The 112,885-nt window shown below is 63.6% G+C and carries 102 protein-coding genes and 6 tRNA genes (1 of these 108 only partly in view); 73 read left to right on the top strand and 35 right to left on the bottom strand.

Annotated elements, in window-relative coordinates:
* Positions 1-1,380 carry the 5' portion of a methyl-accepting chemotaxis protein gene (locus tag BUA41_RS09565; protein ID WP_072822157.1) on the bottom strand. It extends 369 nt beyond the left edge of the window, so 1,380 of the gene's 1,749 nt are visible here — the first part of the coding sequence; the start codon lies at positions 1,378-1,380; its stop codon lies beyond the left edge, outside the window.
* A 229-nt stretch (positions 1,381-1,609) separates the two neighbouring features.
* Here BUA41_RS09565 and BUA41_RS09560 point away from each other — a divergent pair, with 229 nt between their 5' ends.
* The 4 genes from BUA41_RS09560 to BUA41_RS09545 all read left to right on the top strand — a co-directional run bounded on the left by BUA41_RS09560 (position 1,610) and on the right by BUA41_RS09545 (position 5,428).
* Positions 1,610-3,079, top strand: coding sequence for a phospholipase D-like domain-containing protein (locus tag BUA41_RS09560; protein ID WP_072822155.1), 1,470 nt, complete (start codon positions 1,610-1,612; stop codon positions 3,077-3,079).
* 287 nt (positions 3,080-3,366) lie between these two features.
* Entirely contained in the window at positions 3,367-3,843 is a 477-nt protein-coding gene (locus BUA41_RS09555) for a tellurite resistance TerB family protein (RefSeq protein ID WP_072822315.1), read from the top strand.
* Positions 3,840-4,769, top strand: a complete 930-nt coding sequence (locus BUA41_RS09550) for an aldo/keto reductase (protein ID WP_072822153.1) — start codon at positions 3,840-3,842, stop codon at positions 4,767-4,769. Before BUA41_RS09555 ends, BUA41_RS09550 begins: the two co-directional genes overlap by 4 nt.
* A gap of 20 nt (positions 4,770-4,789) precedes the next feature.
* On the top strand, positions 4,790-5,428 hold the full coding sequence (locus BUA41_RS09545) for a DUF6064 family protein (RefSeq protein WP_072822151.1): 639 nt from the start codon (positions 4,790-4,792) through the stop codon (positions 5,426-5,428).
* Between the two features lie 15 nt (positions 5,429-5,443).
* Here BUA41_RS09545 and BUA41_RS09540 read toward each other — a convergent pair whose 3' ends face one another.
* Positions 5,444-6,340 carry a YihY/virulence factor BrkB family protein gene (locus BUA41_RS09540; RefSeq protein ID WP_072822149.1) on the bottom strand — a complete coding sequence of 299 codons (897 nt, stop codon included), beginning with the start codon at positions 6,338-6,340 and terminating at the stop codon, positions 5,444-5,446.
* Positions 6,341-6,556: 216 nt separating this feature from the next.
* Between BUA41_RS09540 and BUA41_RS09535 the strand changes: the two genes are divergently transcribed.
* The 7 genes from BUA41_RS09535 to BUA41_RS09500 all read left to right on the top strand — a co-directional run bounded on the left by BUA41_RS09535 (position 6,557) and on the right by BUA41_RS09500 (position 16,140).
* Positions 6,557-8,290, top strand: coding sequence for a bifunctional diguanylate cyclase/phosphodiesterase (locus tag BUA41_RS09535; RefSeq protein ID WP_072822147.1), 1,734 nt, complete (start codon positions 6,557-6,559; stop codon positions 8,288-8,290).
* 82 nt (positions 8,291-8,372) lie between these two features.
* Complete coding sequence (gene corA, locus BUA41_RS09530) at positions 8,373-9,338, top strand: magnesium/cobalt transporter CorA (protein WP_072822145.1); 966 nt, start codon at positions 8,373-8,375, stop codon at positions 9,336-9,338.
* A gap of 221 nt (positions 9,339-9,559) precedes the next feature.
* Positions 9,560-11,143: a coiled-coil domain-containing protein gene (locus tag BUA41_RS09520; RefSeq protein ID WP_139249096.1), complete on the top strand. Its 1,584-nt coding sequence runs from the start codon at positions 9,560-9,562 to the stop codon at positions 11,141-11,143.
* A 140-nt stretch (positions 11,144-11,283) separates the two neighbouring features.
* Positions 11,284-12,471 carry a M24 family metallopeptidase gene (locus tag BUA41_RS09515; protein ID WP_072822138.1) on the top strand — a complete coding sequence of 396 codons (1,188 nt, stop codon included), beginning with the start codon at positions 11,284-11,286 and terminating at the stop codon, positions 12,469-12,471.
* Positions 12,472-12,575: 104 nt separating this feature from the next.
* The gene (gene apbC / locus BUA41_RS09510; RefSeq protein ID WP_072822136.1) at positions 12,576-13,379 is read left to right on the top strand and encodes an iron-sulfur cluster carrier protein ApbC; all 804 of its coding nucleotides are present in this window, start codon (positions 12,576-12,578) and stop codon (positions 13,377-13,379) included.
* A 239-nt stretch (positions 13,380-13,618) separates the two neighbouring features.
* A complete protein-coding gene (gene dcd, locus BUA41_RS09505) occupies positions 13,619-14,185 on the top strand; it encodes a dCTP deaminase (RefSeq protein ID WP_072822134.1) in 567 nt (188 codons plus the stop codon).
* Positions 14,186-14,244: 59 nt separating this feature from the next.
* Complete coding sequence (locus BUA41_RS09500; protein WP_072822132.1) at positions 14,245-16,140, top strand: autotransporter domain-containing protein; 1,896 nt, start codon at positions 14,245-14,247, stop codon at positions 16,138-16,140.
* Positions 16,141-16,288: 148 nt separating this feature from the next.
* Here the strand turns inward: BUA41_RS09500 and purN are convergent, their stop codons facing one another.
* The gene (gene purN / locus BUA41_RS09495; protein ID WP_072822130.1) at positions 16,289-17,029 is read right to left on the bottom strand and encodes a phosphoribosylglycinamide formyltransferase; all 741 of its coding nucleotides are present in this window, start codon (positions 17,027-17,029) and stop codon (positions 16,289-16,291) included.
* Positions 17,026-18,114 carry a phosphoribosylformylglycinamidine cyclo-ligase gene (gene purM / locus BUA41_RS09490; protein ID WP_072822128.1) on the bottom strand — a complete coding sequence of 363 codons (1,089 nt, stop codon included), beginning with the start codon at positions 18,112-18,114 and terminating at the stop codon, positions 17,026-17,028. Before purM ends, purN begins: the two co-directional genes overlap by 4 nt.
* Before the next feature lie 141 nt (positions 18,115-18,255).
* Here purM and BUA41_RS09485 point away from each other — a divergent pair, with 141 nt between their 5' ends.
* Both BUA41_RS09485 and hda read left to right on the top strand, forming a co-directional pair.
* Positions 18,256-19,332: an AI-2E family transporter gene (locus BUA41_RS09485; protein WP_072822126.1), complete on the top strand. Its 1,077-nt coding sequence runs from the start codon at positions 18,256-18,258 to the stop codon at positions 19,330-19,332.
* Positions 19,332-20,033 (top strand): DnaA regulatory inactivator Hda, encoded by a 702-nt coding sequence (gene hda, locus BUA41_RS09480; RefSeq protein WP_072822124.1) that lies wholly within the window; start codon positions 19,332-19,334, stop codon positions 20,031-20,033. The genes BUA41_RS09485 and hda overlap by 1 nt, the downstream gene beginning before the upstream one ends.
* A 3-nt stretch (positions 20,034-20,036) precedes the next feature.
* Here hda and BUA41_RS09475 read toward each other — a convergent pair whose 3' ends face one another.
* Positions 20,037-20,456, bottom strand: coding sequence for a secondary thiamine-phosphate synthase enzyme YjbQ (locus BUA41_RS09475; protein WP_072822122.1), 420 nt, complete (start codon positions 20,454-20,456; stop codon positions 20,037-20,039).
* Between the two features lie 17 nt (positions 20,457-20,473).
* The gene (locus BUA41_RS09470) at positions 20,474-21,001 is read right to left on the bottom strand and encodes a peptidase associated/transthyretin-like domain-containing protein (protein WP_084671371.1); all 528 of its coding nucleotides are present in this window, start codon (positions 20,999-21,001) and stop codon (positions 20,474-20,476) included.
* 196 nt (positions 21,002-21,197) lie between these two features.
* On the opposite strand from BUA41_RS09470, the gene BUA41_RS09465 reads away from it, so the two are divergent.
* Positions 21,198-22,577, top strand: coding sequence for a class II fumarate hydratase (locus BUA41_RS09465; RefSeq protein WP_072822120.1), 1,380 nt, complete (start codon positions 21,198-21,200; stop codon positions 22,575-22,577).
* A 24-nt stretch (positions 22,578-22,601) separates the two neighbouring features.
* Here the strand turns inward: BUA41_RS09465 and BUA41_RS09460 are convergent, their stop codons facing one another.
* The 3 genes from BUA41_RS09460 to BUA41_RS09450 all read right to left on the bottom strand — a co-directional run bounded on the left by BUA41_RS09460 (position 22,602) and on the right by BUA41_RS09450 (position 26,265).
* Positions 22,602-23,675 (bottom strand): endonuclease/exonuclease/phosphatase family protein, encoded by a 1,074-nt coding sequence (locus BUA41_RS09460; protein WP_072822118.1) that lies wholly within the window; start codon positions 23,673-23,675, stop codon positions 22,602-22,604.
* Between the two features lie 123 nt (positions 23,676-23,798).
* Positions 23,799-25,304, bottom strand: a complete 1,506-nt coding sequence (gene glpD / locus BUA41_RS09455; protein ID WP_072822116.1) for a glycerol-3-phosphate dehydrogenase — start codon at positions 25,302-25,304, stop codon at positions 23,799-23,801.
* A 184-nt stretch (positions 25,305-25,488) separates the two neighbouring features.
* Positions 25,489-26,265 (bottom strand): DeoR/GlpR family transcriptional regulator, encoded by a 777-nt coding sequence (locus tag BUA41_RS09450; RefSeq protein ID WP_072822114.1) that lies wholly within the window; start codon positions 26,263-26,265, stop codon positions 25,489-25,491.
* 214 nt (positions 26,266-26,479) lie between these two features.
* Here BUA41_RS09450 and glpK point away from each other — a divergent pair, with 214 nt between their 5' ends.
* The 3 genes from glpK to BUA41_RS09435 all read left to right on the top strand — a co-directional run bounded on the left by glpK (position 26,480) and on the right by BUA41_RS09435 (position 28,247).
* Complete coding sequence (gene glpK, locus BUA41_RS09445) at positions 26,480-27,964, top strand: glycerol kinase GlpK (RefSeq protein WP_072822112.1); 1,485 nt, start codon at positions 26,480-26,482, stop codon at positions 27,962-27,964.
* Between the two features lie 113 nt (positions 27,965-28,077).
* Positions 28,078-28,154 (top strand) — tRNA-Val (locus BUA41_RS09440).
* Between the two features lie 16 nt (positions 28,155-28,170).
* Positions 28,171-28,247, top strand: a tRNA-Val gene (locus BUA41_RS09435).
* Between the two features lie 86 nt (positions 28,248-28,333).
* On the opposite strand, the gene msrC is transcribed toward BUA41_RS09435, so the two are convergent.
* The 4 genes from msrC to BUA41_RS09415 form a co-directional block, all read right to left on the bottom strand.
* Positions 28,334-28,795, bottom strand: coding sequence for a free L-methionine (R)-S-oxide reductase MsrC (gene msrC / locus BUA41_RS09430; RefSeq protein ID WP_072822110.1), 462 nt, complete (start codon positions 28,793-28,795; stop codon positions 28,334-28,336).
* A 20-nt stretch (positions 28,796-28,815) separates the two neighbouring features.
* A complete protein-coding gene (locus tag BUA41_RS09425) occupies positions 28,816-29,643 on the bottom strand; it encodes a MetQ/NlpA family ABC transporter substrate-binding protein (RefSeq protein WP_072822108.1) in 828 nt (275 codons plus the stop codon).
* Positions 29,644-29,827: 184 nt separating this feature from the next.
* Positions 29,828-30,481 carry a methionine ABC transporter permease gene (locus tag BUA41_RS09420; protein ID WP_072822106.1) on the bottom strand — a complete coding sequence of 218 codons (654 nt, stop codon included), beginning with the start codon at positions 30,479-30,481 and terminating at the stop codon, positions 29,828-29,830.
* Entirely contained in the window at positions 30,462-31,505 is a 1,044-nt protein-coding gene (locus BUA41_RS09415) for a methionine ABC transporter ATP-binding protein (protein WP_072822103.1), read from the bottom strand. The genes BUA41_RS09420 and BUA41_RS09415 overlap by 20 nt, the downstream gene beginning before the upstream one ends.
* A gap of 434 nt (positions 31,506-31,939) precedes the next feature.
* Here BUA41_RS09415 and BUA41_RS09410 point away from each other — a divergent pair, with 434 nt between their 5' ends.
* The 7 genes from BUA41_RS09410 to BUA41_RS09380 all read left to right on the top strand — a co-directional run bounded on the left by BUA41_RS09410 (position 31,940) and on the right by BUA41_RS09380 (position 37,873).
* Entirely contained in the window at positions 31,940-32,554 is a 615-nt protein-coding gene (locus tag BUA41_RS09410; RefSeq protein ID WP_072822101.1) for a riboflavin synthase subunit alpha, read from the top strand.
* A gap of 87 nt (positions 32,555-32,641) precedes the next feature.
* Positions 32,642-33,946 (top strand): NCS2 family permease, encoded by a 1,305-nt coding sequence (locus tag BUA41_RS09405; protein WP_072822099.1) that lies wholly within the window; start codon positions 32,642-32,644, stop codon positions 33,944-33,946.
* Positions 33,947-33,954: 8 nt separating this feature from the next.
* Positions 33,955-34,500: an adenine phosphoribosyltransferase gene (locus BUA41_RS09400; protein ID WP_072822097.1), complete on the top strand. Its 546-nt coding sequence runs from the start codon at positions 33,955-33,957 to the stop codon at positions 34,498-34,500.
* A gap of 7 nt (positions 34,501-34,507) precedes the next feature.
* On the top strand, positions 34,508-34,999 hold the full coding sequence (gpt, locus tag BUA41_RS09395) for a xanthine phosphoribosyltransferase (protein WP_072822095.1): 492 nt from the start codon (positions 34,508-34,510) through the stop codon (positions 34,997-34,999).
* A gap of 43 nt (positions 35,000-35,042) precedes the next feature.
* Positions 35,043-35,732 carry a uracil-DNA glycosylase gene (gene ung, locus BUA41_RS09390; RefSeq protein WP_072822093.1) on the top strand — a complete coding sequence of 230 codons (690 nt, stop codon included), beginning with the start codon at positions 35,043-35,045 and terminating at the stop codon, positions 35,730-35,732.
* A gap of 142 nt (positions 35,733-35,874) precedes the next feature.
* Positions 35,875-36,504 (top strand): uracil phosphoribosyltransferase, encoded by a 630-nt coding sequence (gene upp / locus BUA41_RS09385; RefSeq protein ID WP_072822090.1) that lies wholly within the window; start codon positions 35,875-35,877, stop codon positions 36,502-36,504.
* 124 nt (positions 36,505-36,628) lie between these two features.
* Complete coding sequence (locus BUA41_RS09380; protein WP_072822088.1) at positions 36,629-37,873, top strand: uracil-xanthine permease family protein; 1,245 nt, start codon at positions 36,629-36,631, stop codon at positions 37,871-37,873.
* A 150-nt stretch (positions 37,874-38,023) separates the two neighbouring features.
* Here the strand turns inward: BUA41_RS09380 and BUA41_RS09375 are convergent, their stop codons facing one another.
* The 3 genes from BUA41_RS09375 to BUA41_RS09365 all read right to left on the bottom strand — a co-directional run bounded on the left by BUA41_RS09375 (position 38,024) and on the right by BUA41_RS09365 (position 42,120).
* Positions 38,024-38,602: a cupin domain-containing protein gene (locus BUA41_RS09375; protein ID WP_072822086.1), complete on the bottom strand. Its 579-nt coding sequence runs from the start codon at positions 38,600-38,602 to the stop codon at positions 38,024-38,026.
* Between the two features lie 81 nt (positions 38,603-38,683).
* On the bottom strand, positions 38,684-40,765 hold the full coding sequence (locus tag BUA41_RS09370; RefSeq protein WP_072822084.1) for a sensor histidine kinase: 2,082 nt from the start codon (positions 40,763-40,765) through the stop codon (positions 38,684-38,686).
* On the bottom strand, positions 40,762-42,120 hold the full coding sequence (locus BUA41_RS09365; protein ID WP_072822082.1) for a sigma-54-dependent transcriptional regulator: 1,359 nt from the start codon (positions 42,118-42,120) through the stop codon (positions 40,762-40,764). Before BUA41_RS09365 ends, BUA41_RS09370 begins: the two co-directional genes overlap by 4 nt.
* Before the next feature lie 250 nt (positions 42,121-42,370).
* Between BUA41_RS09365 and BUA41_RS09360 the strand changes: the two genes are divergently transcribed.
* The 10 genes from BUA41_RS09360 (at position 42,371) to BUA41_RS09315 (ending at position 50,068) form a co-directional block, all read left to right on the top strand.
* Positions 42,371-43,237, top strand: a complete 867-nt coding sequence (locus BUA41_RS09360) for an ABC transporter substrate-binding protein (RefSeq protein ID WP_072822080.1) — start codon at positions 42,371-42,373, stop codon at positions 43,235-43,237.
* Positions 43,238-43,255: 18 nt separating this feature from the next.
* Entirely contained in the window at positions 43,256-43,963 is a 708-nt protein-coding gene (locus BUA41_RS09355) for an ABC transporter permease (RefSeq protein ID WP_072822077.1), read from the top strand.
* 11 nt (positions 43,964-43,974) lie between these two features.
* Positions 43,975-44,649 carry an ABC transporter ATP-binding protein gene (locus BUA41_RS09350; protein ID WP_072822313.1) on the top strand — a complete coding sequence of 225 codons (675 nt, stop codon included), beginning with the start codon at positions 43,975-43,977 and terminating at the stop codon, positions 44,647-44,649.
* A 107-nt stretch (positions 44,650-44,756) separates the two neighbouring features.
* Positions 44,757-45,356: a molybdenum cofactor guanylyltransferase MobA gene (gene mobA / locus BUA41_RS09345; protein ID WP_072822075.1), complete on the top strand. Its 600-nt coding sequence runs from the start codon at positions 44,757-44,759 to the stop codon at positions 45,354-45,356.
* 134 nt (positions 45,357-45,490) lie between these two features.
* Complete coding sequence (gene mobB, locus BUA41_RS09340) at positions 45,491-46,063, top strand: molybdopterin-guanine dinucleotide biosynthesis protein B (protein ID WP_072822073.1); 573 nt, start codon at positions 45,491-45,493, stop codon at positions 46,061-46,063.
* Positions 46,060-47,319 (top strand): bifunctional molybdopterin-guanine dinucleotide biosynthesis adaptor protein MobB/molybdopterin molybdotransferase MoeA, encoded by a 1,260-nt coding sequence (locus tag BUA41_RS09335; RefSeq protein ID WP_072822071.1) that lies wholly within the window; start codon positions 46,060-46,062, stop codon positions 47,317-47,319. Before mobB ends, BUA41_RS09335 begins: the two co-directional genes overlap by 4 nt.
* The gene (gene moaC, locus BUA41_RS09330; protein ID WP_072822068.1) at positions 47,316-48,155 is read left to right on the top strand and encodes a cyclic pyranopterin monophosphate synthase MoaC; all 840 of its coding nucleotides are present in this window, start codon (positions 47,316-47,318) and stop codon (positions 48,153-48,155) included. The genes BUA41_RS09335 and moaC overlap by 4 nt, the downstream gene beginning before the upstream one ends.
* 2 nt (positions 48,156-48,157) lie before the next feature.
* On the top strand, positions 48,158-48,610 hold the full coding sequence (gene moaE, locus BUA41_RS09325; protein WP_072822065.1) for a molybdopterin synthase catalytic subunit MoaE: 453 nt from the start codon (positions 48,158-48,160) through the stop codon (positions 48,608-48,610).
* Positions 48,607-49,596 (top strand): GTP 3',8-cyclase MoaA, encoded by a 990-nt coding sequence (moaA, locus tag BUA41_RS09320; RefSeq protein WP_072822063.1) that lies wholly within the window; start codon positions 48,607-48,609, stop codon positions 49,594-49,596. Before moaE ends, moaA begins: the two co-directional genes overlap by 4 nt.
* 181 nt (positions 49,597-49,777) lie before the next feature.
* Positions 49,778-50,068, top strand: coding sequence for an H-NS family histone-like protein (locus tag BUA41_RS09315; RefSeq protein WP_072822061.1), 291 nt, complete (start codon positions 49,778-49,780; stop codon positions 50,066-50,068).
* A gap of 146 nt (positions 50,069-50,214) precedes the next feature.
* On the opposite strand, the gene BUA41_RS09310 is transcribed toward BUA41_RS09315, so the two are convergent.
* Positions 50,215-51,813: a ribonuclease J gene (locus BUA41_RS09310; RefSeq protein ID WP_072822059.1), complete on the bottom strand. Its 1,599-nt coding sequence runs from the start codon at positions 51,811-51,813 to the stop codon at positions 50,215-50,217.
* A gap of 236 nt (positions 51,814-52,049) precedes the next feature.
* On the opposite strand from BUA41_RS09310, the gene BUA41_RS09305 reads away from it, so the two are divergent.
* Positions 52,050-52,721, top strand: a complete 672-nt coding sequence (locus BUA41_RS09305) for an energy-coupling factor ABC transporter permease (protein ID WP_072822312.1) — start codon at positions 52,050-52,052, stop codon at positions 52,719-52,721.
* A gap of 3 nt (positions 52,722-52,724) precedes the next feature.
* Here the strand turns inward: BUA41_RS09305 and dinB are convergent, their stop codons facing one another.
* Both dinB and lexA read right to left on the bottom strand, forming a co-directional pair.
* Entirely contained in the window at positions 52,725-53,771 is a 1,047-nt protein-coding gene (gene dinB, locus BUA41_RS09300; protein ID WP_072822057.1) for a DNA polymerase IV, read from the bottom strand.
* A 30-nt stretch (positions 53,772-53,801) separates the two neighbouring features.
* Entirely contained in the window at positions 53,802-54,449 is a 648-nt protein-coding gene (gene lexA / locus BUA41_RS09295) for a transcriptional repressor LexA (RefSeq protein ID WP_072822054.1), read from the bottom strand.
* A 181-nt stretch (positions 54,450-54,630) separates the two neighbouring features.
* Here lexA and BUA41_RS09290 point away from each other — a divergent pair, with 181 nt between their 5' ends.
* The 4 genes from BUA41_RS09290 to BUA41_RS09275 all read left to right on the top strand — a co-directional run bounded on the left by BUA41_RS09290 (position 54,631) and on the right by BUA41_RS09275 (position 58,277).
* The gene (locus BUA41_RS09290) at positions 54,631-55,290 is read left to right on the top strand and encodes a TetR/AcrR family transcriptional regulator (protein ID WP_072822050.1); all 660 of its coding nucleotides are present in this window, start codon (positions 54,631-54,633) and stop codon (positions 55,288-55,290) included.
* A 113-nt stretch (positions 55,291-55,403) separates the two neighbouring features.
* Positions 55,404-56,441 (top strand): beta-N-acetylhexosaminidase, encoded by a 1,038-nt coding sequence (gene nagZ / locus BUA41_RS09285; protein ID WP_072822047.1) that lies wholly within the window; start codon positions 55,404-55,406, stop codon positions 56,439-56,441.
* A gap of 2 nt (positions 56,442-56,443) precedes the next feature.
* Positions 56,444-57,706 (top strand): mechanosensitive ion channel family protein, encoded by a 1,263-nt coding sequence (locus tag BUA41_RS09280; protein WP_072822045.1) that lies wholly within the window; start codon positions 56,444-56,446, stop codon positions 57,704-57,706.
* Entirely contained in the window at positions 57,699-58,277 is a 579-nt protein-coding gene (locus BUA41_RS09275; protein ID WP_072822043.1) for a hypoxanthine-guanine phosphoribosyltransferase, read from the top strand. The genes BUA41_RS09280 and BUA41_RS09275 overlap by 8 nt, the downstream gene beginning before the upstream one ends.
* Before the next feature lie 84 nt (positions 58,278-58,361).
* Here the strand turns inward: BUA41_RS09275 and BUA41_RS09270 are convergent, their stop codons facing one another.
* Together BUA41_RS09270 and BUA41_RS09265 are read right to left on the bottom strand one after the other, a co-directional pair.
* Positions 58,362-60,080 (bottom strand): AMP-binding protein, encoded by a 1,719-nt coding sequence (locus BUA41_RS09270; RefSeq protein WP_072822041.1) that lies wholly within the window; start codon positions 60,078-60,080, stop codon positions 58,362-58,364.
* A gap of 63 nt (positions 60,081-60,143) precedes the next feature.
* On the bottom strand, positions 60,144-60,587 hold the full coding sequence (locus BUA41_RS09265) for a MerR family transcriptional regulator (protein WP_072822039.1): 444 nt from the start codon (positions 60,585-60,587) through the stop codon (positions 60,144-60,146).
* A gap of 184 nt (positions 60,588-60,771) precedes the next feature.
* On the opposite strand from BUA41_RS09265, the gene BUA41_RS09260 reads away from it, so the two are divergent.
* The 5 genes from BUA41_RS09260 (at position 60,772) to BUA41_RS09240 (ending at position 65,901) form a co-directional block, all read left to right on the top strand.
* Positions 60,772-61,941 (top strand): acyl-CoA dehydrogenase family protein, encoded by a 1,170-nt coding sequence (locus tag BUA41_RS09260; protein ID WP_072822037.1) that lies wholly within the window; start codon positions 60,772-60,774, stop codon positions 61,939-61,941.
* A 30-nt stretch (positions 61,942-61,971) separates the two neighbouring features.
* Entirely contained in the window at positions 61,972-63,081 is a 1,110-nt protein-coding gene (locus tag BUA41_RS09255; protein ID WP_072822035.1) for an enoyl-CoA hydratase/isomerase family protein, read from the top strand.
* 46 nt (positions 63,082-63,127) lie between these two features.
* Positions 63,128-64,027 (top strand): 3-hydroxyisobutyrate dehydrogenase, encoded by a 900-nt coding sequence (gene mmsB / locus BUA41_RS09250; protein ID WP_072822033.1) that lies wholly within the window; start codon positions 63,128-63,130, stop codon positions 64,025-64,027.
* Between the two features lie 2 nt (positions 64,028-64,029).
* Positions 64,030-64,431, top strand: coding sequence for a rhodanese-like domain-containing protein (locus tag BUA41_RS09245; protein WP_072822032.1), 402 nt, complete (start codon positions 64,030-64,032; stop codon positions 64,429-64,431).
* Positions 64,432-64,503: 72 nt separating this feature from the next.
* A complete protein-coding gene (locus BUA41_RS09240) occupies positions 64,504-65,901 on the top strand; it encodes an MATE family efflux transporter (RefSeq protein WP_084671365.1) in 1,398 nt (465 codons plus the stop codon).
* Between the two features lie 70 nt (positions 65,902-65,971).
* Here BUA41_RS09240 and ppsR read toward each other — a convergent pair whose 3' ends face one another.
* Positions 65,972-66,805: a posphoenolpyruvate synthetase regulatory kinase/phosphorylase PpsR gene (ppsR, locus tag BUA41_RS09235; RefSeq protein ID WP_072822030.1), complete on the bottom strand. Its 834-nt coding sequence runs from the start codon at positions 66,803-66,805 to the stop codon at positions 65,972-65,974.
* A gap of 240 nt (positions 66,806-67,045) precedes the next feature.
* On the opposite strand from ppsR, the gene ppsA reads away from it, so the two are divergent.
* Positions 67,046-69,418, top strand: a complete 2,373-nt coding sequence (ppsA, locus tag BUA41_RS09230) for a phosphoenolpyruvate synthase (protein WP_072822028.1) — start codon at positions 67,046-67,048, stop codon at positions 69,416-69,418.
* Between the two features lie 66 nt (positions 69,419-69,484).
* Here ppsA and BUA41_RS09225 read toward each other — a convergent pair whose 3' ends face one another.
* The 4 genes from BUA41_RS09225 to acnB form a co-directional block, all read right to left on the bottom strand.
* Positions 69,485-71,317, bottom strand: coding sequence for a glycerophosphodiester phosphodiesterase (locus BUA41_RS09225; RefSeq protein WP_072822026.1), 1,833 nt, complete (start codon positions 71,315-71,317; stop codon positions 69,485-69,487).
* Between the two features lie 52 nt (positions 71,318-71,369).
* Positions 71,370-71,858, bottom strand: coding sequence for a ribonuclease E activity regulator RraA (gene rraA, locus BUA41_RS09220; RefSeq protein ID WP_072822024.1), 489 nt, complete (start codon positions 71,856-71,858; stop codon positions 71,370-71,372).
* A gap of 102 nt (positions 71,859-71,960) precedes the next feature.
* Positions 71,961-72,563: a porin family protein gene (locus BUA41_RS09215; RefSeq protein ID WP_072822022.1), complete on the bottom strand. Its 603-nt coding sequence runs from the start codon at positions 72,561-72,563 to the stop codon at positions 71,961-71,963.
* 272 nt (positions 72,564-72,835) lie between these two features.
* A complete protein-coding gene (acnB, locus tag BUA41_RS09210) occupies positions 72,836-75,439 on the bottom strand; it encodes a bifunctional aconitate hydratase 2/2-methylisocitrate dehydratase (protein WP_072822020.1) in 2,604 nt (867 codons plus the stop codon).
* A 263-nt stretch (positions 75,440-75,702) separates the two neighbouring features.
* Here acnB and BUA41_RS09205 point away from each other — a divergent pair, with 263 nt between their 5' ends.
* From BUA41_RS09205 to BUA41_RS09195, 3 genes are all read left to right on the top strand, one after another.
* Entirely contained in the window at positions 75,703-76,143 is a 441-nt protein-coding gene (locus BUA41_RS09205) for a DUF1289 domain-containing protein (RefSeq protein ID WP_072822018.1), read from the top strand.
* Positions 76,144-76,149: 6 nt separating this feature from the next.
* Positions 76,150-76,791 carry a MiaE family protein gene (locus tag BUA41_RS09200; protein ID WP_072822016.1) on the top strand — a complete coding sequence of 214 codons (642 nt, stop codon included), beginning with the start codon at positions 76,150-76,152 and terminating at the stop codon, positions 76,789-76,791.
* Between the two features lie 67 nt (positions 76,792-76,858).
* Entirely contained in the window at positions 76,859-80,809 is a 3,951-nt protein-coding gene (locus BUA41_RS09195; protein ID WP_072822014.1) for an ATP-binding protein, read from the top strand.
* Between the two features lie 9 nt (positions 80,810-80,818).
* Here the strand turns inward: BUA41_RS09195 and BUA41_RS09190 are convergent, their stop codons facing one another.
* Both BUA41_RS09190 and BUA41_RS09185 read right to left on the bottom strand, forming a co-directional pair.
* On the bottom strand, positions 80,819-81,553 hold the full coding sequence (locus BUA41_RS09190; RefSeq protein ID WP_072822012.1) for a UDP-2,3-diacylglucosamine diphosphatase: 735 nt from the start codon (positions 81,551-81,553) through the stop codon (positions 80,819-80,821).
* Between the two features lie 63 nt (positions 81,554-81,616).
* The gene (locus BUA41_RS09185; RefSeq protein WP_072822010.1) at positions 81,617-82,111 is read right to left on the bottom strand and encodes a peptidylprolyl isomerase; all 495 of its coding nucleotides are present in this window, start codon (positions 82,109-82,111) and stop codon (positions 81,617-81,619) included.
* A 189-nt stretch (positions 82,112-82,300) separates the two neighbouring features.
* Between BUA41_RS09185 and BUA41_RS09180 the strand changes: the two genes are divergently transcribed.
* Both BUA41_RS09180 and cysS read left to right on the top strand, forming a co-directional pair.
* A complete protein-coding gene (locus tag BUA41_RS09180; protein WP_072822007.1) occupies positions 82,301-83,980 on the top strand; it encodes a glutamine--tRNA ligase/YqeY domain fusion protein in 1,680 nt (559 codons plus the stop codon).
* 7 nt (positions 83,981-83,987) lie between these two features.
* A complete protein-coding gene (gene cysS / locus BUA41_RS09175; RefSeq protein ID WP_072822005.1) occupies positions 83,988-85,370 on the top strand; it encodes a cysteine--tRNA ligase in 1,383 nt (460 codons plus the stop codon).
* Between the two features lie 17 nt (positions 85,371-85,387).
* Here cysS and folD read toward each other — a convergent pair whose 3' ends face one another.
* Positions 85,388-86,251: a bifunctional methylenetetrahydrofolate dehydrogenase/methenyltetrahydrofolate cyclohydrolase FolD gene (folD, locus tag BUA41_RS09170; RefSeq protein WP_072822003.1), complete on the bottom strand. Its 864-nt coding sequence runs from the start codon at positions 86,249-86,251 to the stop codon at positions 85,388-85,390.
* A gap of 187 nt (positions 86,252-86,438) precedes the next feature.
* Here folD and BUA41_RS09165 point away from each other — a divergent pair.
* From BUA41_RS09165 to BUA41_RS09115, 11 genes are all read left to right on the top strand, one after another.
* Positions 86,439-86,515, top strand: a tRNA-Pro gene (locus BUA41_RS09165).
* A gap of 62 nt (positions 86,516-86,577) precedes the next feature.
* Positions 86,578-86,654: transfer RNA gene (locus BUA41_RS09160), tRNA-Arg, on the top strand.
* A gap of 68 nt (positions 86,655-86,722) precedes the next feature.
* Positions 86,723-86,797 (top strand) — tRNA-His (locus BUA41_RS09155).
* Positions 86,798-86,826: 29 nt separating this feature from the next.
* Positions 86,827-86,901: transfer RNA gene (locus tag BUA41_RS09150), tRNA-His, on the top strand.
* A gap of 231 nt (positions 86,902-87,132) precedes the next feature.
* Positions 87,133-88,488, top strand: coding sequence for a trigger factor (tig, locus tag BUA41_RS09145; RefSeq protein ID WP_072822001.1), 1,356 nt, complete (start codon positions 87,133-87,135; stop codon positions 88,486-88,488).
* 116 nt (positions 88,489-88,604) lie between these two features.
* Positions 88,605-89,225: an ATP-dependent Clp endopeptidase proteolytic subunit ClpP gene (clpP, locus tag BUA41_RS09140; RefSeq protein ID WP_072821999.1), complete on the top strand. Its 621-nt coding sequence runs from the start codon at positions 88,605-88,607 to the stop codon at positions 89,223-89,225.
* Positions 89,226-89,293: 68 nt separating this feature from the next.
* A complete protein-coding gene (clpX, locus tag BUA41_RS09135; RefSeq protein WP_072821997.1) occupies positions 89,294-90,577 on the top strand; it encodes an ATP-dependent Clp protease ATP-binding subunit ClpX in 1,284 nt (427 codons plus the stop codon).
* A gap of 158 nt (positions 90,578-90,735) precedes the next feature.
* Positions 90,736-93,144, top strand: coding sequence for an endopeptidase La (gene lon / locus BUA41_RS09130; RefSeq protein WP_072821995.1), 2,409 nt, complete (start codon positions 90,736-90,738; stop codon positions 93,142-93,144).
* Positions 93,145-93,319: 175 nt separating this feature from the next.
* Positions 93,320-93,592 (top strand): nucleoid-associated protein HU-beta, encoded by a 273-nt coding sequence (gene hupB, locus BUA41_RS09125; protein WP_072821993.1) that lies wholly within the window; start codon positions 93,320-93,322, stop codon positions 93,590-93,592.
* Positions 93,593-93,916: 324 nt separating this feature from the next.
* Positions 93,917-95,740 (top strand): SurA N-terminal domain-containing protein, encoded by a 1,824-nt coding sequence (locus tag BUA41_RS09120; protein ID WP_072821991.1) that lies wholly within the window; start codon positions 93,917-93,919, stop codon positions 95,738-95,740.
* A 183-nt stretch (positions 95,741-95,923) separates the two neighbouring features.
* On the top strand, positions 95,924-96,922 hold the full coding sequence (locus BUA41_RS09115) for an NADP-dependent oxidoreductase (protein ID WP_072821989.1): 999 nt from the start codon (positions 95,924-95,926) through the stop codon (positions 96,920-96,922).
* A gap of 10 nt (positions 96,923-96,932) precedes the next feature.
* On the opposite strand, the gene BUA41_RS09110 is transcribed toward BUA41_RS09115, so the two are convergent.
* Positions 96,933-97,217, bottom strand: coding sequence for a YkgJ family cysteine cluster protein (locus tag BUA41_RS09110; protein ID WP_084671360.1), 285 nt, complete (start codon positions 97,215-97,217; stop codon positions 96,933-96,935).
* Positions 97,214-98,056 (bottom strand): 6-carboxytetrahydropterin synthase, encoded by an 843-nt coding sequence (locus BUA41_RS09105; RefSeq protein WP_072821987.1) that lies wholly within the window; start codon positions 98,054-98,056, stop codon positions 97,214-97,216. Before BUA41_RS09105 ends, BUA41_RS09110 begins: the two co-directional genes overlap by 4 nt.
* A 397-nt stretch (positions 98,057-98,453) precedes the next feature.
* Here BUA41_RS09105 and BUA41_RS09100 point away from each other — a divergent pair, with 397 nt between their 5' ends.
* Positions 98,454-98,864, top strand: coding sequence for an SRPBCC family protein (locus tag BUA41_RS09100; RefSeq protein ID WP_072822309.1), 411 nt, complete (start codon positions 98,454-98,456; stop codon positions 98,862-98,864).
* Here BUA41_RS09100 and BUA41_RS09095 read toward each other — a convergent pair.
* The 4 genes from BUA41_RS09095 to flgA all read right to left on the bottom strand — a co-directional run bounded on the left by BUA41_RS09095 (position 98,859) and on the right by flgA (position 102,073).
* Positions 98,859-100,352, bottom strand: coding sequence for a GGDEF domain-containing protein (locus tag BUA41_RS09095; RefSeq protein WP_072821985.1), 1,494 nt, complete (start codon positions 100,350-100,352; stop codon positions 98,859-98,861). The genes BUA41_RS09100 and BUA41_RS09095 overlap by 6 nt on opposite strands.
* A gap of 95 nt (positions 100,353-100,447) precedes the next feature.
* Positions 100,448-100,900, bottom strand: coding sequence for a flagella synthesis protein FlgN (locus tag BUA41_RS09090; RefSeq protein ID WP_072821983.1), 453 nt, complete (start codon positions 100,898-100,900; stop codon positions 100,448-100,450).
* Positions 100,901-100,927: 27 nt separating this feature from the next.
* On the bottom strand, positions 100,928-101,206 hold the full coding sequence (gene flgM, locus BUA41_RS09085) for a flagellar biosynthesis anti-sigma factor FlgM (protein ID WP_072821981.1): 279 nt from the start codon (positions 101,204-101,206) through the stop codon (positions 100,928-100,930).
* A 108-nt stretch (positions 101,207-101,314) separates the two neighbouring features.
* The gene (flgA, locus tag BUA41_RS09080; protein ID WP_084671355.1) at positions 101,315-102,073 is read right to left on the bottom strand and encodes a flagellar basal body P-ring formation chaperone FlgA; all 759 of its coding nucleotides are present in this window, start codon (positions 102,071-102,073) and stop codon (positions 101,315-101,317) included.
* A gap of 164 nt (positions 102,074-102,237) precedes the next feature.
* Here flgA and flgB point away from each other — a divergent pair, with 164 nt between their 5' ends.
* From flgB to flgL, 11 genes are all read left to right on the top strand, one after another.
* Positions 102,238-102,651, top strand: coding sequence for a flagellar basal body rod protein FlgB (flgB, locus tag BUA41_RS09075; RefSeq protein WP_072821979.1), 414 nt, complete (start codon positions 102,238-102,240; stop codon positions 102,649-102,651).
* A 6-nt stretch (positions 102,652-102,657) separates the two neighbouring features.
* Positions 102,658-103,065, top strand: coding sequence for a flagellar basal body rod protein FlgC (gene flgC, locus BUA41_RS09070; protein WP_072821977.1), 408 nt, complete (start codon positions 102,658-102,660; stop codon positions 103,063-103,065).
* Between the two features lie 23 nt (positions 103,066-103,088).
* Positions 103,089-103,784, top strand: a complete 696-nt coding sequence (locus BUA41_RS09065) for a flagellar hook assembly protein FlgD (RefSeq protein ID WP_072821975.1) — start codon at positions 103,089-103,091, stop codon at positions 103,782-103,784.
* 60 nt (positions 103,785-103,844) lie between these two features.
* On the top strand, positions 103,845-105,038 hold the full coding sequence (gene flgE, locus BUA41_RS09060) for a flagellar hook protein FlgE (RefSeq protein ID WP_072821973.1): 1,194 nt from the start codon (positions 103,845-103,847) through the stop codon (positions 105,036-105,038).
* A gap of 82 nt (positions 105,039-105,120) precedes the next feature.
* Entirely contained in the window at positions 105,121-105,855 is a 735-nt protein-coding gene (gene flgF / locus BUA41_RS09055; protein ID WP_072821971.1) for a flagellar basal-body rod protein FlgF, read from the top strand.
* 34 nt (positions 105,856-105,889) lie between these two features.
* On the top strand, positions 105,890-106,672 hold the full coding sequence (gene flgG, locus BUA41_RS09050) for a flagellar basal-body rod protein FlgG (protein ID WP_072821969.1): 783 nt from the start codon (positions 105,890-105,892) through the stop codon (positions 106,670-106,672).
* 2 nt (positions 106,673-106,674) lie between these two features.
* Complete coding sequence (locus tag BUA41_RS09045) at positions 106,675-107,397, top strand: flagellar basal body L-ring protein FlgH (RefSeq protein ID WP_217652793.1); 723 nt, start codon at positions 106,675-106,677, stop codon at positions 107,395-107,397.
* A 70-nt stretch (positions 107,398-107,467) separates the two neighbouring features.
* On the top strand, positions 107,468-108,553 hold the full coding sequence (locus BUA41_RS09040) for a flagellar basal body P-ring protein FlgI (RefSeq protein ID WP_072822306.1): 1,086 nt from the start codon (positions 107,468-107,470) through the stop codon (positions 108,551-108,553).
* Positions 108,553-109,626 carry a flagellar assembly peptidoglycan hydrolase FlgJ gene (gene flgJ / locus BUA41_RS09035; RefSeq protein ID WP_072821967.1) on the top strand — a complete coding sequence of 358 codons (1,074 nt, stop codon included), beginning with the start codon at positions 108,553-108,555 and terminating at the stop codon, positions 109,624-109,626. Before BUA41_RS09040 ends, flgJ begins: the two co-directional genes overlap by 1 nt.
* A 90-nt stretch (positions 109,627-109,716) precedes the next feature.
* The gene (flgK, locus tag BUA41_RS09030; protein WP_072821965.1) at positions 109,717-111,372 is read left to right on the top strand and encodes a flagellar hook-associated protein FlgK; all 1,656 of its coding nucleotides are present in this window, start codon (positions 109,717-109,719) and stop codon (positions 111,370-111,372) included.
* A 25-nt stretch (positions 111,373-111,397) separates the two neighbouring features.
* Positions 111,398-112,618: a flagellar hook-associated protein FlgL gene (flgL, locus tag BUA41_RS09025; RefSeq protein WP_072821963.1), complete on the top strand. Its 1,221-nt coding sequence runs from the start codon at positions 111,398-111,400 to the stop codon at positions 112,616-112,618.
* Positions 112,619-112,885: the final 267 nt, after the last annotated feature.

Raw genomic sequence — 112,885 nt, 5'->3', positions numbered from 1 at the left:
GCGCACCAGCGCGGCACCGGATTTGGTGTGCGAGGCCGAGGTGTCGATCAGGGTGCGAATCTCGCCGGAGGCGTCGCTGGAGCGGCTGGCCAGGGTGCGCACCTCCTGGGCGACCACGGCGAAGCCACGGCCATGCTCGCCGGCCCGGGCGGCTTCCACCGAGGCGTTGAGCGCCAGGATGTTGGTCTGGAAGGCGATGGCATCGATCATGGTGATGATCTCGCCGATCTTGTCCGCCGAGGTGCTGATGTCCGTCATGGTGCGCTCGACCTGGGTCATGACGGTTTCGCCCTGACGCGCCACGTTGGCGGTGGACTGCACCAGCTGGTTGGCTTGCTGGGCCGACTCGGCGCTGTGATTGACCGTGGAGGTGATCTCCTCCATGGAGGCCGAAGTCTCCTGGAGGTTGGCGGCGGCCTGCTCGGTACGCGAGGCCAGCTCCTCGCTGCCCTGGGCGATGTCGTTCGCGGCCTGGTTGACGCTGTAGGTGCTGACGCGCACCTCCTTCAGGGTCTCCTGCATGCGCTCGACGAAGGCATTGAACTGGGTGGCCAGTTCGCCGATCTCGTCACGGCTTTCCACGGCGAGGCGGCGTGTCAGATCGCCCTTGCCCTCGGCGATATCCTGCATGGCGGCTGCGGTGCGGCGAATCGGCCGCACGGTACGGCGTACCAGCCAGTAGGCAATGGCCGTGGCCCCGGCGAACATTGCAGCGCCAAGAAGGATACCCGTGAGAATGGACTGCTGAAGATCGCTGGCCGCGGCAGCCTCGATCTCTTTCATGGCGGCGTCGATGTCGGTGATGTAGACACCGGTGCCCAGCATCCAGCCCCACTTTTCGATACCGGCGGCGTAGGAATACTTCGGCTCGACATTGCCGTCGCTGGGGTGAGGCCAGAAATATTGGTAATAGCCACCACCTTTTTTGGCGGCCTCGATCATGCCTCGTACCAAGTAGTTGCCTTTCTTGTCCTGGAAGTCGAGCATGTCGGTACCTTCTCGCTCCTGCGATAGTGGCAGTACCAGGTTCGTGCCCTGATAGTCGTAGGCGAAGATGTAGTTGCCATTGTCGAACCTTATGTCGCGCAGGATGGCCTTGGCGCGTTCCTTGGCCTCCAGGTCATTGGGGCCAGCATTGGCGGCGATCGAGGCGATCGATGACTTGGCGGTCTCGACGATATTCTTCACGGCATTCTTGCGCGCCTCGATCAACAGCTCGCGCTGATCGGCCAGGGTGGCACGGTTATCCTGAACACGGTTGTAACCAGCAACCGATACCAGGACCAGGGTCACCATCAGCAGAGGTACCAGGGCTAGCAACAGCATCTTGCCCTGCAGGCTGGGTTGAAGGATTCGGCGAGGTCGATGGGGTGATGACATGAGGGAGTCTTCCTGAGCTGTAGTTGGGTGTTGCACCCTCTTTCCTCGGCTAAATTTAACTAAACTTTAGGCACAATCGGGTCCTTTGGATTCATAAACGCTGATGCCTTGCGCTTTGTCGCCATTTGGCGACGAGCCATGGCTTTCTTTATTTCTGCATCCTGATGTCTGTCGGATCGTTATACTGGGGAACGATGGGCAAAATAAGCGGTAATGACGGGAGAAGGTGGTGAAGGGGGTCAAGAATTCAACCGGACAGGAAGAGGCCGGGACACGATGGTTTCGATCGTTGTTGCTGTTGGTGGTCGTCGCCTACCTGGGCATGGCGCTTTACCAGGCCTTCAAGCCGTTGCCGGAGGGGATCAACATGGCGACGCCACTGCGCCCGGTGGAGAACGTCGCTTTCCTGGGCGATGCCACCTATCTCGACAAGTGGGGCCAGCGCCGCTCGGAGCAGGTGATCTTCGACGAGATACTGCGGCTGATCGGCCAGGCCAACCGCCTGGTCGTGCTCGACATGTTCCTGTTCAACGACTTCGCCGGCGAATCGACGGACGACCACCGAGCGCTTTCCTCCGAACTCACCAGGGCCCTGACGCAGCGCAAGGATCAGATGCCGGGGCTCGAGGCGGTACTGATCACCGATCCGCTCAATACGTTGTACGGCGCCCTGGAGCCCGATCACCTGCAGGCGCTGCGCGCGGCGGGGGTGAAGATCGTCATGACGGACCTGACACGCCTGCGGGCTTCCAACCCGTTCTGGTCGGGATTCTGGTATTGGTGTTGCAGCTGGCTCGGCAACAGCGAAGAGGGCGGTTGGCTACCGAACCCCCTTGGTCAGGGCGAGGTGACCTTGCGCAGCTATCTGCAACTGCTCAACTTCAATGCCAACCATCGCAAGACGCTGGTGGTGGATTCCGGGGAGAGCTGGACAGGGCTGGTGACCTCGGCGAATCCTCACGATGCCAGCAGCGCCCACGACAATGTGGCGCTGCGCTTTCAGGGGCCGGCCGCCATCGATCTGCTCAAGACCGAGCGGGCCGTGGTCAGGATGTCCGGTGGGCGCATCGATTTCGATACTCCGGTCATCGAGCAGCCGGTCAGCAGCGACGGCTTGCGCCTGCAAGTGCTGACGGAATCGAGGATACGCAACGCCCTGCGCATCGCCATCGACAGTGCCGAGCTCGGCGATCGCATCGACATCGCAGTGTTCTATTTCTCTCACCGGCAGTTGCTCGAATCGGTCATCTCGGCCCACGAGCGCGGCGTGCGCGTGCGGGTGCTGCTGGATCCCAACCGGGATGCCTTCGGTCTCGAGAAGAACGGGATACCCAACCGCCAGGCGGCGACGGGCCTGCACCGGGCGGGGGTGCCCGTGCGCTGGTGTGCGACCACGGGCGAACAGTGCCACAGCAAGCTGTTGCTGAAACGCTCGCTCAGCGGCGATGCCGCCCTGATCCTGGGCTCGGCGAACTTCACGCGACGCAATCTCGACAACCTCAATCTGGAGACCAGCGTGCGCCTGAAAGGCAGTACCCAGACGCCGGCCATTACCGATGCTGCCCGATATTTCCTGCGCTACTGGCGCAACAGCCAGGGGCGGCTGTACAGCTTGCCCTATTCGATCTACGCCGATCCCTCGCCCGGCCGTTATTGGCTCTATCGCGTCATGGAGGCCACCGGCCTGTCGACCTTCTGAGCCAGAAGGCGGGTACCGAATGGCGTAATGGGCGAGAAGGGGCTTAACTGTCAGGGCACGCTCATATTACAAGGACTGCTCTATGAGAAATATCATCTATATCGTCGGCCTGATCGTCATTGTGTTGTTCATCCTCAGCTTTCTAGGACTACGCTGACACCTGAAATCGTCACCAGGCGCAAATTCGGCACGTCCTGATAAGTGCCGGTTTGCGCCCGAGGCGAACCTTCCCTGGCGACCGGGTCTAAAGCGGTGGAAAGAAATGCTTCATGGCCCAGGGAGCTCTCATGCTGAATACCCTCCAACAATTCTTCAATCGTGCGCTTGCCATGCCCGAGCAGGCGCAGGATCGTCGGATGACGCTCGAATTGGCCACGGCGGCGCTGCTCTGCGAAATCGTTCGTGCCGATTACCACCAGGACCCCCGAGAACTAGAAATTCTGCGCACCATGCTGCAGGAGCGCTTTGCCCTGGGTCGGGGCGCCGTGGAAGAGTTGATGCAACTGGCCGACGAAGAGGCCGAGCAGGCGGTGGACCATTTCCAGTTCGTGCGCCTGATCAACGATCACTATGGCTACGACGACAAGGTCGCCCTGGTCGAGCTGATGTGGCAGCTCGCCTATTCCGACGATGAGCTGGCCGCCTACGAGGAGCATCGCATTCGCAAGCTGGCGGATCTGCTGTTCGTGCGCCACGGCGATTTCATACGAACCAAGCTTCGCGTGCAGCAGGCACGCGATGGAAGCGATGGAGAGGGGGCGTGAGCCGAAGTCACGCGGTCTTGAGCCGGCGCGCCTTTCTCGGTGCCCTGGCCTGTGTCGGCGGCGCTGCGGCCCTGGGTATCTCGCCGGCCTGGGGAGCGTCACCCCATACGAAGCCCATACCCGCCAGTGGCGAGCAGTTGCCGGTGATCGGCATGGGTACCTGGATCACCTTCAATGTCGGGGAACTCGAGAGTCTGCGTAACCAGCGTGCCGAGATACTCAGCGTGTTCTTCCGCCGTGGTGGTCGAATCATCGACTCCTCGCCGATGTATGGCACCGCCGAGGAGGTGGTCGGCCACTGCCTGGAACGGCTCGACGAGCCCGAGGACATGTTCGCGGCCACCAAGGTCTGGACGCGGCTGGGCGGCGGCGGCCGGGAGCAGATGGCCACTTCACGCAAGCTCTGGGGAGTGAACAACTTCGAGTTGATGCAGGTGCACAACCTGGTCGAATGGCGCACGCACCTGCGCACCCTGCGCGACGAGAAGGAGCGTGGTCGCGTGCGCTACATCGGGGTGACCACCTCCCACGGCCGACGCCACGAGGAACTGGAGGCCATCATGCGCCACGAGCCTATCGACTTCGTGCAGCTGACCTACAACATTCTCGACCGCGAAGCGGAGGCTCGTCTGTTGCCGCTGGCCGCCGAGCGAGGCATCGCGGTGATCGCCAACCGTCCCTTTCGCCAGAAGCGCCTGATCCGGCGTTTCCAGGGTCAGCCGTTGCCTGGCTGGACCGGGGAGATCGACTGCGCGAACTGGCCGCAGTTTCTGCTCAAGTTCATCGTTTCGCGACCCGAGGTGACCTGTACCATCCCCGCCACGTCCCAGGTCGAGCACATGCACGAGAACATGGGCGCCCTCTATGGCCGCTTGCCCGATCCCGCGATGCGCGAACGGATGGTGCGCTACGTCGAAGGTCTCTAGTCCCGCTCGAGCTTGCCGCCATGCTGCCTTATTCCACCGAAGTGCTGTTCGCGCTGTTCGCCGAGTTCAACCGCACGGCCTGGCCGGTGGCGGTGACCTTCCAGGTTCTGGCCCTGGCGGCCCTTATTCTGGTGGCCTATCGGCCAGGCCAGCGTGCCAGCGCCCGAGCACTCAGTGCCCTGCTGGCCGCCGCCTGGGCCTGGGTAGGCATTGCCTTTCACTGGTGGCACTTTGCACCATTCAACTTTGCCGCGCCGTGGTATGGCGTCGCCTTTCTGGGGCAGGCGCTGCTGTTCGCCTGGGCCGTTTTACGAAGGGAGCTGCGTTACCGTTGGCGATCGGCTGGCGTCGGCTGGATCGGTCAGGCGCTACTGTTATACGCGCTGGTGGGGTATCCACTGGTGGATTGGCTGCTTGGTCACGATTGGCAGAGTCTGCGTCTGTTCGCCATGGCGCCGGGGCCCACCATGCTCTTCACGATGGGGGCGCTGCTGCTCGTGCAAGGCCGAACGCCTTATCATCTGCTGGTCATCCCCGTGCTCTGGGGCGTCGTTGGCGGTGTCCTGGCCTGGCGTTCGGGCCTGCCCCAGGATGCGATACTGCCGGTCGCGAGCCTGCTCGGGCTGGGGCTGGTCGTAGCGAGGAATCGCCGGACCTGACACCCCCGTGCCGCGCTACGGTGCGGTGTGCCAGGGCACCCTGGCGCGTGCGCTGCGCTCGAGCTCGGCGATGACCTGGGCGCCCAACAACAGGATGACCGCGCCTATCTCTAGACTCAGCAGGACGACGATGATGGTCGCCAAGGAGCCGTAAACCGCGTTGACGAAGGAGATGTTGGCGAAGTAGTAGACCAGGATGAACCGGGTGATTTCCCAGAGCAGGGCGGCAACGAAACCTCCGATGAGGGCGCGCTTGGGGGCTATGCGGACCACGGGCATGATCTTGTAGATGGCGCTGAACAGACCGAACATGCCGACGAAGCTGAACAGGTTGAGTATCAACTTGGACACCAGCGCGGAGTGCAGTTCGAAACCGAAGAACAGGAGAATCAGTTCGTTGAAGGCATTGCCGATCGCCACCATCAGGGTGAGTGCCAGCAGTCCAGCGCCCAGCATCAGCATGAAGGCATAGGGGAGCAGGGCCGAGACCCAGAAGCGGCGTTTCGTCGATAGGTTCGGCTGGTGAAAGATCAGGGAAATCGAATCCTCGATCATGCGAAAGGCGAACGAGCTGAAAAAAAGCAGGATCAACGTACCCACGATACCCACCACATCCCGCGAGTCGAGCAAGGTGCGCACCGCATCGAGCAAGATATCGGCGTGGGCCGGCGCCAGGTGCCCCGCTTGTATGGTGATGATGCCCAGCAGGCGCTGTTCATCGACGATATGGGTCAATAGAACGCTCATGACGGCAAACAACGGAATGGTAGAGAGCAGCACGTTGTAGCCGACACCCCCGGCGAGCAGCAGGCCGCGGTTCTTGAAGAAGGCGTCGAGCACGCGAAAGGAAAAGCGATAGAGCTGGGGGAGCAACACCTTCAAGTGCTCCAGCCCTCGTTCTCGTCTACCCATGTGCCTCCCTGATGGTGTCGCTTTCTCGTGTGCCTGGCGCCCAGATAAGCATAGCCACTACCCAAGGCACCCACCCAATCCCAAGGGACCGCAGAGCAGAAAAACTTTGTTCGTGCATTAAAGTTCTGTCGCGGGGCGGTCGTTATAGGTGTACGGAGCGCAAGCACATTACAAGACAGATGGAACTGTCACAGCCCCTTATATCGGTACACTGCAATGACCGCCATTCCTGTTGGCTACAACCCCATGCTGGTCACTCTCTCCTATGGCATCGCCATCGCGGCGTCACTGGTCGGCCTTTATCTGGCGGGACGCGTGCGTTTCGGTCAGGGGCTCGTCAAGCCGGTCTGGCTGATCGGCGGTGCCTTCTTCACGGTGCTGAGCGCCCTGATCATCGGCGTGTCGATCGCCGGTCTGTATCATGCCGCGATCACGCTGAACCTGCCCGAGCAGGACCTGGCCCTGGCGTCTGGTTCCTTGTCGCCGGAGCGTCTGGCCCTGATGATCGCCCTGCTGGCCATCGGGCTCGTGCTGACCACGCTGCTGATGACGATCTACGATGCCCACTTCGCTTCTCGCAACGGGCACCTTGCCACCTCCCTGAAAAAGGCCAACAGGGAGTTGAAATCGATGGTTTCCCGGGACCAGTTGACCAAGCTGCCCAACCGGCTGTTGCTCGAGGAGCGACTCGAGGGGCTGTTGGTAAAGTCCAATGCCCGCAAGACCCAACGTGAATTCGCCGTCTTCTGCGTCGATCTGGATCGTTTCAAGGCGATCAACGATTCGTTGGGGCATCATGTCGGCGACGAGCTGATCAAGAAGGTTGCCGCACGGCTGCAGGTGGCGATACGGGAAACCGACATGGTCGCTCGGGTCGGTGGTGACGAGTTCATGATCGTGACCGAGGAGAACACCGGGCGCATCGAGAGCGTGAAAGTCGCCCAGCGCATCGCCAGCTCGTTGAGCAAGGGCTTCCAGATCGGCGACAACGTCGTGCGCATCACGACCAGCATCGGCATCAGCCTCTACCCGGCCCATGGTGAGGACAAGCACGCCCTGATGACCCACGCCGATGCTGCCATGAACCACGCCAAGGAGTCGGGGCGCAACAATGTCCAGTTCTTCGAACCCGGCATGACGCTTGCCGCGGCCAAATGCTCGCGCCTGGAAAACCGCTTGCGGGCGGCCATCGAAAGCGATGGGCTGTCCCTGTTCTACCAGCCCAAGGTCAGCGTGTTCAGCGGCGATATCGTCGGGGTAGAGGCCTTGTTGCGATGGTACGACGAGGAGCTGGGCAACGTGCCACCGGACGAGATCATTCCCATTGCCGAGGACACGGGACTGATCCTGCCGATCGGCGAATGGGTGTTGAGGACCGCCTGCCGCCAGTCCCAGGCCTGGCAGGCGCAGGGCTACCCCTTGCTGATGATGGCCGTCAACCTGTCCGCCATTCAGCTCAACAACAAGAACTTCGTTCAGGTGGTCAAGCGTGTGCTGGAGGAGACGCAGTTTCCTCCGGAGTATCTCGAGCTGGAGCTCACGGAAAGCGCCATCATGCAGAACCCCGATCGGGCCTCGATGATCCTGCGGCGCCTTCGCGAGCTGGGCATCGCGCTTTCCATCGACGACTTCGGCACCGGCTACTCCAACCTGGCCCAGCTCAAGCGCTTCCCGATCGACCGCCTCAAGATCGATCGCTCCTTCACCTCCGGGGTGATGACCGACGTCCAGGATGCTGCCATCTTCAGGGCCGTGGTCGCCATGGCGCACAGTCTCAACCTGGAGATCGTCGCCGAGGGGGTCGAGACCCTGGAGCAGCTGGCGTTCGTCCGCGATCTGAAAGGCCAGCAGTACCAGGGCTACCTGTGCAGCAAGGCACTCTCGCCCGAGGACTTCCAGGTGTTCCTGGACAGCCGCGTCAGGACCGAGGTCGAGCCCAGCCAGACCTAGCCTCATTTCGCCACGCCTTCTACCTTTTCCGCTGCATCGGCCACAATGACGAGTGCACGCATCGCAAAGGAGAATGGCAGCCATGATCGTCAACTGCGTGGCTTACCAGGAAGGCCGCAAGCTGGGTGACATCAAGACGACCGACATCGCCGACTACGTGAATCAGCCCGACTGCTTCGTGTGGGTGGCGCTGTGTGATCCCGAGCCCGAGGAGTTCGAGAGCTTCCGCGAGGTCTTTTCCCTGCACGAGCTGGCCGTCGAGGATGCCCTGCACGGCCAGCAACGACCCAAGGTGGAGGAGTACGGTGCCGCGCTCTTCGCCTTCATGCGCCTTCTCGAGGTGAAGGGCGATGAAATCTGCGAGGGCGAGGTGGCGGTCTTCGCGGGCCCGGACTACGTCCTCTCCGTACGCAATCACACCCGACAAGGATTCCACGACGTGCGTGCGCGCTGCGAACGGGAGCCGCACCTGCTCAAGCAGGGCCCCTCCTTCGTGCTCTATGCCCTGATGGATGCCATCGTCGATCGTTACTTTCCGGTCATCGATGCCCTGGAGGCCGAGCTGGAAGTCGTCGAGGAGCAGATCTTCGTCAAGGAAGCCGCCCGCTCCAACATCGAGCGGCTCTATCAGCTCAAGCGCAAGGCAATGATTGTGAAACACGCCGTGACACCGCTTGCCGAGGCCACGGTGCATCTCTTCGGCGGACGCGTTCCGGCATTGTGTGCCAATACCCAGGAGTACTTCCGCGACGTCTACGATCACCTTCACCGTATCGAGATGTCGGTGGATACCATTCGGGAAACCATCATCACCGCCATCCAGGTCAATTTGTCGATCGTGGCCATCGACGAGGGTGAGGTACACAAGGCATTGGCGGCCTGGGCTGCCATCTTCGCCGTGGCCACGGTGCTCGCCGGCATCTGGGGCATGAACTTCGAGCACATGCCGGAACTCGATTGGCGTCTTGGCTACCCCGTGGCGCTGGGCATGATGGGGGCGGCCTGCGGGGGGCTCTACTACCGATTCCGCAAGGCCGGCTGGCTGTAGCACGTCATGCCGCCTCCACTCCTGCTTGCATGATAGGGTGTCAGAACGAGCATGATGGGGCGATGAGTGAAATCACACCCGGTAGCCGAGCGCAAGAAAGGCGTTCACTGTATGCTCGGTAAGGCAACTATGCTTGTAGTCGGGTCCTGTCTGCGAAGTGCCTGCGCTCGCCATTTTGCAGCCAGACCCCAGTACGCCATAGAACAAGGGAGAAGCGACACATGGCAGACTCGTCGAACAAGAGTGGCAACAACACGGACAAGCCTGGAAAGACCACCAAGGAGCCTGAAAAGGACGTCCAGGGATCCAAGGCTGACGCCGGCTCCGGCAAGACCGAAGCAGGGAAAAGCGCCAGCACATCGAGCAGTGGCGGTTCCACTACCGAGAAAGGTTCCAGCACACCGAGCCCCAGTTCAGAGAAAGGCTCCAGCACATCGGGTACTGCGGGCTCCGGTTCAGAGAAGGGCTCCACCACATCGGGCAATGCGGGCTCCGGTTCAGAGAAAGGCTCCGGCACACCGGGCAGTACCGGCTCGGCTACCGAGAAGATGGCGGCTGCCACAGACAGAGGCTCCAGCGGCTCGGGCAGCTCCACGGGTGGGGCCGGGGGCGGCTCGGGCAGTGGCAAGGGGGGATCCGGCAGCAACGGCAGCCCCTTCAAGGACAACCGGGTGCGCGCCGTCGTCATCGTCGCCGTGCTCGCCGTGATCATCGCCATCTTCATCGCCTCCAACGCCAGTAGCCAGAAAGAGGAGTGGAACAACCTGCGCCAGGCGTTCGAGGACAGGATCGCCACCCTGGAAAGCAACAACGACGCCCTGCGTGAAAGGAACGAAGAGTTCGAACAGGCCTATGCCAATGTCGAGGAGGCCGAGAGCGAACGGCAGTCGCTGGAGGGTGAGATCAGCGAGGCGCAGCAGCGGCTCTCCCAGGTACAGTCGAATGTCGACCAGGCCGAACAGCAGGCTGCCCAGAAGGAGCAGCAGCTTCAGCAGACCAATACCCAGCTTGAATCGCTGCAGGGGCAGGTCGATCAGGCGCAGGCCAAGCTCGACGACCTCAATCAGCAGCGTCAGTCGGCCCAGGAGGAGCTGACTTCCGCCCGGTCGGAACTACAGACGGTCCAGGAGCAGATCGCCGAGGCGGAAGGCCGCCGTGCCGAGCTCGAGGAAAAGATCGGCAACCGTACCGAGCGGCTCGAGAGCCTGAGCGAGCAGGTCGACGAGCGTGAGTCGGAGCTTGCCGATCTCGAGGGGCAGAGCGCCACCGCCAAGGAAAACCTGCAGCAGGTCCAGCAGTCGCTGTCCGAGGCCCAGAAGCGTCAGGAAACCCTGACCTCGAACGTCGAAGCCGCCCAGTCGCGTCTTGATGAGCTGCAGTCCCAGGTCCAGACCCGCACCCAGCGGTTGAACGAGTTGCAGGACCTGATCGCCAACGTGCGGCAGCAACTGTCGCGCATCGAGCAGATGCAAGCTTCTTTGGCCGAACTGTCTCAGAGTGTCGAGTCGGCTCAGCAAAAGGCCCAGGGCAACGGTCAGCAAGACGACCAGCAGGGCGGCCAAGGCCAAGGTGGCAAGCAGGACGACCAGCAGAGCGGCCAAGGCCAAGGTGGCAAGCAGGACGACCAGCAGGGCGGCCAAGGCCAAGGTGGCAAGCAGGACGCCGGTCAGGACTCCCGGAAGCAGTCACAGCAACAAGGCCAGGAAGAGCAGCCCGAGCAGTCACAAGGGCAGCAGCAGGGCAAGGAGGAGCAGCAGAAGGAGGGGCAATCCGCCGAAGAGCAGTCCCAGCAAGAGGCCGGTTGACCCCATCGGAGTCGGCCACTCCCGGCCAGCAATGCAACCGACCGCCTTCGTCCTGGGCGGTCGGTTTTTTTGTGCGCGGCAACGCCCAGCCGCTACAGTAAGGCCGATGCTTGCCCATGGACGCCTGGAGAGGATGCGAAATGGACCACAACGACTATCGACTCACGCTTCGCCAGCACATGGCCGGTGCGGAATGCCCTTTTCCCGAGGCAGAATTCCAGCGCCGGCGCAACGCCGTGCTCGCGGCCATGCAGGCCAGGGGGCTGGATGCACTGCTGCTCACGTCGCCGGCCGATATCTTCTATCTCACCGGCTACAGCACCTTCGAGGTCTCGGTGCATACGGCCCTGGTGTTCTCCGAGCGTCATCTGGTGCTTCAGGTGCCTTCCATCGAAACCGGCCCAGCGGTGGCCTGTACGCATGTCGAGGACATCCGGGGGTATCGTTGGGAGAATGTCGACGAGATTCTCGATCCGCTGACGGATGCCTTGCAGGACATGGGTGCCACCGTCGGGGTGGACGCCTGGCATGGCTCACTGCGTCATGGCGTCATGAGCGGCTTGGCGTCGCGCCTGCCCAAGCATCGCTTCGTCGACGCCGCCGGCATCCTCCAGGGGGTGCGCATCGTCAAATCCGCGGCGGAGCTCGACTGCCTGGCCGAAAGTGCCCGGATCACCGGGCTGGGCATCGAGGCCTCGGCCAAGGCCGTGCGGGCCGGGATCACCGACAGCGAGATCGCCGGCATCGGCGCGCAGGCACTGCACGGCGCCGGCAGCGAATTCATGAGCATGCAGCCGATCGTGGTCGCCGGGGCGCGCAGTGCCGTGATTCATCTCAACCATCAGCGCCGGCCGATCGCCGAGGGCGAGCCGGTGTTTCTCGAATTCGGCTCCGCCTGGCAACGCTATACCGCACCGATGATGCGCACCGTGGTGGCCGGCAAGCCCACGCCGCGCATGCAGGAGGTGTTCGATACCTGTCGCCGCATCTTCGATGCCATGCTCGGAGAAATGCGCCCGGACAAGGATTTTGACGCCGCTGCCCGGGTCGCCGAACAGGCCCTGGCACCGCTGGCCGCGGAGGTGTTTCACTCGGGGGTGTTCGGGTATGCGGTGGGCGCCCAGTTTCCACCCTCCTGGGTCGAGGGTTCGGGATTCATCGCCCGGGGGCAGCAGCGCCGATTCGAGGAGAATATGGTCTTTCACCTGCCGCTTTGCCTGCGCATCCCGGGGGCGTGGGGCATCGGTTGCAGCGACACCGTGCGCGTGACCGAGAACGGAGGGGTGCCGCTGACCGACAACCCCTGGACCCTGACCGCCGACGCCTGAAGAAGTTGACCGGGTTGCTTGGTTATTGCCGCCCCGGGCGGGTTATACTGTCCTTCAGCCGGGCCCCGTCATTTATGCAGTGTTTCCGAATGAAGGAGTGAGTCGTGATCGAAGGAGTCAAGCATATCGTGGCCGTAGCGTCGGGCAAGGGCGGCGTGGGCAAGTCCACGGTGACCGCCAATCTGGCCCTGGCCATGGCGGCGGAAGGCTATCGCGTGGGGCTGCTGGACGCCGATATCTATGGCCCTAGCCAGGCTCAGATGCTGGGCATCGGTCAAGGGGTACGGCCGGAGATGGCCGGCGAGAACAGCTTCAAGCCCCTGGAGGCCCATGGCATCCAGGCGATGTCCATGGCCTTCATGGTCGATGTGACCGAGCCGATGGTATGGCGCGGCCCGATGGTGGCCGGGGCCTTCCAGCAACTGCTCAACCAGACCGCCTGGGACGACCTGGACTATCTGTTCATCGACATGCCGCCGGGCACCGGGGACGTGCAGTTGACCCTGGCCCAGAAGGTGCCGGTTTCCGGGGCGGTGATCGTGACGACGCCTCAGGACATCGCGCTGCTCGATGCGCGCAAGGGCATCGAGATGTTCCGCAAGGTCAACGTGCCGGTGCTCGGTGTGGTAGAGAACATGAGCCTGCACATCTGCTCCAACTGTGGGCACAGCGAGCCGATCTTCGGTGAAGGTGGCGGCGAGCGCATCGCCGCGCAGTACGACACCCGACTGCTGGGCCAGTTGCCGCTGGAACTTGCCATCCGCGAACAGGCCGATGGCGGCAAGCCGACCGTGGTGGCCGAGCCGGAAGGCGAGGTAACGGCCATTTTCCGTGATATCGCCCGGGCGGTGGTCGAAGGGGTCGAGGGTCAGAGCGAGGAGGGGCCGAGCATTTCCTTCGGCGACTAGGCCGCCCGCGATGATCGCAGGACGACCTTGTGGGAGCTCGCTTCAGCGAGCGATTGACGTTTCAGGCGTCCTCGGCACGACACCAGCTCAGCGGTGACCGCTATCGCCTAATGAATTGCGCTCCTGCGGCTGCTTCCATCGCCTATCGATACCGCCTCGTTGGGACAGCTTTTTAAAAGCGCGAAGGGCCGTTATGATACGGCCCTTGTTTCCATCCGCGTGAACCTCAAGGACGCCCGATGAGTATCAAATCCGACAAGTGGATTCGCCGCATGGCCGAAAGCGAAGGCATGATCGAGCCCTTCGAGGTCGATCAGGTTCGCCACGTCAATGGCCAGCGGGTGATCTCCTACGGGACGTCCAGCTACGGCTATGACGTGCGCTGTGCCGACGAATTCAAGGTCTTCACCAACATCCACTCGGCGGTGGTGGACCCCAAGGGCTTCGACGAGAAGAGCTTCGTGGATATCAAGGGCGAGGTGTGCGTGATTCCCCCCAATTCCTTCGCCCTGGCGCGCACCGTGGAGTATTTCCGCATCCCGCGCAGCGTGCTGACCATCTGCCTGGGCAAGTCGACCTACGCGCGCTGCGGCATCATCGTCAACGTGACGCCGCTGGAGCCGGAGTGGGAAGGGCACGTGACCCTGGAGTTCTCCAACACGACCAACCTGCCGGCGCGCATCTATGCCAACGAGGGCGTGGCCCAGATGCTGTTTCTCGAGTCCGACGAGATCTGCGACATCTCCTACAAGGATCGTGGTGGCAAGTACATGGGGCAGCGGGGGGTGACGCTCCCGAGAGCCTGATTCCGGCAATCTCGACTACGCTGAGGTGAAACAACGTCTTTCACCTGCGAGCATTGCCGATGACCACCGCGTTTACCTGCCGCCTCGGGCGTCACTGCCTGTTGACCCTGGGACTGGGCCTTACGGCGCTGCCCGCCTGGGCCTATTCCGACCTGATCGTGTTCGGCGACAGCCTGAGTGACTCGGGGCAGTTCCCCGATGTCGAGCGCATCGCTCTCGGTGAACCCGGCAACCTGCGCTTCACCAATCGCCTGGGGCCGAACTATCAGCCGCCGGCTCCCTATGGCGAGGTCAGTACCCAACGCCTGGCGAATGCACTTGAGCTCGGGCCATTGCTGCCGTCCACGTCGATACTGCGCGAGCAACTGGGGCTGCCTGACGGCAACAATTACGCCACCGGCGGCTATACCACTGGCGATATCCTGGCGTCGATCACCCAGCCGGACGGGTCGGTGGTCGATGCCGGTCTCGTTTCACGCACCCGGGACGGCTATCTGGTCAGCGTCGGTGCGGCGGACCCGGACGCGCTCTATTACCTCAACGGCGGCGGCAACGACTTCCTCGACGGCCTGATCGTCGACCCTGCCTCGGCGGCTGCCTCGGCGAATACCCTGGCCGATGGGGTCGAGGCGCTGGTGGCGGCGGGTGCCCAGACGCTCGTGGTCTCGAACGTGCCCGATGTCGGTGCCACGCCTGCCGGCCTGCTCAGCGGCCAGCGCCAGGCGTTTTCCGCCCTCGGTGGGGGCTTCAACCAGGCCCTGGGCGAGCGGCTGGCACGCTTCGATGGCCAGGTGGACATCATTCGTCTCGATATCGGTACGCTCTTCGAGGAGGTGGTGGCCGCACCGGCGGATTTCGGCCTGGCAACCGATGTGGCGCTGACCGATGTCTGCTTCAGCGATCCGCGTTGTGCGTCCTCCGCCCATGGCCTGACCTCCGCCAATCCCGATCCCGACAAGCTGTTGTTCAACGATACCGTGCACCCCACCACGGCGGGGCAGCAGATCGTGGCGGATTATGCCTACGCCCTGGTCGAAGCCCCGCAGATTCTGTCCCTGGCCGGGGAGCTGACCCTCGGTGCCCTGGATGCCCAGCAGCGCGCCATCGGCAACGAACTGCGGCCGGGGCTGCAGAGCGATGAGCTACGCGTGTTCGTCCAGGGCGACTATCGTGGCGACCGGCCCGATACCTTCGACGCGGATGGCCTGCCGGAGTCGTCCCAGGGCGGCGTGGGCATCGGTGCCGTCATTCCGGTCGGCCGGGGCTGGCTGGGGGCGGCCGTCGCTCAGCGCGCGGCACAGATGGACGAGCCGGGGGAATTCGATCTCGAGGGCCAGGCATTCAGTGTCCTTGCCCGGCAGCATCTGGGCCGGCTGGGTGTGCAGACCATCGTCAGTGGCGGTGATTTCGATCTCGACCTGCGGCGCCAGGTCACTCTCGGCAAGGCCGAGCGCAGCTTGAAGGGGGACGCCGACACCGGGGGCTGGGCCGCGGAACTGCGCCTCGATTATCGCCTCACTGCCGAAGACTCGGCCTGGTATACCGCGCCGTTCGTGGCCTATCGGCACCTGGAGGCCGAGGTGGACGGTTACACGGAAGAAGGTTCGAAGGCCAACGCCCTGGTCGTGGCGGATCAGGACCTCGAGGATCGCCAGCTCGAACTGGGGCTGATGCTGGATCGCGGCCTCGAGGGGGGTGTCGGCTTCTATGGCGAGTTTGCCTGGGGCCAGTACCTCGAGGACGAGCGCGAGGGCGCCGAAGTGCGACTGGCCTCGCTGCCCACCAACAGCTGGTCCGGCGAGACCCGCGAGCGGGAGGACGATAATTACCTGCGCGCCGATGCCGGCCTGCGGGTGCAACTGGGGGAGGCGCGGTTGAGCCTCGGCGGCGGGGCTCAGGGGTGGGGAGGTGAATGGTCGCCGCATCTGCATGTCGGCGCCGGCTTCACCTTCTGAGAGCCTGCCCATGGTCTACTGCGCTTCTTTGATCGATTTCGCCTGGTCTCGCCATCGCTCGTGACGACGATGAACAGGCTCTACGCCTGGTCTGAAAAGACCTCTGCTCGGCGACTTTTCGGAACTGAGCGCACTCTTGTCCAACCAATCAGCCGTCGAGGTCTTCGTCCAGCTCCTCGGCGGCGTCTTCATGGGAAAGACGCATGCCTTGAGGAGGCAGGGCCATGCCATCGAGGGTCGGGCCATCGGGGCCGAGTTGCAGGCGCCCCTCCAGGAACCAGCGCACGGCGATGGGGTAGATCAGATGCTCCCGGGCATGGATGCGTTCGACCACGCTCTCTTCGCTGTCCCCGGGGCGAATCTTCAGCGCGGCCTGCATCACCACCGGGCCGCCGTCGAGCTCCTCGGTGACGAAGTGCACGCTGGCGCCATGCTCCTCGCCGCCGTCGGCCAGCACCCGCTTGTGGGTATCGAGTCCCCGATAGGCCGGCAGCAGCGAGGGGTGGATGTTGAGCAGGCGGCCATGGAAGCGGTGCACGAACCTGGGGGTGAGGATGCGCATGAAACCGGCGAGGACGACGAGGTCCGGTTCGTGGCGCTCGATGACCTTGATCAACGCCCCGTCGAAGGCATCGCGGCTTTCGTATTCGTCATGAGGCAGCACCACGGCATCGATGCCGGCATCCCGGGCGCGCTGCAGGCCATGAGCGTCGGCCTTGTTGGAGATCACCGCGACGATCTCGCCGCCCAGTTCGTCGAAGGACTGGGCATCGATCAGTGCCTGCAGGTTGCTGCCGTTGCCGGAAATCAGCACCACCACGCGGCGGGCATCGACCTTCTCGGCCTCGAAGTCGTTCAGGGTGTCGCTGGTCGTGGACTTGTCGCTCATGGCGCGAGATTCTCCAGGCGTACTTGTTCCTCGCCATCCTCCCCCGTGCCCTGGCGCGGGACGATCTCGCCGAGGCGGACGACCTGCTCGCCGGCACCTTCCAGATGGCGCCGGGCGGCCTCGGCCTGGGCGGCAGAGACCACCACGATCATGCCGATGCCGCAGTTGAGCACCCGGTACATCTCGCGCTCGGCGATGTTGCCCTGGCGCTGCAGCCAGTCGAAGACCGCCGGGCGCTGCCAGGCGCCGACGTCGATGCGCGCGGTCAGATGATCGGGCAGCACCCGCGGCACGTTCTCGAGCAGGCCGCCGCCAGTGATGTGGGACAGGGCGTGCACCTCGACGCCGCTTTCCCGGATCAGGGAAAGCAGCGGCTTGACGTAGATGCGGGTCGGGGCGAGCAGGGCGTCGGCCAGGGGCTGGCCATCCACTTCGGTGGCGAGATCGATGCCACCGACTTCCAGCACCTTGCGAATCAGCGAATAGCCGTTGGAGTGCGGGCCGGAGGAGGCAAGGCCCAGGATCACGTCGCCCTCGGCGACCTTGCGCCCGTCGAGGATCTCGGATTTCTCCACTACGCCGACGCAGAAGCCGGCCAGATCGTAGTCGCTGCCGGCGTACATGCCGGGCATCTCGGCGGTCTCCCCGCCCACCAGGGCGCAGCCTGCCTGGATACAGCCTTCACCGATACCGCTCACCACGGCGGCGGCGATATCCACGTCGAGCTTGCCCGTGGCATAGTAGTCGAGAAACTGCAGTGGCTCGGCACCGGCAACCACCAGGTCGTTGACGCACATGGCTACCAGGTCGATGCCGATGGTGTCGTGTCGGTCGAGATCCATGGCCAGGCGAAGCTTGGTGCCCACGCCATCGGTGCCGGTGACCAGCACCGGCTCTCGGTAACCGCTGGGCAATGTGCAGAGTGCGCCGAAGCCGCCCAGTCCACCCAGCACTTCGGGGCGACTGGTACGCCTGGCGACGCCCTTAATGCGCTCGACCAGCGCGTTGCCGGCATCGATATCCACGCCGGCGTCCTTGTAGCTCAACGAAGGGGACGGGGGGTTAGGGGGGGCGCTACGGGGCATGGCGGATCCTGTTGATATCGTCGTCATCGATGCCGTTGAACGGGCCGGAGTGGAGGCAATTGCGCGCTGCATTGTAGCATCGCTGCCTGGCAGGCTGCATCGATGGCATAACCTCATCACCATCTTCTTCGGGAAGTCGCAATGTCGCGAACACACATCTGGTCCTTGCTGGTGCTGGCGGCCATGGTCTGGCTGCTGGTGCTGCTCGAGCCGATCCTGATGCCGTTCTTCATCAGCATGATCCTCGCCTACCTGGGCGATCCGCTGACGGACTGGCTCGAAGCCAAGGGCCTGGCGCGGCGCTGGGCGGTAAGCCTGGTCTTCCTGGTGCTGACCCTGGTCCTGACCATTGCCATCCTGGTTCTGGTCCCCCTGCTCGGTCGGCAGTTCGGCCAGTTGATCGAGGCGCTTCCCGAGGTCTTCACCTGGGTGCAGGCCACGCTGCTGCCCTGGGTGCAGTCGCTGACCGGAGTGGATCTTTCCACGGACTTCGACCAGTTGCGCCAGACGCTGATGGCCAACTGGAAGGAAACCGGAACCTTCGCCGCGGCCTTCCTGACCCAGGTATCGCGTTCGGGGCTGGCCCTCGTCCTGTGGATCGCCAATCTGGCGCTGATCCCGGTGGTCACCTTCTATCTGCTGCTCGACTGGGACCATCTCAAGGGACGCCTTCGCGACCTGCTGCCCAGGGCCTACGAGCCGACGATCACCCGGCTGGCCAGGCAGTGCGACGAGGTGCTGGCCGCCTTCCTGCGCGGTCAGCTCCTGGTGATGCTGAGCCTCGGCATCATCTATGCGGTCGGGTTGACGGTGATCGACATCAAGTTCGGGGTGCTGATCGGACTCATGGCCGGGTTGGCGAGTATCGTGCCTTACCTGGGGGTGATCGTCGGCCTGGTGGTGGCGGCGCTGGTGGCCTTCTTCCAGTACGGCGACCTGCTGCATCTGGTCGGTGTCGGCGTGGTGTTCGCCATCGGCCAGATGCTCGAGGGCATGGTGCTTCAGCCGCTGCTGCTGGGCGACAAGATCGGTCTGCACCCCGTGGCGGTCATCTTCGCCGTGCTGGCCGGCGGTCAGCTGTTCGGCTTCACCGGCGTGCTGCTGGCTTTGCCCGTTGCCGCAGTGGTCATGGTACTATTGCGCTACTTGCACGATCGCTACAAAAACAGCAGCTTGTATGATGCTGTCGGCTCACGCGGCGACAACGAGGACAGCTAATGGCTAGCGGGCCGGCGCAGCTTCCCCTGGGTATCGGACTACGCGACGACGCGACCTTCGCCAACTTTCTCCCCCGGGGCAATGCGGCGGCCGTGGCCGCCCTGCAGCGCCAGTTCGAACCCGACGGCGAATCCTTCATCTACCTGTGGGGTGCTGAGGGCTCGGGGCGCAGCCACTTGCTGCAGGCCTCCTGCCATGCGGCAAGCGACCGGGGGAAACGCGCGCTCTACCTGCCCCTGGACGATCTGGGGCATTTCCCGCCCTCCATGCTCGAGGAGATCGAGCGCCTCGATCTCGTGGTGATCGACGATCTCGACCGGGTGATCGGGCGCAAGCGCTGGGAAGAGGCCCTGTTTCACGGCTTCAACCGCCTGCGCGACGCCGACAAGCGCCTGGTGATCGCGGCCTCTTCCGCGCCACGCCAGCTGGGGGTGGCCCTGGCGGATCTGGCCTCGCGGCTGACCTGGGGAATGACCTTTCACCTCGAACGACTCGACGACCGGGGCCGTTTCGAGGCCCTGCAGTTGCGCGCTCGGGCCCGGGGCATTCAATTGCCCGATGAGGTCACCCGCTACATACTGCATCGCGGCCCGCGCCGCCTCGGCGAACTCTTCGAACTGCTCGAGCGGCTCGACCGCGCCTCGCTTTCCGCGCAACGCAAGCTGACGATTCCCTTCGTCAAGCAAACCTTGAAGTGGTAGAACTCACTCGCCGTTCAAGGTGGCAAGAATGTTGCGCGTGCCGCCGTGGTCGCGGTGCTCCCCCAGCCAGATACCCTGCCAGGTGCCGAGTGCCAGCCGGCCACCCCGAACGGGAAGGGTCAACTGGGTGCCGAACAGGCTGGCGGCAATGTGCGCCGGCATGTCGTCGGCCCCTTCCTGGGTATGGCGGAAGTAGGGCAGGTTGCCGGGCACGCGGTCGCGCAGGAAGGCCTGCATGTCGTGACGCACGTCCGGGTCGGCATTCTCGTTCAAGGTCAGCGATGCCGAGGTGTGCAGGAGCTGCAGGTGCAGCAGGCCGACATCCAGTTCGGCCAACTGGGGCAGGGCGTCATCGATCTCCCGGGTGATCAGATGGAAACCGCGCTCGCGAGGCTTCAGGGAAATCTGCAGTTGTGTCCACATGGGCAAGCTCCCGTACGCTACCTGGAGAGTTCTATCTTCGCCTTTTCGCCCTTGCCAAGCCTGACCTGATTGATGATCACCCGGCGCTCGCCGTCGGGGCCGGGCTCGCTGACCCGGCCGGCGACATAGAAGACCCCGGCCGGCAGGCCAGTGATGGTGAAATAGCCCTGGTCGTCGGTCTTGGCGTAATGGGTGTAGGCCTGGGCCCGCGGATCGGCCGGCTCGATATAATCGCCGGCCAGGGCAACTTCCGCCGCCTCGGCGGAATAGCTCGTCGCCGGGGCGGCCGAGACCGTCTCCCCGGCGCCGTAGACGATCTCGCCGCTGCGAGAACGGATGAACAGCCGTCCGGAAACCGATGCCGTGCCGCTCTTTTCCAGCTTGGCATACTCTTCCTCGGGAAAGGCGACCTGGCGTTCGACCCGTTCCGGTTGCTCGACACCGCGATCCTCTATCTCCGGCGGGCCGGTGTCGGGTCCTCGGCCGACGAACTGACAGCCTGTCACGAACAATCCCAGCATCAAGACGGCGATCCATTTGCCCACGGTGTTCTCCTGTCGTCGATTGATCGATGGCCGGCGGTCGCCTCAGTCTACAGCGCTCCGTTCGAGCAACCAATCCTGGCCGCTGGTTGAGCATAGCCGATCTTTCGCCTTGAAAATGTGGCCTTCCGGCGCAAGGCTGAAGGATGGTCCAGTCAAGGCGTGGTGCCCGCACCACCTAGCGTCAGGAGGACGTGACATGAGCGATACCCGCATCGAACGCGACAGCATGGGGGAACTGGAAGTGCCCGCCGAGGCACTCTACGGTGCCCAGACCCAGCGAGCGGTCAACAATTTTCCGATCAGTGGCCAGCCCATGCCGGCGGCCTTCATCCAGGCCATCGCTCGCATCAAGCTGGCGGCGGCAGAGGTCAATCGCGATCTCGAACTGCTCGATGCGCCGCGCGCGAAGGCGATCATGGAGGCGGCCAAGGCGCTGATCGACGGCAGGCACGGCGATCAGTTTCCCATCGATGTGTTCCAGACCGGCTCCGGCACCTCGAGCAACATGAACGTCAACGAGGTGATTGCCCATCTGGCCTCGACGGAGGGACTGAAGGTCGGCCCCAACGATCACGTCAACATGGGCCAGTCGAGCAATGACGTGGTGCCCACGGCGATTCACCTGGCCGCCGCGCTGGAGGTCAAGGAGCGGCTGTTGCCGGCCCTCGAAGCGTTGAAGAATGCCATCGAAGCCAAGGCCGGCGAAGTCGATGACGTGGTCAAGACCGGACGCACTCACCTGATGGACGCCATGCCGATTCGCATGAGTCAGGAGCTGGGTGGCTGGGCCAGCCAGGTGGGTCAGGCCATCGAGCGTCTCCGGGAGGGCCAGCAGCGGCTCTCGCGCCTGGCCCAGGGCGGTACCGCCGTAGGCACCGGCATCAACGCCCATCCCGAGTTCGCGAGTCGCATGGCGGACAGGCTCAGCGAACAGACGGGATTGACGTTGCGGCCCAACGATAGCTTCTTCGCCAGTCTCGGCTCCCAGGACGCCGCGGTGGAACTCTCCGGGCATCTGCGCACCTATGCCTGCGCGGTCATGAAGATCAGCAACGACCTGCGCTGGATGAATTCGGGCCCGCTGGCCGGATTGGGCGAAATCGAACTGAAGGCGCTGCAGCCGGGCAGCTCGATCATGCCGGGCAAGGTCAATCCGGTGATTCCCGAGGCCGCGGCCCAGGCTGCCGCCCAGGTCATCGGACTCGACAGCGCAATCACCGTGGCCGGCCAGAGCGGCAATTTCCAGCTCAATGTGATGCTGCCGCTGATCGCCAACAACCTGCTGACCTCGATCACCCTGATGACCAATGTCAGCATGCTGCTGGCCGACCCGACCATCGCCACGTTTCAGGTGCGCCGCGACAACATCGAGGCGCCGCTCTCGCGCAATCCGATCCTGGTCACGGCACTCAACTCGGTGATCGGCTACGATGCCGCCGCCGCCGTGGCCAAGAAGGCCTACCAGGCGGGGCGGCCGATCCTCGATGTCGCCGAGGAGGAGACCGACCTTTCCCGCGACGAGCTGGAGCGCCTGCTCGATCCGGACCAGCTCACCCGAGGCGGTATCCCGGAATGATAAAAACCAGCAGGAGGGTGGGCTCTATGCTTCTCCGTCGCCCTTCCGACTCCCCTCCACGATGATCTCCTGGGCATCGCGCTGGTCCTCCTTGTCGGCCTCGGGCGGGTCGTTTTCATCTGCCCGGGCCGGCCGGTAGCTGAGCGTGGCCAGGATCGGGAAGTGATCGGAGCCGAAGCCCTTCAGGCGGCGCATCTCGACCAGCAGGAAATGATCGCTGATGAAGATATGGTCCAGTGGCCAGCGCAGGAACGGATAACTCGAGTGGAAGGTGCTGAACATGCCCCGGCCCCGACGCGGGTCGAGCATGCTGCTGACCCGGCAGAACTTTCGCGTGGTGCCGGACCAGGCGACATCGTTCAGGTCGCCGGCCACGAGGGTCGGCTGATGCTCGGCCTGGTCGATCCCCTTGCCGACCAGCAGCAGTTCGGCGTCCCGCCAGAGCGACACGTCGCTTTCGCTGGGTGCCGGGGGACGGGGATGCAGCGCATGCAGGCGTATGCGTGTCCCACAGGGCATGGGCAGCCAGGTGTGAATCGAGGGGATGTCGCTCTGGATCAGCCATTTGACTTCGGCCTCCTCCAGCGGAATGCGCGAGAACAGGTGCATGCCGTAGAGGTTGTCCAGCGGGACCTTGACGCTGTGCGGCCACTCTTCCTGCAGTGAGCGTTCGAGCTGCTCGCCCCACCAGGCATCGGATTCCAGGGTCAGTACCACGTCCGGCTGGTGGTCGTGTATCTGGCGCAGCAATCCCTCCGCATTGCGATTGGGGGTGAGCACGTTGGCGATCATCAGGGTGATGGTGCGGCGCTCGCGATCCTGGCCGATTCGCTTGACCTGCTTCGGCCAGAGAGGGGTCCAGGGCAGGATGTAGGCCCCCTGGATGAGGGCGGTCAGCGCACAGGCCGCCACGGAGATCCAGCGCCACTCGGCCTCACCCCAGATTACCTGAACGACGCCTGTCAGGATGGCCAGGCTGGCGAGCTGCAGGCGCGGAAAATCGAAGCCGCGTACCCACCAGTACCCCAGGTGAAGGAAAGGAATCAGGGTCGCGATCAGCAGGGCGGCCGCGACGACTCCCAGGGCGATATCAAGCATCTGGCTGTCTCCTGACGGGCGAGCACTCGCTCGCGAGCGGGGTTGTTGTTACGTTCTTGAATGACATGGTGCCATTCATCCCCCCTCGAAGCATCTCGATCCTGGCATGTCAGGGAAGAAGGGTCATGCCGCCCGCTGGCTCGTCCTGGAGTGCACGTAGTCCGCGAGGCGCCGACGTTGCGACTCGTCCAGGCGCAGTGCCATCTTGGTGCGCCGCCACAGGATGTCGTCGGCCTCGCGCGCCCATTCGTTGGCGATCAGATGATCGACCTCGCGGCGGGTCAGGCCGGCGCCGAACTCCTCGCCCAGGTCCTCGGAGGCGCGGCAGCCTTCGAGAAACCCGAGGCTCAGGCTGCCGTAACTGCTGGCGAAACGCCTGGCACGCTTCTCGCCCAGGAAAGGGTAGTCGTGCAGCAGTCGTCGAGTGAAGTCGGCTTGGCTGCCGATATCACCGCCGGGCAGCAACGCCGTGGCGGTCCAGGGCTCGCCCATGGCAGGAAGCACCGATCCGAGATCGCGTAGGGCGGCCTCGGCCAACCGGCGATAGGTGGTGATCTTGCCGCCGAACACCGACAGCAGGGGGGCGCCATGACGATCCAGGTCCAGGGTGTAGTCCCGGGTCATCGCCGAGGGGTCCGCGGACTCGTCGTCGCACAATGGCCGCACGCCGGAGAAGCTTGCCACCACATCGTCGCCGGCAAGCTGAACCTTGAAGTGCGCATTGACCACCTCGAGGATGTAGGCGATTTCGTCGTCGCTGACGCTGACCGCGGCAGGATCGCCCTGGTAACGCACGTCGGTGGTGCCGAGCAGGCTGAAGTCGTTCTCGTAGGGCAGGACGAAGACGATGCGTCCATCCTTGTTCTGCAGGATGTAGGCGCGTTCGTCGGTATTGAGGCGCGGCACGACGATATGGCTCCCCTGGATCATGCGGATGCCATAGCGGGACTGGCGCTTCGCCTGGCCGCGAATGAAGCTCTCTACCCAGGGGCCGGCGGCATTGACCAGGGCTCGGGCACGGCGCTCGAAGCGCTCGCCAGTGAGCGTGTCTTCCAGGGTCAGATGCCATTGGCCCTGTTCCTCCCGCGCCTCCACGCAGCGGGTGCGCACCAGAATCTCGGCGCCCTTGTCCCGTGCCTGCATGGCGTTCAGGACCACCAATCGCGCATCGTCGACCCAGCAGTCGGAATATTCGAAGCCGCGTCTTATCCCGGGCATCAGGGGGCTGCTGTCGTCGAATCGCAGGCCATGGGAACCGGGCAGGCTATCGCGCTTGCCGAGGTGATCATAGAGGAACAGCCCGGAGCGGATCATCCAGGCCGGGCGCAGGTGCGGTTGGTGGGGAAGGATGAAGCGCAGCGGCCAGACGATGTGCGGGGCCTTCTTCAGCAGCACCTCGCGTTCGCGCAGCGCCTCGCGCACCAGGCGAAATTCGTAATGCTCGAGATAGCGCAGCCCGCCGTGAATCAGCTTGCTGCTCGCCGAGGAGGTGGCCTGGGCCAGGTCGGCCTGTTCGCACAGGCCGACCTGGAGCCCGCGGCCAGCGGCGTCGTTGGCGATGCCCGCGCCGTTGATGCCGCCGCCGACGACGAAAAGGTCGAGAAGCTCCTGTTGCTGCGTTGTGGCCATGGCCGGCTCCGCTGGACATGCCGGCCCACCGAGGAGGCGAGTTCGGCAATGCAAGGAATGTTCGTATACGAACATAGATTAATCGTAAACGAACATCAAGGGCGCGGGCGACCACGGCGACCCGGCGCGGTTCTTCGGGGAGCGGGGAAAGGCGTTCGTTCGCCAAGAAGGGAAGCGGCCCTGTTCAGGAAGGCGCTTTCTCGTCAGCGACATGCAGGGCGACGTCGTGGGTCTCGATCAGGCGCAGAATGCTCTCGGGGGGCTCGCGGTCCGTGAAGAGGGCGTCGATCTGGGAGATGTTGCCCTGGCGAACCACGGCATTGCGGCGAAACTTGGAATGGTCCGCCAGCAGGAAGACCTGGCGGGAGTTGCCGATGATCGCCTGGGCGACGCGTACCTCCTGATAGTCGAATTCGAGCAACGAGCCGTCCTCGTCGATGCCACTGATGCCGATGAGACCGTAATCCACCTTGAACTGATTGATGAAGTCGATGGTCGCCTCGCCGATGATGCCGCCGTCCCGGGAGCGCACCTGGCCACCGGCGACGATGACGTTGAAGTCCTCCTTGTGCTGGAGAATGGCCGCCACGTTGAGGTTGTTGGTGATGACCTCGAGGCCGCGATGGCCCAGCAGCGCCTCGGCGATCACCTCGTTGGTGGTGCCTATGTTGATGAACAGCGAGGAGTGATCCGGGATATGGGCGGCCAGTTGCCGGGCAATGCGCTGCTTGGCCTCGAGGTTGAGGGTCTTGCGGGTATGGTAGGCGGTATTGACGGTGCTCGACTCCAGCCCAGCGCCGCCATGAACGCGCCGCAGATGCCCCTCGTTGGCCAGCAGGTTGAGGTCCCGGCGAATGGTCTGGGGCGTGACGCTGAAGTCCTGAACCAGCTGTTCGATCGAGGCATAGCCCTGGCGCTTGAGCACGGAAAGGATGGCATCGTGGCGTTTCTGCTGGTTCATCGATCTGTCCGGAGCTGCTGTCGACCTTGCCGCTTTCGACGGAAACCGGCGCTAAAACGCCATCTTAGCAGGTATGCACCGGCCTGGCCTCGCGCCGCCTAGACTATGGTATGAGAGTGAAACCTTGCCGTCGGTTTGTTGTTAATCGAAAACGTGCGTAGTCTTTTTTATCATAAACGAACATGCACGTTACTCGACCATAAGGATGGCGCCCATGACCTCCTATCTGCTTTCCATCGATCAGGGCACCACCAGCTCTCGGGCCATTCTCTTCGATCGCCAGGGTGGCAGTGCCGGCATGGCTCAGGAGGAGTTCAAGCAATATTTCCCCAAGGATGGATGGGTGGAGCACGACCCGGAAGACATCTGGGAATCGGTGCTGCGTACCTGTCGTCGGGTGCTCGAGGAGGCCGGGGTCGAGGCCGGGCAGGTTGCCGCCATCGGCATCACCAATCAGCGAGAGACGACCCTGATCTGGGACCGGCAGAGCGGCGAGCCCATTCATAACGCCATTGTCTGGCAGGATCGTCGTACCAGCGATCTGTGCCGTGAATTGGAAAGCGCCGGGAACACCGATTTCATCCGCGAGCGCACGGGGCTATTGATCGACCCCTACTTCTCGGCGACCAAGCTCAAGTGGCTGCTCGACAACGTCGAGGGGGCTAGGGAGCGAGCCGAACGCGGCGAACTGCTGTTCGGGACGGTCGACAGCTTTCTCCTGTGGCGGCTGACCGGCGGCAAGGTCCACGCCACCGATGCGACCAACGCCTCGCGCACCGCCTTGTTCAATATTCATCGTCAGGCCTGGGACGAGGAATTGCTCGCCCTGTTTGGCGTCCCCGCGGCAATGCTGCCGGAGGTGCGCGACTCCAGCGACGACTTCGGCGAGACCGCGTCAGACCTGCTGGGCAAGGCCGTGCCCATTGCCGGCGTGGCCGGCGACCAGCAGGCGGCGCTGGTCGGCCAGGCGTGTTTCGAGCCGGGGATGGGCAAGAGCACCTATGGCACCGGCTGCTTCATGATCCTCAATACCGGCGACAAGGCCGAAGTCTCGCGAAACCGCTTGCTGACGACCGTGGCCTACCGGCTTAACGGCAGGACCACCTATGCCATGGAGGGCAGCATCTTCGTGGCCGGGGCGACGGTGCAGTGGCTGCGGGACGGGCTCAAGCTGTTTGCCGAGGCCGCGGATACGGAACAGCTGGCGGCCCAGACGCGCAGTGGTCATGGCGTCTATCTGGTGCCGGCCTTCACCGGCCTGGGAGCGCCGCACTGGGACCCGATGGCCCGGGGCGCCATCTTCGGCCTGACCCGGGATACCGGCATCGCCGAGATCGTCGCCGCCGGGTTGCAGGCCGTCTGCTACCAGACCCGGGATCTGCAGAACTGCATGAACGATGACATCGCCGCGACAAGCGGAGCGCTGCGGGTGGATGGCGGCATGGTCAGCAACAATTGGGTGATGCAGTTTCTGGCCGACATGCTGGGCATTCGTGTCGATCGGCCCATCACCCTCGAGACCACTGCCCTGGGGGCAGCGTACCTGGCAGGGCTGCGAATCGGCTGGTATGCCGATCTCGACGAGATCTCCCGATTGTGGCGCTGCGAACGCACCTTCGAGCCGAGGATGGAAGAGAGCGAGCGTGAACGCCTGTATGCCGGCTGGCAGGATGCGGTGGCGCGAGTGAAACGCCAGTAGCACAAAAGTGCAGCATTCGATCTTGCATTCGAGGATGCCATGCGTAAAATACGCATCCGTTGCCGCGTATCGCTCCGCGAGGGCGCCCCGTGGCAGTGGGGCAAACACGAGATAGGACCGTAGCTCAGTTGGTTAGAGCGCCACGTTGACATCGTGGAGGTCAGCGGTTCAAATCCGCTCGGTCCTACCATCGCTCCCTTGCTCGAAGGACCATAGCTCAGTTGGTTAGAGCGCCACGTTGACATCGTGGAGGTCAGCGGTTCAAATCCGCTTGGTCCTACCAGATTCGAAAACGCCCCGACGAAGCCGTCTTCGTCGGGGCGTTTTGCATTGTCGCCAGGCCAGTGAGTTCCCGGGGCTTTTGCAAACTCACCAGGCGCGCAGGTCGGTGGCGTCGGTGAAGATGCGCACCAGTCGTTCGATGCCGGCCTGATCCTCCTCGCTGAAGCGTCCCTCGACGGGGCTGTCCAGGTCCAGCACCCCCCACACGTGCCCGGCGACCATGATGGGCACGACCAGCTCGGCCCTCGACGCAGCATCGCAGGCGATATGGTCGGCAACCGCGTGGACGTCGTCCACGCGCTGGGTCGCGCGGCTACGCGCCGCGTCACCGCATACGCCCTTGTCGAACGGGATGGGGTTGCAGGCGGGCTTGCCCTGAAACGGTCCCAGGCTCAGCGTTTCGGGTTGCCGTTGCAGATAGAAGCCGGCCCAGTTGAGCCGTGGCACTTCCTGCATGAGGAAGGCGCAGGTCTGGGCGGCATTGGTCAGCCAGTCTCGGGTATCGAGCAACGCCTCGAGCTGACGGGCGAGCAGCTCATAGTTCGTCATGGCAAGTCCCTCATCTCACGTCACTGCCAACCAGGGACCGCGGCCCCCTTGAACAACTCCTGAGCCTTCTCCTTGACCTCCTCGCTCTGGTAGGCATCGACCAGTTGCTGGATCGCCTCGCGTTCCTCGTCGCCCTCGCGCACCACGATCAGGTTGACGTAGGGCGACTCCGGGCCTTCCTTGATCAGGGCGTCGTCCAGGCTCAGGCCGGCCGGCTGGGCGAAGGTGTTGTTGATGAAGGCCATGTCCACATCCGGCAGGACTCGCGGCAGCTGCGCCGCCTCGATCTCCCGGAACTCGAAATCGCGCGGGTTCTCGGCGATGTCGATGGGGGTCGCCTCGAGGTTGGTCGGGTCCTCGAGCTCGAGCAGCCCTTCGTTGTGCATCAGGATCAGCGCACGCCCCTCGTTGGAGGGATCGTTGGGCAGGGCGATGGTGGCCCCGTCGGGCAGCTTCTCGATGCTGTCGTACTTCTCGGAATAGGCGCCGATCGGGTAGACGAAGGTGCGCCCGGCAATGGCGAAGTCGTAACCGCGGTCCTCGACCATGCTGCGCATGTAGGGCTCGTGCTGGTAGGCGTTGGCGTCCAGGCTGCCGTCGGCCAGCGCGGCGTTGGGCGAGACATAATCGGTGAATTCGACGATCTTGACCTCGAGGTCGTGCCGCTCCTTGGCCAGGCGCTTGGCGACCTGCATCACCTCGGTTTCCGGCCCGGCGACGGTGCCGACCTTGATCGAGCTCGAGTCGTCACCGTCACCGCCGCCGCAGCCGGCGAGCAGCGTGGCACCCAATAGGGCGGCGCCTAGTAGTTGAGCAGGGCGAAAGCGTTGTGCCAGGGTAGCTGTCATGGGTATTTCTCCTTACGTGAATCAGCGAAAGATGCTTTTCAAGGAACAATGACTAAATTGCCGAACGGAATGAAGGACAAGGCGCACGGAACGCAAAAAACGAGACATAACTGGGTGTTAGGCGAGTTTTTGAGTACCGCGCAACGAAGTGATTCATCCGTGCAGGCATTTAGTATCCGGTGAATCATTTGTGGTCGGCCTTACGCACCAGCGCATCCCCCAGGCTCTGAAAGCCCTGCACCATGACCACCAGGATCACCACGGTGATCAGCATCACCATCGGGTCGAAGCGGTTGTAGCCGTAGCGAATGCCCAGATCGCCGAGGCCGCCGCCGCCCACGGCGCCGGCCATGGCCGAGTAGCTGATCAAGGTGACCACGGTGATGGTCAGGCCGGTGATGATGCCGCCCCGTGCCTCGGGAATCAGCACCTTGACGATGATCTGGTACGGTGTGGCACCCATGGACTGGGCAGCCTCGATCAGCCCCGGAGAGATCTCGTTGAGGGCCCCCTCCACCAGACGTGCCACGAAGGGAATCGCCGCGATGGTCAGCGGCACGATGGCCGCGTTGGTGCCAATCGAGCTGCCCACGATCAGGCGCGTGAAGGGGATGATCGCCACCATCAGGATGATGAAGGGAATCGAGCGGCCGATGTTGGTGACGATGCCCAGGGCACGATTGGTCACGGGCCGGGCGAGTATCTGGCCCGGGCGGGTGACATAGAGCAGCACGCCGAGCGGCACGCCAAGGGCCGCCGCCACCAGGCCGGACAGACCGACCATGTAGAGGGTGTCGAGGGTGGCCTTGAAAATCAGTTCAAGCATCGCGTTGGACATGGCCAAGCACCTCCACTTTCAGGTCGTGATCTTCGAGATAGTCGAGCGCCGCCTGGACCCGCTCCGGGGGGCCGATCAGTTCGGCGATCATCAGGCCCAGGGTGCGGTCCTGGATCGATTCGACCTTGGCTTCGAGGATGCTGACGTCGATGCCGCAGTCCCGGGTCAGGCGCGAGATGAGCGGCATCGATACCGAGTCGCCGGTGAAGGCGAGGCGCACCACCGGATGGGTATGCTCAGCGGGCTTGGCCTGCATGCGATCGATCAGCGCCTGGGGAGGGTCCAGCTCGAGAAAGGCATTGAGGAAGTCGCGTCCCAGGCGGGTCTCGGGTGCGGTGAAGAAGTCGCCGACATCGGCTTCCTCGACCAGCTCGCCGCCGGCGATCAATCCGACGCGGTGGCAGATCGACTTGACCACCTCCATCTCGTGGGTGATCAGCAGGATAGTCAGCCCCAGCTTGCGATTGATGTCCTTGAGCAGCTCGAGAATCGAGCTGGTGGTCTGGGGGTCCAGGGCCGAGGTGGCCTCGTCGCAGAGCAGCACCTTGGGCCGGCTGGCCAGGGCGCGGGCGATCGCCACGCGCTGCTTCTGGCCGCCGGAGAGCTCGGCCGGGTACTTGTCGTGCTTGTCGGTCAGGCCGGTCAGGTCGAGCAGGGGCTGCACCCGTTCGCGAATCTCGCGGCGAGGGACGCCCATCAGCTCCAGCGGCAGGGCGACATTGGCGAATACCGTGCGCGACGACAGCAGGTTGAAGTGCTGGAAGATCATGCCGACACGGTGGCGTGCCTGGTTGAGCGCCTGGGGCGAGAGGGCCGTGAGCTCCTGGCCGTCGACGAAGACACGCCCGCTGCTGGGGCGCTCGAGGAGGTTGACGCAACGGATCAGGGTCGACTTGCCGGCACCGGAGAGCCCGATCACGCCATGAATTGCGCCTTGGGGAACGTGCAGGTCGGTCGGCTTCAAGGCGTGAATCGCCTGGGCACCGCTGCCATAGGTCTTGGAAACGTTTTCGAGTGTGATCATTGGTCCTGGTCGAATCGCGACGCCGTTCTTGAGCCCGGGCCGGGTACGCGGCACCCAGTGGCATGGTTTGACCGATGATGCAAGCAGTGCGGACGGGAAGGAGCGGTCTCGGCGCGACATCCGGAAGGCCGGTGGAGCCACCCCGACACAGACTCTGGGGGCGGCCATCAATGCTGGACACACCCTTTTAGCTGCATTTCCAGGCCGTCGCTGCCGATCTTCTGGCGCGATGGCTTCGGCGCCCGCAATCCGGGATCAAATCGGCGCCTGTATGATGTGCGCGAGATGGTAGAAAGGTCGTCGCTCGCTGTCAATGACTCGACCCCTGTCTCGGGGGAGACCCGTGGCGCCTTGCGGGCTTTTGGATCGTGCTATGGACGCGTGTGGCGAATCTTCCCTAGACTAGCGGCTCCACGTGGGGCAAGGGGCGCAGGATGTTCACTGGAATCGTGCAGGGCACGGCCGAGCTGGTGTCGATCGACGAGAGAAGCGAGTTTCGCACCCATGTGCTGAGCCTGCCCGGGGCGATGCGCGAGGGTCTGACGCTGGGGGCATCCGTCGCCCACAATGGCTGTTGTCTCACCGTGACCGCCATCGACGGTGATCGCGTCAGCTTCGACCTGATGCGCGAGACGCTGCGTCTGACCAACCTGGGGGTGCTCGAGGTGGGGGATCGAGTCAATATCGAGCGCGCGGCCCGCTTCGGCGACGAGATCGGTGGCCATGCGATGTCCGGGCACGTGATCTGCATGGCCGAACTGGTCGACATCGACGAGGCACCGAACAACAGGCGCCTCTGGTTCGAGCTTCCGGTGGCGTATTCGCGTTTCCTGTTCGAGAAGGGCTATATCGGCATCGATGGCATCAGCCTGACCATCGGCGAGGTGCAGGGCCGGCGGTTTTGCGTCAACCTGATTCCCGAGACATTGGCGCGCACCACCCTGTCCGAGCGCCGGACGGGGGAGTGGGTCAATATCGAGATCGACCCCCAGACCCAGGCCATCGTCGAGACCGTGGAACGGGTGTTGGCCTCGCGCGATACCCGGTAATCTCGCCTCGCCATCTGCCTTTGGGTACCATAGGCGGCCTTCATCTCCACACTTGTTCTCACAACAAACAAACGCAAGGCCGGGCCAATGCTGAAAAAACATCTCAACGACTACTTCAAGCTGGACGAGCATCACACCTCGGTACGCACCGAAATCCTTGCCGGCGTCACCACCTTCCTGACGATGGCCTACATCATCTTCGTCAACCCCAGCATCCTGGCCCAGGCCGGCATGGACAGTGGCGCAGTGTTCGTGGCCACCTGCGTGGCCGCCGCCATCGGCTGCCTGATCATGGGGCTCTGGGCCAACTATCCCATCGCCCTGGCACCCGGCATGGGGCTCAACGCCTTCTTCACCTTCAGTGTCGTGCTGGGCATGGGCCACACCTGGGAGGCCGCGTTGGGCGCGGTGTTCCTGTCGGGCGTGATCTTCTTTCTGCTCAGCATCTTCCGTATCCGCGAGTGGATCATCAATTCGATTCCATTGGCCCTGCGGCTGGGTATCGCCGCGGGTATCGGCCTGTTTTTGGCGCTCATCGGTCTGCAGAACGCCGGCATCGTGGTCGATCATCCGGCAACCTTGCTGACCATCGGCGACCTTTCCGAGCCCGCCGCGCTGTATACCCTGGCAGGCTTTTTCGTGATCGCGGCGCTTTCCTATCTGCGGGTGATCGGTGCGGTCATGATCGGGATCCTGGGGGTCACCATCGTCGCCGTCCTGCTGGGGCACAGCGAGTTCGGCGGCATCATGTCGCTGCCGCCGTCCGTCGCACCGGTATTCCTGCAACTCGACATCGCCGGTGCCCTGAACATCAGCATGATCAGCGTGATCTTCGCCTTCCTGTTCGTCGACCTGTTCGATACCGCCGGGACCCTGATCGGCGTCGCCCAGCGTGGCGGTCTGCTCGACAAGGAGGGCAAGCTGCCACGCCTCAACAAGGCGTTGATGGCGGACAGCACGGCGACCATGAGTGGCGCCTTGCTGGGAACGTCCTCGACCACCAGCTACATCGAGAGCGCCTCGGGCATCACCGCCGGCGGGCGTACCGGTCTGACCGCCGTGGTCGTCGCCATGCTGTTCCTGATCAGCCTCTTCTTCGCCCCGCTGGCGGGCTCGATCCCCGTCTATGCCACCGCCGGGGCCCTGCTCTACGTGGCGGTACTGATGTGCGGCAGCCTGGCCCGCGCCGACTGGGAGGACGTGACCGAGGCCGCCCCGGTGCTGGTCGCCGCGCTGAGCATGCCGCTGACCTATTCGATCGCCAACGGGATCGCGCTCGGGTTCATCAGCTATGCCGGCATCAAGCTGCTGTCGGGCCGCTATCGGGAGGTCAGCCCGGCGGTGGCCGTTCTGGCCGTTCTCTTCGCGCTGAAATTCCTGTTCCTTGACTGAGGCAACCCATGAGCATCTATGGCGACTACATCAAGTCCGTGATTCGCACCGTGCCCGACTGGCCACAGCCGGGGGTCAATTTCCGGGACATCACGCCGGTGTTGCAGAATCGATCGGCGTTTCGCAAGCTGATCGACAGTTTCGTGCATCGTTATCAGGACTCGGAGCTGGACGCCATCGCCGCGATCGATGCCCGCGGATTCATCATCGGTGCCCCGGTCGCCTACGAGCTGGGGTGCAGCTTCGTGCCGGTCCGCAAGAAGGGCAAGCTACCGTTCAAGACCATCAGCGAAACCTATACGCTGGAGTATGGCGAGTCCGCCGTGGAGCTGCACTCCGACGCGTTTCGCGCCAACGATCGCATCCTGGTGATGGACGACCTGATCGCCACCGGCGGCACCATGCTGGCGGCGGCGAAACTGATCCAGCGTAGCGGTGGCCAGGTCGTGGAAACCGCCACCATCATCGATCTTCCCGAGCTGGGCGGCTCGCAAAAGATACAGGAGGCGGGCCACGGCGTATTCGCCGTGTGCACCTTCCTGGAGAACGAGTGATCCGACTATGAGCGCCAATCGCTATCAGCAACACTTCACCGTTTCCTGGGATCAGCTTCATCGCGACGTGCGGGCGCTTTGCCACCAGCTCGTCGAACGCGACTTCAAGGGTATCGTGGCCATCACCCGGGGCGGTCTGATTCCCGCGGCCCTGATCGCTCGCGAGCTCGATGTGCGCCTGATCGACACCGTCTGCATCAAGAGCTACGACCACATGGACCAGGGCGGTCTCCATGTCATGAAGGGCGTCGATCACGACGGCGACGGCTGGCTGCTGATCGACGACCTGGTCGACACCGGCAAGACCGCCCGGGCCGTTCGCGACATGCTGCCCAAGGCCCACTTCGTCACGGTCTATGCCAAGCCGGAGGGGCGTCCGCTGGTCGATCAGTGCCTGACCGAAGTGGCTCAGGACTGCTGGATCCAGTTTCCCTGGGACATGGGGGTCGCCTATGTGGAGCCCCTGGTCGACCAGATGAAAGGCAGCCAGCAACCCTAGCCTTCTCACCCGGCTGGCACGATTCGGTTTAAGGAAGCGTTCAATGTCCGATGCGCCGTTGCCCGAGAGCTGGAATCGCCATCTTGGCGAAGAGTTCGATGCCCCCTACATGCAGGCCTTGCGTGACTTCCTGTCCCGGGAGAAGGAAGCGCGCAAGGTCGTCTATCCGCACTCGTCGAACTGGTTTCGCGCCTTCGAGCTCACGCCCCTCGACCGGGTACGCGTGGTGATCCTGGGGCAGGATCCTTACCATGGCCCGAACCAGGCCCATGGCTTGTGCTTCTCGGTACGCCCCGGGGTGCCGACACCCCCATCGTTGCAGAACATCTACAAGGAGCTGGCCGAGGACGTCGGCGTCACTCCGGTGGCTCATGGCTTCCTGGAAAGCTGGGCGCGCCAGGGCGTGCTGCTGCTCAACAGCGTGCTCACCGTCGAGCAGGGCAACGCGGGGGCGCATCGCAATCAGGGCTGGGAGCGCTTCACCGATCGCGCCATCCAGGTCGTCGACGCGCAGTGCGATCACGTGGTGTTCCTGCTGTGGGGCAGCTATGCCCAGAGGAAGGCCGACTTCGTCGATCGCGACAAGCATCTCGTCCTGCATGCCCCGCACCCCTCGCCGCTCTCGGCGCATCGCGGCTTCTTCGGCCAGCACCACTTTTCCCGGGCCAATGCCTTTCTCGAGGCGCATGGCCGCGGCGCCATCGATTGGCAACTGCCGGCCAGCGCCCAGTGACACCGGGAATCGGACGCGTCGTCCTGCGCCGCGTTCGCCGGCCATGTGACAACCCTTAACCCCGACGCCCTGGCGCGGTAGAATTGCCGGCAATTTTTCGGGTCAGCCCGAAGCCCCTCCATCATCGCAAGGGAACCGTGACATGAGCGTTCATGCCATCGATCATCCGCTGGTCAAGCACAAGCTAGGCCTCATGCGCGCCGCCGATATCAGCACCAAGAGCTTTCGCGAGCTGGCCGGTGAGGTCGCCAAGCTCCTGACCTACGAGGCCACCCAGGATCTGGAAGTCGAGCCGACGACGATCCAGGGCTGGAATGGCGAGTCGATCGCGGTCGAACACCTCAAGGGCAAGAAGGTGACCATCGTGCCGATCCTGCGGGCGGGGCTGGGCATGCTCGACGGCGTCACCGACCTGCTGCCCAGCGCGCGTATCAGCGTGGTGGGGTTGTATCGCAACGAGGAGACCCTCGAGCCGGTGGCCTATTTCGAGAAGTTCGCCAACGACCTCGAGGAGCGTATGGCGATCGTCATCGACCCGATGCTGGCGACCGGCGGCTCCATGGTCGCCACCCTGGACAAGCTCAAGGAACGCGGTTGCCAGTCGATGAAGGTGATCGTGCTGGTCGCGGCACCGGAAGGCATTCGTCGCGTGCAGCAGGCCCACCCCGAGGTGGAGATCTATACCGCGGCGGTGGACGAGCGGCTCGACGAGAATGGCTATATCGTGCCGGGACTGGGCGACGCGGGAGACAAGATCTTTGGAACGAGGTAGTTCACTTTCGCCGACATGCTGCTGAAGTACGAGAAGCCTCTTTCGTTGCTGACGTCAGGGGCTTCTTTCTGTCTGTCTGGCACCCAGGCAGTGACTCGACAATGACATCTCTGGAGATTTCCCGATGAGTGAAGCCGCAAGTTCGGCGCCTTCGACCGATTCCTGGCCGCGTACCCTGCTGACCGGCGCGCAGATGCTGTTCGTCGCCTTCGGTGCCCTGGTGCTGGTGCCGTTGCTGACCGGGCTCGACCCCAGCGTGGCGCTCTTCACCGCGGGCATCGGCACCCTGGTGTTCCATGGCGTGACCCGCAAGAGCGTACCGGTGTTCCTGGCCTCGTCCTTTGCCTTCATCGCGCCGATCCAGGGCTCGATCGCCAACTTCGGCATTCCCGCCACCCTCGGCGGGCTGCTCGCGGCGGGGCTGGTCTACGTGGCGATTTCCCAGTTCGTGCGCCTCAAGGGCACTGCCTGGCTGCACCGCCTGCTGCCCCCGGTGGTGGTAGGACCGATCATCATGGTCATCGGGTTGGCGCTGGCGCCGGTGGCGGTCGACATGGCCACCGGCGAGACCAGCGACAACATCGGCTACGGCCAGGCGATCACGCTTTCCATGAGCAGCCTGCTGGTCACCCTGGTGCTGGCGGTATTCGGCCGAGGCATGCTGCGCCTGGTGCCGATCATGGGGGGCATACTCGTCGGCTACCTGCTCAGCCTGGGGATGGGGGTGGTCGATCTGTCGCCGGTGCGCGAGGCAGGCTGGCTGGAACTGCCGGATTTCGTGGCCCCCTCCTTCAACATTTCGGCGATCCTGTTCATGATCCCCGTGGCGATCGCCCCGGCGGTCGAGCACATCGGCGACATGATCGCCATCGGGTCGGTGACCCGCAGGAACTACCTGACCCAGCCGGGGCTGCACCGTACCCTGCTGGGCGACGGCCTGGCGACCTCCACCGCGGCCCTGTTCGGGGGGCCGCCCAACACCACCTATTCCGAGGTGACCGGCGCGGTGACGCTGACCCGCAACTTCAACCCCAACATCATGGTGGTCGCCGCCTGCGTGGCGATCGTGCTGGCCTTCGTGGCCAAGCTGGGCATGCTGCTGCAGACGATCCCCGGTCCGGTGATGGGGGGCATCATGACCCTGTTGTTCGGCTCGATCGCGGTGGTCGGCATGAATACCCTGGTGCGGGCCGGAGCGCCCTTGACCGCGCCACGCAACCTGGTGGTGGTCTCGCTGATCCTGGTGTTCGGCATCGGCGGCATGCAGATCGGCGGCGGCCAGTTCGCCCTGCAGGGCGTGAGCCTGGCCGCGGTGGTCGGCATTCTCCTGAACCTGGTGCTGCCCCCCGCTCGGGAGGATTATCACTGAGCTTCATTCCAGAAACTGTTCACGATCGTCACGAACGATGGCGGGACTAGACGAAATTGGTCGAATAAGCGCAGCTTACTGGAGTAAATGAGCATTATGAGATCAATTTCAACGAAGTATCGCCGAGTGCAGTAGGTCGTGGGCAGGTTCTCAATGATGCTGGGTGCCGCCGCCCTCCGCAAAGGAGGGCGGCGTGTTGGCACTGACGATCACGCAGTCCGTGTCGCCGATGTTGCGGAAGCGATGGGGCAGGCGGGAGTCGAAATAGTAGGCATCGCCGCGGGTCAGCACGCGGGTTTCGCCGTTGACCGAGATCTCGATGCTGCCGGAGACGACGATGCCGCCTTCTTCACCGGCATGTTCGAGCATGTCCTCGCCGGTATCGGCACCGGGAGGGTAGTACTCATGGAGGATCGACATGCTGCGGTTGGGCCGTCGTGCGCCGACCAGACGCCAGGAGAGCGTGCCGTCACCGATTTCGGTCAACTCCTCGGCGCGATAGAAGACCTGCTCGCTGGCGAGCTCCTCGCCGGCGAAAAATTCGCTGATGGAGACCGGCAGCGCATCGAGGATCTTCTTCAGCGAACTCACCGAGGGGCTGACGCTGTTCTGCTCGATCAGCGAAATGGTGCTGTTGGTGACTCCCGCTCGCTTGGCCAGTTCCCGCTGGGAAAGATCACGCCGCTGGCGCAATTGCTTGAGGCGCGTGCCTACATCGAATCCACTCATCGAGCGTCCTTGTTGAACATCCTTGACAGCATGATAACCCGTCACGCACTCGTCGATAAGCCCGTGGCAGCGGGCCTGCCGTCAAGAGGCCCTGGCGCTGCCCGACTGCGCCACATCGCTCAGCCCCTCTAGCAGCTTGCGGGTGGTGTCCTCGTCGGCGTCCCCGGGCCTGGCCCGGCAGGGCAGCCAGACATGAAAGACACTGCCTTGTCCCGGGGTCGAGGTCACGCTGATATCGCCGCCATTGCGGCGCAGGATGCCGGCGCAGATCGCCAGGCCGAGTCCCGAACCGGCCTCGCGAGTGGTAAAGAACGGGTCGAAGATTCGTTCACGTAGATGTTCCGGGATACCCGGACCCTGATCGGCGATGTCGATCCCCACGCCGGGCTCGTGGTTCCGATCGATGTCCCGGGTGGTGATGACGATGTGCTGTTCCGCCTCGCCGCATTGTGCGGCGTTGATGATCAGGTTGATCAGTACCTGCTGCAGTTGGGCGGAGTGGCATTCGACCCGTCGCCGGGCATGAAGGTGGATCGTCAGTCGCTGGCCTCGCTTGTCCAGGGCATGGCGTACCAGGGTCTCGGTGCGCGACACGATATCGTTGATGTCCTCGAGCTGCCGGGGTGGGTGAGGATGCCCGGGGCGCGAGTATTGCAGCAGGTTGTCGATCAGTGCGCGGATGCGCTCCACCTGGGCGATGATCATCTCGATCTCTTCCTTGACCGGGGCGGCGTCGGGGCCCAGCTGCTGCTCGATGAGTTCGATGTGGCCCAGGATCACGGCGGCCGGGTTGTTGATCTCGTGGGCGATACCGGCGGTCAATTCGCCGAGTGCCGCCAGCTTTTCCTGAGTCATCAGCCGCGTGCGTGCCTGCTTGAGCAGGTCAATGTGCTCCTCCAGGGCCCGGGTCTTCTCGCGCAGCGCGCGAGTACGGTCATCGACGCGACGCTCTAGCTGTTCGGCCGCTCGTCGCAGCTCGTTTCGATGAGCGTCGAGGCGGTCGAGCATGGCGTCGAATTCCTGTGCCAGCTCGGCCAGCTCGTCATCGCTGCCGAGTTCCCCGATACGCAGGTGGTCTCCTTCACGTATGCCGTGGATGACCCGGTGCATGCGTCGAATGGGGGCGGCGAGTCGTTCGACGCCACGCAGGACCAGGCCCAGGGAAAACAGCATGACGAGAGCCAGGGTGACGGCGATCTGCAGCAGGGTATCGCGGTAGAGGCGGGTGAAGGGCGCCTCGGGGTAGCCGGCGTAGATCATCCCGATACGCTGGCCATGGATGTCCTGCAGGACGTCATAGGCAGCGATGTACCAGTCACTGACCACGAAGGCACGATCGATGAAGGGTTCCCCCCGCTCGAGCACCTGGCGAGCCACCTGCTTGGAGACGCGGGTGCCCAGCGCCCGCTCGCCGTTGGGCAGGCGCACGTTGGTCGAGACCCTCACGTCGCCGAGGAACAGCGTGACGGTGCCTTCGCTGCTCTCGGGAAGGGTGCCGGGGCCATAGATCAGGTCACGGATGTCGTCCACGGGCGCCGGGTCACGGCTGAGCAGACGCCCCGCATCGAGCACCAGGCGCAGTCGCCCCTGCGGGTCGTGCAAGGGGTAGAGAACGCGCAGCGCCAGGCCGTTTCGTTCGACCTGGCGTTCGGTCGGCGTGGCCCTTGGCGTGGACCGCAAGGCCAGGCGCGCCCGGTCGGGAAGCAACGGGTCGATGGCGTCGAGTCGCTCCGGAGACAGGGCGTCGAGGCCTTGGACCGGATGGCCGCGACGCAGCTCGGCGGCCAGCGTTTCGCCCAGGTGCCCCGGCAGTTCGTCGGGACCCAGGGAGCGCAGCCAGTCGAGTTGATTGGCGATGCGGGTTTCCTCGAGCAGGGCGTCGAGAGCGCGCGCGCCATCGCCCTGCAGCGCAGTGGTCAAGGCTTGGCTGCCGGCCAGTTCGGCCAGGCGTGCCTGCTGCTGATTGCCCAGGCCGTCGAGGATGCGGGTGGCCACGGCCAGGTCGGCACGCACCTTCATGTACAGCTGCCGGTCGCTGTAGGCACTGGTCCAGTAGGCGGTCAGTCCGATCAATGCCGCACTGAACAGCAGCAGCGGCACGCAGGCCATCCATAGCAGACGACGCCGGATCGAGACGTCCAGCCAGCGTCGCAGCCTCTTCATCTCTCTTCTCGCCAGGCCACCAGCTTGCGGTCGAGGGTCTTGCGAGACACGCCCAGGCTGCGCGCCGCGCGGCTCTTGTTGCCGTCATGAGCTTCGAGGACCGTCATCAGGTGGTGTCGCTCCAGGGTCTCGAGGGTCCAGTCCAGGGGCACATTGATGTCGGTGTCGCGACGATCGCCGGCGGGCGGATGGAGGATATCCTTGGGCAGCCTGCCAAGCAGGATGCAGCGCTCGACGAAGTTCTTGAGCTCGCGGACGTTGCCCGGCCAGGAGTAGCGCACCATCTCGTCCAAGTCACCATGTTGCCAGGGCAGGGGAGGCAGCCCCAGTTCCCGGGAGAGTTGTCGCGAGAAGTGGTGCACGAGCAACGGGATGTCTTCCGGTCGCTCGCGCAACGCGGGCAGGCGAATGGTCAGTACGTTGAGACGGTAGAGAAGGTCCTCGCGAAAGCGGCCGGCAGCGACCTCCCGCTCCAGATCTCGGTGGGTGGCGGTGACGATGCGCACGTCCACGGGCTGCTCCTGTTCGCCTCCCACGGGGCGAATCCGCTTGGTCTCGATGACCCGCAGCAGCTTGGCCTGCATGGCCAGAGGCATCTCGGCGATCTCGTCGAGGAACAGGGTGCCGCCATCGGCGAAGGTGAACAGCCCCTCGCGGCCCCTGACCGCACCGGTAAAGGCCCCCTTGACGTGGCCGAACAGTTCGGATTCGAACAGTTCGCCGGCCACCGCGCCACAGTTGAGCGGCACGAAGGCGCCCAGGCGTCGGGAAAGGCGATGCAGGTCCCGGGCGACCAGTTCCTTCCCGGTGCCGGACTCGCCGGTGATCATCACCGCGGAGGGCGTGGGCGCGACACGCTCGGTGATCGCCCGGACATCGCGAACGGCCGGGCTGTTGCCGAGCATGCCTTCGCGGTTCGGGTGCAACTGGTCCGTTTCCCGGCGCAGCACGAAGTTTTCCCGGGCCAGACGGCGACGCTCCAGGCAGCGATCCACGGCGTTGAGCAGCTGCTCCAGCCGAAACGGTTTCATGATGAAGTCGCTGGCCCCGGCGCGCAGTGCGCGGATCGCCACGTCGAGATCGGCATAGGCCGTCATGAAGATGATGTCGCTGCGACGGTCCCCCGCTTCCAGGGCTTCGTGCCAGTCGATGCCGCTGCGCCCCGGCAGGCGCACGTCGACCAGCAGCAGGTCGAAATGCAGGCGCTGGCGCAGTGCTTCGGCGGCGTCGAGCGTCCCGGCGGTCTCGATCATCGCGAACCGTGACCCCAGCGCCTTGCTCAGGTAGCGGCGCATGCCCGGCTCATCGTCGACGATCAGCACCGAGGCGGTGGGTAGCTCGCTGGGAACGCTCATGGGTAAACTTCCTCCTCGGGCGGGTCAGTTTGTCCCGAACTGGATCGGTCTGGCGCACTTCGAGTACATCTGTCGCTTTTTTCATGGTAAAGATTGCGATCTATCACGGCAATTGTCCGGTGATGGCAGGGCGGATGTCACCACTCGGCACGGGGATTGCTAAGGATTGCCAAGAGGTGTCGAGCCATTCGACAACTGATGTGACAGTGGCGGCCGTGGAAGGGTCGCCATGGCGGAAGGGAAAAATACCATGACCGTGAGACTGTCTTGCCGGATGCGTGCGATGGGGGGGGCAACGCTGCTCGCCCTGCTGGCGTTACCGGCGCTGGCCGCCGAAGAGGAGATCGTTCGGCTGGCCACCACGACCAGCACCTACAATTCAGGCCTGCTGGATGAGCTCTTGCCCGAGTTCGAAGCCGATCACCCGTACCGAGTGCAGGTCATTGCCGTGGGCACCGGCAAGGCGCTGCGCATGGGCCGCGACGGAGATGCCGATCTGGTGATGACCCATGCCCCTGCCGCGGAGCAGGCCTTCGTCGACGCCGGCCATGGCATCGAGCCGAAAGGAGTGATGTATAACGATTTCGTCATCGTCGGGCCCGAAGACGACCCGGCCGCTATTCAAGGGCTCGTCGGGGTGACCGAGGCTTTCGCCCGTATCGCCGACAGCGGTGCGCTGTTCATCTCTCGCGGGGATGATTCCGGCACCCACAAGAAGGAGCTGGCGCTCTGGGAGACAACCGGGGTCGAGCCAGGCTTCGACGGCTATCGTAGTGTCGGCCAGGGCATGGGCAAGACACTGCAGATGGCCAATGAACTTGAGGGCTACACCCTGACCGATCGCGGCACCTGGTTGGCCATGCAGGACAAGCTGGACCTGAGCCTGCTCATGCAGGGCGACGAGCGGCTGTTCAACCCCTACCAGGTGATTCTGGTCAATCCCGAGCGCTACGACGATCTCAATGCCGAAGGCGCCCGGGCCCTCGCGGAGTGGCTGGTGTCCGAAGAGGGACAGCAGGCGATCGACGCCTTCCGGCTCAATGGCGAAAGGCTGTTCCATGCCAGTGCCGGCGAGCGCGTTTCGCCCAAGCAGGCAGTGAGCGGCAACAACCCATGACGACGAAGGATGCCGGTGATGCCTGAGTTGCTGGAGTCCACGCGAATGGCCCTGCTGTTGCTGATCACCCTGGATCCCGACCTATGGGAAATCATCGGGGTGTCGTTCCGGGTCTCGCTCATCGCCATGCTGTTCGCCATTCCACCGGCGCTATTGATCGCCCTGGCGCTTGCGCGCTTGGACTTTCCCGGGCGTTGGCTGTTGATCTCCCTGGCCAATACCCTGATGGCGGTGCCCACCGTGGTAGTGGGGCTGATCCTGTTCATGCTGCTTTCGCGCAGCGGACCGCTGGGAGAATGGCGGCTGCTGTTCACCCAGCCGGCAATGGCCATCGGGCAGTGGCTGCTGGCCATGCCGCTGTTGGTTGCCATGCTGCACAGCACGCTCCAGGGCATCGATCAGCGTGCCTGGGAAACCGCGCGGCTGCACGGTGCCGGCCGCGGTGCGGCACTCTGGCGCTTGCTGGGCGAGGCCCGTTTCGGTGTGCTGGCGGCGATCGTGGCCTCCTTTGGCCGGATCATCGCCGAGGTGGGCAGTGCGGTGATGGTGGGTGGCAACATCGAGCACTTTACCCGCAACATCACCACGGCGATCGCCCTGGAGACACTGAAGGGCGAGTACGCCCAGGGGATCGCCCTGGGGACGGTGCTGCTGCTGCTGGCCCTGATACTGAACCTGCTGCTGGGAATGTTGCGCGGACGCGGGCAACAGAGCCTGAGTTCATGAACGACACGAACATGCTTGAGATCACGGGGCTCTCCCATGGCTTCGCGGCCAGACCGCTCTGGACGATCGACCAGCTGCAATGGTCGGGCCAGGACATGGTGCATCTGCGAGGCGACAACGGCAGCGGCAAGACGACGCTGCTGCGCATACTGGCGGGCCTGGACATGCCAAGTCAGGGCAGGGTGCGCTGGCGACTCGAGCAGGCGTGGCTGGCGCCGCCTTGCCCGGGCCGGGTGATCTATCTGCACCAGTCGCCCTACATGTTCGATACCAGCGTGTTCGACAACCTGGGTCTGGCGGCCCGCTGGCATGGCCTGGCGCGCAGTGACGCCCAGCAGCAGGCTCGGCGGATGCTTGCCTGGTGCGGTCTCGAGAAGCAGGGGCGCCAGCGGGCGCGCTCGCTCTCCGGCGGGGAGCGTTTGCGCCTTGCACTGGCCCGCGCCTGGCTACTGAAGCCGCGCGTGCTATTGCTGGACGAGCCGACCGCCAACCTGGATGCCCTGGCCATCGCCGAGGTGGATGCCCTGGTGGCGGATCTCTCCCGCTTGGGCTGTGCCGTGCTGCTGAGCGCCCACCACACCAGCCTGCTGACGGATCGCTGTCGGCGTCGCTGGCAACTCGTCGATGGCATCTTGCAGGAGAGCGTGCTGGTGGCGAGTCGGGAATCCGAACGCGTGCTGCGCTGAGCCCTGCCTTGTTTGTCCCCTTGCTTTGCAAATCCTGATTCTGGTCATGCAATCGGTGGGCCATGGCGGTTATGCTTGGGCCTCGTGACCCAGGCACAGGATCTTGCATGACCCCGGACGACATTACCCTGCTGGTACTGGCCGGCGGCCAGGGCCGCCGCATGGGCGGCGTGGACAAGGGCTGGACATTGCTGAACGGCCGGCCCCTGATCGTCCATGTGCTATCGCGACTGGAGGGGCAAGCGGGGCAAGTGCTGATCAATGCCAACCGTTCGCTCGATGCCTATGGCCGTCTCGGCCCCCGGGTCGTCAGCGATCTCGAGGGTGACTTCCAGGGGCCCTTGATGGGCATGCTGAGCGGAATGGCCACGGCATCGACGCCTTGGGTACTGGTCGTGCCCTGCGATACTCCGGCCCTGCCCGAGACGCTGGTGCAGCGAATGGTGGCCGGCATCGGCGAGAACGATATCGCCGTGGCGCACGATGGACAGCGCGCCCATCCGGTGGTCGCGCTGATCCGCCGCGCCCTGGTCGATGATCTGAGAGAAACCCTGGCGGCCGGTGAGCGCAAGATCGATCGCTGGTACGCACGCCACGACTGGTGCCACGTGGACTTCAGCGATCAGCCACTGGCATTCGCCAATCTCAACAGCCCCCGGGACAAGGACGATCTCGCACGCCGTCTCGAGCACGATGGGTCGGCTTGATCCGGCTTGTAGGGTGGTCGTCGAAGGCGGGATAATTCCTCGGCTTTTCCGGGTGTTTTCTGCGCTGCCCCAAATGCGCCGTCGGCATGATGATTGCCTCGAGATTTCAGGAAAACCAAAGATTGCAGAATGCTATGACACTCGATCTTGCTAACGAAACATTGCCCCTGTTGGGTATTGCCGCCTGGAGCGGTACGGGAAAGACCACGCTGCTCGAAGCCTTGCTGCCGCGCCTGGCCGAACGGGGGGTGCGGGTGGCGGTCATCAAGCACGCCCATCACGGGTTCGATGTCGATCAACCCGGAAAGGACAGTCATCGCTTGCGTGAGGCCGGAGCGGCTCCCATGCTGGTGGCCTCGAAGGCGCGTTTCGCGTTGATGATGGAGACGCCGGATCGTGGCGAGGCAGACCTGGCCATGCTGATCGAGCAGGTCAGGCCCTTGCAGCCCGATCTGGTGCTGGTCGAGGGGTTCAAGGCCTGGCCGCTGCCCAAGCTGGAACTGTTCCGCCCCGTGCTGGAAAAGCCGTTGCTGGCCCGCGACGATGAGTGGGTGCATGGGGTCGCCAGCGATGAACCGCTGGACCTGCCCGCCGATGTCGAGGCCCTGGATCTCAATGATCTCGTTGCCTTGACCGACTACATTGCCGCCTGGCCGGGTCAATGGTCGAGGCGCCGCAGTCCGCGCGGCTCGGGAGTGAATTCATGACACTATCCTGCTTCGATCTCGGTGAGCGCATGTTGAGTGTCGAGGAGGCGCTCGAGGCGCTGAAGGAGCTGGCCCCCCGTTCGCTGGGTGCCGAAAGCGTGCCCCTGGAAACAGCGCTCGACCGGGTACTGGCGGAGGATGCGATCTCGCCGGTCGACGTGCCACAGAACACCAACGCGGCCATGGACGGCATTGCCTTGAACTGGCCCGGAACCCGTCAGGCCCGTTTCGATCTCGTCGGCGAAGTGCTCGCCGGCAGCCGCTTCGCGGGCAGGCTCGAACCCGGGCAGGCGGTAGCGATCACCACCGGGGCGCCGCTGCCCGACGGTGCCGATACGGTCGTCATGGCCGAGCAACTGGTCATGGAGCGAGAGGGCGCCCGGCCCTGGGTCGAGGTGCAGCAAGCAGACAAGGTGAAGCGTGGCCAGAACGTTCGCCAGGCCGGCGAGGACATTCTCCGCGGGACACGAGCGCTGATCGCCGGCACCCGGCTGAGGCCGCAGCATCTGGGACTGCTGGCGTCCCTGGGCGTCGCCCAGGCACGGGTCGTGCGGCGCCCGCGGGTCGCCATCTTCTCCACGGGCGATGAAGTGACGGCCCCGGGGGCGGAACTGCCCCCGGCCGGCATATACGATGCCAACCGATTTTCCCTGCGGGGCTTGCTTGCGAGAATGGGCTGCGAGGTGCTCGATCGCGGGATTCTCGCCGATGACTACGCCCGTATCCGGCATGTCCTGGAAGAAGCGGCGACTGAGGTGGACATGGTCATCACCAGCGGCGGTGTCTCCGTGGGCGAGGCGGACTGGACCCGCAAGGCCCTCGACGACACGGGGCGCCTCGGCTTCTGGCGTATCGCCATTCGCCCGGGCAGGCCTCTGGCCTTCGGCACCCTGGGGGGGCGAGAGATTCCGTTCTTTGGATTGCCGGGCAATCCGGTGGCCGTGATGGTGACCTTCCTGCAATTCGTTCAGCCCCTGCTGCGTACCCTTCAGGGAGAGCAGCAGTGGCAAGTGCAGCGCCTGACGGCCCTCGCCGACGAACCCCTGCACAGCCGCCAGGGGCGGGTCGACTATCTGCGCGGCATCTACAGCTGCGATGAGCAGGGGCGATTGCGCGTGCGAACGACCGGGCGCCAGGGATCGGGTATCCTGTCGTCGATGGTCGCCGCCAATTGCCTGATCGAGATCGATGCGGCGCGAGCCGTCGTGGCACCGGGCGACACCGTGACATTACAACCCTTTGGGGAACTGACATGAGCCTGACCCATCTCAATTCACGCGGCGAGGCCCACATGGTCGATGTCGGCGACAAGACAGAGACCCGTCGCGAGGCGGTAGCGGGTGGACGAATTCACATGCGCCCGCAGACCCTGGCCCTGCTCGCCGAGGGAGGGCTGCCCAAGGGAGACGTGCTGGCGACGGCACGTATCGCCGGCATTCAGGCCGCCAAGCGAACCCCTGAGCTGATCCCTTTGTGCCACGCCCTGGCACTCTCCAAGGTCAGCGTCGACTTCACGCTCAACGAAGCCGACGCCAGTGTCGATGTCACCGCCACCTGCCGTCTGACCGGGCGTACCGGGGTCGAGATGGAAGCGCTGACCGCGGTCTCGGTGGCTTGCCTGACCCTGTACGACATGTGCAAGGCGGTGGACAAGGACATGGAGATCGGCGCCATCCGGCTCCTCTCAAAGACCGGGGGCAAATCCGGGGAGTATCGGCGCGAGCATGGCGATCACGACGGCTTGCCGTCGGCAAGTGATCAGGCCCAGGGCGTCGCGCCGATCGTCACCGGCAAATGCTTCGAGGGTCATATCGGTGTTGCGCTACGTCATGAACAGTCATGTATTCATGTGAAATGTCTGGCGGAACTGCGTGAGCGCCTGGGCATCAGCGATATCGATATTCCCTACGATTCGCTTCCGGCACCCAACGTTGCCGGACTCAAGAGCGCCCTCGAAGAGCAGGATCCGCGGTTCGCCTTGCTGGGGGAGCAGCGGATATTATGTGCCGTCAATCAGGTGATGAGCACGGAGGAAACGCCGTTGACCGAAGGCGACGAAGTGGCCTTCTTTCCCCCGGTGACCGGAGGATGACGATGATTCGCGTGCAGACCCAGCCTTTCGATGTCGCAGTGGAGCACCAGGCGCTACTCGACCGACGTACCGATATCGGTGCCGTGGTATGTTTCACCGGAATGGTGCGGGATTTCAACGAGCGACCGGAAGTGCTGGCACTATCTCTTGAACACTATCCGGGCATGACCGAGCGGTCGCTTGCGGCTATCGTCGACGAAGCCGAGCAGCGCTGGGCGCTTCAGGGCGTGCGCCTGATCCACCGGGTCGGCCACCTGGAGCCGGGCGACCCGATCGTGCTGGTCGCCGTGGCCAGTGCACACCGTCGGGATGCCTTCGAGGCCTGTGACTTCATCATGGACTATCTCAAGACCCGGGCGCCCTTCTGGAAGAAGGAACACACCGCCAGTGGCCACTACTGGGTGGGCGAGCGCGATTCCGACAAGCACGATGCCAAGCGTTGGGAGACTTCATGACGCAATTGATCGACGATTTCCAGCGTGTCGTACGCTACGTGAGAATTTCGGTCACCGACCGCTGCGACTTCCGCTGTGTCTATTGCATGAGTGAGGAGATGACCTTTCTCCCGCGTGCCCAGGTCCTTACCCTGGAAGAACTGGCGATGGTCGCGCGCGCCTTTACCGAGTTGGGAGTCGAGAAGATTCGACTGACCGGCGGTGAACCTCTGGTGCGCCGGGGGATCGATGAACTGGTGGCGAACATCGGTCGGCTCGATGGACTCAAGGACTTCGCCATGACCACCAACGGGGCAGGATTGGTCAAGTATGCTCCTGCCTTGCGTCGGGGCGGCTTGAAGCGTCTGAATATCAGCATCGACTCGCTCGACGAGGAGCGCTTCAGGCGTCTGACCCGCACGGGAGACCTACGGAAGGTGATCGACGGTATCCATGCCGCTCAGGATGCAGGCTTCGATCGCATCAAGCTCAATGCCGTCGTCCTCAAGGGCAGGAACGACGACGAGGTGCTGGATCTGGTGGAGTTCGCCCGCAGCGAAGGCGTGGATATAAGCTTCATCGAGGAGATGCCACTGGGAGACGTGTCGGATCATTCCCGCGGCGAAACCTACTGTTCCAGCGACGATGTACAGGCGATCATCGAGTCTCGCCATGCGCTGTTGCCGACCACCGAATCCACGCTTGGACCATCGCGCTATTTCAGGATGGCGGACAGCACTTCCCGGATCGGCTTCATCTCGCCCCACAGCCATAATTTCTGCTCGACCTGCAACCGGGTCCGGGTGACCGTGGAAGGACGCCTCCTCCTCTGCCTGGGCAACGAGCACTCGGTCGATCTCCGCGAGACGCTGCGCCGCCATCCTGGCGATATCGATGCCCTCAAGTCGCGTATCATTGCTGCGATGCCACTCAAGCCGGAACGCCATCACTTTTCCACCGATGGCGACGTGCAGGTCGTTCGATTCATGAACATGACCGGAGGGTGATCCTTATCCAACTGGGCTTTCTTCAATTAACAGCGATCAATGATCGCTGTTTTTTTTGGGTTAATTATTCTTTTTTCATGAATTGATGGTGGTCATGGCTTGCCAATTGCCCGTGCAAGCATATACTTTTCATGATAATAAACCGGAATGCGGTAAATAACCTTTAGTACGGAGGAGTTCAATGTCTACCGAATCCCTGGAGAGAATTGCGCGCAATAAGAATGTCGCTCGGGCCGCCGCACGCCAGTTGAGCATGGAGCAGTTGCACAAATTGGCAGAAGTCATCAGCGAAGTGATCGAACAGAAGCAGCAGGAAGATTATCTTCGCCGGGAAGAAGAAGAGCAGAAGGCCCGCAAGCTCGCGGAGATTCGTGAAGCCATCAACGACGCTGGGCTCTCCGTGGATGATCTGGTCGGCGAGCAGCCCAAGCGTCGTCGTGGCCGCCCGCCCAAGAAGGATGCCAAGGCATAGGATTGTTCGTCATTGCGGCTACAAGCGCGACTCGGAAGCAACCCGAACTCTTCCGTGCCGGGATGATTGCAAAAAAAGAAGCGGTTCGTCGAGCCGCTTCTTTTTTATATCCATACGTTACTTTCTAGTAACCTACAGGCTGCGAGTCATTCGGCCTCGGTCGCAAAACTCACTTCGGCAGGCGTCAATTGCAGGTGAACCCTGGGCAGGTGACGCAAGTGATCGGCCAGCCACCCCATCAACAAGGGCTGCAGTTGCTCGCGGAGCTGCACGAGGGTGTGTGCATTCAATTGCTGGAGCGTGTCGTCGATCCACTCCGCGAAACCGGTTTCATCCAGCGGTGTCGGCACCGAGGCGTCGATGAGCAGACGACCGATACGCAGCCAGCCGTCTGCCTCGGGCGTCACCGCGACCAGGATGAACAGCTCGCCCGAGCGCACCCGGCGGTCGCCCTTGGGGGCCTGAAGTCCAGCCAGGTCCTGCAGCTGATCCTGCATGACGATGCGTGGCGTCTGCGGATAACGCTCTTCCAGCGTCAACCCTTGTGCATCGAAGCATATCAAGTCGCCATCGGTTGGAATCAGCGGTGCCTGGATGCCTTGCGCCTCGGCCAGTTCACAATGCGCGCTCTGGTGTCGTCGTTCGCCGTGCACGGGCAGCAGGTGGCGGGGCTTGAGCCATTCGTAGAAGGTGCTCAATTCGTCCTGAGCCGGATGGCCCGAAGCATGCAGCTCGGGATATCGGCTCTCCTCGAGAATTGTGACGTTCAGGCGGCGCAGGCCGTCGTGGAGCCGCTCGATGAGACGTTCGTTGCCGGGGATCGCCTTGGCAGAGAAGATGACCGTATCGCCGGCCTGCAACTCGACATCGGGATGACGCCCCTGGGCCAGGCGGGACAGGGCCGCACGCGGTTCGCCCTGGCTGCCGGTGGCGATGACCAGGACCTCCTCCGGGGGCAAGTAGCCGAGATCGCGGACGGGGACCAGGGGCGGAAACTCTTCCAGGTAGCCCAGGCCGCGGGCGATTCTCACCATGCGCTCCAGGGAGCGCCCCATCAGGCTCACCCGGCGGCCGCAGCGGGAAGCAGCGAGCCCCGCGGCGAGGACCCGGGCCAGATTGCTGGCAAAGCAGGAGACGATGACACGCCCCGTGCATGTCTCCAGGGTGCTCTCCAGGGCACGCGCGACATCGCCTTCGCTGCGCGATCTGCCGGGTAGCGGGGCGTTGGTGGAGTCGCCCACCAACAGATCGATCGGCGCCAGGGAACGGTAGAGCGTCTCATCGACCGGAGGGCCGATCACGGGGTCGGGGTCGAGTTTCCAGTCACCGGTATGCACGACACGGTGGTGGGGGGTGACCAGCAGCAGCGCACAGCTCTCGGGGATCGAGTGGGTCAGCGGCAGGTAACGCAGGCTGAACGGACCGCATTCCAGGGCCTCGCCGGGTTCGACGATGCGAATGGCATCGGTGGCCAGCCCGCGCTCGATGAACTTGGCGCGCAGCAGTCCCGCCGCCAGGGGGGTGGCATAGATGTCGCAGCCCCAATGGGGCCAAAGCCAGGCGGCGGCGCCGATGTGATCCTCGTGGCCGTGGGTGATGATCAGGGCCATCGGGGTGATCCCCAGCGCCGGCAGTCCATCGACATTGGGTACCTGCAAGGGAGAGTCCGGCAGGTCCTGACGAATCATCATGCCGCAGTCGACCGCAATCCAGTCGCCCGCGAAGCCGTACAGGCTGAGATTCATGCCTATCTCGCCACATCCCCCCAGCGCCAGGAAATGCAAGGGCGGGCGGCGGCGAGAACGAAGCTGTACGCGAGGCTGAGGCATTATCGACTTTGGCTGATAAAGAGGTTTTCACTATACGTGATGCCGGGGCAGAGCCACAATGAATGTCATCCGGGCCATTTGGTTCGCCACGTTCGATGCACGAGTCCGGCCCGGTCCTGTGTGACGTCTTCCCCAAGCCGTGTGAGTTGGTCATGTCGTTTGCTGCCGTCGTCTTCGCTCCCTGGATGCTGATCCTGGCCGCGGTCATAAGCCTTGGCGTGGTGGGGCGGGCCTTGTGGGTGTTTCCCTGGCAGCGCCTCGTGGGGGATCGATCCCTTCAGCACCGGTTGCTGGGGGCGACGGTCTTCGTGATGTTGATGTGGCAACTGCGGGCCCAGGCGGTCGACTGGCTGACCCTGCATTTCGTCTTCACGGTGTTTCTCACCCTGGTGTTCACTGCACCGCTGGCACTGCTGGCCAATGGCCTGATCAATCTCGCCATGGTGCTCATCGGCAAGACGGCCTGGCCATTGCTGGGCATGAACGTCCTGGTCACCGGTGTCATACCCGTCCTGGTCAGCGTGTTCATCTGGCGTCTCGTGGATCGTCGCATGCCGGACAATCTCTTCATCTTCCTCTTCGTCTGCGGCTTCTTCGGCTCGGCCCTGGCGACGCTGATCAGCGGGGTCTGCGCCATCGGCATGGTATGGCTTGGCAGTAACGATCCGGAAGTCCTGCGCCTGGTTGGCGAGTATGCGCTATTCCTGCCGCTGCTGTTGCCCTCGGAAGCCTTCGTCACCGGGACGATGCTGAGCCTGCTGCTGGTCTATCACCCGCACTGGGTGCTGACCTTCGATAGCCATCGTTATATCGACACCAAGTAGGGGCTATTCGAAAAGGGTCAGCTGCCGTGCACTGTCGGGAGGCACCAGGCGCACGCCGACGCCCAGCAGTCGCACGGGACGGCTGCCGCGAGCCCAGGCTTCGTCCAGCAGGGTCAGAAAGTGTTCCGGGGAAACCTGGCGGCCCAGGCCTTCGAGGGTGGTCAGGGTAAAGTCGTTGAAGCGCACCTTGACGAACAGCCCCCTGATCGGCGGGTTGCCGTGACGCTCGAGGCGCTGGCCGAGGCGCTCTATCAGGGTGGGGAGTTCGGCACGGCATTCGGCGAGGCCGGGAAGGTCGCGGTGAAAGGTGTTCTCGGCACTCACGGACTTGCGCTCGCGCTCGACGCGCACCGGGCGATCGTCCTGGCCCCGGGCCAGGGCGTAGAGACGTGTGCCGAACTTGCCGAAACGCTCCAGCAGGGTCTCGAGCGGCCAGCCCCGCAAGTCGCTGCAGGTGGCGATGCCCATGGCATGCAACTTGGTCGCCGTCGCCGGTCCCACACCATGCAGCTTGTCGACCGGCAGGGCGGCAACGAATGTCTCGACCTCTTCCGGGGGGATGACGTGAAGCCCGTCGGGCTTGTCCCAGTCGCTGGCAATCTTGGCCAGGAACTTGCTCGGCGCTACCCCCACGGAGAGGGTGATGCCGGTGCGCTTGAGGGCTTCGTCCTTGAGCCAGCGGGCCATCCAGGTGGCACTGCCCTTGAACCGCGTGACCTCGCTGACATCGAGAAAGGCCTCGTCCAGGGAAAGGGGTTCGACCAGGGGGGTCAGTTCATGGAAGATCGCCTGGATGCGTTCCGAGACGGCACGATAGCGCGGGAAGTCCGCCGGCATCAGTTTCAGTTCCGGGCACAGACGCAAGGCGTGAGAGGTGGGCATGGCCGAGCGGATACCGAAGGCCCGGGCCGGGTAGTTGCAGGTAGCGATGACCCCCCGCCGCTCGACACTGCCGCCGATCGCCAGGGGGATGTCCCGCAGGCTCGGATCGTCGCGCATCTCGACGGCGGCATAGAAGCAGTCGCAGTCGGCATGCAGGATCTTGCGCACGCGCACCTCTTTTGCCTATCGAGGAATTGCCTAGCCGAGGGCCTGGCCGTTGCCGCCGCGTATCACGCCGACGCCGATTCCCTCGATCTCGAGATGCTGATGGCGCAGGTCGAGTTCGATCGGCGAGAAGTCGGCGTTTTCCGGCAGCAGCCAGACCCGGTGGCCGTCACGCCGGATACGCTTGACGGTGACATCGTCCTCCATGCGAGCCACGACGATCTGGCCATCGCGCACGCGATTGGTGCGATGTACCGCCAGCAGATCACCCTCGAGGATCCCCACGTCACGCATGGATAGCCCGCGCACGCGCAGCAGGTAGTCGGCACGCGGCGTGAAATAGTCGGGAGGAAGAGGGCAGTAGCGATCGATGTGCGCGGCAGCGAGCACCGGGCTCCCGGCGGCCACCTCGCCGATCACGGGCAAACCGCCGTTGCCGGGGGCTATCGGGTTTTCCTCCTGCTCCTGGTGAGCAAGACGAATGCCTCGCGACGTCCCCGGGATCATGTGGATCACGCCTTTCTTGCTCAGCGCCCTCAGGTGCTCTTCCGCGGCGTTCGGTGAACGAAAGCCCAGGGCGCGGGCGATTTCCGCTCGGGTGGGGGGATAACCCAATTCATGCATGGTCTTGACGATGAAATCGTAGACATTCTGCTGGCGCGGGGTGAGAGGACGGGTCATGGTGGCTCCGCGGTTGCCGCTGGGATTTGTTCAAGTATACAGCATGGTATTGTATCCAGTAATCCGGGGGTTGAAAATCCATCGTTGGCCGTCGAGATGGCGTCGATTGTTGGCCTTGGGTAAGCTGCGTAGAATCGAAGATGTTTTAAACAGACGTTTACTAAAATAAAGAGATGACCCCATGGCCCAGACCGACACCGTGACACGCATCCTGAATACTGCCGAGGTGCTGTTTGCCGAGCGCGGTTTCGCCGAGACCTCATTACGCAATATCACCAGCAAGGCGAAGGTCAATCTGGCGGCGGTAAACTACCACTTCGGTTCCAAGAAAGCGTTGATCCAGGCGGTCTTCGCCCGTTATCTCGATCCCTTCACCGAGCGCTTCCATACCGCGCTGGACGATCTCGAAGCGCACTACGGCGATCGGCCCATTCCGCTCGAGGTGCTGCTCGAAAGCATGGCGCGCACGGTTCTGGAGGTGCCGGCCGAGCGCAATAGTCTCCGGGTGTTCATTCGCCTGCTGGGGCTGGCCTATACCCAGGCTCAAGGGCATCTGCGCCGCTACATTCAGCAGCACTACGGTAGCGTCTTCATGCGCTTCAGCGAGCTGGTGCGCCGTGCCACGCCGGAGCTGCCCGATGCGGAACGCTTCTGGCGGTTGCATTTCATGCTGGGTACGGTGATCTTTACCCTTTCGGGACTCGATGCCCTGCGCGACATTGCCGAGAAGGACTATGGCGAGCAGGTCACCGTTCGCGACCTGATCCATCGCCTGAGGCCCGTGGTCGTGGCCGGCATGAATGCGCCGCTCCCTGAGGCAGCCGGCGCCTCGAGTCGATGATCCTTGATCGGACAATACGCACGATGGATTGGACACGGGGTTGAGGGCGCCTGTCTGTCGCCATGCCGGCCTTTGCTCTAGAATCAGCCCCCTTCACGCAAGAGGAACCGATCATGACCCAACCTCTCGGCCCGGTGATGCTGGATCTCGAAGGAATCTCGCTGTCCCGTGCGGAAGAGACATTGCTGGCACGGCCTGAAGTCGGTGGCGTCATACTCTTCGCGCGCAACATCGTCGATGCCGAGCAGGTCATCGAGCTCTGTGCCTCGATTCGCCGCATCCGTCCGGAAATACTGCTCGGCATAGACCAGGAGGGAGGACGCGTGCAGCGCTTGCGCCAGGGCGTGACCCGCATGCCGTCCATGGCCCGGCTGGGGCGTTGTTATCCGGATGATCCCCAGGGGTGCCTGCAACTGTGCCAGGATGCCGGCTGGCTACTCGGCATGGAGATGGCCGCCTGTGGATTGGATGTCTCCTTCGCGCCGGTACTCGATGTCGATACCGGACGCTCCAGCGTGATCGGCGATCGCAGCTTTTCCAGCGATCCCCAGGCCGTTGCGGCCATGGGGGGCGCCTTCATCGATGGTCTGCACGAAGCGGGGATGGCTGCCATCGGCAAGCATTTCCCCGGGCATGGCAGTGTTGCCGCGGATTCGCATCTCGAACTGCCCGTCGACGATCGCCCCCTGCGGGCGTTGCGCGAGCACGATCTGGTGCCCTTTGCATCCCTGGCGAGTCGTCTGGACGGCGTGATGCCGGCGCACGTCGTCTACCGCAGCTTCGACGAGCGTCCCGCCGGGTTCTCGCCGTGTTGGCTGGGTCTGTTGCGCGAGGAATTGGGGTTCAAGGGGGCGATCTTCTCCGACGATCTTTCCATGGCCGGCGCTCACGTGGCGGGCGGTCCCGATGCCCGCGCGCTGGCGGCGTTGAATGCGGGATGCGACATGGTGCTGGTGTGCAACGACCGCGATGCCGCCCTGGCGGTGGCCGATGCGTGTACCGGGCGTGAGTCCCGGCGTCAGGCCCGGTTGCGTTACGGGCGCTCGCGCCCCGGCCTCGATACCCTGCCGGCATTGAGCCGCTGGCGCCGGGTGCACGCCCGCCTCGAGGCGTTGGCCGACACACCCGTGGAAAGCGCTGAAGGGAGTTGAGCGTGCTGCAAGTTCTCGATCCGATCGAGCAGTGGTTCCAGACCGCCTTTGGCCTGCCATCCTGGCTGCTGGCGCCGACGGTCATCGTGGTGCTCGCGCTGATCGCCGACCTGTTTCTGCGTCTGGTGCTGTGGCGGCTGATTTCCCTGCTGGAGAAGAGTCACAGCCGCTGGGACGACGTGATCCTGGAGGCGTTGCGTCGTCCGCTGTGGGTGGGCATCTGGGGGGGCGCCATCATCGCCCTGGCGAGTCTCGCCGCTGCGCGGTTGCAGCTGGAATGGGTGGTTCAACACGCGCCCAAGGCATTGTGGGTGTTCGTGCTATTGATGCTGGGCTGGACCGGTATCCGTCTGGTGCGACAGATCAAGCGGCGGTTGATGGCTCCCCACGCGCGCCACAGGGCCAAGCCGGTGGATGCCTCCACCGCCTCGGCGATCAGCAAGTTGCTGGGGGCCGTCATCCTGGCGGTGGTGGCATTGGCGATACTCGAGGCGCTGGGCATGTCGCTGTCCGGCCTGCTTGCCTTCGGTGGCCTGGGGGGGCTGGTCGTCGGTTTCGCCCTGCGCGATATACTGGCCAACTTCTTCGGCGGCCTGGCCATTCATCTGGACAATCCGTTCAAGGTCGGCGACTGGATCAGTTCGCCGGACCGTGAACTCGAAGGCACCGTGGAGGACATCGGCTGGCGTCTGACGAGGATCCGCACCTTCGACCTGCGCCCGCTCTATATCCCCAACATGCTGTTCAGCTCGATAGCGGTCGTCAACCCGTCGCGCATGCTCAATCGCCGTATCTACGAGACCGTTGGCCTCCGCTATCGGGACATCGCCCAGGTCGAAGGCATCGTCACGCGTATTCGCGACATGCTCAAGGAGCACGAGTCGATCGACCAGGACAACTTCATGCTGGTCAATTTCGAGGCCTTCGGAGCCTATTCCCTCGATATCGTGATCTATGCCTACACCCGAACCACGGACTGGGCGGAGCATCTGGATATCAAGCAGGACATACTGCTGCGCATCGCCACGATCGTCGACGAGGCGGGAGCCGACATCGCCATGCCCGCCCGGGAGCTGCACATGGCCGACTCGTTGACCCTCGATCGCGACGAGCCCCCAGAGCGCGAGACCAGCGACGAAGACTCGCCGCGGACGAAATCCGACAAGCGCGACACCGGCGCTTCATCTCAGCGCGCCGCCTCGCCCACCCGGGGAGAGGCGGACGACGCTTCTGCAAACGCAAGCAATCAGGATGCCGATGCCTAAACTCGACACCGACTATCACGAATCCTTGACCACCATGCGCGATCTCATGGAGAACGCCGACTGCCTGATCACCCAGGAGCAGGTCGAACGCGCCCTCGATCGCATGGCGGAGGAGATCACCCGCAACCTCGGAGACAAGCTGCCGGTCTTCTACTGCGTCATGAACGGAGGCCTGATCACGACCGGGCATCTGCTTACCCGGCTGGGTTTCCCGCTCGAGGTCGATTACCTGCACGCGACCCGCTATCGTGGCGGCACCCGGGGTGGCGAGCTGTTCTGGCGGGTCTCGCCGGAGATTCCCATGGCCGGGCGCCATGTGGTGATCGTCGATGACATTCTCGACGAAGGCACGACCCTGGCGGCCATTCTCAACTATTGCCGCGAGGCCCAGGCGGCAAGCATTTCCACCGCCGTACTGGTCGACAAACGCCATGAGCGCAAGGCGGTGCCGGGGCTCACCGCAGACTATTGCAGCCTGGAGGTCGAGGACCGTTACGTATTCGGCTTCGGCATGGACTACAAGGGGTACTGGCGCAACGCGCCGGGAATCTTCGCCCCAAAAGGCATGTAGGGGAATCGACGCTGCTGGCGACGTGAACGACGCCGCCCGAGCGCAAGGCGTCGGGCGGTGCGGCTTCAGAGTGGCGGCGGGCTGCTACTTCAAGCCCAGTTCGTGCGTGGCCTCTTCGCGCATCTTGAACTTCTGGATCTTGCCCGTCACGGTCATGGGGAAGGCGTCGACGAACTTGACGTAGCGCGGCACCTTGTAGTGGGCGATCTGGCCCTTGCAGAAGTCGCGCAGGCCCTCCTCGTCGAGGGTCTCGCCGTCGACCAGCTTGACCCAGGCCATGATCTCCTCGCCGTACTTCTCGTCGGGCACGCCGATCACCTGCACGTCGGAAATCGCCGGATGGGTATAGAGGAAATCCTCGATCTCGCGAGGATAGACGTTCTCGCCCCCGCGGATGATCATGTCCTTGATGCGCCCGACGATGGTGGTATAGCCCTCGTCGTCCATGATCGCGAGATCGCCGGTGTGCATCCATCCGGCCGGATCGATGGCCTTGTCGGTGGCCTCGCGATTGTCCCAGTAGCCGAGCATCACGCTGTAGCCGCGGGTGCACAGCTCGCCTTTCTCGCCTCGCGGAACCACCGCCCCGGTGGAAGGGTCGACCAGCTTGACCTCGATGTGCGGATGGATGGTGCCCACCGTGGTCACCCGCTTGTCCAGCGGCGCGTCGGTCTGGGTCTGCAGGCTGACCGGGCTGGTCTCGGTCATGCCGTAGCAGATGCTGACTTCCTTCATGTGCATCTTGTCGATGACCTGACGCATCACCTCGATGGGGCAGATCGAACCGGCCATGATGCCGGTACGCAGCGAACTCAGGTCGAAGCTGGCGAATTCGGGATGCTCGAGTTCGGCGATGAACATGGTCGGCACCCCATACAGGGCGGTGCCACGCTCTTCGCTGACCGCCTGCAGTGTCGCCAGGGGATCGAATCCTTCGCCGGGGTAGATCATGGCGGCGCCATGGGTCATGCATCCCAGGTTGCCCATGACCATGCCGAAGCAGTGGTAGAGCGGCACCGGGATCACCATGCGATCCTCGTGGGTCAGCCGGATGCGCTCGGCGACGAAGAAGCCGTTGTTGAGGATGTTGTGGTGGGACAGCGTCGCCCCCTTGGGCGCGCCGGTGGTGCCGGAGGTGTACTGGATATTGATCGGTTCGTCGAACTGCAGGGTGGACTGCAGCTCTGACAGCGCTTCGGGCGCGACTTCGTCCGCGCGTTCCAGCAGTGCCTGCCAGCTCATCATGCCCGGCTTGGCGAGGCCGGCATCGAGACAGACCACGCGCTGCAGGCTGGGCAGGCGCGAGTCGTCGTGGTTGCCCGAACCGTCGCTGGCCAGTCCCGGTACCAGTTCGGTGACCATCTCGACATAGTTCGAGGCCTTGAACTCCCCCTGCAAAATCAGCGTCGAGGTGCCCGATTGCCCGAGTGCGTACTCGAGCTCGTGGGTGCGGTAGCTGGGGTTGATGTTGACCAGGACCGCGCCGATCTTCGCCGTGGCAAATTGGGTGATCGTCCACTCGGCGCAGTTGGGTGCCCAGATGCCGACGCGCTCTCCCTTGGTCACGCCGATGGCGAGCAGGGCGCGGGCGGCGCGTTCGACCTCTGTCTGCAGTTCGCGCCAGGTGTAGCGCAGCCCCTGATGGCGACTGATGAGGGCTTCTCGATCTCCGTGGCGCGCCACGGTGTCGTCGAAGCAGTCCCCGATGGTCTGACCTTTCAGGGGAAGTTCGCCGATGCCGCTGGCATAGCTGGCATGACGGGAGAGGGCGCTTTCGGTGGAGGTGTTGGCGTGCTGTGTCATCATGCTTCCTGCTTGTTGTTGACGGGCAGAATCACACGGATATCGGGCGTGTCGGAGTGAGGCTCAGCGTTTGCCGCGAGCCGCCTTGAGTACCTGGAGCGATTCGCGACAGCGGGTCTCGACATCATCCAGCTCCTGCTGCAGCACCCGGATGTCTTCCAGCTGCTGCTGCATGGCCAGGCGCTTCTCGGCCAGGATGTCGAGCAGACGCTGCAACTGGCGCTCGTCGCCGTCCGGGGCCCGGTCGTAGAGTTGTATCACCTCGCGAATCTCCGCCAGGGAAAAGCCGAGGCGCTTGCCGCGCAGGGTCAGTTTCAATCGCACCCGATCCTTCTCATGATAGACCCGGTTGCGGCCACGGCGCTCCGGGGTCAGCAGCCCCTCCTGTTCGTAGAAGCGGATGGTGCGCGGCGTGACCTCGAACACCTTGGCGAGTTCGCCGATCGTGTAGCTGCGTCGCGATGAGGTGCTGCGCTCGAGGGTGGCTGGCTGGGGCGCATCGGACATGCTGCTATCCTTGAGTGATGGATGACGTACGTCGTGATCGTCTTTTCCGGTGACTCTAGGCTAGACTAGCTTGACGTTTACGTAAAGTAGACTAAGCGGTAGCTTTTTTATGCACCGGCAGATGCTAGGTTGTGAGTGACAACGTACCCTTTTCTAGATTTCGACTGCGCTGAGGAAGGCTGTCATGGATTTTGCCCTTAACGACGACCAGCGCGCGCTGCAGCAGGCGGCCGCCGATTTTGCCCGGGTCGAACTTGCTCCCCATGCGGCCGAGTGGGATGCGACCTCCCACTTCCCGGTCGATGTGATCAAGCGTGCCGGGGAAGCGGGTTTCCTGGCCATCTACATCGATGAGGCTCACGGCGGCCTGGGTCTGTCGCGACTCGACGCCTCCCTGATCTTCGAGCAGTTGGCCCAGGGCTGCATCTCGACCACCGCTTACCTGACCATCCACAACATGGCCAGCTGGATGATTGCCAACTGGGGAGGCGAGGTGTTGCACGAAGCCTGGCTTCCCGCGCTGATCAGCGGCGAACGTCTGGCCTCCTACTGCCTGACCGAACCCGGTGCCGGTTCGGATGCCGCCAACCTTCGCACCAAGGCGGTGCGCGAGGGGGACGACTACCTGATCACCGGCAGCAAGATGTTCATCTCCGGAGCCGGAGCGACGGACATGCTGGTGGTCATGGCCCGTACCGGCGAGCCGGACTCCGGTGCCGGGGGCGTCACGGCCTTTGCGGTGCCGGCGGACAGCGCCGGCATCGAATATGGCAAGAACGAAGAGAAGATGGGCTGGAAGAGCCAGCCGACCCGACTGGTCAGCTTCGATGGCGTGAGGGTGCCTGCTACCTACCGCCTGGCCGAGGAAGGCGAGGGGTTCCGGCTCGCCATGAAGGGGCTCGATGGCGGCCGCCTGAACATCGCCAGCTGTTCGCTGGGGGCTGCCCAGCACGCCCTGGCGCTCTCCCGGGAGTACCTGCATGAGCGCAAGCAGTTCGGGAGCTCGTTGGCGACGTTCCAGGCGCTGCAGTTCAAGTTCGCCGACATGGCCACCGAACTGGTCAGCGCACGCCTGATGGTACGCCACGCGGCCTGGCGGCTGGATCACGACGATCCTCAGGCCCCGGCCCATTGCGCCATGGCCAAGCGCCTGGCGACGGATCTCGGCTTCACCATCTGCAACGAGGCCCTGCAATTGCATGGCGGCTATGGGTACATCCGCGAGTATCCACTGGAACGCCTGGTGCGCGATACCCGGGTCCATCAGATCCTGGAAGGCACCAACGAGATCATGCGCCTGATCATCGCCCGGCGCCTGTTCGCGGAAGGTGCCGTCGACGCATTGCAACAATGAACCCATCACGCCGAGAGGGAAGCATCCCGCATGTCTGAATCGCCCATCCTGTTCGATGAGTTGTCGACCCCCGACGGCGCATGCATCGCTGTCGCCACCCTCAATGCCCCCAAGTCCCTCAACGCGCTCTCCCTGGAGATGATTCGCCAGCTGACGGACAAGCTCGAGGCCTGGTCCAGGGATGACCGCATCAAGGCGATATGGCTAGAAGGGGCCGGCGACAAGGCATTGTGCGCCGGCGGCGACGTGGTGGCGCTGTATCGCGCCATGACCGAGGCGAAGCACGTCGATGAAGCCGCCGCGTTCGCCGAAGCCTACTTCAGCGCCGAATATCGCCTCGACTATCGCATTCATACCTGTGCCAAGCCGCTGGTCGTGTGGGGCAACGGCATCGTCATGGGAGGCGGGTTGGGGCTGATGGCCGGTGGCGGTCAGCGCATCGCCACCGAGTCCACCCGCATCGCCATGCCCGAGATCACCATCGGCCTGTACCCGGACATCGGCGCCAGCTGGTTTCTGAACCGCATGCCGCCCGGCGTGGGTGCCTACCTGGGACTGACGGGCGCGCAACTCAACGCCCGGGACGCCCTCGATCTCGGATTGGCCGATCGCCTGATTCCCCACGCTCGGCGCCGGGACGTGCTCGCGGCCCTGGCGAGCGCCGACCTCGGCGACCCCGAGGCGGCCGTGCGCAGCGTGCTGCGGGAGTTCGAAGCGCGCGGCGAGGCGCCCGAAGCGCAGGTCCTGCCCCGTCTCGATCGGCTTCAGTCCTTGCTGGATGCCGCCACGGTCAATGAAGCCGTCACGCGCATTCTCGACGATGACGTCAGCGACGACTGGCTGGCAGCCAATCGCCAGCGGCTGGCCGTCGGATGCCCCATGAGCGCGCATCTGGTCTGGCGCATGCTGAAGCGCCATCGTCACGCCAGCCTGGCGGATGCCTTTCGCGACGAGCTCAACCTCTCGGTGCAGTGCTGCCGCCATGGCGATCTTGCCGAGGGCGTGCGCGCCTTGCTGGTCGACAAGGACAAGACCCCGCGGTGGGCACATGCCGACGTGGCCCGAGTGCCGGAGCGCGATATCGAGGACTTCCTGAGTCCGCTCTGGTCGCCCGAATCGCATCCGCTCAGGGATCTTTGACGCTCGCGCATTCCCGACAACAAACTGCTTCAGAGGAGCAACGTCTATGCAAATCGCCTTCATCGGCCTGGGCAACATGGGCGGGCCCATGGCCACCAATCTGCTCAAGGCCGGTCACCAGGTCGTGGTCTTCGACCTGGTCGAGTCCGCCATCCAGACCCTGGAAGCCGCCGGCGCTCGGCGTGCGCCTTCCGCCGCCGAGGCCGCCCAGGGCGCCGAGGTCGTCGTCTCGATGCTGCCCGCCGGCGTCCACGTGCGGGGGCTCTATCTCGGCAGGGAAGACCAGCCGAGTCTGCTCGATGCACTCGATGGCAAGCCGTTGCTCATCGACGCCTCGACCATTGCACCGGAGGACGCGCGGCTGGTGGCCGAGGCTGCCCGTGAACGCGGTCTCGAATATCTGGATGCCCCGGTCTCCGGCGGGGTGGGCGGCGCCAGGGCCGGTACCCTGACCTTCATCGTCGGCGGCTCCGAGGCCGGCTTCGCGCAGGCCAGGCCGGTGCTCGAGGCGATGGGCAAGAATGTCTTCCATGCCGGCGAGAGCGGTGCCGGCCAGGTCGCCAAGATCTGCAACAACATGCTGCTGGGCATTCTCATGAGCGGCACCGCCGAGGCCCTTTCCTTGGGCGTGAAGAACGGTCTCGACCCGACGGTGCTGTCCGAGATCATGAAGCAGAGTTCCGGCGGCAACTGGGCGCTCAATGTCTACAATCCCTGGCCGGGAGTCATGGAGAATGCGCCGGCCTCCAACGATTACCAGGGTGGGTTCCTGGTCGACCTGATGACCAAGGACCTGGGGCTGGCCTGGGAGATGGCCCTGGAATCCAGGGCAGCGGTGCCGATGGGGTCCCAGGCACGCAACCTGTTCGTGCAGCACGCCGCCCAGGGCAGCGGCCGCCTCGACTTCTCCAGCATCCAGCGTTTCTACCGAGCCGGCGAGGAGTAAGCATGGCACCATTGCACAAGGGGGTCGCCGCCCTGGTGGCCGACGCGGAAGCCGAGATCGAGACGCTCACGGTAAAAGAGGCCCTGGAACTCCATCGGCAGCCTGGCGTGACCTTCGTCGATATTCGCGATATCCGGGAGCTGGGACGCGAGGGGCGCGTGCCGGGCGCGGTACACGCCCCCCGCGGCATGCTCGAGTTCTGGGTAGACCCCGAGTCACCCTACCATCGCGAGGTCTTCGCCCGAGGCGATCGTTACGTGCTGTTCTGTGCCAAGGGGCAGCGTTCGGCGCTGGCGGCCCAGCAGCTGCAGCGCATGGGGTTCGGCCCGGTGTGCCATGTCGGAGGCGGGTTCGAGGCCTGGCGCGAGGCCGCGGGGCCCATCGAGGCGCCCGAGGAAAAGTAGTGCCACGGGTTGGGCTGGCGAACGCGCCGGGGCACAATGGCGGCTTTGCCTGAAGGTAGAATAGAGAGCCCCATGCGTTCTTCCAGCCCCTCTGCTGGTTCACCCTCCCCGGATGCGGCCCCGCCGGCTTCCTCCCGGGCCCCGTCCAACAGCCTGTTGACCGGGCCCATTGCCGCCACCCTGGTGAAGAAGTCCCTGCCGGTGGCGGCAGGCTCCATCGCCATGATGCTGTTCAATCTGGTCGATGCCTGGTTCATCGCGCGGCTTGGCACCCAGCCCTTGGCAGCGATTTCCTTTACCTTTCCGGTCTCCTTCACCGTCATCAGCCTGGCGATCGGCCTGGCCATCGGCACCTCGGCGGTGGTGGGGCGACGGCTGGGGCGTGGCGAGGTGGATACGGTACGCCGACGCGCCACGGACGCCCTGTTGCTGGCATTGCTTCTAGGCGTGGCGGTCACCCTTGTCGGGCAGGCGACGGTGTCCTCGCTGTTCACCGCCCTCGGTGCCGATCAGGCGTTGATGCCGTACATACACGACTACATGGGCATCTGGTATCTGGGTGCGATCTTCGTCATCGCGCCTCGCGTATTGAGCAGCGTGCTGCGGGCACAGGGCAACACGCTGGTGCCGGGCTTGATGATCGGCGCCGCAGCGATACTCAACGGCCTGCTCGATCCGCTGCTGATCTTCGGCTGGGGTCCGTTGCCGGCGCTGGGTGTCGGCGGGGCGGCCCTGGCGACGGTGATCAGCTGGAGCGTGATGACCCTGGCTCTGCTGATCTACCTGCGGGCCATGATCGCGTTGCGGGACATGACCTGGTCGACGCTCGTCGACTCCTGGCGGGAATTGGGGCGCATCGCGCTTCCGGCAGCCGTCACCAGCGTGTTCACTCCCATCGCCATGGCCCTGGTCACGCGCATCGTCGCCGATTATGGGCACGCCGCGGTGGCGGCCTTCGGTGTGGGTACGCGGATCGATGCCATCGCCCAGATCGCCGTGCTGTCCCTGTCGATGACCCTGTCGCCCTTCGTCAGCCAGAATCACGGTGCCGGTCGACCCGAGCGCGTCAAGCGCGCGATCCTCGGCTGCTTCGCCTTCGTGCTGATCTGGCAGCTGGGCGTGTGGGGGGCGCTGCAGGTGCTGGCGCCCTGGCTGACCGGCAGCTACGCGGAAACCCCGGAAGTCGGGGAGGTGCTGCGGCTGTTCCTGTGGCTGGTGCCGCTGGGGCTGGGCGCCCAGGGGGTGGTGATCCTTGCCAACTCGTCATTCAATGCCCTGCACCGCCCGCGGCGGGCGCTGGAGCTGTCGGTGGTTCGCCTGTTCGTGCTGTTCGTGCCCCTGGCCTGGCTGGGCGGACAGCTAGCCGGTCCGCTAGGCATCTTCCTCGGCATGATGAGCGCCAATTTCGTCATGGCGCTGATTTCCTGGTGGCAGATGCGACGCACCCTGCGTCGGCGCCTGGAGGTATGAAGCCAGGAAAATCGTCCTTTTTAGACTTCTTGCATCGATGGTCGCCGGATAGCCCCGCCTGCCAACGCGTTTAACGTGGTGAGAAACGCCGCTGCAGCCCCGTCTCGGCGATCATGCGGGTGGAGATTTCCTCGATCGAGAAGCGCGTGGTGTCGATGAACGGCACGTGATGACGCCGATAGAGCGCCTCGGCCTGTTGCACTTCCAGCAGGCACTGGTCGATGGAGCAGTAACGGCTGTTGGGGCGTCGTTCGGTGCGAATGGCCGCCAGCCGGCGTGGGTCGATGGTCAGGCCGAACAGCTTGTGACGGTAGGTCGCCAGAGCCTTGGGCATCTTGAGGTTGCCGTCCTCGTCGAGGTCGTCCTCGGTGAGCGGGTAGTTGGCGGCGCGAATGCCGAACTGCAGGGCCAGGTAGAGCGAGGTCGGCGTCTTGCCGCAGCGCGAGACGCCCACCAGGATGATGTCGGCCTTGTCGTACTGGTGCACCCGGGCGCCGTCGTCGTTGTCCAGGGCGAAGTGCACCGAGTCGATGCGGTGCATGTAGACCTCGTCCTTGCCGATGGCATGGGTGCGGCCCACGGAGTAGGAAGAGTGCGTGTGCAGCTCCTCTTCCAGGGGGGCGAGGAAGGTGGTGAAGATGTCCACCTTGAAGCCCGGCGCCTGGGTGATGATCTCACGGATCGTCTGATCGACGATGGTGTCGATGATGATCGGGGATTCGCCGTCGCGCACGGCAGTGGCTTCGATCACCGTGGCCAGGTTCTGTGCCTTCTCCGTCGAGTCGATGTAGGGCTTGGTCACCATGTGGATTTCGACGTTCTCGAACTGGGCCAGCAGGCTGCGACCCAGGGTTTCGGCGGTAATGCCGGTCCCATCGGAAATGAAGAAGGCGGTCCGGGGCATGCCCTGTCTCCTGCGCTGTAGTAGGCGATATGCCGTATTGTCCCGGTTCACCGGCGCCGTCACAATCGCTTTCCCCCACGACTACAGAACGGCGCCGAAAGATCGCGGTGTTGTAAAAATACTCCAGTGACTTCGCTATTAGACTAATGGCGAATAAGACCCGCGGTTTGGTAGGGTAGCCAGCATCGAAAGGAGCGTGCCAGGGCTGGCTTGGCTCCATGTCCATCTGAAGGGGGTCTCGTGGAACAGTACATCGAATGGTTCGACCGTCTCGGCATGAACGATGTCGAGCGGGTAGGCGGCAAGAATGCCTCGCTGGGGGAAATGATTTCCAACCTGGCCGATGCCGGGGTCACCGTACCCGGCGGCTTCGCCACCACGGCCTTCGCCTATCGGGAGTTCCTGGCCCACGAGGGGCTCAACGAGCGTATCGACGATGCCCTCAAGCGACTCGATGTCGACGATGTCAACGAGCTTGCCCGGGTCGGGGCCGAGATACGCCGATGGGTCATCGACACGCCGCTGCCGCCCTCCTTCGAGGCGGCCCTGCGTGAAGGGTATCGCGAACTCGAATCGCGGCACGCCAACCTCAAGGTGGCGGTTCGCTCCTCGGCCACCGCGGAAGACCTGCCCGATGCTTCCTTCGCCGGTCAGCAGGAGACCTTCCTCAACATCGAGGGTTTCGACAACGTCAAGCGCGCCGTCCACGAGGTGTTTGCCTCGTTGTTCAACGACCGGGCCATCTCCTACCGCGTACATCGCGGGTTCGATCACGATCAGGTGGCCCTCTCCGCCGGCATCCAGAAAATGGTGCGTTCCGAGACCGGTGCGGCCGGGGTCATGTTCACCCTCGACACGGAATCCGGCTATCGCGATGCGGTCTTCGTCACCGGCTCCTGGGGGCTGGGCGAGACCGTGGTGCAGGGCGCGGTCAACCCCGATGAGTTCTACGTGCACAAGCCGACCCTGGCCGCCGATCGGCCGGCGGTACTACGCCGCACCCTGGGCTCCAAGCTGATCAAGATGACCTACACCGATGACGCTTCGGCCGGGCGTTCGGTACAGACCGTCGACGTGCCGCTGGCGGATCGCGCGCGCTTCTGCATCGACGACGAGGACGTCATGGCCCTGGCGCGCCAGGCGATGATCATCGAGGAGCACTACGGCCGGCCGATGGACATCGAATGGGCCCGGGACGGCGACGATGGCAAGCTCTACATCGTCCAGGCGCGTCCCGAGACCGTGGTCTCCAACCAGGAGGGCGGCAAGCTCGAACGCTTCCAGCTTAAGGAGAAGGGGCGGCTGCTGGTCTCGGGCCGAGCCATCGGCCAGCGTATCGGTCGCGGCGCGGTCAAGGTCATCGAGACACCGGAACAGATGGACAAGGTCAACCCTGGCGACGTGCTGGTCACCGACATGACCGACCCGGACTGGGAACCGGTCATGAAGCGTGCCTCGGCCATCGTCACCAATCGCGGCGGGCGCACCTGTCATGCAGCGATCATCGCCCGGGAGCTGGGCATTGCCGCGGTGGTGGGCTGCGGTGACGCTACCGAGGTGCTTGCCGACGGTCGCGAGGTGACGGTCTCCTGCGCCGAGGGTGACACCGGCCACGTCTACGAGGGCCTGCTCGACTACGATTGCAAGACCTCCAGTGTCGACAGCATGCCCGAGATTCCCTTCAAGATCATGATGAACGTCGGCAACCCGGACCGCGCCTTCAACTTCGCCGGGCTGCCCAGCGCCGGCGTGGGACTGGCGCGTCTGGAGTTCATCATCAACCGCATGATCGGCGTGCATCCCAAGGCGCTGCTGGACTACGCCACGTTGCCCACGGACCTGCAGCAGGTCATCGACGTGCGCACCGCCGGCTACGACGATCCGGTGAGCTTCTATGTCGACAAGCTGGTGGAGGGCATCTCCACCCTGGCGGCGGCGTTCTATCCCAAGCGGGTCATCGTGCGCATGTCGGACTTCAAGTCCAACGAGTACGAGAACCTGATCGGCGGCAAGCTCTACGAGCCCGGGGAAGAGAATCCGATGCTCGGTTTCCGCGGTGCCTCGCGTTACATCTCCGAGTCGTTCCGGCCCTGCTTCGAGCTGGAGTGCCAGGCGATCAAGCGCGTGCGTGACGAGATGGGGCTGGATAACGTCGAGGTCATGATTCCCTTCGTGCGCACGCCGGACGAAGGGCGCGAAGTCGTCAAGCTCCTCGAGGGAGCCGGCCTGAAGCGCGGCGACCGTGGCCTGAAGATCATCATGATGTGCGAACTGCCGGCCAACGCGCTGCTGGCCGAAGAGTTCCTCGAGCATTTCGATGGCTTCTCCATCGGTTCCAACGACCTGACCCAGTTGACCCTGGGACTGGATCGCGACTCCGGCATCGTCGCCCACCTGTTCGACGAGCGTAATCCGGCGGTGAAGAAGCTCCTGGCCATGGCCATTGCCGCCTGCAAGGCCCAGGGCAAGTACGTGGGCATCTGCGGCCAAGGCCCGTCGGATTATCCCGAACTCGCCAAGTGGTTGATGGATCAGGGCATCGACTCGGTCTCCCTGAATCCGGATGCGGTGCTCGAGACCTGGTTCATGCTGGCGGGAGAGACTGCGAACTAAAAAGCACGAGCTGCTTGTTGCCAAAACGCCCGTCACGGCCTAGCCGTGACGGGCGTTTTCATGGGCTCAGGAATGCAGCCAGTTGCGCAGCTTCACCAGCAGCAGCTCGCCGTCACTGAGCGTGGCGCGCTCCTCCAGCACCTCGGCAAGGAGATTGGGCCGGTCGGTGATGATGTTGTCGACGCCCAGGTCGATCAGACGCGACATCTCCGCCTGGCCGTTCACCGTCCAGGCATGCAGCTGGTAGCCATGACGTTGCGCCGCCCTGACCGAGTCCGGCGTGACCCGGTTGTGGCGCAGTCCCAGCGCATTGAAGAGGCGACGATCCATGCCGCCTCGTACCACGAACTGGGCGAAGAGGGTGGTGCGCAGGCGAGGGGCAAGGCGTTTGGCTTCGCGAAGCGCGGTGGGGGAAAGCGATGCCAGGATCACCTCGTTCTCCGGCAGCGACGCCAGGTGGTCGATTACCGCGGAAGCCAGCGCCTCCTCGTCTCCTCGCGCCGGCTTGAGCTCGATGTAGAATTTGATGCGCCCGCGAGCCATGTCGATGACCTCGTCGAGGGTCGGAATGCGCTCGTCGGTATAGGCATCGCCGAACCAGCTCCCCACATCGACCTGGCGCGCCTCTTCCAGCGTCATCTCGGAGAGGGATCGGTCGAGGCTCGTCAGGCGGCGCAGGCTGTTGTCGTGGGCTACAACGACCTGCCGATCCTGGGTCAGGCGCACGTCGAGTTCGACGTAGTCGGCCCCGTCCGTGATGGCCTGCTCGATCGCCGCCAGGGTATTCTCAGGCGCCTTCATCGAGCTGCCGCGGTGGGCGGTGATCTCGACCCGGTCACGAATCTCGAAGCTGGTGAGCACCGTTGCCGCCTGGCTGAATGCCAGTGCCAGCACGATCGCCTCGGCCCCCCAGGCCACCCAGCCCGGGTGGCTGCCCCTGGGGGGGGCCTGGGGTCTGGGTTGTCGATGCGCCAGACGCAGGTAGAGGCAACCGATCAGGAGGCTGTTGATGGCCACGCCGACGAAGGTGGCGGCCAGCGTCAGCAGGCCGTAGGTCGTCAGATAGACGAGCATGGCGGGAATCAAGACGCTGCTGCGCTCCGGCAGCCAGCTCAACAGTGGGGTTATCAGCCAATCGAAGAGGCTCGTCACCACGACCGGCAGGACGATGAGCACCACGACAGGGATGGTGACCGGCACCGCCAGGCGTCTCTTGAGGCCATGGGTGAGTTCATGGCTGCGTGCCAGGGCGCGGCGCACGGAAGCGTTTTCCAGGATCAGGGCCGTCGAGGCCAGCGACCAGCGCAGGTAGAGTCGCGCCGCCAGCCAGAGCCAGAGCAGTACCCAGGGCAAGGCACTCGCCAGGAACAGCCACCATTCCCGGGGTTTGACCCGCAGGACATAGTAACTCTCCATTCCGCCGAGCAGCCACTGGTAGAGCGCCACGAGTATGAGCAGCAAGGGCACGGCAAGCAGCAGCTGAGCACCGACCTGGGTCAGGGTCAGCGAGGCGATGCCGAAGAATCGCCGGGCGACGGTCCACAAGGCGTCCAGCGCCGCATGGTAACGGCTGGCGCCCGGCCTCACCGTGACCAGGATCATGCCGGCCTGCTGCAGGGCCAGCACCAGAAAGGCGAGGCCGATGGCAGCCAGCAACCACAGCAGCCCTGCCGGAGAAAGGGCGATATCGAGCAGTTGTGCGTTGGTGAACACCGGGCGGCCGATGCGCTTCAACAATGCCGCCAGGGCGGCGGCGGAGGCAGGCAGCAGCAGCGTGGCCGCCAGCAGCGTGAAGAAGAGATGGTAGGCGACCAGGGGCCGCCAGTGCTCGCGCAGGGAGGCCAGCACCGCTGTCAGCAGGCGATGGGGCGCCAAGGCGAGAGAGGAATGATCGGGCATGAGTACGGCGTTTTATTCCACGATCGGTATAGCAGACGGCGCCTCTCGAGATTCAATCCTCGAGCATCAGGCGCTCATCGGCGATCAGGATGCCGTTGTTGTCGGCATACAGCCACTGCCCGGGACGGATGGTGGCCCCCGCGAAAACGACGGAAATGTCGCGCTGCCCCTCGCCGCGTTTTTCACTGCGTCTGGGATGGGCTCCCAGCGCCTGTACACCGAGTCGGATCTCGGCCAACACGTCGATATCCCGCACGCAGCCGAACATCACGACCCCGGCCCAGCCGTTGGCGGCGGCCTTTTCGGCGAGCATGTCGCCGAGCATCGCGCAGCGCTGCGAGCCCCCGGCATCCACCACCAGCACCGCGCCCTCGCCGGGCTCCTCGACGGCCTCCTTGACACGGGAGTTGTCCTCGAAGCACTTGACGGTCCTCACCGGGCCACAGAAGGCCTCGATGCCGCCGAAGTTGACGAACAGAGGATCGAGGGTTCTAACCTCCGGATGCGCATCGCAGATGTCCGGTGTCACGATAGCGGGCATGGCGTGATTCCTTGAATGAGGGTGTTGGTCTTGCCACCCCTAGGATTCCAGAAACGACAACGCCGGGACAAGCCCGGCGTTGCGGTGGTCCGGCGTCGCTGCTCAGAAGCGCAATCCCGCCGAGGCAGTGAACGTGTCGATCTGATAGTCGCTGTCGAAGTCGTAGCGTTCGTACTCGGCTCGCACCAGGAACGGGTCGAAGTTGAACTGGGCACCCGCACCATACACCGGATCGGTGCCGTCCTGGTCGTCCAGGTCGACGCTGGCATTGCCCAGGTTGCCGTCGACATCCGTCTCCCACTTGGCGATGCCGGCCTTGGCAAACAGCGTGAACCAGGAAGTGAGGGGCAATTGACCCACCGCGCTCACGCCATAGGCGTCGGACTCCAGGTCGGTGCTGGCGTTGTCGTTGCCTTCCAGGCGAATGCGGCCGAGGTCGGCGTAGAACAGCTCGGTGGCGAAGTAGGGATTGAACTCGTAGCCGACGAAGCCCTTGAAGACGTTGTCGTTGTCGTCGTCGAGATCGAAGTCTTCCGTGCCATCCGAGATGAAGTCGTCCACCTCGTCGTCATCGTTCTCCAGCGAACTGAAGCCGGTTCCTATCCCCAGGTACAGGCCATCGGCGTTGGGCGCGGCCAGCACCGCCGGGGCGGCCAGGAGAAAGGTGGAAGCGAAGGACGTGGTGACCAGAGTCTTGAGTTTCATGTGCATTCTCCTCGTGATATCCAGCAGGTGGGCGATCGCGGATCGCGGTTTTTGCTGCCTGGAGGTTCCGTGTCCAATTAGGGAAGCGACAAAACGATCGTTGCGCATGTCCTGAAGCTAAGCCGAACACTGTTCGTTTACAAGAGATAGGTGCATGGAAAAGGTAAATTTTTGTTGCAAAAAAAGCACCCCGCGATGTGCGGGGTGCTTCGGTGATCGATTCGGAAGCCTCATGGCCTCATCGATGTTGCGAGCATCGGAATCGAAAAATGTCAGGCTTCCTGTGCCACAGGAATCACCTTCGAGGCAGCCTTTTGAAACTCCTCGATTTCATGGAAGTTCATGTACCGGTAGATTTCACCGGCCATGGCATTGAACTCGCCCATGTACCCCTGGTACTCCTCGACCGTCGGCAAACGACCGACGACCGCCGCGACTGCCGCCAACTCGGCGGAGGCCAGGTAGACATTGGCGCCGTCCCCCAAGCGATTGGGGAAGTTGCGGGTCGAGGTCGAGACCACGGTGGACTTTGGTGCCACACGTGCCTGATTGCCCATGCACAACGAACAACCCGGCATTTCCATCCGTGCGCCTGCACGGCCGTAGATCCCGTAGTAGCCTTCCTCGGTCAGCTGGTGCTGATCCATCTTGGTCGGTGGCGCCAGCCACAGGCGAGTCTTCAGACTACCTGCTGGCTGCCTTTCCAGCAACTTCCCGGCGGCGCGGAAGTGACCGATGTTGGTCATGCAGGAGCCGATGAAGACCTCGTCGATCGTCTCTCCGGCGACTTCCGAGAGCAGTCGTGCGTCGTCCGGGTCGTTGGGCGCGCAGAGCACGGGCTCGGTAATCTCGTCGAGATCGATCTCGATCACCTCGGCGTACTCGGCATCCGGGTCTGCTCGCATCAGGCTGGGGTCTTCAAGCCACGCCTGCATTCCTTCGATGCGCCGCTCCAGCGTGCGACGGTCGCCATAGCCTTGCTCGATCATCCACTTGAGCAGGGTGATGTTGGATGTCAGGTATTCGCCCACACTCTGCTCGGAGAGCGTGATGGTGCAGCCTGCCGCGCTGCGCTCGGCGGAAGCGTCGGAGAGCTCGAAGGCCTGTTCGACGGTGAGATCCTCGAGTCCCTCGATTTCCAGCACGCGACCGGAAAAGGCATTCTTCTTGCCGGATTTCTCGACGGTCAGAAGCCCCTGCTTGATGGCGTAGAGAGGAATGGCGTGCACCAGGTCCCGCAGGGTGATGCCCGGCTGGCGCTGGCCCTTGAAGCGCACCAGTACCGATTCCGGCATGTCCAGGGGCATCACGCCGGTCGCCGCGGCGAAGGCCACCAGTCCCGAGCCTGCGGGGAAGGAGATGCCCATCGGGAAGCGGGTGTGGGAATCGCCGCCGGTACCCACGGTGTCGGGCAGCAGCATGCGGTTGAGCCAGGAGTGGATGATGCCGTCGCCGGGTCGCAGCGAGACGCCGCCACGATTCATGATGAAGTCGGGCAGGGTATGATGGGTTTCCACGTCGACCGGCTTGGGGTAGGCGGCGGTATGACAGAACGACTGCATCACCAGATCCGCCTGGAAGCCCAGGCAGGCCAGGTCCTTGAGCTCATCCCGGGTCATCGGGCCGGTGGTGTCCTGGGAGCCCACGGTGGTCATCTTCGGCTCGCAGTACATGCCCGGGCGCACACCGTCCATGCCGCAGGCCTTGCCGACCATCTTCTGGGCCAGGGTGAAGCCCTTTCCGGTATCGGTCGGTTGCTCCGGGGTCTTGAATACCTCGGAGGGGCCCAGTCCCAGTTCGCCGCGTGCCTTGTCGGTCAGGCCGCGACCGATGATCAGCGGAATGCGGCCACCGGCACGCACCTCGTCGAGAATCACCCGGGTCTTGAGTTCGAAGGTGGTCAGCACCTCGTCGCTGCCGTGCTTGCATACCTTGCCAGCATAAGGATAGAGATCGATCAGCTCCCCCATGGCCATGCGCGAGACATCCATCTCGACGGGCAGGGCCCCGGCGTCTTCCATGGTGTTGAAGAAGATCGGCGCGATCTTGCCGCCGAAGCAGAAGCCTCCCGCCCGCTTGTTGGGCACGAAGGGAATGTCGTCGCCGAAGAACCACAGCACCGAGTTGGTGGCGGACTTGCGCGAGGAACCGGTGCCCACCACATCACCGACGTAGGCGACCGGGTAGCCCTTGGCCTTGACCGCCTCGATCTGCTCGAGGGGGCCCTTGACGCCGGGCTCGAGCGGCTCGATACCGTCCCGGGGATTCTTCAGCATGGCGTTGGCATGCAGCGGAATATCCGGGCGCGACCAGGCGTCCGGGGCCGGGGAGAGGTCGTCGGTGTTGGTTTCGCCGGGCACCTTGAAGACCGCCAGGGTGATCCTCTCGGCCAGCGCGGGCTTGGCCAGGAACCACTCGGCCTCGGCCCAGGAGTGTAGAACATCCTTGGCTACCGCATTGCCGTTCCTGGCCCGCTCGGCGACGTCGTGAAAGGCATCGAACATCAACAGGGTGTGCTTGAGTTGTGCGCCAGCTTCCTTGGCAAGGGTCTCGTCATCGAGCAGTTCGACCAGGGTGGCGATGTTGTAGCCGCCCTGCATGGTGCCGAGCAGCTTGACCGCGTGAACCCTGTCGATCAGCGGCGACGTGGCCTCATTCCTGGCGATGGCACTGAGGAAGCCGGCCTTGACGTAAGCGGCTTCATCGACGCCCGGCGGCACGCGGTCGGTGATCAGCTCGAGCAGGAACTGTTCCTCGCCGGGGGGCGGCGACTTGAGCAGTTCGACGAGTGCGGCGGTTTGCTCGACGTTGAGCGGTTTCGGCGGCACGCCCTCGACGGCGCGTTCCTCGACATGATGGCGGTAGGCTTCGAGCACGGTGGGGTCCTTTTCGATATTCGGGAATCCAGAAGCGGAATCTTTGGGACAAGAGGCACGAACGTCGGCGAAAATACGCTTTTCTTTGGCTTCTTCTTCCGCATTTTGGCGAAGGGATATTACGCGAAATTGTCGACAATGTTAAGCGCGTCTTGCCGGGAAAGCGTTGTACTTTAGTTGGCGCATAAGTCACGCTTTTTACTTTTTTGGGTGGTCGCTGCAAGAAGGCGGGCACGTTACCATGAGCGGTCAAGGAGAATGCCATGGGACAACGCATCGTTTCGCCCTGTGTCGGGCTCTGCTCCACCACGCTCGGCGACCCCGTATGCCGTGGCTGCCAGCGCCGCACGAGTGAAATCCGCGACTGGCTCGGCTACGACGACGAGGAGCGGGGGATGCGCATGGCCGAGCTGGACGCGCTGAGGGAGCGCACGGCAAGCGAATTTCTCCGGGTGAGGGACGCTTCCGTGCTGCAGGCACAGCTGGAGCGGCACGGGATTCGCTTTCGCAGCGATCAGCCGGCCTTGTCGCGAGCCGTGGAGCTGTTGCGTGTCGGTCGCACCCGCATCCGTGACCTCTCTCGCTATGGGCTCGAGCCCCAGGGTAAAGGATTGCGGCTGACTGCCGATGAACTCCATGAGGAGATTGCGCGAGCGTTGCTGGGGCGCGCGGAGGCACGCCGGTCCACGCTCGAGATCGAGTAACCCGATATGACGAAGACGACGATGCGTGAATCCGCCGAAGCACTGCTGCCTGCCGACTTGCTGGCCTTCCTGGCTTGCTCGACGCCCCCAGGCTGGGTCGAGGCGGCGCTGAACAACCAGGCCCTGCTGTTGATCGACCATGCGCAATGCGAGAAGAAGGCGGCATCCAACGCCATGAGCCTGATGTATCGCTATGTCGATCGACCGCTGCTGCTGACCAAGATGTCGCAGCTTGCGCGCGAGGAGTTGTTGCATTTCGAACAAGTCGTCAAGCTCATGGAGAGCCGGGGGATCGACTACCGTCACATCGGGGCGTCACGCTATGCCGAAGGGTTGCGCGCTTGCGTGCGGCGAGAGGATCCGCAACGCCTCGTGGACATGCTGATCGTGGGGGCTTTCATAGAAGCGCGCAGCTGTGAGCGATTCGCGTGTCTTATTCCCCATCTCGATGAGGAACTCGCCCGATTCTATCGCTCCCTGGTCAAGTCCGAAGGGCGGCATTACGAGGATTACCTGATGCTGGCGCGACGTTATGCCCCGGAGTGCATCGATGCACGCATCGCCTTTTTTGCCGAAAGGGAGCGAGAACTGATCGAGGCGCCCGATACCACTTTTCGCTTTCACAGCGGCTTGCCCGTGGCTGCATGACTCTGGGACGGCTGCTTGGGGCGGGAATCCCGAAAGCGACAGAACAACGTAGGCAATGACAACGATGATGCGCAATGTGTCCGTCACCACCCGATTAACGCTGTTCGGTCATTTCTCTCTGAGTGTCGGCGACGATTCCCTCAACCAATTCAGCTACGACAAGGTAAAGGCGCTGCTGGTCTATCTCCTGCTCCAGGAACAGCCCGTCAACCGTGCGACCCTCGCCGAACTGCTATGGCCGGACCAGGGGCTCTCCGCTGGGCGGACCAATCTGCGCCACGCGCTGCACTGCCTTCGCCAGAGTCTTGGCGAGGATGCCGATAGAGTGCTGACGGTATCGCGCCAGACGATCGCCTTTCGGCTTCCGAAAGAGTGGATGTTTGACCTGAACGAGTTGGAGGCATTGCTGGCCGAGTCTCCCGGCACGGCGGAACTCGAGCGACTGCTCACGCTCTATCGAGGGGATCTCGCCGAAGAACTGCAACTGACGCAGTGCGCCGATTTTCAGCGCTGGCTGGTGCGTGTTCGTGGTGAATGGCGCCAACGTGTCATCGCCTACGCCGAAAAGGTGCTGGCGACGACCGACGATGTGGCGGACGAGCTTCTTCGTACCCTGGTCAGCCGCTTTTCCGGCTACGGTCCGTTCCACGAGCGGCTGGTGCGGCAGTTGATCGAGCATGAGCAGTCCGCCGCCGCCCATGAAGAGTACAACGCCTATCTGCAGTTGCTGGCGCTCTCCGGTCAGCAGCCCGACCCAGGCATCCTGCAGCTGGCACGTTACTGGTCCGATGGCGGCGGTGAGCCTCAGGCGCTCTCCCCCCAGGGTGCCTACTCCCGGACCCTCAGCACGGAAAGTGAACCGCTTCTGGACGACGAGATCGAACACCGCCAGTTGTCGGTCATGGCCATCCGGTTGCGTCTGCACGGTGAGTACGAGCAGCGCAACGAAGTGCGGGCCTGCCTGGCATTGCAAATCGAGTTGCTGCGCTGGCTCGAGCAGCAGTGTCATCATCTGGGGGGCTTCTGGTTGCCGGGTGCCACCGGGGGCCTGGGGCTTGCCTGCTTCGGTACCCATGGCCCGGCTCATCAGCTCGCCGAATTGGTGGCGCTCTACGAGCACTGCCGACGCGCCTTGCCGGATGAAATCGCAAGGCATTGGCACGAAGAGGCGCCTCCCCCGCATTTCGACCTGGCGGCCGGTCTCGACAGCGGTCGCGTGGTTTACCTTCCCGAACGACGACTGGTCGATCCACTGGGCCGGGTTACCCAGCGCGCGCTGGAACTGATGAGTGCCGCCGATGGCAGCGAGCTGGTGATTTCCCAGGAAGCCAGCCAGCACATGCCGCCGGCCCTGGACCTGCAGCCACGTCTTTCCCCCCGTCTGCTGGCCAGCGACGGCAAGGTGCGACTGCGGGCGCTGGTCCTCGGGGTCGACGAGGGGGGGCGCGAGGCGTTGCCCCAGGCGCTGATCGGCCGCGAGAGCGCCCTGCGCAAGTTGCGTGATGCCCTCGCGCGTGCCGGCATCGGCCTGCGCCAGAGCGTGTTGGTGCAGGGGGCTACCGGCATGGGCAAATCGGCATTGATGGTAGGATTCCGGCAGCTGGAACAGAGTCAGGATACGGCCATTTGCTGGCAATCCACGACGCGCATGTCGATGCAGGAACCCTATGGCATCGTGCGCTCCCTGCTGCGCTGGCATGGCGGTGGCAAGCTGGATGGCGAGGTGCTGCATGCCTTGCTGTCGGGAAGCGACGATGCCGCGATGCTCGAGAGTGATGAGCGACTTCCTCTGCTGCAGAAGGCGCTGGGACTCGAAACCGTCGATCGGCAAGGCGCCGCGGAAGAGCATGGCAGTGCCAGCGACGGGGTGCAGAACAGCGCAGCAGAGCAGCGTGGCGAAGCGATCGAGCTGGCTATCCGGCTGCTGCACCGCTTGATCGAGCGAATCACCCGAGACAAGCCGTTCGTGCTGATGGTCGACGACCTGCAGTGGATCGACGAGCTCTCGCTCAAGGTGCTCTGTGGCCTGCAGGCACGCCTGCCGATCAACTGTCCCTTCCTGCTGGTGGCCAGCTATCGTGGGCAGGAACCCCTGCAGGTCAAGCTGAACTGGGATCAGCAGATCGTTCTCACGCAACTCGATGCCCTGCAGTCGTCACGACTGCTGTCGCATCTGGCCAAGCGTTATCGGTTGCATCTCGCTCCACGCCTGCGCGGTCAACTGATCGAACGTTGCGAGGGGGTGCCGCTTTATCTCCAGGAGGTCTGTCGACGTCTGGACATCAATCGGCGCGAAGGGAAGAGCATACAGATCGACGAGCTTCCGCAGGGGCTGCTGGGGCTCCTGGCCGGGCGTATCGACCAGCTCGATGGCGACCGGCCGATTGCGCATGCCGCTGCGGTGCTCGGGCGCCAGTTCCGGCTCGACTTCCTGCGTGAATGCTGCCGAGTCGGCGACTCTCACCTCAAACAGGCCCTGAGCCAGATGCAGCGCCTGGAGATCATCGAGCCCTGCAGCACGGAAAGCGAGTACGACTATCAGTTCACGCATCCGCTGCTGCAGGAGGCAGCCTATCTCTCCTGTCCGGCAGACGTCAGGTCCGAGATCCATCAGCAGGTGGTGTCGCTGATCGAGGAGCGCTTCCCGATGTGGATCAGTCGTCATCCGGGAGATTTCGCTGCACACCTGCGGCGCAGCGGCCACTATGCACGCGGGGCACGTTATTTCGAACTGGCCGCTCGCGAGGCCCTCAAGGTGAGTGCCAATCGCACGGCCTTGCGCATGGCGGATGCCGGGCTGGCCAGCCTGCACCACGTGGAAGGGCAGGCGGAGCGTGAGATCAGCCTGTTGACCGTCAAGGGGCAGGCCGCCTTCGCCCTGGAGGGGCACGGTTCGCCCACGGCCCACGAGAGCTTCGTGCGAGCGCGCGAGGTGCTCGAAGGGACGCCTTGCGCCGACGAAGAGACCGAACTGGAGCAGCGCTTCCTGGTCAAGTGGGGGCTCTGGGTCGGTTGCAGCCAGCGCCATGCCAATGCCGATGCCTTTTCCCTGGCGTCCCGCATGGCGGCCCTGGCCCAGCAGCTTCCCGACCCACGCTATGCGCGTCTTGCCGAATATGCCCAGGCCCACTGCGAGTACTGGGCGGGCCGGGTGCGCCAGGCACACGATCATCTTCGCGAGATCGACCCACTGCATCAGCCGATGATGATCGAGTGGTTGCCGTTCTCCGATCATCCCCAGGTCGCGGCCGCCTGCTATCAGGGCTGGACGCTATGCCTGTGTGGCGATTATCTGGCGGCGGAGCAGCACGTGGAAGCCGCCATTCGTCTGGCGGAACGTTTCAATCATCCCGGCTCGCTGGCCTTGGCACTGATGTTCGCCGCCACCATCTATCGCCAGCTGGGTCATGTTCATCTGGCCGGAAATCGCGCCGAGCGTGCCTTCGAGCTGACGCGAACGCCGGATCTGCATCTCTGGCACATGAGCGCGCAATGCGCGCTAGGGTGGCACAAGGCCACCCTGGGCGATCGGTCGGGTCTGGCCATGATCGAGACGGGGCTGGAGGAGTTCTCGGAACTGGTCGGGCGCGACCGCTATCAGCGCCCTAATCTCTGGTACGTCGATGCCTGCACGATGCTCGAGGAGTGGTCGCGGGCGGAGGATTACCTGGACCAGTGCCTTCTGGTCGCGCGGGAACGCAACTCGCTCTACGTGCCGGAGCTGGCGGTGCGGCTGGCCAATGTCTACCTGAAGCTCGAGCGCCCGGCGGAGGCGGTGAGAGGGTTGGTCGAGCAGGCTCGCGAGCAGGCCCACGAACATGGCAATGTCCACCACCTGCTGCATGCCCTGGAGCTCTGGCTGGAGAGCGTCGATCCCGACGATCGGCAGGCTAGAGACGAGTTCCGCCAGCTTCTGAACGAGGTGCACAAGACGGACGCGCCGATCCTGATGCGCTGGCGCATGCTGCTGGACAACCAGGAGGCCGCGCTGAGGCGCCACCCCAGCCGTAGCCTCTAGGCCGCGGCATTACAGCCCGAAGCGTCTGAGTTCCGGAGCCTGGCCGGCATCGATCCGGATGTCCCAGCCCTGGTCCGCCTGCCAGTCGCCCAGCACGAAACGCTTGGCCGGTTCGCCGTCCACGTCGAGTTCATGCACGGCGGGGCGGTGGGTATGGCCGTGAATGAGGGTGCGCACCTGGTGTTCGTGCATGACCCTGCGAACTTCCTCCGGCGTCACGTCCATGATGTCCTCGGCCTTGGTGGAGTTGGCCTCGCCGGATTGGTTACGCAGGTTGCGTGCCAGCTCGAGCCGTTCCTCGACCGGTAGCGCCAGGACCTTGGCCTGCCACTGTGGATCACGAGTCATGGCACGAAACCGCATGTAGGCCTCGTCCCTGGTGCACAAGCTGTCGCCGTGCATGAGCAATGTGCGTTCGCCGCCTAGCTCGACGACATGCGGATCGGGCAGCAGGGTGGCACCGGATGCCCGGGCAAACTCCCTGCCGATCAGGAAGTCGCGATTGCCGTGCATGACGTAGAGACGAGTGCCGCCATCGCCGAGCCGCTTGAGCGCGTCGATGATGGGTGCCTCGAATTCGCCGTGGATCTGGGGATCGTCACCGATCCAGGCCTCGAAGAAATCGCCCAGGATATAGAGTGCCTCGGCCCCTCGCGCCTGGCGATCGAGGTAGGCGAGGAACCCCTTGGCGATATCCGGCGTGCCGGCATGCAGATGCAGATCGGAAATCAGCAGTGTCGTCATGAATCGCTGGCCATGGTCAGGTCGTGGGCAGCCCGCCTCAGGGGCGGGGTAAAGCGTATCGTGTCATTCTCTGATCTCGGCGCGCTGGATGATGACGTCGTCCACCGGCACGTCGGCGTGCATGCCCCGTCGCGTGGTGGGGACGGACTCGATCTTCTCGACCGCGTCCATGCCGGCGACGACCTTGCCGAAGACGCAGTATCCCCAGCCTTGCAGGTTCTTGCCGCGGTGATCGAGGAAATCGTTGTCGGCGACGTTGATGAAGAATTGCGCCGTTGCCGAGTGAGGGTCCTGGGTGCGCGCCATGGCGACGGTACCCTTCTGGTTCTTCAGGCCGTTGTCCGCTTCGTTGTCGATCGTCTCGCGGGTGGGTTTCTGTTCGAAGTCGGTATCGAACCCGCCGCCCTGCACCATGAAGCCTGGGATCACCCGGTGGAACAGCGTGTTGTCGAAATGGCCATCGCGCACGTATTGCACGAAGTTCGCCGCCGTCTTGGGGGCGTTGTCGTGATCCAGTTCGATGTGAATTTCGCCGTAATTGGTGTACAGGACGATCATGAGAGGTTTCCCGAGCGGTCTGAATGATGCGCCTTGGCGAAGCGCGCGAGCGTCGCGCTATAATAGCGGTTTTGGATCGACGTGCGAAAGCAACTGACAATCTTCGCCCTGTCGTTTCGCCACTCGAGAAGCGCGCAGGCACTTAATTCAGCGTTTTTCTAGCGACTTACAGAGGTTCACCGACACCCCATGACCACCGAGAGCACCAGTGCCCCGAATTTCATCCGCAACCAGATCCTCGAGGAGATCGAGGCGGGTACCGTCGAGACGGTCGTCACGCGTTTTCCCCCGGAGCCCAACGGCTTCCTGCACATCGGCCACGCCAAGTCGATCTGCCTGAACTTCGGCCTCGCCGAGCAGTTCGGCGGCGACTGTCACTTGCGCTTCGACGACACCAATCCTGCCAAGGAAGAGCAGGTCTACATCGATGCCATCAAGGCGGATGTCGAGTGGCTGGGCTTTCACTGGGCGGGCAAGGTACGTTTCGCCTCGGACTATTTCGACCAGCTCTACGCCTGGGCACAGCACCTGGTCCGCGAGGGCAGGGCGTACGTCGACGACCTCTCCGCCGACGAGATTCGTGAATATCGCGGCACACTCACCGAGCCGGGGCGTCCCAGTCCATACCGCGATCGCAGCGTGGAGGAGAACCTGGATCTGCTCGAGCGCATGCGAGAGGGTGAGTTCGCCGAAGGGGAGAAGGTGCTGCGGGCGAAGATCGACATGGCCTCGCCCAACATCAACCTGCGCGATCCCACCCTCTATCGCATCCGTCACGCCAGCCACCACCAGACCGGTGACAAGTGGAGGATCTATCCTTCCTACGATTTCACTCATGGCCAGTCGGATGCCATCGAGGGAGTGACGCACTCCATCTGCACCCTGGAGTTCGAGGATCATCGACCGCTCTACGACTGGTTCCTGGCCAACCTGCCGGTACCGGCCAGGCCGCGCCAGATCGAGTTCGCCCGGCTGAACCTGAATTACACCGTGACCTCCAAGCGCAAGCTCAAGCTGCTGGTGGATCAGGGCATCGTCGACGGCTGGGACGATCCGCGCATGCCGACCATCTCGGGCATGCGTCGGCGAGGCTATACGCCGGGCTCGATCCGCAGGTTCTGCGAGATGATCGGAGTTACCCGTGCCGATGGCGGGATGGTCGACATTGCCATGCTCTACCACGCCATCCGCTCGGATCTCGAGGACAACGCCCCACGGGCGATGTGCGTGCTGAATCCCCTGAAGGTGGTGCTGACCAATGTGCCCGAGGATCACGACGAAGTCTTCGAGGTGCCCGGTCATCCGGCCCGGGAGGACATGGGCGTACGCCGGTTGCCGTTCACCCGGGAGATCTGGATCGATGCCGACGACTTCCTGGAAGAGCCGCCGAAGAAGTTCTTCCGGCTGGCGCCGGGGCAGGAGGTGCGCTTGCGCAACGGCTACGTGATTCGCTGCGACGAGGTGATCAAGAGCACCGCCGGCAAGGTCGAGGAGCTACGTTGCAGCGTGGACTTCGATACCCTGGGCAAGAACCCGGAGGGGCGCAAGGTCAAGGGGGTGATCCACTGGGTCAGCGCCGCACATGCGGTGCCCCTCGAGGTGCGGCTCTACGACAACCTGTTCCAGGTCGAGGCGCCGGATCGGGATCGCGATGTCGACTTCCTCGATCATCTCAATCGCGAGTCGCTGCGCGTGGTGCAGGCGTTTGGTGAGCCGAGCCTGGCCGACGTCGAGCCCGAGGCGCGCTTCCAGTTCGAGCGGGTGGGCTACTTCTGCGCCGACCGGCACGCCACCAGCGACGGTCGGCGCGTCTTCAACCGCACGGTGAGTCTCAAGGATACCTGGGCAAAGATTCAGAAGAAGGGGTGAGCGCCACATGCAGATCTACAACACCCTGACCCGGCGCAAGGAGGCGTTCGTTCCCCTGGAGGCGGGCAAGATCCGCATGTACGTGTGCGGCATCACCGTCTATGACTACTGCCACATCGGTCACGCACGGGTCATGGTCGCCTTCGACGTGATCACCCGCTATCTGCGCAGCCGGGGTTACGACGTCAACTACGTCCGCAACATCACCGACATCGACGACAAGATACTCAGGCGGGCCGAAGAGAACGGCGAGAGCATCGACAGCCTGACTGGTCGCATGATCGACGCCATGCACGAGGACGAGGACCGCCTCGGCGTGCTGCGCCCCGATCACGAGCCCCGGGCGACGGCGCATGTCGACGAGATCAAGGCGATGATCCAGCGCCTGATCGACAAGGGGTTCGCCTATCGTGCCGATAACGGCGACGTCTACTATCGGGTGCGCCGGTTCGAGGGCTACGGCAAGCTCAACAATCGCGACCCGGACGAGATGCGCGCCGGGGCCCGGGTCGAGGTCGACGAGCACAAGGAGGATCCGCTGGATTTCGTGCTCTGGAAGGCGGCCAAGTCGGGAGAAGCCAGCTGGCCCTCGCCCTGGGGAGAGGGGCGCCCAGGCTGGCATATCGAGTGCTCGGCGATGTCGACCCGCTGCCTGGGCGACACCTTCGACATCCACGGTGGCGGGCCGGATCTGACCTTTCCACACCACGAGAACGAGATCGCCCAGAGCGAAGCGGCCACCGGCAAGCGCTACGTCAATACCTGGATGCATGCCGGGGCAGTGCGTGTCGATCAGCAGAAGATGTCCAAGTCCCTGGGCAATTTCTTCACTATTCGCGAAGTTCTCGAGGTGCACGATCCGGAGGTGGTGCGTTATCTACTGCTGGCAAGCCACTACCGCAGCCCGATCAACTACGCGCCGGATGCCCTCGATGACGCCCGCAAGTCGCTGGAGCGCTTCTATAATGCCCTGGAGGGCGTGAACCCCGAGCCGGGCGAGGTGTCGTCGCGTTTCGATGAGCGATTCGTCGCTGCCATGGACGACGACTTCAACACGCCCGAAGCCCTGGCGACCCTGTTCGAGCTGGTCCGGGAGCTGAATCGCGCCAAGAAGGAAGCATCCGGCCAGGCGCCGATGTTGGCCTTTGAACTCAAGCGTCTGGGGGCGATACTCGGGCTGCTGTCCCAGTCGCCCCAGGCGTTTCTCAAGGCCGGCGCCCAGGCGCTGCCGATCTCCGAAGCGGAGATCGAGGCGCGGATCCTGGCGAGAGCCGACGCCAAGAGGGCTCGCGACTTCAGCGAGGCCGATCGTATCCGCGACGAGCTGGCGGCCCTGGGGATCGTGCTCAAGGACTCCCGGGAGGGCACCACCTGGGTCTTGGATAGATAAGCCGTCCCTCGGGCAGGCTATCGGCTTGCGGCATCGTGCAACTCCGCGGCGAACAGCGTGTTCTCCAGCAGCGACGCCACCGTCATCGGGCCGACACCGCCGGGGACCGGCGTGATATGGCTGGCCCGGGCGGCGGCAGGTTCGAACTCGATATCGCCGATCAGATGCCCGTCTTCCTGGCGGTTGATACCGACATCGATCACGATCGCGCCTTCCTTGACCCACTCTCCCCGAATCAGTCCGGGGTTGCCGACCGCGGCGACCAGCAGGTCGGCGCGGCGCACATGGGCCTCGAGGTCGTGGGTGAAGCGATGGCAGACCGTGGTGGTGGTGCCGGCAAGCATCAACTCCAGGGCCATGGGGCGGCCGACGATGTTCGAGGCGCCGACCACGGTGGCATTCAGTCCTCTCACCTTGAGATCGCTCATCTGCAGCAGTGTCATCACCCCCTTGGGGGTGCAAGGGCGCAACAGCGGCAGGCGCTGCGCGAGCCGACCCAGGTTGTAGGGATGGAAGCCGTCCACGTCCTTGTCCGGTCGAATGCGCTCGAGTATCGGTCGCTCGTCGAGCTGGGGCGGCAGCGGTAGCTGCACCAGTATCCCGTCCACCGCCGGGTCGGCATTCAGGCGGTCGACCAGGGCTTCCAGTTCATCCTGGGACGTGCTGCTGGGCAACTGATGACGAAAGGAGTGGATGCCCGCCCTCTCGCAAGCCCGGTGCTTGTTGCGCACATAGACTTCCGAAGCCGGATCGTCACCCACCAGCACGACGGCGAGACCAGGAACACGTCCATTCTGGAGGCGGCGTGTTTCCACCTGGCGGGCGACCTGTTGGTGTACCTTCTCGGCAATGGCCTTGCCGTCGATCAGTTGCGCGGGCATCGAGGATTCCTTTGGTGCGGTTCGGCAGATGTCACCGATTGGGTAAGGCAGAGGCTGATCTTCGCACGCTCGGCGCCACGGTCAAGGTCTCTCGCGGCCAGGGCTTGACCGACAGGGAATCTAGCGTAGAATACGCATCGCTTGACGACGCCGAGCGGCAGTCGTTCAAGCCTCGGCAATTCGCCGACGGGGTATAGCGCAGTCTGGTAGCGCGCCTGCTTTGGGAGCAGGATGTCGGGGGTTCAAATCCCTCTACCCCGACCAACCCATTGATAGAAAGGCAGTTTTCAATGAGGTTGCAGGCTGGCGTGTCGCGGCCGACTCCTGCGCCTATAGCTCAATCGGATAGAGCAACGGCCTTCTAAGCCGTAGGTTGCAGGTTCGAGTCCTGCTGGGCGCGCCAAGACCGGCAAGGCGGCAGGTCGATCCCGTGTCGGCTGGCCTTCGAGCCAACGGCAACTCCTCGATATGGTGGATGTAGCTCAGTGGTAGAGCCCCGGATTGTGGCTCCGGTGGTCGTGGGTTCGATCCCCATCATCCACCCCATATCGATCAATCGCCGGTTTCATGACGTGGTGGATGTAGCTCAGTGGTAGAGCCCCGGATTGTGGCTCCGGTGGTCGTGGGTTCGATCCCCATCATCCACCCCACGTTTTGAATGTACCGGTTCCCGTCTGCAAGGCTGCCTTCGCTGCACGAGGCGCTTCATCTGCGATTCTTCCGATACGCCCGCGAATTCAGTGAGTTCCCACACCCCTTGCAAGTTTGCCGGTTCGCCCCCATTCAATCAGGCAAGCGCGCGCTTGCCAGCGTGCTCAGGGATTCTTAAAATCCTGCTCTTTTAACGTACCCACAAATGCCCAGCCGGTAGAGGACCTTTCATGCAAGTTTCCGTCGAGACGACTTCACAGATCGAACGCCGCGTCACGGTGCAGGTACCCGCCGCGGAGGTTGATCAGGCTGTTACCGACCGCCTCAAGGACACCGCCCGGAACGTCCGGTTGAATGGCTTTCGCCCGGGCAAGGTGCCGATGGCCGTGGTCAAGCAGCGCTATGGTCGCGACGTGCGCAATGAAGTGGTGGGCGAGATGATGCGCCAGCATTATGTCAGGGCGATCACCGAGCAGAGCCTCAATCCCGCAGGCTATCCTGCCCTCGAGCCGATCGTGAATGAATCCGGCAAGGATCTCGAGTTCGTCGCCACGCTGGAGATCTACCCGGAAATCGAGCTGGCCTCCATCGAGGGCACCGAGATCGAGCGTCCGGTCGCTTCCGTCGAAGAGGCCGATGTCGATCAGATGATCGAGACGCTGCGCAAGCAGAACGCCTCCTGGGAGCCCGTCGAGCGCGCTGCTGCCGAAGGCGATCAGGTCAAGATCGACTTCACGGGCTATCTGGGCGACGAGCCGTTCGAGGGCGGCCAGGCCGAAGGGCACGAGCTGGTGCTGGGCTCCAACAGCTTCATTCCCGGTTTCGAGGAGCAGCTCGAAGGGGTCAAGGCCGGTGACGAGACCGAGATCAAGGTCACCTTCCCCGAGGATTATCAGGCCGAGCACCTGGCCGGTCAGGAAGCCACCTTCAAGGTCAAGGTCCACCAGGTCAACGCCCAGCAGCTCCCGGAAATCGATGATGAATTCATCGCGCAGTTCGGTGTCGAAGCTGGTGATCTCGAGAAATTCCGTGCCGAAGTGCGCAAGAACATGGAGCGCGAGGTCAAGCAGGCCATCGACAATCGCGTCAAGCAGCAGGCACTCGAAGCGCTGAAGGATGCCAACGACATTGTGGTGCCGGCGTCGCTGATCGAACAGGAGACCGATGCGCTCAAGCGTCAGGCAGCGCAGCAGTTCGGGCTGGGCGAGGACTTCGACGTGTCCCAGCTGCCCAACGAATTGTTCGCCGACCAGGCCAAGAGCCGCGTGCAGATCGGCTTGCTGCTGGCGGAGGTGATCAAGGTTCATGAGCTCGATGCCAGCGACGACGAGATCAAGGCCAAGGTCGAAGAGCTCGCGCAGCAGTACCAGCAGCCCGAGCAGGTGATCGAATACTACCTCAAGGACGAGCAGATGAAGAATCAGGTCAAGTCTGCGGTGCTGGAGGAAAAGGCGGTTGACAAGCTGCTGGAGCAGGCACAGGTTAAGGACGTCGACATGTCCTACGAGCAGGCCCTCAAGGCGGCTCAGCAGCAGGATGGCGAAGCTGCAGCCGAGGCGGACGAGCAAGCCGCCACAGACGATTGAAAGCCGCCGTTACCATGAACGCTCGACCCGGCCATGGCCGGGTCACTGGTCATGGGTGGCCTCAGAGCGCAGAATAGTCATGTGTTTTCAAGTCACCGGATTAAGGTAGTCACGCAATGGGCAACGAGTACGACATTCAGAACGCCGGCGGTCTGGTGCCGATGGTGGTGGAGCAGAACGCGCGTGGTGAACGGGCCTATGACATCTACTCTCGGCTGCTCAAGGAGCGAGTGATCTTCCTTGTCGGTCCGGTGGAAGACTACATGGCCAACCTGGTGGTGGCGCAGCTGCTGTTCCTCGAGTCCGAGAACCCGGACAAGGACATTCACCTGTACATCAATTCTCCCGGAGGCTCGGTCACGGCGGGCATGTCGATCTACGACACCATGCAATTCGTCAAGCCCGACGTCTCCACCGTATGCATCGGCCAGGCGGCCAGCATGGGTGCCCTGCTTCTGGCCGGCGGAGCCAAGGAAAAGCGCTTCTGTCTGCCGCATTCGCGGATGATGATCCATCAGCCCCTGGGCGGTTATCAAGGCCAGGCTTCGGATATCGAGATCCACACCAAGGAAATTCTCAACATCCGCCATAAACTGAACAAGATTTTGGCCGATCATACAGGTCAGGATATCGATACGATCGCCCGAGACACCGACCGTGACAACTTCATGGACGGCAATCAGGCGGTGGAATACGGTCTCATCGACGCTGTGCTGGAAAAGCGTCCGGCATCCTGATGGCGTAAATCATAATTCATGCATATCTTGGCGGTCGTCCTGGGCCGCCACAGCCAAGAGGTACGCTAATGGCCGACGGCAAAGGCAAGGACAAGGACGAGGGAAAGCTTCTGTACTGCTCGTTCTGCGGCAAGAACCAGAACGAAGTGCGCAAGCTGATCGCTGGTCCGTCCGTCTATATCTGCGATGAGTGTGTCGACCTGTGCAACGACATCATTCGCGAGGAAGTCCTCGAGGCCGACTCGGAGGGAGATGAGGACCGCCTGCCCGCTCCCCGGGAAATCCGCAACACGCTGGATGACTACGTGATTGGGCAGGACCGGGCCAAGATGGTGCTGTCCGTGGCGGTCTACAATCATTACAAGCGTCTGCGGATGGAGTCGAAGTCCGACGACGTCGAGCTCGGCAAGTCGAACATCCTGCTGATCGGTCCGACCGGTAGCGGCAAGACCCTGCTCGCCGAGACCCTGGCGCGACTGCTCAACGTGCCGTTCACCATCGCCGACGCCACGACCTTGACCGAAGCCGGCTATGTGGGCGAGGACGTCGAGAACATCATTCAGAAGCTGTTGCAGAAGTGCGATTACGATGTGGAAAAGGCACAGAAGGGCATCGTCTACATCGACGAAATCGACAAGATTTCCCGCAAGTCGGATAACCCGTCCATCACCCGGGACGTCTCCGGGGAAGGGGTGCAGCAGGCTCTGCTCAAGCTGATCGAGGGCACCACGGCCTCGGTGCCGCCGCAGGGCGGTCGCAAGCACCCCCAGCAGGAATTCCTGCAGGTCGACACCGGAAATATCCTGTTCATCGTCGGCGGTGCCTTCGCCGGGCTGGACAAGGTGATTCGTGATCGGGCAGAGAAGGGCGGGATCGGCTTCAATGCCACGGTCAAGAGCAAGGACTCCAACAAGGGTGTGGGCGACGTGCTGCTCAACGTGGAGCCCGAGGACCTGGTCAAGTTCGGCCTGATCCCCGAGTTCGTCGGTCGCCTGCCGGTCATCGCCACGCTGACCGAACTCAGCGAGGATGCGCTGGTCCAGATCCTGACCGAGCCGAAGAACTCGTTGATCAAGCAGTATGCCAAGCTGTTCGACATGGAGAACGTCGAGCTCGATTTCCGGGAAGATGCCCTGCGTGCGGTGGCGCGCAAGGCCATGGCGCGCAAGACCGGTGCCCGCGGGCTGCGGTCGATTCTCGAATCGGTACTGCTGGACACCATGTACGAAGTACCGTCACTGGATGGCGTCTCCAAGGTGGTGATCGACGAGTCGGTCATCGCCGGCGAGAGCGAGCCTTTGCTGATCTATTCCAACCAGGAAGAAGGCAAGGTGGCGAACAAGGACGGCTGATGCCGTGCCGCCAGGACGCGGGGGGCTCTGGCCCCCCTTTTGTTGTCGGCAGCAGTGGCCGACGCACGGTTGCAAAACGGTTCATCCGCCCCCATCACCTGTTTCAACCAGTAGCGCCCCATGGCGCACAACTCCCCGATCCTTGAGGAACTTCTGCGATGCAGCAGAGCGCCGATCAGACCCAGAGTCTGCCCCTTCTTCCTCTGCGGGACGTCGTTGTCTATCCGCAGATGGTCATTCCCCTGTTCGTCGGTCGAGAGAAGTCGATCCAGGCCCTCGAGGCGGCCATGGAGACCGACAAGCGCGTTCTCCTTGTCGCCCAGCGCGAGGCCGGGCAGGACGACCCGGATGCCGGTGACCTGTTCGCGGTAGGCACCGTGGCCGAAATCATGCAGTTGCTCAAGCTCCCCGACGGCACCGTCAAGGTACTGATCGAGGGGACGTCACGTGCCGATGTCCACCGGGTGGGCGTCGTCGAGGCGGGCTACAGCGTCGCCGAGATCGCCCTGCGTGAAAGTCAGCCGCTCTCGGAGCGTGAGCAGGAATCCCTGGTGCGCGTACTGCTCAACCAGTTCGAGCAGTACGTGAAGCTCTCCAAGAAGGTGCCCAACGAGGTGCTCAATTCCTTGCAGGGCATCGAGGACCCCAGCCGCCTGGTCGATACCATCTGCGCCCACCTGTCGCTGAAGATCGGCGACAAGCAGGAGCTTCTGGAGATGGACAAGGTGCGGGATCGCATCGAGCACCTGATGGCCTTGATCGAATCCGAGATCGACCTGCTGCAGGTCGAGAAGCGCATCCGCTCTCGGGTCAAGGACCAGATGGAGAAGTCCCAGCGCGAGTACTATCTCAACGAGCAGATGAAAGCCATCCAGAAGGAGATGGGCGAGCTCGAGAACGTGCCCAACGAGGCCGAGAAGTACGAAAAGCTGATCAAGGAATCCGGCATGCCCAAGGAGGCTGCGGACAAGGCCAATCAGGAGTTGGGCAAGCTGAAGATGATGACGCCAACTTCTGCCGAGGCCACCGTCGTGCGCTCCTATCTCGACTGGCTGGTGTCGGTGCCCTGGAAGAAGCGCACCCGCGTCAAGCACGACCTGTCTCATGCCGTCTCGGTGCTCGACGAGGACCATTACGGCCTGGAGGAAGTCAAGGAGCGCATTCTCGAATACCTGGCCGTGCAGAAGCGAGTCAAGAAGCTCAAGGGGCCGGTGCTGTGCCTGGTCGGCCCCCCGGGCGTCGGCAAGACGTCCCTGGGCCAGTCCATCGCCAGGGCGACCAACCGCAAGTACGTGCGACTCGCCCTGGGCGGGATTCGCGACGAATCGGAGATTCGCGGCCACCGGCGTACCTACATCGGCTCGCTGCCGGGCAAGATGATCCAGCGCATGAGCAAGGCCGGCGTCAAGAACCCGCTGTTTCTGCTCGACGAAGTCGACAAGATCGGCATGGATCACCGTGGCGATCCCTCCTCGGCACTGCTCGAGGTGCTCGATCCCGAGCAGAATGACAAGTTCAGCGATCATTACCTGGAACTGGATTACGACCTTTCGGACGTGATGTTCATCTGCACGGCCAATTCGATGAACATCCCCGGCCCCTTGCTGGACCGGATGGAGATCATCCGCCTGCCCGGCTACACCGAGGACGAGAAGCTGGCCATCGCCAATCGCTACCTGGTGCCCAAGCAGCTCAAGGCCAACGGCCTCAAGGAGGACGAGCTGAGCTTCTCCGACGAGGCCGTGCTCGAGATCATCCGCTACTACACCCGCGAGGCGGGGGTGCGCGAACTCGAGAGACAGATCGCCAAGGTATGCCGCAAGGTGCTGCGCGAGCGCATCGAGAAGGAAGGCCAGGAAGGCGCCCAGGCGGCTCAGCGGCTTTCGGCCGATGATATCGAAGGCTATGCCGGTGTGCGCCGCCACAGCTACGGCCTGGCCGACATGGAACATCAGGTCGGCAGGGTGACCGGGCTGGCCTGGACCTCGATCGGCGGCGAGTTGCTCAACATCGAATCCGTGGTGACCCCGGGGAAGGGTCGCGTTCACAAGACCGGTTCCCTGGGCGATGTCATGAAGGAGTCCGTGGATGCGGCGCACACCGTGGTGCGGGCGCGCGCGGTCGCCATGGGAATCGACCCCGAGCGCTTCGAGAAGGAAGACCTGCATATCCACGTTCCCGAGGGCGCAACCCCCAAGGATGGCCCCAGTGCCGGTATCGCCATGGTCACGGCCATGGTGTCGGCCTATACCGAGCGTCCCATTCGTTGCGATGTGGCGATGACCGGCGAGGTCAATCTGCGAGGGGAAGTCATGCCCATCGGCGGGCTCAAGGAGAAATTGCTGGCTGCCCGGCGCGGTGGTATAAAGACGGTGCTCATTCCAGAGGAGAATCGTCGCGACCTCAAGGAGGTTCCGGATAATATCAAGGATGCACTCGATATTCGTCCGGTACGTTGGATAGACGAGGTTCTCGATCTCGCGTTATTGAATAATACGGACGCTAATGGTGATGATAATCGCCAGGATGATGCCTCGCCATCACGACCCATGGCCAGCACGCATTGAGATGTCTATCACAATATAGCGACGTCTAAACACCGAAATGGCGGGGGTTTGCGCCTTAATTACTTGACACAAGTTTCGCGGCATTGCTATAAATTATGTTTTGCTGTGGTCGCGCAAGCCACCCGAATAGTAGCGCCGATTTCCAGTAATTTTTGAAACAGTCAAGGGGTGAAGTGTGAATAAATCTGAGCTTATTGAAGCTATCGCTGCGTCCGCCGATATTCCCAAGGCAGCAGCCGGTCGCGCGCTGGATGCGATGATCGAGTCCGTCACCGATAGCCTGAAAAAAGGCGATTCCGTGGCGCTGGTTGGGTTTGGCACATTTACCGTCAAAGAGCGTGCCGCTCGCACCGGCCGCAATCCTCAGACGGGCAAGCCGATCAATATCAGCGCGGCCAAGGTGCCCAGCTTCAAGGCCGGTAAAGCACTCAAGGATTCAGTCAACTGAACTAGAGCTTATCTGAAAAAGTCAGCGAGCGAGGTCTAGACAAGGCAAAAATTGGCGAAGAAGCGGAGTTTACGCAGTGTAAATGAGCATCTTGAGACAATTTTTAACGCCGTATGGACGAGCGCAGGTACTTTTCAGGCGAAGTCTACGCGTTGTCCCGAGAGTGAATGCGGGGCCTAGCAGTGATATCAGGGTGCCGATGACCGACCATGGTGTTGAGCATTTTCATCTTGCCGACAGTCTTCACTCATGACCCCCGATGCCAGGCGTATCGCGTAAGCGGTACGCCTTTTTATTATCCTGTCCACAGCATTCGAGGCTAGCATGCTGCAACAAATCCGTGACCGCTCCCAAAGCATGATCGCCAAGATCATCGTCGGTGCGGTGGTCGTCGCCCTGGCGCTTTTCGGCATCGAATCCGTCGTCGGACTCTTTACCAGCGGCGGTGACGATGTCGTCGAGGTCAACGGTGAGCCGATTACCCGACAGCAGGTAGAGATGGAAGTGCAGCGTGCGATTCGTTCGGGGCAGGTGCCCCCTGAGCAGGAGCGCGAGTTGCGCAGCCAGGTGATCGAGCAGATGATCACCCTGGAGTTGCTCGATCAGTACGCTGTTGAAGGTGGAATGACCATCTCGGATCAGCAACTCGATAGGGTGATCGTCAATCGCGAGGAATTCCAGGATCAGAGCGGTGACTTTTCCACCGAGCTGTTTCGCAACCGCCTGGCGAGTGCCGGGTACACGCCGCTCTCCTTCCGCGGCCAGCTCAGGTCCGACCTCATTCGCCAGCAGGTACAGCAGGGGCTGGCCGACAGCGAGTTCCTGCTCGACAGCGAACGCCGCCGGCTCGCCGAGTTGCAGAACCAGACGCGCAGCTTCCGTTACCATCGGCTCGATGCCGAGGACATCGAAGGTGAGATCGAGATCTCCGAGGCGGATCTCCAGAGCCACTACGATGCCCAACAGGACGAATTTCGTCGCCCCGAGCAGGTGCGCCTGAATTACGTCATTCTCGACCAGGCCGAAATGGCCGAATCCGTCGAGATAGACGATCAGGCGCTGCGCGAGGCCTATGCCGAGCGTCAGCGTGATGCAGGACGGCGGGTATCGCACATCATGGTGGCCCATGGCGAGGAGCGTACCGAGGAGGAAGCCCGGCAGCGCCTGCAGGAGGTTCGCCAGCGACTCGAGTCGGGAGAGGAGTTCGCCAGCCTGGCCGCGGAGTATTCCGACGACGAGACGACCGCCGACAGCGAGGGTGATCTGGGTTACATCAATCGTGGCTTCTTCGGAGAAGCCTTCGAGGATGCCGCCTTCTCTCTCGAGCAGGGGGAAGTCTCGGACATCGTCGAGACGGACAATGGCTTCCACCTCATCAAGGTGACGGATTTCGATCTGCCGCCTTTCGAGGAAATGCGCGACGAACTCCGCGAGCAGCTTGCGATGGACAGGGCCCTCGACCGCTTCAATGAAAAAGCGCAGCGTCTTATCGACGAAAGCTTTGCCGCAGAAGATCTGGCCAGTGTCGCCGAGGATCTCGATCTCGAGCTGCAGCAAAGCGATTGGGTATCCCGGGGCGCGGTGGACGGAGTGCTTGCAGAGCCCGGCGTGATGGCGGCAGCCTTCGAGCCCGACGTTCTCAATGAAGGATATAACAGCGAGGTGATCGAGCTCGATGAACAGCGGCGCATGGTGCTGCGCGTTGCCGATCACCGTGAGGCGGCGACCCTGCCCCTGGAGGAAGTGCAGGAGGAAGTTCGCCGGCAGGTCGCGGTGCAGAAGACCCGCGAGGCCCTGCGTGAACGAGCGCAGAGGCTGGTCGAGGCGCTGCGCAGTGACGATCCTCCCGAGCTTGACTGGCAACGTGCCGATGGGGTGTCGCGCCAGCAGGATGGGGACATACCCGAACCTGTTCTGCGCACGGCCTTCAGACTGCCCAAGCCCGACGGAGAAACCGTCTACGGGCAGACCGCCGACGGGCAGGACATCGTGCTGATCGCGCTTACCGACGTCGCCCAGGGTGAGCAGGCCTCGGACTCGCAGATCACCGCCTTCGCCGCGCAGCTTGTCGAGAGATTGCGTGCTCAGGCAGCCGTTCAAGGGTTGTTGGAGGATTTGCGGGCCGAGGCCGAAATCGAGCGTCTCTAGCCATCCGGCAGTCCCTGTTCGTCCTGTCCATGGAGCGCGGCCTTGCCGCGCTCTTCTTTTAACGCATCCGCCCGCCATCTGTCGTCTAGTCTGGGATGACATGTTACGTTACGGCTCAGGCTGTCTATTAGCCTGTTAACAGGCTGTCTGGAGATCCTTTACCGGGACGCAAGGAGCGCCACCATGCAAAGCCGCTACTACACGATTACCGAGTACCCCGAAGGTCTGCCTGGCGAGGAGATATTTCGCCTGCGCGAGGAAGCGTTGCCGGAGCTGAACCAGGGCGAGGTTCGCGTCCGCAACACCTGGCTCTCCGTCGACCCCTATATGCGAGGCCGGATGAGCGGGGTGCGTACCTATATCGACCCCTTCGAACTGAACATGCCGCTCGAGGGTGCGGCGATCGGGGAGGTGGTCGAGTCTCGGGACGAGCGCTTCAAGATGGGCGACAAGGTTCGCCACATGGCGGGCTGGCGTGACATCGCCCAGCTGAAAGGCGACGAACTCGAGCCATTGCCTGGTCATCAGGTGCCCGAACAGGCGTATCTGGGCGTGCTGGGGATGCCGGGCATGACCGCCTGGACCGGACTCAACCGTATCGCCGAGATGAAAGAAGGGGCGAATGTCCTGGTCAGTGCGGCCAGCGGGGCGGTCGGTTCCCTGGCGGTTCAGCTGGCCAAGGCCAAGGGCGGGCAGGTCGTGGGCATCGCCGGCAGTCAGGACAAGCTCGATTGGCTCGAGTCCCGCGGTGTCACGGCCGTGAGCTACCGGGACAGGAATGCCCGGGAACTCACGGAAGCCTTGCAGGATGCCTGCCCGGACGGCTTCGACATCTATTACGAGAATGTCGGCGGGGTAGTGCTCGAGGCCGCGCTCAATTGCCTGCGCACCTACGCGCGTATTGCGGTCTGCGGCATGATCGCGCGCTACAACGATGAGCAACCGGTACCGGGGCCCAGCAACATCGCCAATATTCTGATCAAGCGCGCCCGCATGGAAGGCTTCATCGTCTTCGAGCACTGGAATCATTACACCACCTTCCTTGACGAGGTCGGCCCGTTGGTGGAGCGCGGTGAAATCGACTACAGGGAAACCGTCGAGCAGGGGCTGGAACGGACCCCGGCAGCATTCTTCAAGCTCTTCGAGGGAAGCAACCGGGGCAAGATGCTGGTCAAGCTATGAGGCGACTTCTTCAGGTCGCCACCTCCAGGGCAGCGATTCTTTGCAGGGCGTCATCCCGATCGCTCCCGCAGAGTTCGCTGTCGTAGCCGAAGTGCCGGCATACCTCGGGCCGGCGCGGGTCGTCGAACAGCCGGCACAGGTTGTGCTCGTCGAGCTGAACGCAGCGCACGCCGGCGGGCTTGCCTTCGGGCATGCCCGGAATGGGCGAGCTGATCGAGGGGGCGACGCAGCAGGCGCCGCAACCGGGGCGGCAGTCCGGTTGAACGCTTTCGGAAGGCATGCGGAATTCGCTCATGGGCTTGCCTCGGCGATGGCGCCCTTGCCGATGCCTTCGAAGACCTGGACCCGAACGCCTTGGCCGCGATCCCGGGCCACCTGCTCGGCCAGCCAGGCCGCGATGTGTTCTACGCTGGTGGGAATCGGCAGGACATCGCAGCGCGCACGCGGCAGGCGAAGCTGGAAGCGACCTTGGGTGGACCGATAGCCTATCGTCAACGCCTCTTTCGATGTCGCATCGCCGTCGAGTATGTCCTCCGCGGCCACCAGGTAACGGTCGTCGAGTCGCTGTGCCCATTGCGTCTCGAGGAGGGGCGAACGCTCGCCGTCGCACCAGATGTGCAGTCGCGACCGATGGCCGTGGGCGATACGCTGGCAGTTGCCTGGATGGCGCTTGAGTCCATGGCTATAGGTGTAGGCCGCCCCGTCGATCTGTTCTTCCCGCAGCTTGAGGCGGATCGCCTCGACTCGAGGCGGTGGGCGCCGCGTGAGTGCCTCGCTGTAATGGCGTGCCAGGCGCTCGATGCCGATCTCGCTCCAGGGCAGCAATGTGAACGCCTGCCGGGGGGCTCGTATCTCGAAATCGTAGGGGAGGGTAGTACGCATGCAGAGGCCTTCGCTGCACTCCTGCACGGTCAGCTTTGGTGCCTGGGTGGGCACCAATAGTGTGTGATCCGGGCTGGTATCCAGGCGCGAGGTGATCCACGACTTGGCCTCGTCGAAACCGAACAGCATGCCATCTTCACCGACTTCACCGTCGAGTTGGGCATCTACCTGCCAGCTGGCGCCGATCAATCCCCGACGCGGGCACCAGAGCGAGACATCGAGCTGCGTCAGGGCATTGACGAAAAGCGTCATTGGTCGATTTCCAGTGTCGTTAGGGAATTGCTGAATAAATCGCCGAGCGAAATGAAGTGCAAGGCGCACGGAGCGCAGGAAATGAGACATAACATGGGGTTAGGCGAATTTCGACCGGGCTGGCGCACCAGCACCGCGCAACGCAGCAATTCGTTCGTGTAGGCATTTATGCAGTGATTCCTTAGTTCGAGCCCGGAAAAACTTTCGGGGCCAGGCATGATCGGGTCGCGCAGATTGCCCACGGGCATTGTACCCATCGGAGAGGCGTCACGGCCAGGCAAGGGCAGGCCGTGGCTGCAGGATGACGTGCCCGCCGAGCCCGGGGATGGGGCTGGTGATTCATGGTGGCGGACGTTACTCTCGTGTCAGCTGTTTTATTGCCAACCAGGGAAAGCGCATGGCGACCATCGAACACAGTGCGATATTGCACGCTCCTCGCGAGAGGGTCTTCGCCCTGCTCGAGAGGGTCGAGGATTTCGTGGACTATTCCGACCAGATCAAGGCCATCGAACCTCTCGGTGGTCGTCGCTATCGCTGGCACGTGCATGCCGTGGGAATGGACTGGAGCTTCGATGTCGAGGTGACCGACATCAAGCCGCCAGACGTTCTGGCCTGGGAGTCGATAGACGGGGTGCGCAACAGCGGCCGCTACGAGTTGTTCACCGTGCCCGAGGGCACCCGGGTCAGGCTGACCGTCGAATATCAGATTCGCAACAGGCTGGTCGAAAGGGCGGTGAACAAGGCGGCCCGCCCGCTGGTGAACCAGGTCAGTCGCCAGATTCTCGAACGTGTCGAGGCGCGCTTATAGGTGGGAGCGACCCGCCGTGACGCGGTTGCGACCTTCCCGCTTGGAGAGGTACATGCGTTGGTCGGCGGTCTGGATCATCGCTTCCGAGGTTTCGAAATCCCCGTCCTTGAGGCTGGCGATGCCGATCGAGGCGGTGACATACAGTGTCACGTCCGGCGATGCCACCAGGGGGTGATCGCGCAGCTCCACGCAAAGCCGGTCGGCGAATGCCAGCGCCTCCGGCAGCTCCCGGCCGGGGAGAACGGCCAGGAACTCCTCCCCGCCATAACGCCCCACGACCGTGCCGGCATCGCTTATCCGCAGCAGCAGTTCGGCGAACGCCTTGAGCGCCTCGTCCCCCTGATGGTGGCCATAGAGGTCATTGATCTGCTTGAAATGATCCAGGTCGATGAAAACCAGGGACAGCTCGAGCGCGTCACGCTTGGCATCGGCAAAATGCTGTTCGAAAAGTATCGTTAGATGTCGCCGATTGTAGAGGTGGGTCAGGGGGTCGAAGCGCGCCACGCGATCCAGCTGTTGATTGTGGGACCGCAGGTGCTCCAGCTCGCTGTCGACCTGCTGGAGGTTCCGCTGCATCTCCAGGTTGCGCTCCAGCAGCAACTGCTTGGCCGCGAACAGCAGGCGCTGCGGGTCGATGCGTTCGGGGGTCTCGACATCCAGCAGTTCGGCAATCATGGGCAGCCGTTCCTGGATGCGGCCGAGCAGGGCTTCCCGCTGCACTCCCTTTCCCAGCCAGGTGTCGAGCTGGGCCAGGGTGTTGGGCCCGTCCCCGGCTAGCCATATATCGGCCAACCGCCCCGACAGCATGACGCACTCCGCCCCGCTGAGAGACGAAGTTCCCACGGGGCTGTCATGACTGTGGCGTATCCAGTCGCAGCAGCGCCGGGAGAGCCCCCAGCTGGCGGCCAGCCAGGCGCCGATCTCGGTGTGGTCCGCGCCCAGCTCGTTGCGTTCCCGCTTGCCCACCTCATCATGACGACGCAGATCGCCGATGATCTCGGCGTAGGAGGGCCCCTCGATCGTATCCAGGGCCAGCATGCCGATGTCCTGCAGCAGGGCCGCCGTGAACACGCTGGCTCCCTCGGGGTCCTCGGGCAGCAGGCGGGCGAGCTCCTGGGCCGCGATGGCGCTGGTCAAGGAACGCTGCCAATAATAGTGCAGGTCCAGCCCCAGCCCCTTGGATCTCTGTCGATTGCCGTAACTGCGTGCCAGGCTGAACCCGAGGGCGAGGGAGACGGTCATTTCGAGGCCCAGGCGATCGACGGCCTCGCGCAGCGTGTCCGCGGGGCGCAGATGAGCGTAGAACACCGTGTTGGCGAGCGAGATGAGGCGCGCGGTGAGAGCGGAGTCGTGATTCAGCGGCTCGGCGATGGATTGAAGCCGGGTACTCTTGTCCTGGGCGAGTTCGATGACCTTCAGGACTGCGGTAGGGAGCGAAGGCAGCTGAGTGCATGAGGCCAGGGATTCGCGAAGCGCATCGTTGATCAAGCAGTCACTCTCCATAACAAATATCGAATTGGCTCACAACTTCGCCAGCAGGACGCCGCAGCAGCGACACTCTCGGCGCTGCATGCTCAGTGCTCTCAGGCGCAGGAACTCACCCCGCCGAGACTTCCCAGGCGCGACTGGCCGTCGGGGCCATAGAGGGCCTGGCCGGCTGCATTTCTGAGGAAATCGAGGATCTTCTGGTTTTGGGCGAGGCGTGAACCGATCAACAGCCCATTGAGTTGGTTGAGCTGCCTGGCATGCAGGGCGCGTTGGCGAAACTCGAGCCAGGCATCGAGGCATCCCGCGTCCCTGGCGGCAGTCTCTGCACCCTGGCGACCCTCGCCATAGCCTAGCCGGCGCTGAGCGCTCAAGCGCTGGGTCTCGAGCCGTTCGAGCTGGGTAACCTGGGCTTGCTTCTGCCTGGCTTGCTCGGATAACCGCTGGCCGTCCACCTGCCCCGCGGAGAGGCTTTCGCGCTCGGCTTCGAGCACCGTGATGAAGGCTTCGAGATGCTCGCGCTGTCGAGCGATGTGCTGGGCCAGACTCATGGGAGAAGCTCCGCAGGGGATTGTTCGTCAGCTGGAGTGATCCAGCAGGTCTCGCACGCTGTCGATCAGGCCATCGGCGATACGTTCGGGCCGAATGTCGAGGCGGCCTTCGCTGATGGCCTGGCGCAGTTCCGCGACCCGCGCGGCATCGACGTCGTGGCTGGTATCACTGGCTCCGGTGCTCAGGTGCGTGACACTGGCCGGGCTGGAAGCCCGCGACTCGCTACCGCTCTGGGCAGGGGCCACTCTCTTGGTGGCCTCACTCTGGTTGGCATGATTTAGGGGCTGGGTGCTGTCGATCTTCACGGGAACATCCTTTCGAGAGTGCGCTTTCACACACTATCGGCTACGAGGTGCACAACTTTAAGGGCGTCACGGAAAAAATAGTACGTCAGGCAACCCAATCTTGCCTACTCAAAAGGGAATTTCGAGACGATCAGGGCCGGTCACGGTTGCCCTCAACTGGTCGCCACTGGCGATACGCAAGCGAACCGAATCCCCCAGTGCTCCATTGTCGAGGGCCTTGGCCTCGCGCTTCACGCTGAATCCTCCGCCCCGGGCAACGACCGTCACCACGTCACCTCGTTCGACCAGCCTCTCACGGCGCAGGTGGTGAGACTGCAGCAGCGATCCCGTGCGCAGCGGGCGCGCTGCCGTCAGCCCCAGGGCCTCGTCCCTGTCGAGCAGCGCATGGCGTGGCAACCGTTCCAGCCGACCCTCGGCAAGCTCGATGTCCTGTGCGGTAATGGTTGCCCCGGGGGCGATGTCCCGAGCGGCAACGACATGATCGACCAGCACCGACACCTCGGCCTGCAGGTAGCGCACCGGGCCGGTGGCATTGCCGCAACGCACTCCCACCGAGACGCGGCCATGGAGCCGCTGGTCGGGCCTGGTCAGAAAGGGTTGGGGCGCCTCGCACCGGGGCAGGCGGGCGGAGCCGGGATGCACGCGGATCGTGATGTCGCGCCCCAGGTCGCGAGTCCGTTCTGCCAGGAAGTCTTTCACACGCCGCTCGATCAGCCCCTCGTCGGGGGAGGGCGAGTTCGCCTGGGCGCCACTCGAGAGCAGCGCCAGCCCCCACAGCAGCGTCACCCCCAGCAGCTTCAGCACCGTTACGAGCGTCGTTCCCGAGACGTTGTCAGCTCCCGGGCGAGGATAGTGCGCGGTCAGCATCTTGAGCCTCTTCCTGTCGAATGAGGCTGATTCTAGAAGAGTGTGCAAAAGCTCATGCGCGGAAATGATGGGCAAATCTGGGTTTGTTTTTGCCTTTGGTGGGATGCCTGGGCGTCTATTCTCCACCCTGAATCTTTCCCCATGAAAAACAAGGGGCCTTGACGATGATCGACAAGCTCGAAGGTGCACTGCGCTTCCACCAGGAGGCACTCAACCTGCGTGCCGAACGCCAGAAGGTGTTGGCCAGCAATATCGCCAACGCCGACACGCCCGGCTACAAGGCGCGGGACATGAACTTCTCCGGTGAGCTCTCGCGCGCCATGCAGCAGGGGCGTGCCGACGCGAGTGGCCTGGCCCTGGCGACCACCTCGAGTCGCCATATCGCGGCCCAGGGGGCGGCCTCGGTCGGTCGCGACCTGCTCTATCGCGTGCCCGACCAGCCGAGCCTGGACGGCAATACCGTCGACATGGACCGCGAACGCGCGCAGTTTGCCGACAACGCGGTGCGCTATCAAGCGAGCCTGACCGTCCTGAATCGCAAGATCCAGGGCCTCAAGTCGGCCATGCAACCGGAGTGATCCTAGATGTCAATGTTCAGCGTTTTCGATATTTCCGGCTCGGCCATGAGCGCCCAGGCGCAGCGCATGAATGTCACCGCCAGCAACCTGGCGAATGCCGACAGCGTGGCCGGCCCCAACGGCCAGGCCTACCGCGCCAAGCAGGTGATGTTCGAGACCCAGTCCCAGGTCGGTAATGGCGTCGGTGGCGTACGTGTCACCGAGGTCGTCGAGGACCCGACGCCGATGCGCCTCGAGTACCGTCCCGAGCATCCCCTGGCCGACGAAGAAGGCTATGTCAGCTTGCCCAACGTCGAGCCGGTCAACGAGATGGTCAACATGATCGCCGCCTCCCGTTCCTACCAGGCCAACGTCGAGGTCATGAACACCAGCAAGACGCTGATGCTCAAGACCCTGACCCTGGGTGAAAACTGATCCGGCGCCTCAGGAGACAAGCCATGGCCAACACGATCGACAGCAGCGTCCTGAATAGCCTGAATCCCGCCGCCGGGAGCGGCAACGCGAAGGGGACCAGCCAGGAATTGAGCGATAGCTTCATGACCCTGCTGGTGACCCAGCTCAAGAATCAGGACCCCCTGAAGCCGATGGAAAATGCCGAGATGACCTCGCAACTGGCGCAGATCAACACGGTGAACGGCATCCAGGAGCTCAACACGACCCTCGAGGGCATCACCGGCCAGATCGACGCCGGGCAGACCCTGCAGGCCGCCGCCTTGATCGGGCAGGGGGTGCTGGTGCCGGGCGACCAGATCCTGGTCGGCAAGGGCAGCGATGCGGTCGAGGGTGTGGCGACCACCTCCTTCGGTGTCGAGCTGGCAAGCCCCGCCGAGCAGGCGACGATCACCATCACCAACGGCAGCGGCGAAGTGATCAGAACCTTCGACGTGAAGCAGCTGAACAAGGGCGTCGAGTCCTTCACCTGGGACGGCACCCTGGCGGACGGCAAGACGACCGCCCCCGCCGGGGCCTACCGCTTCAGTGTCGAGGCGACCAGCGGCGACGAACCCGTGGCGGTAACCTCCCTGAACTATGCCGTGGTCGGTGGGGTGGCCAAGACGGAGGGCGGCCCGCGACTGGACCTGGGCGCCAAGATGGACTCGGTAGGACTCGAGGATGTACGCCAGATTCTCTAGGGCGTCCATTCCAATAAAAAAGAAAGATAGCTGAAAGCAAACACGCGCAGGAGTAGAAACATGGGTTTTTCACAAGCACTCAGCGGCCTGAATGCCGCCTCGGCCAATCTCGACGTGGTCGGCAATAACATCGCCAACTCCCAGACCGTGGGCTTCAAGAGCTCGAGCGTGCAGTTCGCCGATGTCTACGCCGGTGCCAAGGTCGGTCTGGGCACCCGGGTGTCCGCGGTGCTGCAGGACTTCAGCAACGGTACCCTGGAGAGCACCAACCGCAATCTCGACCTGGCGATCAGCGGCGGCGGCTTCTTCCGCATGACCCAGAACGACCAGGTGGTCTATTCCCGCAACGGCCAGTTGACCATGACCAGCGACGGCTATCTGGAGAACGCCCAGGGGGCGCGCCTGACCGGCTTCCCCGCAGGCGTGGGTGCCGGCGGCCAGCCCCAGGAACTGAAGATCCCCTCCGAGGGACTCGCGGCCAACCCGACCACCGCCATCGATACCAGCCTCAATCTGAATGCAGAAGATGCCACCATCGATCGCGCTACGGTCACTTTCGACGCGGCGGACCCCACCACCTACTCCTACGCCAACAGCGCCACGGTCTACGATTCCCTGGGTGTCGCCCACAACGTGACCATGTACTTCACCAAGACCGCCGACAACCAGTGGGAAGTGCGCCAGCGGATGGATGGCTCGGCACCCGTTCCGGATAATGTCGGGAGCCTGTCCTTCAACGCCAACGGCACCCTCGACACGGCAGGCAGCACATTCCCCACCTATGGCTTCACGCCCGGCGGTGGCGCCGATCCGCTCACTTACGATATCGACTTTGCCGGCACCACCCAGTTTGGCGGCGACTTCGAGCTCAGCTCGCTGAACCAGAACGGCTATACCTCCGGCAGCCTGGTGGGCATCGCCATCAACGACGACGGCAACATCGTCGGCAACTTCTCCAACGAGCAGTCCCAGGTGCTGGGCACCATCAGCCTGGCCAACTTCCGCAACCCGGAAGGCCTGCAGCCGGTCGGCGACAATGCCTGGGCGGAAACCGGCAAGTCCGGTCAGGCGCTGCTGGGCCAGGCCGGCACCGGCATGTTCGGCAGCGTGGAGTCCGGGGTTGTCGAGACCTCCAACGTCGATCTGACCAGCGAACTGGTCGACCTGATCATCGCCCAGCGTAACTTCCAGGCGAACACCAACTCGGTGCGCACGCAGTCCGAAGTATTGGAGAGCGTCGTGAACCTGCGTTGATCGCACTGAGTCTGCCGGGTCTGTCGACCCGGCAACGGACTGATCTGAATCATCCCGAGCCGAATCAGGAGAGCCGGAACCCATGGATCGTCTTCTTTACACCGCGATGAGCGGCGCCAGGCAGAGCATGGACCTGCAGGCGGTGATCAACCACAACCTGGCCAACGCCTCGACACCGGGCTTTCGCGCCGAGCTGCAGGCCATGCGTGCCGTGCCGGTACAGGGCGATGGCCTGCCGACTCGCACCATGGTCGCGGCGACCACGCCGGGCAGCGACTTCAGCCACGGTGCCATCAGCACCACGGGCCGCGAACTGGATGTGGCCATCGACGGTGACGGCTGGCTGGCGGTACAGACGCCCGATGGCGAGGCCTATACCCGACGCGGCGACCTGCAGATCGACGCCAATGGCGTGGTGACCAATCTGGGGCGTCCGGTGATGGGCGACGGTGGACCCATCGTGGTGCCTCTGGGCGCCCAGGTCAGCATCGGCAGCGACGGCACGCTGAGTGCACTGATCCCCGGGGGCGAGCCCACCACCATGGGGCCGGCGGGCCGGCTCAAGCTGGTCAACCCGGAGCTTGGCAGCCTGGTTCGCGGCGAGGACGGGCTCTTTCGTCCCAAGGGCGGTGGCGTGCTGCAGGCCGACGAGACGGTGCGCGTGGTCAGCGGCGCCTTGGAGGGCAGCAACGTCAGTCCTACCGAGACCATGGTGGCGATGATCGATAGCGCGCGGCGTTACGACATGCAGATGAAGACCATCGAGAGCGCCAACGAGAACGCCCAGCGAGCCAACAATCTACTGTCGATCACGTAACGATCCGACATCTTTTCTTGCAAGGAATTGAAACATGATCAGATCGCTTTGGACGGCCAAGACGGGGCTCGAATCCCAGCAGGTGCAGATGGACGTCATCGCCAACAACCTGGCCAACGTCAGCACCAACGGCTTCAAGCGCTCCCGGGCGGTATTCGAGGACCTGCTGTACCAGAACCTGCGTCAGCCCGGCGCGCAATCCACCGTGCAGGACAACCTGCCTTCCGGGATGCAGATCGGCAGCGGGGTGCGTCCCGTAGCCACCGAACGTCTGCACACCCAGGGCGGGCTCGAGAACACCCAGAACTCCCGTGACCTGGCGATCAGCGGCAAGGGGTTCTTCCAGGTGCTGCGCCCGGATGGCACCACCGCCTATACCCGGGACGGCAGCTTCCAGGTCAACCAGAACGGCCAGATGGTCACCGCCAGCGGCTACCCCATCGAACCGGCGGTCTTCATTCCCGAGAATGCCCTGTCCGTGTCGATCAGCCAGGACGGTGTCGTCTCGGTGACCCAGCCGGGCACCTCCGAATCCAACCAGGTCGGCCAGCTGCTGTTGTCCACCTTCACCAACCCCACCGGGCTCGAGAGCATCGGCGAGAACCTCTACCTCGAGACCAACGCCTCGGGGCCGCGCAACGACAGCGTCCCCGGGCTCAACGGCGCCGGCACGCTCTACCAGGGCTATGTCGAGACCTCCAACGTCAACGTGGTCGAGGAGATGGTCAGCATGATCCAGACCCAGCGCGCCTACGAGATCAACAGCAAGGCCGTGCAGACCTCCGACGAGATGCTGGCGCGTCTGAGCCAGATGTGAGCATGGCACCCATGGGCATCGAGCAGCACAGCATACCTCGTACCACTCCGATCCTTCGCCAGGCGCTGCGTGTGCTGCTGGTGCTGGGAGCACTGCTGGTCATCGCAGGCTGCGCGCAGATACCGCGTGCCTCCGTGGTCGGCGACCAGGAGACCGTGGTGGTGGTCGAGCCGCCACCGCCATTGGCCAATGGCGCGATCTATCAACCGGGCAGGGGATACCAGCCGCTGTTCGAGGATCGCCGGCCACGCATGGTCGGCGACATCCTGACCATCGTGCTCGATGAAGAAGTCAGTGCCAGCAAGAACTCCTCGGCCAATGCCGGGCGCAGTGGCTCGGCCAGCCTCGAGCTGGCCCAGCTGCCCGAGGAGCTGGAAAAGCTCATCGAGTACAACTTCGAGGCTTCCGGCGAGAACGACTTCTCCGGCAGTGGCGGTGCCAAGGCGACGAACTCGTTCACCGGCACCATCACCGTGACGGTGATGGACGTGCTCTACAACGGCAACCTGCGCGTGCGGGGCGAGAAGCAGATCGCCATCAACCAGGGCACCGAGTTCATTCGATTCTCGGGGGTGGTCAACCCGCGCACCATCAGCGGACAGAACACCGTACCCTCGACCCAGGTCGCTGATGCGCGCATCGAATACGTTGGCGATGGCTATATCAACGAGGCGCAGACCATGGGCTGGCTGCAGCGCTTCTTCCTCAACGTGTCGCCTTTCTGAGGGGCATATGAACCACAGGTCGATGAAAATGAGTCACCGCCAACGTTATCGCGCTCTTCTTGTGCGCTCGATGTTCACCCTCTTCCTGGCGCTGTTCGTCGTCCAATCGGCTCAGGCGGAACGCCTGCGCGACCTGGCCTCGTTCGTTGGCGTGCGTGACAACGCCCTGGTGGGATACGGCCTGGTGGTCGGCCTCGACGGCACCGGCGACCAGACGACCCAGGCGCCGTTCACCACCCAGAGCCTCACCAACATGCTGTCCCAGCTGGGCATCACCGTGCCGCCGGGCACCAATATGCAGCTCAAGAACGTGGCGGCGGTGATGATCACCGCCGAACTGCCGCCGTTCTCGCGCCAGGGGCAGAGGATCGACGTGGTGGTCTCCTCGGTGGGCAATGCGCGTAGCCTGCGTGGCGGTACGCTGCTGATGTCTCCTCTCAAGGGGGCCGATGGACGCACCTATGCCATGGCCCAGGGCAACGTGCTGGTGGGGGGCGTCGGCGCCGAAGCGGGGGGCAGCAGCGTGCAGATCAACCAGCAGGCCGGGGGACGCATCACCAACGGCGCGACAGTCGAGGCGGAAGTGCCCCTGGTGCTCGGCGCCGATGGCACCCTCGACCTGCAACTCGACACCTTCGATTTCGATACCGCCCAGCGCGCCGTCACGGCGATCAACAACGAGTTCGGCGCCCCGGTTGCGTCGGCGCTGGACGGTCGCGTCATTCGCTTGAATGCCCCGATAGACCGCAACGACCAGGTGCGCTTCATGGCCCGGGTACAGAACGTCGATCTGACCCTGGGAGAGGGTCCGGCGCGGGTCATCATCAATTCGCGCACCGGCTCCGTGGTGCTGACCAGTGCCGTGACCCTGAACCGAGCCGCGGTGGCCCATGGCAACCTGTCGATCACCATCGACTCCAATCCCCAGGTCAGCCAACCCAACCCCTTCAGCCAGGGGGAAACCGTCGTGGTTCCCAATGCCGATATCAGCGTGGCCCAGGAAGGGGGCGCCCTGCAGATGATGGAAACCAGCGCCGATCTGGCCGAAGTGGTCAACGCCCTCAACGCCCTGGGCGCCACCCCCCAGGATCTGATGTCGATCCTGCAGGCACTCCAGGCAGCGGGCTCGCTGCGGGCCGAACTGGAGATCATCTGATGAGCGCCGGCAATATCAGCAGCCAGTTCGCCCTCGACCTGCAGGGCCTGCAGCGCCTCAAGCACACCGCCGGCAACGCGCCCGGCGAAGGGCTCGAGGCAGCGGCGGAGCAGTTCGAGTCGATCTTCCTGCAGATGATGCTCAAGAGCATGCGCGAGACGATTCCCGAGTCCGGCCTGCTCGACAGTCAGCAATCGGACTTCTATATCGAGATGCTCGACAAGCAGTGGTCCCAGCATCTGTCAGGGCAGGGGATCGGCCTGGCGGAGCAGTTGATCAATCAGCTCGAGGGGCGTGGTCTGGTCCCCAGGCCGTCCGGTGTCAGCGAGAACCTGATCGCCGGCATCCCGCGGGGCACTCCTCGCGTGCTGCATGATGGCCTGAGTGGCGATGCGGCAGAAGACGCCAGGAGTGCCATCGAGCCCGACAGCCCCGTGAACCTGTTCGACGAGCTCGACCTGCGCGCCAGGGACTCGGCTGCCGTGGCGTCTGTCGAGCCGGCGGCGCCTCGGCGCGAACAGCCGGATCACGTGGTCCAATTCCTTTCCAGGCTCGAAGCGCCCGCGGAACGGGCCAGCCGCACCACCGGGGTGCCGGCCAAGCTCATCCTCGCCCAGGCGGCCTTGGAGACGGGCTGGGGGCGGCACGAGATTCCCACCGCCGATGGCGGCAACAGTCACAACCTGTTCGGCATCAAGGCCGGCAGTCGCTGGCAGGGTGCGACCACCGACATCACCACCACGGAATACGTGAACGGGCGGCCCATTCAGCAGGAGGATCGTTTCCGGGTCTATGGCTCCTTCGAGGAGGCCTTCACCGATTATGCCCGTCTGATCGGCGACAATCCGCGTTACAGTGGCGTGATCACCGCGCCGGATGCTCCGGCGGCCGCCCGGGCCCTGCAGAACGGAGGTTATGCCACCGACCCGGCCTACGCCGACAAGCTGATCGCGGTCATGGAAAGCTTCGAGAAGCGCTCGCCATCGATGTCGGCAAGCGCCGGTGCCTCCGACAATCTCCCGGGGCGGGACAAGAACTTTTCCATTGGCAGGGCGCCGACGAGTATTTTTTGAGTAGAAAATAACGATCGAATTGCATCTGTCACTCAAGTTTAGGGCGGCTCCGGCCGATATCCATAGCAATCACTGAATCGGAACGGACTCATGAGCCTCTTTTCCATCGGCCTGAGTGGCCTGAGTGCGGCGCAGACCGCCCTGCAGACGACCGGCAGCAATATCAGCAATGTCTATACGCCGGGCTACAACCGCCAGCTGACCCTGCTGGGAGAGAGCAGCACTGGCGGGGGCGTGCAGGTGAACGACGTGCAGCGCCAGTTCAACACCTACGTCGCCTCGCAGCTCAACGAGGCCAAGGGCAGCTCCAGCGCCTTGCAGGCCTACTCGACCCAGATCAGCCAGATCGACAACCTGCTCGCCGACCGCGAAGCCGGACTGGCGCCCTTGATGCAGAACTTCTTCTCGTCCCTCGAGGACCTCGCCAGTGCGCCGTCCGATCCGGCGGCCCGTCAAGGCGTGCTCGGCACCGCCGAAACCCTCACCGCCCAGTTCCGTTCCTTCGACAGTTACCTCGACGACATGCAGTCCGGCATCAATGGCAAGATTCGTGACGAGGTCACCCAGATCAACAACAGCGCCGACCAGGTGGCCAAGCTCAACCGCGAGATCATCCTGGCCAAGGCCAAGACCGGTGAGGCGCCCAACAGCCTGCTGGACCAGCGCGACAAGATGGTGGCCGAACTTGGCCAGCGCGTCGGCGTCAAGCTGACCGTCCAGGATGGCGGCAGCTACAACCTGACCATCGGCAACGGCCAGCCCCTGGTGGCGGGCAACCGCAGCTTTCCCCTGGAAGCCGTGGGTTCGGCGGTGGATCCGTCACGTACCGTGGTGGCCTATCGCGACGCCAGCAACAACGTCATCGAACTGGCCGAATCGACCTTCGACAAGGGTACCCTGGGCGGTCTGATGACCTTTCGCAGCGAGTCCCTGGACAAGACCCAGAATCAGCTCGGCCAGATGGCACTGAACCTGGCTACCGAGTTCAACGCCCAGCACGCCAAGGGCCTGGATCTCAATGGCGATCCCGGCAAGGCATTCTTCAGCATTCCTTCGGCGAAGGTGATCCCCAATGCCGGCAATGACGGCAGCGGGGTCACGGTGGAGGTGGCCTTCGTGGACAGCGCGAAGGTATCGACCAGCGATTACGACATACGTTACGAGGGACCTGGTGCCGCGGATTTCGTGATAACGCGCAAGGACAGCGGTAGCCAGGTGAACGCCACTGCCGGGACCGATGCGAATGGCGATCCCACCCTGGCCTTCGATGGTGTCGAATTGACCGTGACGGGCAGCCCGGTCCCAGGCGATCGCTTCGAATTGCAGCCCACCCGGGATCTTGCCGGGGGGGTCGATGTCGAGATCACCGACGGTGCCGAGATAGCGGCAGCGGAAGATACCGATCCCAGCTCCGCCACGGACCCGGTTTCCAAGGGCGATAACCGCAATGCCCTGGAACTGCAGGCCCTGCAGAGCCGCAATATCGTCGGCGGGAATGCCAGCCTCAACGAAGCCTACGCCTCCATCGTCAGCGATGTGGGCAATCGCACCAACGTGGTCAAGGCCAACCTCTCGGCTCAGGAAGGGCTGACCGAGCAGTTGACCGCGGTTCAGCAATCCGAATCCGGGGTCAACCTGGATGAAGAAGCCGCCAACCTGCTGCGCTTTCAGCAGTACTATCAGGCCAATGCCAAGGTCATCGACATCGGCACGCGTGTGCTCGATGCCGTTCTCGGCCTGCGCTGAATATCATCGATTCTGAGGCGACATCATGCGTATCAGTACCGTCACCATGTTCGAATCCAGCCTGTCGTCCATGAATCGGCAGCAGAGCGACTTTCTCAAGGTCGGCCAGCAGCTTGCCACCGGGCGACGGGTTGTCAATCCGTCCGACGACCCGCAGGCTGCCTCCCGGGCAGTTTCCGTTTCCCAATCCATGGCGCTCACCCAGCAGTACGCCGACTCGCGAGTTACCGCCGCCAACGCCTTGTCCCAGGAGGAGAGCGTACTCAACAGCGTCAGTGACGGAATCGCCAGCGCCAAGACGCTGATCATCCAGGCGGGCAATGGCACCCTGAGCGATGCCGATCGCGCCTCGATCGCTGCCGAGCTCAGGGGTGTCTACGAGAACCTGCTGGGCCAGGCCAATGCCACCGATGGCAATGGCACCTATCTGTTCGGTGGCTACAAGGACGATGCGCCGCCTTTCGTGAAGGCCACTGACGGCTCGGTTAGCTACAAGGGAAGTGACGAAGGCGTCAGGGAGCAGCAGGTCGATGCCTCCCGGCGAATGCCCGTGGGTGACAACGGCAAGACGGTCTTCGAAGGTGTTCCCAGCGGGGCCGGCTATGTCGCTTCCGCGGCGCCTGGCAATAACGGCAGCGTGACCTTTACCGGGCCGACGCGAGTGGATGCCGCCGATCCGGGCTATGGCGATGGATATGAAGTCAGTTTCGCCGACAATGCCGGTGTCCTGGAATATACCGTGACCAACACGACCACCGGTAACGCCGTGCCTGGTCACACTGGCGTAACCTACACTGCCGGAGACAGTCTGGAGTTCGGAGGTTTGTCGGTCACGCTCGAAGGGGCGGCTCAGGCCGGTGACACGATTTCCATGGCCAAGGCCGAGGATCGCAGCATCTTCACCACCCTGGAGAACGCCATCGCGGCACTGGAAGCCCCGACGGAGTCGGCCAAGGCCAGGGCCGCACTGCAGAACACTCTCTCCACGACGAGTCGCGAACTCGACAACAGCCTCGACAACGTGCTGACCGTGCGTGCCTCCGTGGGGGCGCGTCTCAACGAACTGGACGTGCTCGATTCCGTGGGCGGCAACCGATCATTGACCTACGAGCAGACACTCTCCGAGCTGGTCGACCTCGATTACGCCAAGGCGATCTCGGATTACACCCTGCGCCAGGTCGGCTTGCAGGCCTCCCAGAAGGCCTTCGTCGACATTCAGGGCATGTCGCTGTTCGATCGCCTGTAAAAGGCTACGCTTGATTCATTCCATTTTCAGGCCGGTCGGGCGCCAATGCCCGCCGGCTTTTTTCGGCTCTTCGTCGTTTCCTGTGGATTTGACCTGAGCCATCGCCCGATGAATCGGGCTGCTACCACCCCGGTGGCGCTGATCACTCGTGGGAGTTCGCTTCAGCGAGCGAGGGTTGATTCATCGCCGGATGAATCGGGCTCCTACCACCCCGGTGGCTCGGAGCATTTGTGGGAGCTCGGTTTACCGAGCGAGGGGGGTGGCTGG

The organism is Modicisalibacter ilicicola DSM 19980 (genome assembly GCF_900128925.1).
Classification (GTDB): Bacteria; Pseudomonadota; Gammaproteobacteria; order Pseudomonadales; family Halomonadaceae; genus Modicisalibacter; species Modicisalibacter ilicicola.
Note: the sequence above shows the minus strand (reverse complement) of the source record. Positions and strands in the feature narration are given on the sequence as shown.

Bases quoted from the DNA above. Each gene is read 5' to 3' on its own strand.
- BUA41_RS09555 (WP_072822315.1), top strand. From the start codon at position 3,367: ATGCTGAATACCCTCCAACAATTCTTCAATCGTGCGCTTGCCATGCCC.
- BUA41_RS09545 (WP_072822151.1), top strand. From the start codon at position 4,790: ATGCTGCCTTATTCCACCGAAGTGCTGTTCGCGCTGTTCGCCGAGTTC.
- BUA41_RS09540 (WP_072822149.1), bottom strand. From the start codon at position 6,340: ATGGGTAGACGAGAACGAGGGCTGGAGCACTTGAAGGTGTTGCTCCCC.
- BUA41_RS09535 (WP_072822147.1), top strand. From the start codon at position 6,557: ATGACCGCCATTCCTGTTGGCTACAACCCCATGCTGGTCACTCTCTCC.
- corA (WP_072822145.1), top strand. From the start codon at position 8,373: ATGATCGTCAACTGCGTGGCTTACCAGGAAGGCCGCAAGCTGGGTGAC.
- BUA41_RS09520 (WP_139249096.1), top strand. From the start codon at position 9,560: ATGGCAGACTCGTCGAACAAGAGTGGCAACAACACGGACAAGCCTGGA.
- BUA41_RS09515 (WP_072822138.1), top strand. From the start codon at position 11,284: ATGGACCACAACGACTATCGACTCACGCTTCGCCAGCACATGGCCGGT.
- dcd (WP_072822134.1), top strand. From the start codon at position 13,619: ATGAGTATCAAATCCGACAAGTGGATTCGCCGCATGGCCGAAAGCGAA.
- BUA41_RS09500 (WP_072822132.1), top strand. From the start codon at position 14,245: ATGACCACCGCGTTTACCTGCCGCCTCGGGCGTCACTGCCTGTTGACC.
- purN (WP_072822130.1), bottom strand. From the start codon at position 17,029: ATGAGCGACAAGTCCACGACCAGCGACACCCTGAACGACTTCGAGGCC.
- purM (WP_072822128.1), bottom strand. From the start codon at position 18,114: ATGCCCCGTAGCGCCCCCCCTAACCCCCCGTCCCCTTCGTTGAGCTAC.
- BUA41_RS09485 (WP_072822126.1), top strand. From the start codon at position 18,256: ATGTCGCGAACACACATCTGGTCCTTGCTGGTGCTGGCGGCCATGGTC.
- hda (WP_072822124.1), top strand. From the start codon at position 19,332: ATGGCTAGCGGGCCGGCGCAGCTTCCCCTGGGTATCGGACTACGCGAC.
- BUA41_RS09475 (WP_072822122.1), bottom strand. From the start codon at position 20,456: ATGTGGACACAACTGCAGATTTCCCTGAAGCCTCGCGAGCGCGGTTTC.
- BUA41_RS09465 (WP_072822120.1), top strand. From the start codon at position 21,198: ATGAGCGATACCCGCATCGAACGCGACAGCATGGGGGAACTGGAAGTG.
- BUA41_RS09460 (WP_072822118.1), bottom strand. From the start codon at position 23,675: ATGCTTGATATCGCCCTGGGAGTCGTCGCGGCCGCCCTGCTGATCGCG.
- glpD (WP_072822116.1), bottom strand. From the start codon at position 25,304: ATGGCCACAACGCAGCAACAGGAGCTTCTCGACCTTTTCGTCGTCGGC.
- BUA41_RS09450 (WP_072822114.1), bottom strand. From the start codon at position 26,265: ATGAACCAGCAGAAACGCCACGATGCCATCCTTTCCGTGCTCAAGCGC.
- glpK (WP_072822112.1), top strand. From the start codon at position 26,480: ATGACCTCCTATCTGCTTTCCATCGATCAGGGCACCACCAGCTCTCGG.
- msrC (WP_072822110.1), bottom strand. From the start codon at position 28,795: ATGACGAACTATGAGCTGCTCGCCCGTCAGCTCGAGGCGTTGCTCGAT.
- BUA41_RS09425 (WP_072822108.1), bottom strand. From the start codon at position 29,643: ATGACAGCTACCCTGGCACAACGCTTTCGCCCTGCTCAACTACTAGGC.
- BUA41_RS09420 (WP_072822106.1), bottom strand. From the start codon at position 30,481: ATGTCCAACGCGATGCTTGAACTGATTTTCAAGGCCACCCTCGACACC.
- BUA41_RS09415 (WP_072822103.1), bottom strand. From the start codon at position 31,505: ATGATCACACTCGAAAACGTTTCCAAGACCTATGGCAGCGGTGCCCAG.
- BUA41_RS09410 (WP_072822101.1), top strand. From the start codon at position 31,940: ATGTTCACTGGAATCGTGCAGGGCACGGCCGAGCTGGTGTCGATCGAC.
- BUA41_RS09405 (WP_072822099.1), top strand. From the start codon at position 32,642: ATGCTGAAAAAACATCTCAACGACTACTTCAAGCTGGACGAGCATCAC.
- BUA41_RS09400 (WP_072822097.1), top strand. From the start codon at position 33,955: ATGAGCATCTATGGCGACTACATCAAGTCCGTGATTCGCACCGTGCCC.
- gpt (WP_072822095.1), top strand. From the start codon at position 34,508: ATGAGCGCCAATCGCTATCAGCAACACTTCACCGTTTCCTGGGATCAG.
- ung (WP_072822093.1), top strand. From the start codon at position 35,043: ATGTCCGATGCGCCGTTGCCCGAGAGCTGGAATCGCCATCTTGGCGAA.
- upp (WP_072822090.1), top strand. From the start codon at position 35,875: ATGAGCGTTCATGCCATCGATCATCCGCTGGTCAAGCACAAGCTAGGC.
- BUA41_RS09380 (WP_072822088.1), top strand. From the start codon at position 36,629: ATGAGTGAAGCCGCAAGTTCGGCGCCTTCGACCGATTCCTGGCCGCGT.
- BUA41_RS09375 (WP_072822086.1), bottom strand. From the start codon at position 38,602: ATGAGTGGATTCGATGTAGGCACGCGCCTCAAGCAATTGCGCCAGCGG.
- BUA41_RS09370 (WP_072822084.1), bottom strand. From the start codon at position 40,765: ATGAAGAGGCTGCGACGCTGGCTGGACGTCTCGATCCGGCGTCGTCTG.
- BUA41_RS09365 (WP_072822082.1), bottom strand. From the start codon at position 42,120: ATGAGCGTTCCCAGCGAGCTACCCACCGCCTCGGTGCTGATCGTCGAC.
- BUA41_RS09360 (WP_072822080.1), top strand. From the start codon at position 42,371: ATGACCGTGAGACTGTCTTGCCGGATGCGTGCGATGGGGGGGGCAACG.
- BUA41_RS09355 (WP_072822077.1), top strand. From the start codon at position 43,256: ATGCCTGAGTTGCTGGAGTCCACGCGAATGGCCCTGCTGTTGCTGATC.
- BUA41_RS09350 (WP_072822313.1), top strand. From the start codon at position 43,975: ATGCTTGAGATCACGGGGCTCTCCCATGGCTTCGCGGCCAGACCGCTC.
- mobA (WP_072822075.1), top strand. From the start codon at position 44,757: ATGACCCCGGACGACATTACCCTGCTGGTACTGGCCGGCGGCCAGGGC.
- mobB (WP_072822073.1), top strand. From the start codon at position 45,491: ATGACACTCGATCTTGCTAACGAAACATTGCCCCTGTTGGGTATTGCC.
- BUA41_RS09335 (WP_072822071.1), top strand. From the start codon at position 46,060: ATGACACTATCCTGCTTCGATCTCGGTGAGCGCATGTTGAGTGTCGAG.
- moaC (WP_072822068.1), top strand. From the start codon at position 47,316: ATGAGCCTGACCCATCTCAATTCACGCGGCGAGGCCCACATGGTCGAT.
- moaE (WP_072822065.1), top strand. From the start codon at position 48,158: ATGATTCGCGTGCAGACCCAGCCTTTCGATGTCGCAGTGGAGCACCAG.
- moaA (WP_072822063.1), top strand. From the start codon at position 48,607: ATGACGCAATTGATCGACGATTTCCAGCGTGTCGTACGCTACGTGAGA.
- BUA41_RS09315 (WP_072822061.1), top strand. From the start codon at position 49,778: ATGTCTACCGAATCCCTGGAGAGAATTGCGCGCAATAAGAATGTCGCT.
- BUA41_RS09310 (WP_072822059.1), bottom strand. From the start codon at position 51,813: ATGAATCTCAGCCTGTACGGCTTCGCGGGCGACTGGATTGCGGTCGAC.
- BUA41_RS09305 (WP_072822312.1), top strand. From the start codon at position 52,050: ATGTCGTTTGCTGCCGTCGTCTTCGCTCCCTGGATGCTGATCCTGGCC.
- lexA (WP_072822054.1), bottom strand. From the start codon at position 54,449: ATGACCCGTCCTCTCACCCCGCGCCAGCAGAATGTCTACGATTTCATC.
- BUA41_RS09290 (WP_072822050.1), top strand. From the start codon at position 54,631: ATGGCCCAGACCGACACCGTGACACGCATCCTGAATACTGCCGAGGTG.
- nagZ (WP_072822047.1), top strand. From the start codon at position 55,404: ATGACCCAACCTCTCGGCCCGGTGATGCTGGATCTCGAAGGAATCTCG.
- BUA41_RS09275 (WP_072822043.1), top strand. From the start codon at position 57,699: ATGCCTAAACTCGACACCGACTATCACGAATCCTTGACCACCATGCGC.
- BUA41_RS09270 (WP_072822041.1), bottom strand. From the start codon at position 60,080: ATGACACAGCACGCCAACACCTCCACCGAAAGCGCCCTCTCCCGTCAT.
- BUA41_RS09265 (WP_072822039.1), bottom strand. From the start codon at position 60,587: ATGTCCGATGCGCCCCAGCCAGCCACCCTCGAGCGCAGCACCTCATCG.
- BUA41_RS09260 (WP_072822037.1), top strand. From the start codon at position 60,772: ATGGATTTTGCCCTTAACGACGACCAGCGCGCGCTGCAGCAGGCGGCC.
- BUA41_RS09255 (WP_072822035.1), top strand. From the start codon at position 61,972: ATGTCTGAATCGCCCATCCTGTTCGATGAGTTGTCGACCCCCGACGGC.
- mmsB (WP_072822033.1), top strand. From the start codon at position 63,128: ATGCAAATCGCCTTCATCGGCCTGGGCAACATGGGCGGGCCCATGGCC.
- BUA41_RS09245 (WP_072822032.1), top strand. From the start codon at position 64,030: ATGGCACCATTGCACAAGGGGGTCGCCGCCCTGGTGGCCGACGCGGAA.
- BUA41_RS09240 (WP_084671365.1), top strand. From the start codon at position 64,504: ATGCGTTCTTCCAGCCCCTCTGCTGGTTCACCCTCCCCGGATGCGGCC.
- ppsR (WP_072822030.1), bottom strand. From the start codon at position 66,805: ATGCCCCGGACCGCCTTCTTCATTTCCGATGGGACCGGCATTACCGCC.
- BUA41_RS09225 (WP_072822026.1), bottom strand. From the start codon at position 71,317: ATGCCCGATCATTCCTCTCTCGCCTTGGCGCCCCATCGCCTGCTGACA.
- rraA (WP_072822024.1), bottom strand. From the start codon at position 71,858: ATGCCCGCTATCGTGACACCGGACATCTGCGATGCGCATCCGGAGGTT.
- BUA41_RS09215 (WP_072822022.1), bottom strand. From the start codon at position 72,563: ATGAAACTCAAGACTCTGGTCACCACGTCCTTCGCTTCCACCTTTCTC.
- BUA41_RS09205 (WP_072822018.1), top strand. From the start codon at position 75,703: ATGGGACAACGCATCGTTTCGCCCTGTGTCGGGCTCTGCTCCACCACG.
- BUA41_RS09200 (WP_072822016.1), top strand. From the start codon at position 76,150: ATGACGAAGACGACGATGCGTGAATCCGCCGAAGCACTGCTGCCTGCC.
- BUA41_RS09195 (WP_072822014.1), top strand. From the start codon at position 76,859: ATGCGCAATGTGTCCGTCACCACCCGATTAACGCTGTTCGGTCATTTC.
- BUA41_RS09190 (WP_072822012.1), bottom strand. From the start codon at position 81,553: ATGACGACACTGCTGATTTCCGATCTGCATCTGCATGCCGGCACGCCG.
- BUA41_RS09185 (WP_072822010.1), bottom strand. From the start codon at position 82,111: ATGATCGTCCTGTACACCAATTACGGCGAAATTCACATCGAACTGGAT.
- BUA41_RS09180 (WP_072822007.1), top strand. From the start codon at position 82,301: ATGACCACCGAGAGCACCAGTGCCCCGAATTTCATCCGCAACCAGATC.
- cysS (WP_072822005.1), top strand. From the start codon at position 83,988: ATGCAGATCTACAACACCCTGACCCGGCGCAAGGAGGCGTTCGTTCCC.
- folD (WP_072822003.1), bottom strand. From the start codon at position 86,251: ATGCCCGCGCAACTGATCGACGGCAAGGCCATTGCCGAGAAGGTACAC.
- tig (WP_072822001.1), top strand. From the start codon at position 87,133: ATGCAAGTTTCCGTCGAGACGACTTCACAGATCGAACGCCGCGTCACG.
- clpP (WP_072821999.1), top strand. From the start codon at position 88,605: ATGGGCAACGAGTACGACATTCAGAACGCCGGCGGTCTGGTGCCGATG.
- clpX (WP_072821997.1), top strand. From the start codon at position 89,294: ATGGCCGACGGCAAAGGCAAGGACAAGGACGAGGGAAAGCTTCTGTAC.
- lon (WP_072821995.1), top strand. From the start codon at position 90,736: ATGCAGCAGAGCGCCGATCAGACCCAGAGTCTGCCCCTTCTTCCTCTG.
- BUA41_RS09120 (WP_072821991.1), top strand. From the start codon at position 93,917: ATGCTGCAACAAATCCGTGACCGCTCCCAAAGCATGATCGCCAAGATC.
- BUA41_RS09115 (WP_072821989.1), top strand. From the start codon at position 95,924: ATGCAAAGCCGCTACTACACGATTACCGAGTACCCCGAAGGTCTGCCT.
- BUA41_RS09110 (WP_084671360.1), bottom strand. From the start codon at position 97,217: ATGAGCGAATTCCGCATGCCTTCCGAAAGCGTTCAACCGGACTGCCGC.
- BUA41_RS09105 (WP_072821987.1), bottom strand. From the start codon at position 98,056: ATGACGCTTTTCGTCAATGCCCTGACGCAGCTCGATGTCTCGCTCTGG.
- BUA41_RS09100 (WP_072822309.1), top strand. From the start codon at position 98,454: ATGGCGACCATCGAACACAGTGCGATATTGCACGCTCCTCGCGAGAGG.
- BUA41_RS09090 (WP_072821983.1), bottom strand. From the start codon at position 100,900: ATGAGTCTGGCCCAGCACATCGCTCGACAGCGCGAGCATCTCGAAGCC.
- flgA (WP_084671355.1), bottom strand. From the start codon at position 102,073: ATGCTGACCGCGCACTATCCTCGCCCGGGAGCTGACAACGTCTCGGGA.
- flgB (WP_072821979.1), top strand. From the start codon at position 102,238: ATGATCGACAAGCTCGAAGGTGCACTGCGCTTCCACCAGGAGGCACTC.
- flgC (WP_072821977.1), top strand. From the start codon at position 102,658: ATGTCAATGTTCAGCGTTTTCGATATTTCCGGCTCGGCCATGAGCGCC.
- BUA41_RS09065 (WP_072821975.1), top strand. From the start codon at position 103,089: ATGGCCAACACGATCGACAGCAGCGTCCTGAATAGCCTGAATCCCGCC.
- flgE (WP_072821973.1), top strand. From the start codon at position 103,845: ATGGGTTTTTCACAAGCACTCAGCGGCCTGAATGCCGCCTCGGCCAAT.
- flgF (WP_072821971.1), top strand. From the start codon at position 105,121: ATGGATCGTCTTCTTTACACCGCGATGAGCGGCGCCAGGCAGAGCATG.
- flgG (WP_072821969.1), top strand. From the start codon at position 105,890: ATGATCAGATCGCTTTGGACGGCCAAGACGGGGCTCGAATCCCAGCAG.
- BUA41_RS09045 (WP_217652793.1), top strand. From the start codon at position 106,675: ATGGCACCCATGGGCATCGAGCAGCACAGCATACCTCGTACCACTCCG.
- BUA41_RS09040 (WP_072822306.1), top strand. From the start codon at position 107,468: ATGTTCACCCTCTTCCTGGCGCTGTTCGTCGTCCAATCGGCTCAGGCG.
- flgJ (WP_072821967.1), top strand. From the start codon at position 108,553: ATGAGCGCCGGCAATATCAGCAGCCAGTTCGCCCTCGACCTGCAGGGC.
- flgK (WP_072821965.1), top strand. From the start codon at position 109,717: ATGAGCCTCTTTTCCATCGGCCTGAGTGGCCTGAGTGCGGCGCAGACC.
- flgL (WP_072821963.1), top strand. From the start codon at position 111,398: ATGCGTATCAGTACCGTCACCATGTTCGAATCCAGCCTGTCGTCCATG.